The organism is Domibacillus indicus, from assembly GCF_023715895.1.
GTDB lineage: Bacteria > Bacillota > Bacilli > Bacillales > Domibacillaceae > Domibacillus > Domibacillus indicus_A.
Genome location: NZ_JAMBOO010000002.1, coordinates 287,405 through 402,747 on the forward strand (window position 1 = coordinate 287,405; position 115,343 = coordinate 402,747).

Sequence of the window (115,343 nt, forward strand, 5' to 3'; positions counted from 1 at the left end):
AAATTCCTACTAAAAAAAGCACCGTTCCGATATAGTCGATATCCGGCTTTTTCTTTTCTACCTTCTCATGCAGGAAAAGGCCAAGCATGATCATCGAAACAATGCCAAGAGGTATGTTAATCCAAAATACCCAGCGCCACGATACATATTCTACAAGCAGGCCGCCAAGTGCCGGCCCGGAAACGGCCGAAATGCCCCACACACTCGACAGATAGCCTTGAATATGCGCCCGCTCTTCCTTGGAATAAATATCGCCGACAATGGTTGTGGCAATGGGCATTACTGCACCGGCCCCCACTCCTTGAATAAAGCGGAAAAGAATCATCTGCTCCATTGAGCCGGCCAGTCCGCAAAGAATAGAGCCGGCCAAAAAAATCGTCATACCCGCAAATAAAACCGGCCGCCGGCCAAAGATATCCGATAGCTTTCCATAAATTAAAACAGTCGCTGCGTTCATAAGCAAATAAGCAGAGAACACCCAGCTATACAGCGAAAAACCACCAAGCTCCGCTACAATATCCGGCATAGCCGTTGAAACAATTGTTGCTTCGATCGCTCCCATAAACATGGCCAGCATCACAGCCGCCAAGACGAGAGGACGCTTTGTTTGTTTTGGTTTCAACCCTTTCACCCCAAATTCAATAAAAAAAATCCGCCGCCTGGCGGATCTTTAATTTAATCCATCAACATAATAATTGAGCTGCTTTAAAATGACCCGTCTTGTTAATATACCCTCAAAATGGCCTTCTTCATCAGTTACACATAAAAAAGGATGATTAATAAGCTGTCCAAGCGCTTTTCGGAAGTGGTCATGAACCGTTAATCTCGGTTTATCGATGGCCATCACATCCTCCACTTTCAGCTCATCAAGCCGCTCAAACTCAATACGTTCAAGACCGAGAAGCGCTTCCGTAATCATAGGAATGCTAATCAGCCCTTCAAGACGGTATTTGGTATCCAAAACCGGAATAGCCGTGTAACCACTTTTCGTCAGAATCAGCAATGCATGCTCCAGACTGTTTCCCCGCTGGACAAATGCCACTTTCTCTCCCGGAATAATGTAATCCATAATATTTGTCTGCAGAACGTCTTTGTTTCTGAAGGAGATCATTGGTGTTCTTCCTTTCTTTTTTGTAAGCGCTTTACTTACCTTCCATTATAGCAAAATGCCTGTAGCTTCTACCAGAGAAACGAGCCGTTCTTCTTCAAAAAGATCCGGCCCTGGCCGCCTGCTGTTACCCTTGTGCTTCCTGCTTCGCTTCTTGAAGAAGTTCAAAAATTTCGATTGCTGTCATATCAATATCATCAAAAGGATACTTACTTCCTTTTCCGTCCTTATCATATACTTCAAGCTCGAACGTGTCTTTATTTGGGAAATATTTTACCTGGCAGAGTGTTTTGCCGTTTAATTCAAACAAGCGCTGCTGTACTTCTCCCTGCTCTCCGCCTTCCTGCAGTGATTTAAGGCGCTGTACGATTCCAACTAATTGTGACATATATTGTCGACCCCTTTCTTTCGTTAACCATTTAGTAAGCACAAGAAATATACCATACATCCCTGCTTTAATCCAATATTTTTGCCCTCTTTTTTCACAATCTACAAATAAAAAAGACGCCAAAATCAGCGCCCCTGCAGCCATACAATTGCAATAATTCCAAGAAATATGACAAACATCGCGATAAATAGCCAAATGACCGGATTCAATCCATATGGATGCTGGCGAACCGGCTTAGAATTGGCTGTATCCCGAATGCCAAAAGCGCCGGACCGTTTCATCAATCTGGCAGTCCAAAGCAGGCCGCCAAGCAGAACAGCAGCTGTTAATAGAATCCAAGCTTCCATAAGCATCCCCTTTTATGCCAGGATACTTCCATTGTGCCCGGATTCCTCCAGCTTCATACGTTAATAGAGCAATCCATCCTGGTCGTATAAATAAGCATATGGAATATCAAAAAATAAATATTCGTGCTCATTCACCGGGTAGGAAAATGTTCGGATGGTTTCTCCTGTTTCAAGATCATTATACAAATCAGAGATTAAACCGCCGCCATTTTTATTCATCCGGACAATGTTTTCAAGAAAATAAGGGCGCCAGCTCCAATTCTTGTTTAAATATTCCGGCTGAAAAATCCATTGGCCATCCCTTTTAAAGTAGTTTGGTGTTAATTCAAAACCGTTCTCATCACATATATATAACCGGAAACACATTTCATTAAACTCCCTGGCGATATCTTCGAGGAGCTTTTCTTTCGGGGCTGATTTCGATCTGGAAATGATAGCACTCAGTCCGCTTTCCAGCTGGTCCGCCAGCGCATATACGCTGCTGAGCGCCTGTTTTTCATACGTAATAAACCGGCTGCATTTTTCCCTTAGCATTTCTTTTTGCCCGTCAGGCTGGGCAAAATCGGGCATAGGCTCCGATAAGTAAAAGCCTTGATAATAACGCCCGCCATTTTTCCAGGCATACTGAAGCTGATACTCTGCTTCCACGGTTTCAAACAGGAGCGAGGCACCAATTTTACGGGCAAACATTGAAAGGGAATAAACGATATTTTTATAGGTCTGGTCACTGGCGTCTTTTCGAAGGGCCTGCAGGCTTATTTTTAAAATATCAGGTGATGACCCGGCAAAACGGCGAATATCCCCGTCCACGTCCACTTCCCCTATATGATCAACGGCAAGTCGAATCCCGAGTGTTTTATAGTAGCGAAGAACGTTATCAAGCGATTTGCTGTAATCCGCTTCCGAGATCTCCAGCACAATCTGCTCATACCTTAATCCTTTTTCGGTATATTCGTCTAAAATAGCCAGAAAAGATTCACCGTAATCCTCAAGCAGTCCGGCTGCCCGCCGGTTTACAAACAGCATTTCGGTTCTGCCGGCTTTCAAAAAAGCATCGAGTGCTTTTCGTATAATGACATCTTCTACTTCACAACGGTAGTCATCCGGTGTATCTTCATCATGGAAAAAGTGTCCGAGACTATGGACCGTCTCTCCTTCTATGTAACGGCCTAACACTTCATACCCAATAATTTTATGTTCATCAGCGCTGAAGATCGGCTGGTAATATGGTACAACACGATCCAGATGACTCATAATTTCCAATGCATCCATGAAAAACCCCCCATTCCGTCCAATCGTTTATTATTATACATGACTTTTATTTATTATGCTGTTAATTCAAAGAAGCCCGGCACAGAAACGCGCCAGGCTACATCATATGCCGGCGGGCAAAATCGACGAATCGAAATTTATCCGGCCGGTGTCTTGACTCCGTATACTGAAAAAGGCTCGCATTATCTAAATAAACGTAGTTACGCACCACAGCAATATGTGAACAGCCATTCATGTCAAGAAGGGCTGTGTCTTCTTCTGTGCAGGGCTCAACGGTTATTTCCTTTTTAGCAAAACTGATCGTTAAACCAAGTTCTTCTTCAATATAAGCATAAATCGATTGTCCGCATATCTCTTCTGTCAGAGAGGGAACATGCTTTTTCAATAAAAAATCCTTGTCTAAAATAACACGCTCCCCATCGAAAACACGCGTCCGGGTCACTTTCCATATCTCTTCCTTTGGACTACATTGAAGCTGATGCTGCAAATATGGCTCGGGACGAATTAATGCAAGCTCTTCTACATCTGTGTGAATCGCTGCGTTAAGCCCTTCTGCCAGCTCTTTAAAGCTGACAAGCCCCGAAAACGGAAAGCTTGCACGGCTCGTGTCAAGAACGACCGAGCCTTTGCCGCGCAGTTTTTGAATAAAACCATTTTGCGAAAGAAGTGTCAGCGCTTTTCGAATCGTTTCCCTGGATGTTTCATAGCTGGCGGCCAGGTCATGCTCTGACGGAATAAGCTCACCCGGCTGAAAAACACCCGTTTTTATTTTCTCAACCAGCTCTTCGTAAATATACTTGTATTTATTGATTTTCATCTTCGTTCACCTGCATACTGTCATTCCCTCCACTATAACACAAAATGGATTAGTTAAACAGACGGTACACGGTGCTTTCATAAGGCGTTAATGTCCGGCTTGAAAGCTGCACAGGAGCTTCTTTCTCATTTGACAGAACAAGAGATGAACGCTTGCCTTTCAATTCTTCAGGTACAACGAATGACACCGGGCGGCCATAAAAATTATTGATGACGATCCATGCTTCCCCCTCGTATTCTCTCATATATACAAACAGCTCAGGATGATCGCCCATAAGCAGCCGGTAGCTTCCTTCACGCATCACCTTTTCCTTTTTCCGGAGCTCAATCAGTGTTTTGTAATGATAAAAAATAGAGTCTGGATCTTGTTGTGCGGCTTCCACATTAATTTCTTTATAGTTTTCAGCCGTTTCAATCCATGGAGTGCCACTTGTGAAGCCGGCATTTTTTTCGCTGTTCCACTGAACAGGCGTACGGCTGTTATCACGTGATTTTTGCTTTATAATCGTCATGATGTCTTCCTCTGCCATTCCCTGGGCGCGCATTTCATTGTACATATTCAAAGATTCCACATCACGATACTGCTCAATCCGTTCAAAATGAGGATTTGTCATTCCAATTTCTTCACCCTGGTAAATATAAGGGGTTCCTTTCATAAAATGAATGGCGTTTGCCAGCATCTTCGCTGACTTCACCCGGTATTCTCCGTCATTTCCATACCGGCTTACAATACGGGGCTGGTCATGGTTACACCAGAACAAGGCATTCCAGCCTCCGCCTTTATCCATTTCCTGCTGCCAGTCTGACATAATCCCTTTCAGCCACAAAAAATCAAACGGAGCGGCTGTCCATTTTTCTCCTCCAGGATAATCTGCTTTTAAATGATGGAAATTAAAGGTCATCGCCAATTCATGCGAATCCGGATGAGAATAACGAATGCAGTGTTCAATGGTTGTAGAAGACATTTCACCTACCGTTAACAGATCATATTGAGAAAACACGTTATCATTCATTTCACGTAAAAACTCGTGAACCCGCGGGCCATCTGTGTAAAAGCGCCGCCCGTCCCCTTCAAAGTCATCTGGGAAAGATTGATCTTTGGAAATAAGATTAATGACATCCAGACGGAAGCCGTCAATCCCTTTTTGAAGCCAAAAATGCATCATTTCATATAAATCACGGCGAACTTGTTCGTTTTCCCAATTTAAATCGGCCTGCGTACGATCAAATAAATGCAGATAATACTGGCCGCGCTTTTCATCATAAGCCCATGCTGATCCGCCAAATTTTGACTTCCAGTTGTTTGGCGGACCTCCGTTTACTCCGTCTTTCCAAATATAATAGTCCCGGAAGCGGCCGTCAGCTTCTCTCGACTGCTGAAACCAGTTATGCTCGGTAGAAGTGTGGTTAACAACGAGGTCCATGACAATTTTGATCTCCCGATTATGGGCTTGCTCGAGCAGCTCTTCCACGTCAGCCATTGTTCCGTATTCCGGGTTTACCGCATAATAATCGCTAATGTCATAGCCGTTGTCTTTTTGCGGGGACGCATAAATGGGCGTCAGCCACAGCACATCAACCCCGAGGTCTTTTAAATAATCCAGCTTTTCAATAATGCCCCGCAAGTCGCCGACTCCGCTGCCCTTCGTATCATTAAAGCTTTTCGGATAAATTTGATATACAACACTTTGTTTCCACCATTGTTCATTCATATCGTAAGCCTCCTAATAGAAAAAAGGGCAAAAGCGCCCTTTATTTTTGTTTCGCAAATCGTGAAAAAATAAATGTGAGAATGATCGGCAGAACGATTACAATGACCATGCCGATCAAAAAGGATGTCATTCCTTTACTGATAACGAGAAAGCCTGGAATGCCTCCGACGCCAATCGTACTAGCGAGAACACCATTTACCGAGATAAACATACCGGCAATGGCGGAGCTGATCATGGCAGCAATAAAAGCATACCGGAAGCGGAGATTTACCCCGAATATAGCCGGCTCTGTTACACCGAGAAAAGCAGACAGTGCTGATGTGTAGGAAAGACCTTTTAAACGGTCTTCTTTTGCTAAAAGCCCAATTGCTAAAGCAGCTGCGCCCTGTGCGATGTTAGAAAGAGCAAGCATCGGCCATAAAAACGTGCCGCCAAGCTGAGAGCCGACCAGCTGCAAATCAACAGCTAAGAAGGTGTGGTGCATTCCTGTGATAACAAGCACGCTGTACAGGCCGCCGTAAATTAAGCCGCCTAAAAGCGGTACAGTGTCAAAAATATAAATAACCGCATCTGTGATGGCATTTCCAACGATAAACATAACCGGACCGATTAAAATAAAAGCGGCAAACCCGGTAATAAGAAGAGCAACCGGTGCTACAACGAGCAGCTGAATGCCTTCAGGAACTCTTTTTGTTAAGAAAACTTCAATTTTCGCCAATAAATAGGAGGCGAATAAAACAGGCAGGACCTGTCCCTGGTAGCCGATTTTTTCAACCGTCAGCCCCAAAATATTCCAGGTTGGAATTTCTCCTGCTTTTTCTGCTTCACCGTATGCCCAGGCGTTCAATAAATCGGGATGAACGAGAATTAATCCCAGCACAATCCCTAAAAGCGGACTGCCGCCAAACCGCTTCACGGCTGACCATCCGATCAAGGCAGGCAGGAAGGTAAACGCTGTATTCGCAATCAAGTTGATAACGTTTGCAATGTCAGCCCACTGAGGATAACGCTCGATTAACGATTCCTCAAAGAAAATGCCGGGACCGGTTAAAATATTATTCAGTCCAAGCAGCAAGCCGGCTGTTACAATGGCCGGTAAAATGGGTATAAAAATATCAGCCAATGTTTTAATCGCCCGCTGCACCGGATTTAAATTGGATTCTGATGCTTTTTTTACATCATCTTTGGAAGATTCTCCAATACCGGTTTGGTCAACTAAATCCTGATACACTTTGTTGACGGTACCCTGGCCAATAACAACCTGATACTGTCCGTTGGCTGCGAAAGATCCTTTGACTACATCAATTTGTTCGAGTTTTGCTGTATCGACTTTGCTGTCATCTTTTAATGCAAAACGCAGCCGTGTTACACAATGTGTAGCTGCACTAATATTATCACGTCCGCCGACTGCCTCTACAATCTGCTCCGCTTGTTTTGAATATGCACCCATTGTTACTGCCCTCCTAATCTTGTATATACATCTTAATAAGACTTTACCACCTGTATATACATGTTGTCAACAAACAAGGAAGCGATTCCAAAAAAAAAGAGCAGCCCTATCGCTGCTTTTAAAAAGGAAAGCGGTTTAACCACTGTCCGCCATCTATTGTAATACATTCACCATTTATATAAGCAGCGTCTTTCGAACACAAAAAAAGGGCAAGAGAAGCGACTTCCTCGGGCGTCCCAAGCCGGCCCAGCGGTACGCTGTTCAGCGTCCGCCGGGCTGCTTCTGATGACTCCCATAGTTTTTCAGCCCCTCCTGTCCGCTCAATTGGACCGGGAGCGATCGCATTAACACGTATTCCATACTGATAGCCCCATTCAACTGCAAGAGTACGTGTGAGAGACAGTACACCCGCCTTGGCAGCAGCCGAATGCGCAACTTTGGCTCCTGCATTCCATGCATAAGCAGCAGCCATATTAATGATTAAACCGCTGCTTTTTCGTTTAATCCAATAGTTTCCTGCAGCGTGTGAACAATAAAAGGTTCCGTTTAACACAATGTCTATAACAGCCTGCCATCCATCTGGCGTCAGCTTTTCTGTGGGACAAATAAAATTACCGGCAGCATTATTAATGAGCACATGGATCGAGCCAAACGCCTGATCCGCCTTTTCCATCAGCTGCACAGCTTCTTCAGGACAGCGTACATCCATGGCCACTGTTAAAAGCCGGTCGTTTTCGCCGCTTATTTCATTTTTAGCTGCCCTTAATTTTGCTTCGTTTCGTCCGCAAATGACTACATTGGCTCCTTTCTCAAAAAAACGCCGGGCCATATATTTTCCCATACCGCTTGATCCACCCGTTATGACGACCGTCTGGTTTTTCATGTGTTCCCCCCTCATGAATGAATAGTCATTCATAAATATATAATAAAAAGGAAATCCGCAATACAAGTGGATTTCCTTTTTTGTTTTATTCTTCGTCTTCCCTTAGTTGATAAACAGCCTGTAAACATTCAAGCTGACTGTCAACATATATCTCATCTTTGTCACTGGCTACGTAATGGTAGTTTCCTTCATTGTCCTGATAACGTGCTTTTGCTGTATCCGACAGCTGCAAATGCAAAAAGTCCGTCAGCCTGTTTTTTAATGTATGGTCTAAGATCGGGAATAAAATTTCCACCCGCTTAATCATATTGCGTGTCATCATATCTGCTGAAGAAAGGTAAATATTCCGTTCACCGTTATGATGAAAATAGTAAATCCGGCTGTGCTCTAAAAAGCGGCCTACAATGCTGATTACCCGTATGTTTTCACTTACACCGGGAATCCCCGGGCGCATACAGCAAATTCCACGGATGATGCAGTCGATTTGTACCCCTGCATTGGATGCTTCGTACAGCTTCATAATTAACCGTTTATCTGTTAAAGAATTCATCTTGGCAATAATCCGGCCATTCCCATACTTTTTGTGATTGTCAATTTCTTCATCAATGAGTTTTATAAATGCGTCCTGAATATCAAATGGAGCGACCACTAAGTGATTATATTTTGGTTTGTTCATGTACCCGCTTAAATAATTGAAGAAATTCGTCGCATCTACGCCAAACTCTTTTTTAGATGTAATTAAGCCATGGTCCGTGTAAAGCTTTGCTGTTGCATCATTGTAATTGCCTGTGCCGAGATGAACGAACCGTTCAATTTGGCCTGCTCGTTTCCGAACAACAAGTGTAATTTTACTATGTGTTTTCAAATTGTGCATGCCATAGATCACATGACAGCCCGCTTTTTCCAGCTCTTTGGCCCACTGAACATTGTTTTCTTCGTCGAATCGCGCTTTTAGTTCAACGAGAACGGTAACTTGTTTTCCTTTTTCCGCTGCCCGTTTAAGCGATTCAATAATCGGTGAATCGCCGCTGACCCGGTAAAGCGTCATTTTAATCGCTAAAACGGTAGGATCATCTGCCGCCTGCGAGATAAAATCCACTACCGGCTCGAATGATTCGTACGGGTGATAGAAAAGAATATCCTGCTGCAATACTTTTTCAAAAATATTTTCCCGGGAAGACAAATCGATTGGCAGCTGCGGAATAAACGTTTCATACGTCAGCCCTTCACGAAGCGTGCTCAGCTTCTTCGTAAAAGGAAACAAGAAAGTTAAATCAATCGGGCCGTCTATTTCATAAACATCTTTAAAATGAATTTCAAGCTCTTCAAGCAGGTAGTCCAGTACATCCTGATCTAAATCCTGAGATTTAATTTCAAGCCGGACAGCGGCTCCCCATTTTCGCTTTTTTAATTCTTTTTCAATTTCAAGAAGCAAATCGCGGGCGCCTTCTTCGTGAATTTCCATATCCGCATTGCGTGTAATCCGGAAAGTATTCACATTCTTCACAACATACCCTTGAAAGATACGGTCAATAAAATATTCTAATACGTCTTCAAGTAAAACAAATGTGCCGCCTTCCTCCGATGGCACTTCGATTGTACGTTCCAGCACTCCCGGCACCTGCACAATGGCTACGCGGTCCATTTCTGCTTCCGGCTCATCATTTTGCAGCATCACAACTAAATTAAGTGATTTATTTAACAGCATTGGAAACGGGCGGTAAGCGTCAATGGCCATCGGTGTTAAAACAGGAAACACTTCGTTGTCGAAGTAATCAAGCAAAAAACGCTGTTGTTCATCCACCAGCTCAGCCGGCTTTTTCAACAAAAATCCTTCCTCTTTAAGGGCGGGAAGAATTTCCTCTCTTAATATCCTGTTTTGTGTTTCCACGAGCTCATGCGCTTTAATGCTGATCCGGTTGAGCTGCTGCTTGGGTGTCAGGCCCGCTTTGTTCTCAGGCTTATTAAAGCCTGCTTTTACTTGATCTTTTAAGCCGGCTACCCGTACCATAAAAAATTCATCTAAGTTTGAACTGAAGATCGCCAAAAATTTCATGCGTTCCAGCAAAGGATTATTTAAATCCGATGATTCTTCCAACACACGTTTGTTAAAGTTAAGCCAGCTTAATTCTCGATTGTTGTAGTATCTTGGATTCGCTAAATCAATGGCTGTCTGCCTGCTCATCGGACTCCCTCATTTCAGTTTTCTTTAATTTGTTTAAATTCTATCTGAATGTCTGTCTGCAAGGCTTTTTCTAAATGGCGTTTTTGTTTATCGCTTTGGTAGCGTTCAGCGAGCTCGCTTCCTTCGCAATAAACCGTAATAACAATATGATCATGTTTTCTTTTCACACCTAGATCGCTGACAATGCTTCGCTTTGAGCTGTTTAAGCTATAACAAAGCTTAAGCAGGGCACCGTACTCCCGCATTTTTTGGAGGTCCTCTTTGGTGAACCAGCCGTCGAACTGCTCTAAATATTGCTTGAGTGTCGAATTATTTGTAAAGGAAGCGACCAAAGAAATATATGCTTTCTCTCGATGGGTAAAGCCGTCAAACATGGAGTTAAGCAGAAGATAAAAGGTATGCCGGCTTTTTGCATTGGATGATATGTATTCACCGAGATAAAACAAAGCCGCCGCTTGTTCAATCATAAACCGCTCTTTGTTCGTGACCTTTAAAATCTGTTCTTGTTCAAAACCGCGAAGCATATTTTGAGTCAGCTTCATCATTTGGTAATGATGATTTTCATCATGGCCATAAACAGTTAACAGTCTTTTCACGCCGTTTCGTTTTACATCTTCTGCTGTGTCCCAATTGCTGTTTTTTGCCCGCTCCAGCATGATTCCATCTCGAAGCCCCCGGGAGCTGACCAGTATTCTTTTCGCTTTTGTATGTATAGTCAGCTGATAAAAGACTTCAATAGCCGGCAAAATTAAATCAGCGCGCTCATTTGAAAGACCATCCACTTTCTCAAGCTCTGTGTATGAAAGCGGAGAAAGCTCGGTGCGCAGCTGTTCAAGAGCTTCTGCGGACAGCTCATAGCCGTGTACGCCAAGAGGCGGATAATTTTCTTTTAGCTGCTGGACATTCGCCAAGTTGCGCGCGCTGCCGCCCACAGCCGTAATTATGCCGTCCGGTGCTTCACCAAGCCAATCGAATTTTTCAAGCTCTCCTTGAATAAACTCAGCCATTCGTTTCTGCTCTTTCGGCTTCATTCGACCTTCTGGGATAAACTGTTCTTTAAGGGAGACCACGCCAAAAGGAAAGCTGAAAAAATGTTTCAATTTTCTGTTTCTATAAAGTGTGATTTCTGTACTACCTCCGCCGATATCAATCGTCAGTCCATTATCAGCCGGCATTGTTTTCAAAACGGCTGACAGCCCGTAAGAAGCTTCTTCCTCTCCCGACAGCAACCGGATATGAAATCCCGTTTCTTCCTTGACTCTTTCAATAATGGCATCTCGGTTTGATGCCTGTCTTATAGCAGCTGTTGCGGTACATTCTACCTCTGTTACCTCGTAGTAACGGAGAACTTCTTTGAAATTGAGCAGCGCTTCAAGCAGCAGCCGGACACCTTCATCGCTCATTTCACTTTTTTCATTTAAAAAGTGCCGCAGCCTGAGAGGTGCTTTTACATTTCGAAATTCCTCAATCGCTGACCCTTGCTCTTTATATAAAACCAGACGGACTGTATTGGATCCAATATCAATAATGCCTGTTTTGGTTTGCATCACAGTGATTCCCGCTTTCTTTTTTTATTCATTTTCCCCTTTAAATATACCATGCAAACCACCATGAATGCTTCCAAATCACGGTTAAACAGTATATAATGAGAGAAAATGAGGACGAAAGGAGTCACTACATTGAGCAAAAAATCTGAACCCTTCACCGAACCTTCATCCGAAGAGACCCTCGCTAAAGCCATTTTCACGGTTAACCGCCATGCAAAAACGGCTACAAACCCAAAATATCTATATGCGCTGAAAAAATGCGCTCTCCTGAAGATGATCAAGGAAGGCAAAGCAGAAAAAAAAGGCCTTCACTTTTCCCGAAATCCTAAAAACAGCCGGCAGCAGTCGGATGTGCTTGTTTCATGCGGTGAATACACCTTTCATATGCCGCCTTGTAAAGAAGACTTTACTTTATTGCCGCACCTAGGACGGTTAAGCGAACAAATACGCAACCCCCGCTGTTCCATGGGGCTGTCTAAAGCAAAAAGTACTCTTGAGGCGTATACGGGTATGAAAGAAAAAGAAACAAAGCCGAAGCCTCCCGGTCAGAAAAAGTACACGAAGCCGGTGTTTAAACCGCTTGGCCAGTCATATTAAGAACGAAAAGGACGCCGCTGACAAGCAAGCGTCCTTTCTTTTATAGGGCAAGTTCATCAATATACTGAACAAGACGGGCAATTTCCGGCTTGCTCACCTGCGCATCGGCACCTACTCCTGTACCCTTGTGGCGAAGCTCGTCGGTAATCAATGAAGAAAAAATAATGACTGGAAGTTTTTTCAAAACAGGATGATCTTTGATCCGTCTTGTTAGATGGTGTCCGTCCATTTTTGGCATTTCAATATCTGTAACAATCAGCTGCACTTTTTCGAATGTATTTTCCTGTTCAAGTGTCGATTCCAAATAATCGAGGGCAATCTGGCCGTTTTCAAAAAACTCAACCCGGTCATATCCCGCTTCCACCAGCGTATCGTGAAGCAGCTTGCGGAGCAGCGGTGAGTCCTCTGCCACAATAATTTGTTTTTCGGACCGCTCACGCTTGCCCAGACTTCGAATTTGATCCACGTGAATGCCGGAATGCGGATTAATATCTACGACAATTTTTTCAAAGTCGATCAACAAAATCATCGTTTCATTGATTTTGATCACGCCGATAATTTGATTGTTGCCTCCCTGATACATTTCAGACGGCTTTTCAATATCATTCCAGGAAATACGGTGAATGCGCGTCACGTTTTGAACGTGAAAAACCACTTTTTGCTGGTTAAACTCTGTTACAATGTATTTATCCATCTGGCCATTTTGAGATGGCTGCAGGCCCAGCACTTTTGCCATATCAATCACTGGCAGCACCTCACCACGAAGCTGAATAATGCCTTCAATGTGGGAGTGGGCATGCGGGATAAAAGTAATAGGCATAGGCTGAATGATTTCTTTTACTTTCATCACATTAATCCCATATTTATTGCCCTGAACTTCAAATTCCACAATTTCAAGTTCATTTGTTCCAGATTCAAGTAAAATTCCATAATCATTTGTCATAAGTCATAAGTCCCCTTGCTTTTTTATTTTACTATATCACGAACGAAAAGATTGTCGATGCTTGAAAAGTTTATAATTCTTTAATATCTAATTCAAAAATTTACACTATAATAATATTAGATAAGAAAAAGGTGGTTTACAAATGGAACATCGATTGAATACACGTGTGAAAAGCATTGAAATTTCGGGTATCCGCAAGTTTTATAACCTGGTCGGTACTCAGGAAGGAATGATTTCTCTTACGATCGGCCAGCCGGATTTTAACACTCCTGATCATGTAAAAGAAGCCGGTATCCGTGCTATCAAGCAAAACGCGACCGTGTATACGCCAAACAGCGGGCTGCCTGAGCTAAAAGAAGCTGCTGTCCGTTTTTATAAGGAAAAGTATGGAGTCTCTTACAGTGCGGACACTGAAGTGATTGTGACTGTTGGCGCAAGCCAGGCGATCGACATTGCACTGCGGGCTGCTCTGGAGCCGGGTGATGAAGTGATTCTTCCAGGTCCTGTTTACCCCGGTTATGAGCCCATTATTCACTTATGCGGTGCCAAGCCGGTGATGGTAAATGTAACCGATAATGATTTTCGCATGACTGCCGACAAAATCGAGCCATACATATCCAAAAAAACAAAAGTGATCGTTCTTCCTTATCCTTCAAATCCGACTGGCGTCAGCTTAACGGACCAGGAGCTTCAAGACGTTGCGGCGCTGGCAAAAAGATATGAGCTTTTCGTTTTAGCCGACGAAATTTACAGCGAAATTGTGTATGAACGTCCTCACGTTTCCATTGCGTCCTTTTTGCCGGAACAAACGATTGTCGTAAACGGCTTGTCCAAGTCACATGCGATGACCGGCTGGCGGATTGGGCTTTTATTTGCGCCGCAGTCTATTACACAGCACATTTTAAAAGTCCATCAGTACAACGTCTCCTGCGCTTCTTCTGTTTCACAAAAAGCAGCGGTTGCCGCCCTGACCGACGGCATGGATGATGCGCTGCCTATGCGCAGCGAATACCAAAAGCGGCGTGATTTCACCTTCGAGAAATTGCGGGAGCTCGGACTAGAAACGGTCAAACCTGATGGTGCTTTTTACTTTTTTGTAAAAGTACCTACAGCTTATATCGGCTCTTCTTTTGATTTTTGTTTAACTTTAGCTCAAAAATATAAAGTAGCGGTTGTGCCCGGCAGTGCTTTTTCTGATGCGGGGGAAGGCTGGTTCCGTTTGTCTTATGCATGCAGTGTTGAGGAAATTGAAGAAGGGCTGCGGCGGATCGAGCAATTTTTAAGAACACTTTAATGAATAAAGCAGAAGCTGTGATGCAGCTTCTGCTTTTTTTCATAAAAAAAGCCCGGACAGCGATCGCCCGGGCAAAAAGTGAGAGAAATGGAGAATGAAAAACTGGTTACGTTTATATCATTCCCGTTTTTTCTGCTTTTACACCTTTTTTATGAATTTTTTTTGATGGATTGAACAAGTTCTACAACTTCTTCAGCTGTTGACATTTCAATTGCTTTTGCTGCCAGCTCTTCCATGTCTGCTTTTGACAAATGTTTCATTTGCGCACGTGCTTTTAGGATGGATGTGGCACTCATTGAGAATTCATCAAGGCCTAGACCTAAGAGTAATGGAATCGCTGTTTCATCTCCGGCCATTTCACCGCACATGCCAGCCCATTTGCCTTCTTTGTGCGCCGCTTCAATAACCATTTTAACAAGACGCAGGATAGACGGATTGTACGGCTGGTACAAGTAAGATACACGTTCGTTCATACGGTCTGCCGCCATTGTGTATTGAATCAAGTCGTTTGTGCCGATTGAGAAAAAGTCTACTTCTTTTGCAAACAAATCAGCAATAACAGCTGTTGATGGGATTTCCACCATGATGCCAAGCTCTATGTGTTCTGCAACGCTTACGCCTTCTGCTTCAAGTTTTGCACGCTCTTCTAAAAGAACGGCTTTTGCCTGGCGGAATTCGTTTACGGTCGCAATCATCGGGAACATGATTTTCAAGTTTCCGTAAATGCTCGCACGAAGCAGGGCACGAAGCTGCGTACGGAAAATATCCTGCTCTTCTAAGCAAAGACGAATCGCACGGAAACCAAGGAATGGGTTCATTTCATGCGGCAGGTTCAAGTATGGAAGCTCTTTATCACCGCCGATATCCAATGTGCGAACAACGACCGGTTTGCCTTCCATGCCTTCTAAAACAGCTTTGTAAGATTCAAATTGCTCTTCTTCTGTAGGGAGGTTATCGCGGCCCATATATAAAAATTCTGTACGGTACAAGCCAACGCCTTCTCCGCCGTTTGCTTTTACCCCTTCAAGGTCTGCAGGCGTCCCAATGTTAGCCGCAAGCTCAACGTGGCGGCCGTCCGCTGTAACCGTTTGTTCGTTTACAAGCTTCGCCCATTCCGCTTTTTGCTGCGCGTATGCTTCTGCACGTTTTTTATATTCTGCTGCTACTTCTTCTGTCGGGTTGATGTGTACTTCCCCTTGAAGACCGTCAATGATAATCATATCACCGTTTTGAATATCTGTTGTTGCATTTTTCGTTCCAACAACTGCTGGAATTTCCAATGAACGTGCCATGATCGCAGAGTGCGACGTACGGCCGCCGATATCTGTTGTAAATCCTTTAACGAATTCACGGTTCAGCTGAGCGGTCATAGAAGGCGTTAAATCTTCTGCAACGACAACGACTTCCTCTGCAATCAAAGCAGGTGCTGGAAGATCTACACCAAGAAGCGCTGCCAATACACGTTTTGTTACGTCTTTAATATCTGCTGCGCGCTCTTTCATGTATTCATTATCCATCGCTTCAAACATGCCGATAAACATGTTTGCTGTTTCTTGAAGCGCGTATTCTGCATTCACAGACTCTGATTTAATTTTGTCTTCAATCGGTCCAGTAAGTTCTGGATCGTTTAACACAAGCAGGTGAGCTTCGAAAATAGCCGCTTTATCGTCTCCTAAATCCTTGCGTGCTTTTTCTTTGATTACTTCAAGTTCTGCTTCTGATTTTTTCAACGCTGCACGGAAACGCTCAGCTTCAGCTGCAGCATCTGCTACATCCTTTTTCTCAACTGTTAAGTCTGGTTCCATTAAGCGGTAAGCTTTTGCAAATGAAATTCCGTCTGATGCGCCAATTCCTTTTAATATCGCTGCCATTATTAGTTTGCCAGCCCTTCGTTTTGGAGTAGTGTTTCAATCGCTTGGAGTGCAGCTTCTTCATCACTGCCTTCTGCTGAAATCGTAATTTCAGCACCTTTGCCGATTCCAAGTGACATTACACCCATGATGGATTTTAAGTTCACTGTTTTACCGTTAAATTCAAGATTTATATCGCTTGAGTATTTGCTTGCTGTTTGAACAAGCAGCGTTGCAGGACGTGCATGAATGCCTGTGTCTGCTGTTACTGTAAAAGTTTTTTTAGACATGGATCGTCTCTCCTTCATACATTTTTCTTCATAGAGAATAGCATTAAATTTCATTTCTCTCAACGATCGAGTTTTTTCAAGTTGCTGCTTCTCCCTTTATCTTTTAAAATAGACAAATATAGACAAGTGTAAGGAGTTTTTGGCATGTATTATAAAAGACAAGAAGCGTTTCGCTATGCTTTTTCCAAATCAATTCCAGCGGTTTGCGAAGTATTCGAGTCCACCGGTCCAGATGAAAGAAAAAAAGTTCAATCGTTTGATGCTTTTATCCTTGATATCAGCCCCAGTGGATTAAAAGCGGCTTCAAAAGAAGCTCTTGACCCAGCAGCCGATCCGATTCTCGTTTTTACTTTTGAGCTGGCTGGTACGCTTATTTCTTTTCCAGGAAAAATGATTCGGCAGCGACAAGCCGGCAGCGTATATCACTACGCTGTTCAAAGCGACGGAAACGAAGCATTAAAAAACCAGATTATTGACTCACTTAAAAGGTACACGAAAGAGCAATTGAAAAAGTCGAAACGTTAATGAACATAAATCATTTTGCGCGTCATTCCACCGTCAATAACCAAATTTTCTCCGGTTATAAAAGTATTTTCTGGGTCGGTAAGATATAAACAGGCTTTGGCTACATCCTCCGGCCTGCCGACCCGACCTGCTGGATGCTGGGCATGATCTTCCGGCCGCAGCTTCGCGTAGTCACCCGTTTCAATCCAGCCGGGACTGATACTGTTTACCCGTATTCCCTTCTCACCTAATGTCACGGAAAGCGCATGAGTCAACGAATAAATGGCTCCTTTTGACGCTGCATACAATTCTGTATGAGGCTCTGACATACTTTGCCGAGTTGAGCACATATTTACGATGGCGCTGCCGCTTTTCATATAGCGGGCGGCTTCGCGGGAACAAAACAGGACGCTTGCTGCATTAGTGGTCATTATTTTGTCCCAGTCTGTTTTCTTTATGTCCCAGATAGAGCCAAAAGAAGAAACTCCTGCATTGTTAATTAAGATGTCGATGCCGCCGTATTCCTGGTTAATCTGCGCAAACAACTCTGCCATTTTGTCTGTATTTCCTACATCCGCACAACAAAACGCCGCGTTATAACCGGATTGCTTCCATTCCTGAACAACTGTCCGGCCTTCCTCTTTCATATCTACAATAATTGTGTTGGCACCTTTTGCGGCGAAAGCATAGGCTGTTGCTCTGCCAATCCCATTCGCCCCGCCTGTTACGATGACGGTTTTGTTCTTGAACATGCTTCCACTCCTTTAGCTTCGAGGTGCTTCCATATATTCATATTCAGTGTGGCCACCGTGTTTGGCAATGCCTCGGAAATGTTTAAAGTCAGCCTGTTGAATAAGCACCTGCCGAAACGAAAGAAAATCATTTCGTTCAATGTGTACACGTGCAACAGTTCCATTGCGAAGGCTTTCAAGATATCCCGCAGCTTCTTCTGCAGTCACGCTTCTCACCTCCTATTAAAATAGTCAAAAAATTGACACAACACCGTGTAAAATCCTTTACTATTTTCAAAAAATAAGGCAAAATTTATTTTAATACCTTTCGCTAACGTTTTCATTATAAAAGAAAACGAGAGAAAATGGTATCGTCAATTGTCGAAAAGGAGCGAAACAGATGACTAAAGCAGAAGTCGGCAACATTATTGAATTTAAAGACGGCCTACGCGGGATCGTCGAAAAAGTAAATGAAAACTCCGTCATTGTTGATTTGACAATTATGGAAGATTTCGATGAGCGCGAATTAGAAGAAAAAACAGTCGTTAACCATAAAAATTATATCATCGTCCATGCATGAAAAAAAGAGCGGATTCTAGAATCCGCTCTTTTGTTTATTTACACTGATTGAATCGTAATTTGATCGTTTTCAACTACTGCTTTTAAATGCGCAGCATCTGGATGATCGATCATAAAATCAGCGATTGCATCTTCAATATGCTCTTGAATGGCCCGGCGAAGCGGCCGTGCCCCAAATTGAGGGTTAAAGCCAATCTCAGCCAGCTTTTCTTTTACTGCTGCATCCACACCAATTTTCATTTGCTGCTCCGCAAGCATATCATTCAAGTCGCCAAGCATCAAATCAACAATTTGGATAAGCTCTTTTTTGCCAAGCGCTTCAAACTCGATAATCGCGTCGAAACGGTTTAGAAATTCCGGCTTGAAGAAATCAGACAATGAGTCAAGAACAGAATCATCGGATTTTTGAGCCTGCTTGTCAAAGCCGACTGTTATATTTCTTCTGCCGACACCAGCGTTGCTTGTCATAATGATAACGCACTCTTTGAAACTTACCGTCCGCCCCTGGCTGTCTGTTAATCTGCCATCTTCCATTATTTGCAGGAACATATGCTGAACATCAGGGTGTGCTTTTTCAATTTCATCAAGCAAAATAATGCTATATGGATTACGGCGCACTTTTTCTGTTAACTGACCTGCTTCTTCAAATCCCACATATCCCGGAGGAGAACCAATCAGTTTAGACACACTGTGTTTCTCCATGAACTCACTCATGTCCAGGCGAATAAGGGCTTCTTTAGAGCCGAATAACTCTTCTGCCAATGTTTTTGTTAATTCTGTTTTACCAACCCCTGTTGGTCCGACAAACAGGAATGAACCAATTGGGCGATTTTTCGCTTTTAAGCCCGCACGGCTGCGGCGGATCGCTTTCGCCACTTTTTGAACGGCTCTTTTTTGGCCAATTACCTTGCCGGCAAGATTTTCTTCAAGATGTTTAATTTGAAGCTGTTCATCTTGATGAAGCTTTCCAACCGGAATGCCTGTTTTGCTTGCAATTAGTGATTGAATCACTTCTGCTGTAACGGTTGGTGCCTCAGCCGCTGTACCGCCTTGAGCCAGTTTTTGTTCCAGCGCAGCTTCTTCGTCACGCCATTTTGCTGCTTCTTCATATGCTTCCTTTTGCAGCGCTTCTTCTTTACGCTTTGCTGCCTCGGAAAGCTGTTCTTGAATAGAAGCTGTATCAGACGGGTTAATGGTCAAGTTTAACTTAGAACCCGCTTCGTCAAGAAGGTCAATTGCTTTGTCCGGCAGGAACCGGTCCTGAATATAACGATGTGACAGAGCGGCACACGCTTGAATCGCTTCTTCAGTGTAAGTAACCTGGTGGAAGTCTTCATAATGCTTCTGCAGGCCTTTTAAAATATGGATCGTTTCTTCTACGTTTGGCTCCGCGACTTGCACCGGCTGAAAGCGGCGTTCGAGCGCTGCATCTTTTTCGATTTGACGGTATTCTTTTAATGTTGTTGCACCAATCAATTGCATTTCGCCACGGGCAAGGGCCGGTTTTAAAATGTTGCCGGCATCCATAGATCCTTCTGCTGACCCCGCTCCAACCAGCTGATGAATTTCATCAATAAAAAGCAAAATATTTTTCCGCGTTTTTACTTCTTCAATGATTTGTTTCATACGCTCTTCAAATTGCCCGCGCACACCTGTACCGGCAACAAGGGAAGCAACATCCAGCACATATACTTCTTTGCCTGTCAGTTTCGCCGGCACTCGTCCTTCTGCAATGTAAAGAGCAAGTCCTTCTGCAATCGCCGTTTTACCAACACCAGGCTCCCCAATCAGAACAGGGTTGTTTTTATTTCTTCTGTTTAAAATTTCAATCACACGCGCGACTTCTTTGTCGCGGCCGATCACCGGGTCAATTAATCCGGCTTTGGCAAGTGAGGACAGATTGCGTCCGAATTGATCGAGAATCCCGCCGCCTCCGCGTCCCGCTCCAGCTGACGGTACTTGCTGCTTCATTGCCTGCTGCAGATTTTGTGATTGCATTCCTTTCATAAACTCATCAAATGGAAAACCGAATGATCCAAAATTCATGTTCATTCCTCCCATAGTTTGTTTTTCTTTTTGAAAGCATGCATCGCATAAATGATACTGTGCTGATTGACCATTGACACGGACATTCATTTGCACATTCGCACGATGCTGCTGGCATTTTTGACATTTCATCCACGTCATCCCCTTTACTTTGACTTTGACTATATTTGACCATATCTTTATTATAATTTGACCTTTTTTGACTTTCAACTTTTCTGCTCACCATAAATGGCTGCAACAAAAGAAAAGTTCAACTTACATAGAAGAAATGGATTCTTGTTCTGCATTTGCCCTTCATTGCAAGTTCGTTTAAAAAGGTTCGAAAGTTTCGTTGTTCTTAATTTTGACCATCTTTGACTATAACTCTATTATAAACTGATCTTTTTGACCTTCAACTTTTCTGCTCAATATGATGTGCCTAAGGAAAACAACACGAGCGAGCATAAGGAGAACAAAAGCAAGTTCAGCTTCCCCAAGAGAAAACTGCTCCCTCTGGCTTTTGAACTGTCCTGCAAGTTAACCTAAAAGGTTTTGTGAGTATTTATTATGTTTAACTTTGACCATCTCTGACCATATATTTATTATACTTTGACCTTTTTTGACTTTCAAGTACTTTTTTAAAAAAATAAAGTGCCAAAAAGGCACTTTATGCAAGCGGCAAAAAAACAACAAAAAGCAAATCAAAGATTAAGTGAGAAATAATCAGCATTGGTATGCTTTTGCGCCATATATATAAGCTTCCCCAAAACAATCCGCCGCAAAGAGCGGCCATCATCCAAAGCCATTCACCGGAAAAAACAAAAACAGAAGCGTAAAACAGTGCCGCTATCACCATAGCTGCCCACTTGTTCATATAGCGGCCGAGGCGTTTTTGGATAAATCCCCGAAAAAACAATTCTTCTCCAGGAATGATAATCAGCACAAGAACGATATAATGCCAAATAAATACGGGGCTGAATAAAGCATAGATAGAAGAAACATGCTCCTCTGCCGCTACAGGCATCAGCTTCAGCAGTGCATATCCAGCCGCAAAGAGTGCGTATAAAACAACCCCAGACAAAATACCGTATAGCATAAACCGGTTTGTATTCTGCTGATCATCGATCGGCTCGCTTATAATTGAAATACTAATAAAAAACAAAGTAGCTGCTGTGTAAATATACCAAAAAATATCTTTATCCAAGAAAGTTACATATAAAAGAACGTATGCCGCTGCCACTCCAAGAATAAAGCGCCAGTCTTTCCATAGTGCCATTCATAAAGCTCCTTTCCTTAATCCGAGTTATTTTACCATATAAAACTCAGATTCGGCAAAAGCGTTACGATAAGTTTTTAATAGACAGCCCCAGTTTTCTTAAAATAGCCGTTGCCTGTTCGACTTCTTCCTCCGACAGCACACTTACAAGATCATGAATGTTTTGCTCATGCACTGGAAAAATGCGCTCAATCAGTTCTGTTCCTGCTTCCGTGATAGCGGCATGGGTAATGCGCCGGTCGTGTGGGCAGGCTACCCGTTTTAGCAGCTGCTTTTTCTCAAGCTTATCCACAACATATGTAATACTGCCGCTTGCAAGCAGGATTTTCCCGCCAATTTGCTGAAGAGGCTGAGGCCCTTTATGATATAACAGTTCCAGTACAGCAAATTCTGTCGGATTAAGGCCGGACTTTTGAATAAACCCATTGACCTGCTCGTTTACCACTTTATATGCGCGCGATAGCACAATAAATAATTTTAGCGATTTTTCACTTTCTTTCATTATTATTCCCCTGCCTGTCTATTCATTTCTTCATTTATACGTTACACATTTTCGCTTCCTTTTGGAAGCAGAAACCTGCCATTTTCCACAATTTCCACAGCGGTTTTTGTCGATTTCCTTTCTCGGTCGTGTATAATAACGTCATGTGTTTACTCTATTAAACAGGTGATCTTATTGAAAAAACGTGATAATTATTTTGACAACGTTCGGTTTTTTCTTATTTTTTTGGTGGTATTTGGTCATCTTCTTCGTCCATATATTCACACCGGTCCGTTCCTTTATGCTCTTTATATGGTAATCTATTCTTTTCATATGCCAGCTTTTATTTTGATTTCCGGCTTTTTCGCCAAAAGCATAAAACGGCCGGGCTATATTAAAAAAGCGGCCGAAAAGCTGCTGATTCCATTTCTTATTTTTCAATGTGTGTATTCGGTTTTTTATTTTTGGATCGACCATGAAGAAGCCCTTTCTGTAAGATTGCTGATTCCTGAATGGTCGCTTTGGTTTTTAATGAGCTTGTTTCTCTGGCATGTATTGCTTTTAGGCACTGTTAAATGGCTGAAAAACCCGTTCATTGCGCTTATCCTTTCGGTAGCAGCCGGTGTTGGAATCGGCTTGGTCAATGAATCACTGACTGTTTTAAGCATCGGCCGGACATTTGTGTTTTTCCCGTTCTTTTTAGCGGGCTATTATGCAAAAAAAGAATGGTTCCAGCCGTTGTTCCGCATGCGGTCCCGCATTCCGCTGTTTCTTTTTGCCGCCGGGCTGTTTGCATACTGCTATACGCATACAACGATGCAGATTGAGTGGCTGTTTGGCTCCCAATCGTACGCAGCGCTTGGCGCTGACGGAACAGATGGTTTGCTTTTACGATTGTTTGTTTATGCTGTTAATATCGTCATGATTGCTTTTTTTCTTTCCCTTGTGCCGCATAAAGTCTTTTTCTTTACCGCATGGGGACGCAATACTTTATACGTGTACTTGCTGCATGGTTTTTTTGTTCAGTCGTCACGGCGTGTAGAAACACTGGAACTGCCGCCGTCTCTGCTTGTTTTGTTTGGGACGGCTACTGTTTTAACATTTGTCCTGGCGTCTCCATGGACAGCCGCCCTGTTCCGCCCATTTTTGGAGCTGAAACGCCCCAGCTTTTTCATTAAAAAGGAGAATAAATCGTGAATATTACTGTTTGCACATTAAATGCAAAATATATCCATACTAATTTGGCGATCCGTTACTTGAAATCTTACTGTGAGGATGCCTATAATATCCGGCTGGCCGAGTATACGATCAAAGATCCTGCCATGAATATTGTATCCGACTTGTACAGCCACAAACCAGATGTGATCGGCTTCAGCTGCTACATCTGGAATATTGAAGAAACGATCCGCGTAGCCGGCATGATAAAAAAAGTACTGCCTGAGTGTACGATTGTCTTTGGCGGCCCGGAAGTGACTTATGATGTTCCATACTGGCTGGACCGGCTTACGGATGTGGACTTCATTGCGATCGGTGAAGGAGAAAAAACGTTCCGTATGCTGCTCGACCAGTTATCGGGAGAGCGCGACTTTTCCAAAGTGCCCGGCCTTGCCTACAAAGAAAACGGCAAACAGCTCATTCAGCCCCAGACGAATAAAATCGATCTGCGCGAGCTGCCTTCCCCGTTTCGCTTTGAAGAAGACCTGGATTCACTGTCTAAGCGGATCACCTACATTGAAACGAGCCGCGGCTGTCCATTCCGCTGCCAATTCTGTTTATCGTCTATTGAGACTGGAGTGCGCTATTTTGACCGCGAGAAAATAAAAGACGATATTCGTTTTCTGATGAAAAACGGGGCTAAAACCATTAAATTTGTTGATCGGACGTTTAATATCAGCCGCAGCTATGCAATGGAAATGTTTCAGTTTCTCATTGATGAGCATGTGCCCGGCACTGTATTTCAATTCGAGATTACAGGCGATATTATGCGTCCGGAAGTGATTCAATTTTTAAATGAGAGCGCCCCGGCCGGTTTGTTTCGTTTTGAAATCGGGGTACAGTCGACCAATGACGGCGTAAACGAGCTCGTTCAGCGAAAACAAAATTGGGAAAAACTAGTACGTACCGTGACGATGGTAAAGGAAGGCGGTAAAATTGAGCAGCATCTTGATTTGATCGCCGGCCTGCCGGAAGAAAATTACGATTCATTCCGCAATACATTCAATGACGTATTTGCCCTTCGGCCGGAAGAGCTGCAGCTTGGCTTCTTAAAGCTGCTTCGCGGAACAGGTCTGCGTCTAAGCGCTCCTCAGTACGGCTATCAGTACATGGATCAAGCGCCGTATGAAATGCTGTCAAACCGGGTGCTTCCATTTGATGAAGTGATTCGTATTAAACAAACGGAAGACGTGCTTGAAAAGTACTGGAACGATCACCGGACCGATGAGACGATTGATTATATTACACGCCATCTCGCTGAAACACCGTTTGACTTTTTCCAGGATTTTGGCGCATTCTGGGAAGCGAACGGCTGGAGCCGTATCGGCCACCAGCTGGAGGATTTATTTAAGCGGCTGGATTCGTTTGTGCGGACGGCTTATCCGAATGACGCGGCTCATGTAGAGAATATTATGAAGTATGATTATTTAGCCAATCAGCGCTTTAAGCCGCGTAAGCCTTGGTGGAATACAGACGAGTCTGCCCAGCGGAAAGCAATCTATCAGCAGCTTGCCGTCCACCCTCTGCTTGCCGGTGAGTCGTTCGCATCTCTCGGGCTTCGCGAAAAAGAACTGCATAAGCATACGATCCTAGAGCCCGTTACAATGCAAAAACGAAACGGCACCTGGGTACAAGAAGACGGCTGGCTGCTTGTTTACTTCCAGCCAAACGGTGCCGGCTCTTCGTCCTACTTTTTTCCGTCCCGTTTAACGGCAGCTATGTAAACCAAAAGCGTCAGGCCTTCCCGGCCTGCCGCTTTTTACTTTGGTTCATAAACCCGCTCTTTTGAATAAAATGAAAAAGCCGCATCCCTTTTTCCCATTAAAAACCGGGCGATCAGACGGGATAGAAACAAGCTGTACACCACTCCGTTGCCGCCATAGCCAAGCAGGAACAAGCTGTTGGGCACATGGCTGTACTGACCGATGATGGGCTGCCCGTCCTGCGTATGGGCAAACGACCCGCTCCAGCTGTACTCCGCGCGTATTTTTCCTTTTAAAGACGGGAACCATGCCTCAGCTTCTCCAATAAGCTTCTCCGTCTTTGCCGGCATCTTTCGGTCACGCGCACTTCCTTCTGAAGCCGGTTCATCAAGTCCGCCGATTACAATGCGCCGGTCTGCTGTTGTCCGGGCGTAATAGTAAGGGCGGTTGGATTCCCAGATCATGACGCTATCCTTCCAAAACGATAAATCCTCTACTGGGTTCGTTATAATCGCATAGCTGCTTTCGACGACTGCATTTGGGTCCCTTACCGTTTCCTGCGTTTCATACCCCTGGGCAAAAACGGCTTTTTTCGCTTTAAGTAAATGGCCGGTCTCTGTTCGCAGAATGACACCGGCTTCATCCGCTTTTTTTAAACTTACTTCTGTTTGCTCAAATACACGAACCCCTTCTTCAGCAGCCGCCCTTACAAGTCCATGTGTGAGCTTGAACGGATTGACCTCTGCATCGCCTTTTGCGATAATAGCGGCCGGCCGGCTGAAAGGAACCCATTTTTTCATTCCCTCTCTTTCCACGTAGTCAACATCAAACCCTGCTTCTTTTAAAGCAGCGTATTCTGTTTGTATTTTGCCCATATCTTCTTCACAGCTCGCGAAAAACAAACTGCTGCGCATGGTCAGGTCCGGATCAATCGGCAGCGACGGGGCGATATCGTTTTGAAGATAGCGGATCGCATCAAAACAGCGCCAATAATGATCAACTGCTGGCCTTTTGCCAAATAAACGGATCGCTTCATGCAGAAGCTGATCGCTCGCAAACTGCAGTAATCCTGTATTCGCGCTCGAGCTTCCCGCGGCCACTGTCCGTTTTTCAACGAGTACGACGTCAAAGCCTGTGTTTCTTAATTCATAAGCGGTACAGGCGCCAGATACACCTGCACCGATAATCACGACATCACATTCTATATCGGCTTTTACAGGTGGGTAAGCCGGTGCTTCTTTCAATGTCTCCGGCCAGTACATACTTCCTGATTTTAAATCCATAGCTATATCTCCTTTTTCTTATCCGTCTCTATCTATACGCTTAAAACATCGTTTTCAAACCCAAAAAAACACTTCGAACTGTGACATTCGAAGTGTTTTAAAGTTTTTTGATTTAAGCGCTGGCGTTTTCACTGCTTTGTTCAGGCCCTTTCGCGCGGGCAACTAAATACCCGCCTGCAGCAATCGCAAGGAGAACACCCCAGAAAACAAACTTCCACGGTTTTGATTCAGGAAAATGCTCATCCAGCACTGCCAGGGACGGGTGAGACAATGTAAAGACTGCCAGTTTCACGCCGACCCAGCCGACAATTAAAAATGCAGCTGTTTCGAGTGTTGGATATTTTTGCAGAAGACGGACAAACCAGGTAGCCGCAAAGCGCATAATAACAACGCCAATAAAACCGCCAAGGAACATCACCAAAAACTGCCCGGAATCAATGCCGCCAATCTGGCCCCAGCCTGTTTCCGGAAGGGTAACGGCTAATGCTACAGCCGCGAGCATCGAATCAATGGCAAACGCAATATCCGCCACTTCTACTTTCAAGACTGTCATCCAAAAAGAAGAGCCGCGCAAATCCTTTTCGAGTCCATGTCCTTCGATCTTTTTGTCTTCTTTCCACTTTTTGTACAAATGACTGACACAGATAAAGAACAAATAAAGAGCGCCAATTGCCTGTACCTGCCATACTTTGACGAGAAACGAAATAAGGAACAGTGCTGCGATGCGAAAAACAAGAGCTCCCATCAATCCATAAAACAGCGCTTTTTTCTGCTCTTCTTTCGGCAGGTGCTTGACCATGACCGCCATGACGACAGCATTGTCTGCTGCTAAAATCCCTTCCAAAATAATCAGGACTCCGAGCACCCATACGTACTCCAGTAATAAAGCTGTATCCATTTGCCCATCTCCTTCCAATATCTTTTTTGGAAGCGAGCATAAAGAAAACAAAAAAAAGCGAGACCTTTGCCTGTAATAAAAATTACAGACAAAGGTCTCGCTAAGCATGTGTGGTCTTCTTCATGCCAGCAGCGCCGATGGATAAATCCATGAAGTGACGACGCTGCTTTAGGTTTGCACCTAACGCTACTCCCCTTCGACTATTCGTCAAAGAAATTTATTTTTCACAATATTAGTATATTCAATTCTTTTTAGTTTGTAAACTTTTTTCTTTTTTCGTCTCCCGATCAAAAAAACTAAACACAACCGGAATAACAAAAAGCGTTAAAAACGTACTGGAAACCAAACCACCGATTACAACGATCCCCATCGGCTGGTTGATTTCCGTCCCATCACCAATTCCTGATGCAAGTGGAATAAGCCCAAGAATGGTTGTCAGAGCTGTCATTAATATTGGACGGACCCTGTCTTTAACAGACTGGACAATGGCTTCTGTGCCAGAGTATCCTTCTTCTTTTCGCTGTAAAATATAATCAACAATCACAATGGCATTGTTAACGACGATACCGACCAAAATTAAAATACCAATTACAGCAGGGATACTAAGCGGCAAATTTGCCATAATAAGCGACAACGCTACTCCAATAATCATTAATGGTACTGTAAACATGATAACAAACGGATATTTAAATGATTCATACTGGGCAGCCATAACAATGTAAATAAGTACGACGGCCAGCACCATTGCCATAATCATATCATCCTTTGAATTATCCAAAAGCTCTTGGTCTCCGCTGTATGAAACAACGGTTTGATCCGATAAGTGCAAGCCGGCAATTTTCTCATCTACAGCCGAAGAAATGTCTCCCAGATTTTGAGATGCTGCATAAGTAACCGTAAATTGAACGGCATCCTGTCCATCAATATGTCGAATATTAACAGGTCCTTTTGTTACTTCAATATCCGCTAATGCTTCAAGAGCCAAAAAGTTGCCAGCTGGTGTTTTAACAAGCATTTTCTTTAATTTTTCCAAATTTGCTGTTACATCTTTATCGTACCGGACGTAAACCGCTTTTACTTCCGAGGATTCTTCTTGGATAATCTGTGTGGCAAACACGCCGCGTGTTGCGTCATTAACGAGCTGCGCTACTTGAGCAGGCGCAAATCCAGCTGCCTGGGCTTTTTCACGGTTGACTGTTATTTGTATTTCGCGAACCGTTTCATCCAGGTCTGTTCGTACATCTGTTACACCATCAATTGCTTCTACTTCCGACTGAAGCTTTTCAACTACATGATCAAGACGGGTTTTATCACTGTCCCGTACACTAAAAGACAACGTTTGCGGAGTAGTTCCAGATGCAGATTGAAGATTAAACCTTACATCCGCTGTTTTATTTACTTCTTTTGCAGCCTTCTCTGCGGCTGGCTTCACATGATCTACAAAGTCAAAAATAGACCGGTTCCGGTCTTCTTTCATTTTCACATACAGTTCGGCTTCATTTGCACTGTCTCCTCCACGAAATGATCCTTCCTGCGTCGATCCAATTAAACTTACGTATACCTGTGTATCCTGCTCACCGGCCAGCACTTTTTCAACAGCTTTAACCACGCGGTTTGTTTCACCGAGGGAAGTTCCATTTTCCGTCTCTACCCGAACCGTTACAAACCCTTCATCGGTTGGAGGCAAAAACTGAGTTCCCACTTTCGTTAACCCGAACACACCTCCAGCCAGCAATGTCAGTGCTGTACCAAGGACAATCAGCCGATGTGCGAGTGACCATCTCACAGCTCTCTCAAATAACATCAGCCGGCGTGACTGCTGGCGCTTCATTTCCAAATCGGCCGGTACCGTTTTTAAAAAGCGGCTGGCCAGCATCGGTATCACGGTTAAAGCAACGAAAAGTGAAGCCAGCAAGCTGAAGGAAATGGTTAAAGCGAATTCTTTGAAAATCTGACCGAGAATCCCCGAGATAAACACAACAGGCAGAAAAACAGCAACGGTCGTTAAAGTAGAAGCTGTAATCGCCGCACCGACTTCTTTAGCGCCGTCATAAGCAGCTGTTTTTGAATCCTTCCCCATTGACAGGTGCCGGTAAATGTTTTCAATGACCACGATCGCATTATCAACGAGCATTCCGATCCCGAGGGCAAGAGCGCCCAGAGTCATAATATTCAAATTGAACCCAGCCAAAAACATGAGTACAAACGTAATAATAACGGAATAAGGAATGGCTACTCCAATAATAAGCGGGCTTCTGATGTTTCGTAAAAAGAAGAAAAGAACCGCCATGGCCAGCGCCCCGCCAACAACGAGAGAATTGGCGATGTTTCCGATTGCCAGCCGGATATAATCTCCCTGGTCTGTTAAAATATTGGCTTGAACGGATTTGTATTCGTCTTTTTCCAGAAGCTCATCCAGCTTTTCCTGGAATCTCTTTGATACTTCTGCTGTATTTGCATTTGATTCCTGAAGAACACTTAATAAAACAGCCGGCTGCTCGTTCGCTCGTGTAATGGAATTTTCATTCAATGGTTTTTTTTGAACAACTGCCACATCGGCTATGCTTATTTCTTCTCCAGTAAGCGGGTTAACAGAAATGATTAAATTTTCAATGTCTGCCAGGGATGTTAACTGACTGATAACACGCGTAGTCAGCGTTTTCCCTTCTGTTTCCACTGTGCTGCCCGGAAGTGATACGTTATTGGCACCGATTACTTGAACAACGTCAGATTGCCCCAGCCCATATTCCTTTAATTTTTCTTCATCAAGCTCCACAATAACTTCATCGGCTGTTGTTCCTGTAACCGATACATTCGCCACACCCTCTACGGATGACAAATTCGTCTGCAGCGCTTCTGCCAAACGCTCAAGGTCTTCTTCTGCTCCTGCCTGAAGGGACAGCTGAATAATAGGAAACTGTGATGGATCAAACTTTAACAGCTGAGGTTCCCCTGCACCGTCTGGCATAGGTGTCTGCCCAATCCGCTGCAGTATATCGTTCTGGACATCATCTATACTTGTACTCCAAGAAAATTCAAGCAAAATAAAGTTGGATCCTTCCTGGGAGGTCGATGAGATATTTTCTATGCCTGGAAGAGTGGCCAGATTTGTTTCAAGCGGCTTGGTTACTTTTTCCGATACTTCCTTCGGGCCAGCCCCTTCATAATTAGTCACCACCACTGCGATCGGCGGATTTAAATCCGGAATTAATTTTAACGGAATCCGGGTTAAGGAAACGATTCCGAGAATAATAACTAAAAACATAATGACCGTCGTAAACACGGGCCGGTCAATCGAAAATCGGCTTAGCTTCAACCTGCTTCCTCCTTCTTTCTTGACTGATTCTTCTTTAACTATACCGAATGATCGGCCCACTGACCAAATTGAACACTTTTACGGCCAAAAAGAAAGAAGCCTTTTGACAAGGCTTCTTTAAAAAGAAATTATCCAATTAAGTTATACAAACGAATATTTGGATGCTTATCCTGGAACCAGCGGAGCGCAAAGTCATTTTCAAACAAGAAAACAAGCTTGCCATGACGGTCGCGCACAAGCGTGCTGCGCGAAGACGACATGGCATCGGTAATATCCTCTTCGTTTTCAATCCAGCGGGCAATTTTTTGGCCGATTGGCTCCATGCGCACTTCTGAATTGTATTCGCCGACCATCCGGTGCTCAAATACTTCAAATTGGAGCTGCCCGACAGCCCCGAGAATATACTCTTCTGTACGGACCGTTTTATACATTTGAATGGCGCCTTCCTGTACAAGCTGCTCAATTCCTTTGTGAAAGCTTTTTTGCTTCATCACGTTTTTCGCTGCCACTTTTACAAACAGCTCTGGAGTAAACTGAGGCAGCTTTTCAAATTGGAAAATAGGCTTGCCGCCTGTAAGGGTATCGCCAATTTGGTACGTTCCTGTATCGTATAGTCCGATGATGTCCCCACTAACCGCTTCATTAACCGTACTGCGGTCGTCCGCTAAAAATTGTGTAGATTGGGACACCTTTGTTGTTTTTCCTGTCCGGGCGAGTGTAACCGCCATACCGCGCTCAAACTTGCCGGAGCAAATACGCAGAAAAGCAATCCGGTCACGGTGAGCCGGGTTCATATTCGCCTGGATTTTAAAAATAAAGCCGGAAAATTGTTCGTTCAGCGGATCAATTTCACCTGCGTCAGCGTTGCGCGGCTGTGGCGGTGGCGCAAACTGAAGGTACGTTTCTAAAAATGTCTGTACGCCAAAGTTTGTGAGTGCGCTGCCGAAAAAGACGGGTGATAATTCACCTGAATTAATTTTTTCCCGCGAAAATTCATTGCCTGCTTCTTCAAGCAGTAAAATATCATCCATCGCTTCTGTGTAAAGAGAAGATTCTTTAATAGGATGGTCGACCGCAATATGCCCCTCTTCATCAAGCGGCAAAAAGCGATCCGCTTCTTCTGTACGGAATTGCTCAACTCGCTTGTTATAACGGTCATAAATGCCAAAAAACTCTTTCCCCATGCCAATCGGCCAGTTCATCGGATAAGACTGAATGCCGAGCACCTCTTCAAGCTCCTCCAGCAGTTCAAGCGGCATTTTCCCCTGGCGGTCCAATTTATTAATGAACGTAAAAATCGGAATACCGCGCATGCGGCATACTTTAAATAATTTGAGTGTCTGGGCTTCAATCCCTTTTGCCGCATCGACAATCATTACGGCACTGTCAACCGCCATCAGCGTCCGGTACGTGTCTTCCGAGAAATCCTGGTGACCCGGTGTATCCAAAATGTTTACATTGTACCCTTCGTAAGCAAACTGCATAACAGAAGAGGTGACGGAAATTCCCCGCTGCTTCTCGATTTCCATCCAGTCAGATGTAGCAAATTTGCCTGTTTTCTTTCCTTTTACCGTTCCGGCGTCACGGATTGCACCGCCGAATAGGAGCAATTTCTCTGTCATTGTCGTTTTCCCGGCATCCGGGTGAGAGATAATTGCAAACGTTCGTCTTGATAATACGTCTTCTTTAAATGATGCCATTCTGTTCTTCCTTTCTTTCCTTACACATTTATATTCTGTTAAATCAGATAAGCTATATAAGTAAGTATTATTTTAATGTTGCGTCTTTTTCCAAACAGTTGAATCGCCAACGCTGTTAATTATAAACTAGTCAGATGTGGATGTGTAAAGAAAATTAAAGGAGTGTTTAAAATGTCGTTCCTCTGGGGACTATTTGGGATTGTAATCGTATTAGGGATTGGATTTCTTTTCTCGACCAATCGGAAGCGTATCAACTGGCGGACTGTATTAGGGGGACTTGCTTTCCAGCTTGTTTTTGCGTTTGTTGTTTTAAAATGGAGCTTCGGGCAAAAAATGATGCTGAAGCTGACGGAAGTCGTCAATGCGATCACTGGCTATGCAAATGAAGGAATCAACTTTTTATTTGGCGGCTTTTATACAGAACAATCTGGTATTACATATGTATTCGCCTTAAATATTCTTCCGGTCGTTATCTTTTTCTCGGCCTTGATTTCTGTTTTGTACTATTTAAACATTATGCAGTTTTTCATTAAAATCATTGGCGGATTTCTATCATCGCTTCTCGGTACCCGTAAAGCAGAATCCATGTCAGCTGCCGCTAATATCTTTGTCGGACAGACTGAAGCACCGCTTGTAGTAAGACCTTATATTCAAAAAATGACGGAATCAGAATTGTTTGCGGTCATGACAGGCGGTCTTGCATCGGTTTCGGGCTCTGTTTTGATTGGCTACTCCCTTCTTGGCGTACCGCTTGAGTACCTGCTTGCGGCAAGCTTTATGGCTGCACCGGCTGGACTTGTCATGGCAAAACTGTTTCTTCCAGAAACGTCGGATGTGCCTGAACCGAAAGAGTTTAAAATGGAATCAGATGAGGATGCGGTAAATGTGATTGATGCAGCTGCCAAAGGAGCAAGCGTCGGTCTTCAGCTGGCTTTGAACATTGGCGCTATGCTGCTGGCGTTTATCGCAATTATTGCCTTGATCAACGGCCTGCTCGGATGGGTTGGCAGCTGGTTTGGTTTAAACGACCTTTCACTTGAAATGATTCTTGGTTACCTTTTCGCACCAATTGCGTTTGCCATCGGTGTTCCGTGGCAGGAAGCTGTCACGGCCGGCAGCTTTATTGGACAAAAGCTGGTTTTAAATGAATTTGTTGCTTACTCCAACTTTGGCCCGCAAATCGACGACCTGACGCCAAAAACAGTCGCGATTATCAGCTTTGCTCTTTGCGGGTTTGCCAATATTTCTTCATTGGCCATTTTAATAGGGGGCCTCGGCAACTTAGCGCCATCACGCCGCCCTGACATTGCCCGCCTTGGCTTGAGAGCAGTTATAGCGGGGGCTCTTGCTTCCCTGCTTAGTGCTGCGATTGCTGGTATGCTTATTTAGTTGTTTGGTCGCTTCTTTTCGCGGGGAAATGATAGAAGAAACGAAATCTGACCCGAAAAGGAGCGATCTTTAATGGAACCGGTCTATAGGGTGACCGTTAATGCAAAGGGCGGACGGGAAGGAAGCGTCTGGACAGAAGAAGGACCGCTGAACCTTGAGCTGACCACTCCATCCATATTCGGCGGCCAGGGACAGCTGCGAACAAACTATCTTGAGTTATTTGGCGCTTCAATTGCTGCCTGCTATCAAAACGCCGTGCAGCAGGCTGCCGGTATTGATGATCATGCAGATGAAACGTTTGCTGATGTTGCTGCACAAGTTGATGTGTTGAAAGACCCTGAGAGGGGCGGCCACCGTCTCAGCATTATGCTTCATGTGAAATTTTACGGAGGCCGTTTTAATGAACTGCTTGATCAGCGTGTAATTGATGAAGCCAGCGGGTTCTGCCCGCTGATTAAAGCACTCGAAGGTGAATGTGATTTCGCCATTCGGAAATACTAAAGAAAGAGCAATTGCTCTTTCTTTTTCTTTTGTCTTAATTGTGAAAATATTCCCAATTAATTTTTATTCATTTTTTTGGTTTGATCTATTTGATATCGGGAATACATAAACCATCAAAGCATTACAAATAACTTTACCAGGAGGAAAACATCATGGGCTTTATTATCTTCTTAATTGTCGGTGGAATCATCGGCTGGTTGGCAGGACTTATTCTAGGTAAGGATATTCCAGGCGGGATCATCGGCAACATTATTGCAGGTATTATTGGCGCATGGCTTGGCGGCGCAATCTTCGGTGATTGGGGACCAACCATCGGTGGAATGGCTATTATTCCAGCTTTAATCGGCGCTATCATCCTTGTTGCCATTGTAAGCTTTATCCTTAAAAAAATGCGTCACGCTTAATAAAAACGTCATCCTTTTTAAAAGGATGACGTTTTTTTGCATTAATCTTGAAAAGCCTGTTCAAAATCCCGAATTAAATCATCTGGAGATTCGAGCCCAACGGACAATCGCAGCAATCCGTCTCGAATGCCACGCTTGTCCCGTTCCGCATCCGGCATAGCCGCGTGGGACATTTTTGGCGGATATGACAAAATGGATTCAACCGCACCAAGACTGACCGCAAATACTGGAATTTTTGCACGGGCAGTAAAACGGCGTACCGCATCTGCATCTTCTAATTCAAATGACAGCACAGCGCCGCCGCCTGCTGCCTGGCGGAAGTGAACGGAATGGCCTGGGTGCTCAGCAAGACCTGGATAATACACATGCTTTACTTTTGGATGAGAAGCCAGGTAATGAGCAATTTCAGCTGCCCCTTTTTGCGATTGCTCCATCCGGACTGATAATGTTTTTAATCCTCTCAGCACAAGCCAGCAGTCCTGAACACCAAGCACCGCTCCAAACGAGTTTTGCAGCGCATAAAATTGAGCAGCTAATTCTTCATCTTTTGCTACAGCGAGACCGGCCAGCACATCGCTGTGCCCGGATAAAAATTTTGTTGCACTATGAAGAACAAGATCTACACCAAGCTCAATGGGCCGCTGCAAATAAGGAGTCAAAAAAGTGTTATCTAAGAATGTCAGGCATCCGTTCGCTTTAGCGAGTTTCACAACACCCTCAATATCGGTTACTTTGAGCAGCGGATTAGACGGCGTTTCCATGTAAAGCACTTTTGTATTCGGCTGAATAGCTTTAGCGACAGCATCCAGATCTGTCATATCGACAAATGTATGTTCAATGCCAAAGCGTGTGAGCACGGATGTAACCATTCGGAACGTGCCGCCGTATACGTCATCTGTCACCACTACATGATCGCCTTTTGATAAAAGCATAAACGCTGTAGAGATAGCCGCCATACCGGAAGCGAACGCAAAACCACGCACGCCGCCTTCCAATTCAGCAATTGCTGCTTCTAGCGTTTCACGAGTCGGGTTGCCGGACCGGCTGTAATCATACTGGCCGAACGTATCAAAGTCAGACTGATGAAACGTAGATGCATGCTGAATCGGCACACTAACCGCGCCGGTATTTGGATCAAATTTATGATTGTTATGAAGTAATTTGGTTTGAAATGTATAGTCGCTCAACTCGTTGTTCATCCCTTCATTTTTTGAAATGCCTGCTCGAGATCTGCAATTAAATCCTCCGCATGTTCGATCCCGATTGAAAAACGTAAAAGCCGGTTACAGACGCCGTTTGCAACACGGATTTCTTCCGGTATATCCATGTGTGTTTGTGTGGCTGGATACGTCATAAGACTCTCTACGCCGCCCAGGCTTTCCGCAAAGGAAATAATCTGCAAGTTTTGCAGGAATGCATTTACCCACTCTTCTGACTGTAAGCGGAATGACAGCATACCGCCCTGTCCCGGATATAAAACATCTGTAATATCATCATGCTCTTTTAAAAATGACGCAATTTTTCGACCGTTTTCTGTATGCTGTTTCATACGCAGGCTGAGTGTTTTCATGCCGCGGACAAGCAGCCAGGAATCAAATGGCGCGAGCACGGCACCGATTGCATTTTGAAAGTCAAAAACACGAGCCGCCAGTTCCTCACCTTTTACAGCAATTAAGCCGGCCAGCAGGTCATTGTGCCCGCCAAGATATTTCGTGGCGCTGTGAAGAACAATATCGGCACCCTGCTCAATAGGACGCTGCAGCACTGGAGTATAAAATGTATTATCCACAATCAACAGCAGACCGTGTTCTTTTGCAAAATCAGAAACGTCTTTGATGCTGATTTCGTTCATAAGCGGGTTGGTTGGCGTTTCCAAAAAGACCGCTTTTGTTTTCTCGGTTACCAATTTTTTTGTTTCACTCAATGATTCAAAGCTGTCATATGTAAAGTCGAGGCCAAACTTTTTCCAGGCTTTTTCAAATAAGCGGTACGTGCCACCGTACAAGTCAGCTGATACTAAGAAATGATCACCCGGCTCAAACAAAGACATTAAAGTATGGATAGCGGCCATGCCGGATGAAAAAGCAAATCCTGCATCTGCTCCTTCAAGATCAGCGATCGCTTTTTCGACGACCTCGCGGGTTGGGTTTCCTGTCCGCACGTAGTCATAGCCTGTGGACATGCCAATTCCCTCGTGGCGATAAGCTGTTGAAAAATAAACAGGCGGATTAACTGTTCCAGTTGGATTGTTTGTACGGTTGCCGAGTTGGGCAAGCTTTGTTTCAATATTTGTCATTTCTATCGCTCCTTTTAATATAAAAAAAACAAGCCTCCATGGAAGAAGGCTTGTTTTTACACTTCTTCTCATCTCCCGGACGGTGTCAGTCCGCTGGATTTAGCACCTTTGCCGATACGGCCGGTTGCTGAAGCATCGTCGGGCCAGTCCCTCCGCTTCTCTTGATAAGGTTTGTTTAATTGATCTTATTTTCTAAATGTACAGGAAAAAAGAAAAGAACACAACCCTTTTATTTATCGGGACATTTTTTGCCCGATTCTATTTACAACCCTTCTGAAAAGCGATACAATACAAAAATAAATTTTCAGAAAATTTGAATCAGTTTCCGGTTTGCATTGCTATGAAAATTAGAAAACTGAACAGAAAAGGGGAATCACATTGAAAGATTTACGTCAGGATGCACTTGACCTTCATCGTCACTATCAAGGAAAGCTGGAAACAGCAGCGAAAATGGGGGTTACAGACTTAAACGATTTAAGCCTTGTTTATTCGCCAGGCGTGGCTGAACCCTGCCTTGAGATTCACGAAAACCCAGAAAATCTGTATGAGTATACGATGAAAGCCAACACAGTGGCAGTTGTATCAGACGGTTCAGCTGTTCTCGGATTGGGAGATATCGGCGCCCATGCTTCCCTTCCCGTAATGGAGGGGAAAGCTATTTTATTTAAAAATTTTGGCGGTGTGGATGCTTTTCCGCTTTGCATCAATAGCAGCGATCCAGAAGACATTATCCGAACGGTAAAACTTACTGCTTCATCCTTTGGAGGCATTAATTTAGAAGATATCAAAGCGCCCAACTGCTTTTTGATTGAAGAGCGTCTCAGAAAGGAAATGGATATTCCTGTTTTTCATGACGACCAGCACGGTACAGCGATCGTTACAGCTGCCGGTTTAATTAATGCGTTAAAAATTGTGGACAAGTCCTTTTCTGATATCAAAATTGTCATTAATGGTGCTGGTTCGGCTGGTATAGCCATCGCTAAACTGCTTCAGGCATTTAACGTAAAAAATATTATTATGTGTGATACGAAAGGAGCAATTTACGAGGGACGGACCGCTGGGATGAATCCGATTAAAGAAGAAATTGCTTCGTTTACTAACCCGGATAAAGTGAGCGGACCGCTTGAGGAAGCTGTAAAGAATAGCGATGTGTTTATCGGTGTCTCTGCTGCAGGAGCGCTGACACCGGCTATGATCCAGACGATGAAGCCGGATGCGATTGTTTTTGCAATGGCCAACCCGACGCCGGAAATTCTGCCGGCAGATGCCAAAGCAGCCGGTGTACGCGTGATCGGCACAGGCCGCTCCGACTTTCCAAATCAAGTCAACAATGTTTTAGCTTTTCCGGGCATTTTCCGTGGGGCGCTTGATACACGGGCTTCAGATATCAATGAGGAGATGAAAATGGCTGCTGCTTTTGCCATTGCCTCTCTTGTAGGCGATCAAGAACGCTCTGAGGAATATATTATTCCATCTGCATTTGATCCGCGTGTAGCACCGGAAGTGGCTGCTGCTGTTGCGCAGGCAGCGATGGATACCGACGTTGCGCGAAAACATGTTTCCGTTGAAGCAATCCGCCATAAAACGTACCAGCTTTCTTCCCTTCAAGTAAAGCCGGCAGCGATCTCTCTTTCTTAAATCGTTATACAAAAAAACCCCATCTGTTTAGGGGTTTTTTTTCATATAAGGCTGTTTATGGCATATAAATTAAGGTAATGTAAATAAATATCATTTAATTATTAATTTATTGTAAAGTTTATGTTAAGATATAAATAGAAGTATTGACAAATGGAATGGAGGAAGGAGTGGAATGAGCTATGACAGTAGCTGAATTTTACGGAGGAGTTGAGTATTCTGTTACGCAATTTGCGATACAGCTTACAAACGAAATAAAAGAAAAAATCGTTAAGCGCGATTTATTTTATAAAGAGCAAATTACCCACTATATCGAATGCCACGCATTACGCTTTATTCAATCATTAACCCTCTCACCGGCCGTTTCAGCTGTGATGAAAAAGGAAATCATCCATCATGTGCTTTTCAAGCTGAAACCGGTTATGAACCGTCATGTTGTTTTCCAAGTAATCAAATAAAAAAGCACCCGCGACGGGTGCTTTTTTCGTTACCATTGATGTTTACGCCGATTGATTTCACGCCGATTGTAAATTTGTTTTTTTTGTTCTGATTTTCGCAGTCCGTCTTCAATTTTTGCAGAGACGATGCCAAGGAGAATGCCTAGCAGGGCACCTGCCCCTACTTCAACCGGCTGGTGGCCGAGCAATTCCTTTAATTCTTTTTCGCGCTGCACGTATTGAAAACTCGGAAATTCACCGGAAAATTTAGCAAGATTGTCTTCAAGATCATTGACCAGCTGGGCAATTTCTCCCGTATGACGGCGGATGCCTTGAGCATCATACATTACAATGACACCAAAAACAGTTGCTAATGCTGTTTCCGTGTGGCGCCACCCTTTATTTGCAGCCACATAAGAAGCCAGTGCCGACACGCCGGCCGAGTGAGAGCTTGGCATACCGCCTGTTGTAAAGGCTTGTTTTACATCCCAATTGCCACTTACTTTTTTATGAGTAAAGATTTTCAGCCCTTGCGCAATGCCGATCGCTGACAGCGCTGTTAAAATACCACGGTTCATTTTTTCCATTCCTACGCCTCCACTTCGCTTGTGCACATATCTTCTCCTTTTTTCATACCCAAAACCCGGCTCTAATATGCAAACAAGTTTCATTTTGTTACGTAGTGATGATGAGATAAATAGCTTTTTCTTGAATAGAAATGGCAGCAGGCGTCATGCCAATTACTTCACCATCAACCATTACCGGCACCGGCCGGCTCGTTTGAACCATGATACTTTTTCCTTTTTTATAGGCAACTCCTGTACGCAGTACCGGGTCCCCTTTCATAAGAAGCGGAAACAGCCGAAAAAGCAGCCGTCTTCTCGAGACAGTATGCACAAGTGTAATGTCGGCTACTCCATCAATAGGATGGGCATACGGACAAATGACAAGCCCTCCCCCATACAAAGACGTATTGCCGCTTGCGATCATCCAGGTGCGGTCTGATATGTATTGATCCTCATCAATCGTAACAATGCTTTTAAATGGCTTGTAGTGAATAATGGATGAAAGGGCGCTCAGCTTATAAGATAGGCCGCCTGCCCCAAGTTTATGAAGCGTTTTTTTATAAAAAGCCCGGGCTGCCTGTCCGGCAATATGAGCATCCAGGCCAATACCGGAAACCGTCAGCCCAAAGCCGTTGTTGACTTTCAACACATCGATCTGCTGCGGAGTTTTTGACAGCAGGCCTTCTACAAAAGCATGTGGATTTTTCGTCAAGCCAAACATACGGGCGAGGTCATTCCCCGACCCGGCCGGAAGTAAAGCGGCCGCTGTATCCGCGTAAACAAGATCCTGTATAACCGCGTGAAAGGTTCCGTCGCCGCCGATCACTGCCACAGCTTTTATCTTTTTTTCTTTCATCCGCTTCCAAATAAACTCACGGGCTGCTACGCCCGAACCTCCCACAAGCGCTTCATAAGGAATCTGTTTCTTTTTTAAAATACCCTCAACTTTTTTCCACAAAAAAACCGCCTGTCCGTTTCCGGAAGACGGGTTGATAATAAATAGGTACATTGCTTCACCCCAACCTCGTTCCAAATGCCTTTTTCTTATCATAGCACGAAAAAAGGCCTGCTGGTTTGCTTTTTTATAAGAAGTTGTTTTTTAAAAGTGCTGCAGCGGAAGCAGGATTTTCAGCCAGGCTGATGGCCGTAATCACAGATACTCCGTCGGCTCCGGCCCCGATGACCTCTTCCGCGTTTTCAAGCGTAATACCGCCAATACCGACTACCGGAAACTGTGGATAACGCTCTTTCATACGGCGGATTAAACCCGTGCCTGCCACCGGGCGGGTATCCGTTTTCGTTGCGGTGGCATATACTGGACCGGTCCCGACATAATCAGCTCCATCTTTTATCGCTTGTTCAAATTCTTCCATCGTATGAACGGATACTCCGACAATACCGCCTTTTAGCTTCTCACGTACGATGGATGCCGCTTCATCTTCCTGGCCAATATGAACACCGTCTGCACCAATGTCGACGGCAAGCTCAATATCATCATTGACAATAAACGGGATGCCTGCTTCCCGGCAGATCGCCTGAAGGCGCTGCGCGGTTTGTTTTTTGGCAGCTCCTGCGAGCGCATTCTTTCCTTTTTCCCGGAACTGAAACATCGTAATGCCGCCGGCAATGGCTTCCTGCAGGATGGTTTCAATCGGCCGCGGGCAGTTCGGCGTACCGGCGATAAAATACACAGCCAGCTGCTCGTTTCTCATAGCTGTCCTCCCCGCTGGCGATGTGCCCAATGATTAGTCGGTCCATGGCCTTCTCCGATATGAAGACCGTCTTCAATCGCCGCCTGAATAAAAGATTTAGCCGTTTGAGCCGCCGCGCGGACAGATGCACCCTTTGCAATCTCTGCTGTCATAGCTGCTGAAAAAGTACAGCCGGTTCCGTGAGTGTCTTTTGTATCAATCCGCCGGCCGGTAAACGTGTGGAACGCCGCCCCGTCATATAAAAGGTCGGATGTTTGATCTCCTTCCTCATGACCGCCTTTAATCAAGACGTTTTTCACTCCGTAAGAAGCAATCCGCTTTGCCGCTTCTTTTTTATCGGCTTCTGAACGAATGGTCATTCCTGTCAGCACTTCTGCTTCAGGAATATTAGGGGTCACAACAAGCGCAAGCGGAAGCAAAACCTTTTTCAATGCTTCAGATGCTTCCTTCTGCAGCAATGAGGCACCCCCTTTGGCAATCATCACAGGGTCAATGACAAGGTTGTGGCACTCGTATTTCCGGAGTGTCCAGGCAGCGGCTTCAATAATGCCAGCCGAAAACAGCATCCCTGTTTTCACGGCATTTACTCCGATGTCTGACAGTACCGCTTCAATTTGCTTTTCTACGGCTTCAGCTTCGATCGGATACACACCGTGTACCCCGAGTGTGTTTTGTGCTGTAACAGCCGTTAAAGCGGACGTGCCGTACACACCCAATTCTTGAAATGTTTTTAAATCCGCTTGGATGCCAGCGCCGCCTCCGCTGTCAGATCCTGCAATGGTTAATGCTTTGGCTACTGTCATATTAAAGCACCTCTACTTTTCCGTTTTCAATTATGTCCTGGCTGCTTGTTTGATAAAGTTGATTAATAAACCCGGCAGCAAACGTACCCGGTCCGTCTGCACCCGGCGCAGCGGCAGCACGTTCCGCAGCCACACCATAAAAGGACAGCGCTGCTGCAGCTGCTTTTGCGTAGTTTTTTTCAACCGCGCAGAAAGAAGCAATTACAGCCCCAAGAAGACAGCCTGTCCCTGTAACGCGCGTTAAAATAGGATGGCCGTTTTGAATGGCATATGCTTCTTCCCCAAACACACTATCTTCCTTGCCGGTAATCACACAAGTAAGGTTCAGCAATTCGGCTGCTTCCCTTGCCAGTTTGCGCACATCTTCATTTCCGCCGCCGTCTACTCCTTTTACTTCAACGGACCGTCCGCACAGTACGGCAACTTCTCCTGCATTCCCGCGCAGTACATCCACTTTTACCTCTGATAAAATGCGCTTGGCGCTTTCTGTGCGAAATAGAGTGGCTCCTGCCCCGACAGGATCAAACAAAACAGGAATCCCTTTTTCATTCGCTGCTTTCCCTGCTAAAATCATGGCTTCTACCTTAGAAGCTGAAAGTGTACCGATATTGAGGACAACGGCAGACGCAATACGGGCCATATCTGCTGCTTCTTCCACGGCATCAGCCATAACCGGGGAAGCACCCAGTGCAAGCAGGCCGTTTGCCGTAAAGTTTGTCACAACAGTGTTGGTTAAATTGTGAATAAGCGGCTTTTCCGCTCTTACTTTTTGGAGCAGCTGAGCTGCATCGTGATTATTCATTAGAAATGATCCTTTCGTTGAAACATTCTTGTTTTTTTCAAGCGGACGGCCAGAAGAAGACCAAGCACGGCCCCTGTCACGCTGCTGATGAGAAATGCCGGCATAAAGGCAAATGCGGCTGCTTTCATACCGAGAAATAAGTTGGCGATCGGTACAGATACAAGCGAAGCGATCACGCCGGTTCCTGCTATTTCTCCCACTGCGGCAAGAGAAGGCTTCTTCCATTTTTGATAAGCATACCCGGCCAAAAGGGCACCAATCATACTGCCTGGAAAAGCGAGAATCGTTCCAAGCCCTAATAGATTACGAACAGCTGCAATTAAAAAAGCGATGATGACTGCCGGGCCGGGACCGAGCAAAATGGCCGCCAGCACATTGATGGCATGCTGGACAGGAAAGGCTTTCGCCGCCCCTGCCGGAAACCAGATAAAAGTGGCGCCGAGAACGCCAATTGCGGCCAGGAGAGACATTACCGCCATTTTTTTAGGGGTAAACAACTGATTTTTCCTCCTTCATACAAAAAACGGCTCAGCAATACGCTGAACCGTTTTTTCGTCAGTGATTGCTACTTCCCTACGCCGGCATGATCCGGATCAGGTTATTGGGGTTAAGGACATTCCTCTCTCAGCCTGAAGGCACCCCCAGTAGGCTTTTATGTATGATGTGTTTTATTTTTACACAGTTGTATGAACCTCGTCAACTGTGCATCCGAAATACTCATTTTTTCCATGAAAAAAGCCGGCAAAAGCCGGCTTTTGGTGTCATTACGCGTCGAATACTTCTACCTTCTCCATTACATCGCCATTTTTCATAGACTTTACAGCTTCAATGCCTGATGTTACCTGGCCAAAAACAGTATGAACGCCATTCAAATGAGGCTGCGGCTCATGAACGATAAAGAACTGGCTGCCGCCTGTGTCTCTTCCTGCATGTGCCATAGATAGAGACCCTTCCTGATGTGTATGCGGGTTTCCTTCTGTTTCACATTTGATTGTGTAACCCGGACCGCCCATTCCTGTTCCAGTCGGATCGCCGCCCTGGCTTACAAATCCCGGAATAACACGGTGGAATACAACACCGTTGTAAAATCCTTCATTCGCTAGTTTCTCGAAGTTTTCTACTGTACCCGGTGCTGCCTCCGGAAACAAATCGAATTCGATTTTCGCTCCGTCTTTCATTTGAATATAGCCTTTTTTCGCCAAAGTAATCGCTCCTTTAAATTTAATCTTTCTTATCATACCACGCACCATTCGATTTTAAAACAAGAGTGTTTTCGGGCAGAAATGTTTTCCGCTTTCATCAAATCTCGTTTTCTCTTATAATAGAGAAAGACTAAAAAGGGAGTGTGATGTCGATGTTAACACGTCCCGGACTGTGGTGGAAAGCAGCGATTGCTTTTTCGCTGCTCATAGCAGCCGTTGTATTTTTATATGTACGGGATACGAATCAAGCGACTGTCGTTCCGTTTTCATCGGTTGAATCTATTATTCAAAAAGAAAACGGAAAAGTAGTTGAGCTGGAGGAGCACCCTGACGGCAAGCTGCATATTTCCACACAAAACGGCGAGTTTACTTCTTATATTTCTCCGGGAAGCGATGCAGTTGACGAATTGAACAAAACATACAATATTCGCTATGAATATGTAAAAGCCAATCCATATGAAAGCTGGATTATTGTACTTGTTCTGTTAACAGCATCGGCCATTGGGTTTTACATTTACCGAAAAAAAGGCGGCGGCATGGGTGTGGCTCACTCAATGAAAAACAGCCTTTCACAGGCCCGTCCCCTTCCAGATATTACGCTTGATGATGTCGGCGGTCTTGCGGATGAGATGAAGGAAGATATTCTGCAGACGCTGTCGATTTTAAAAGAAAGAGATTTATCTACCCGCCTGGGCCTTGAACCGCCGCGCGGTATTCTTCTATACGGACCGCCGGGCACAGGAAAAACGCTGCTCGCTCAGGCTATTGCCCGTGAAATTGGCGCTTCTTTCTTCTCATCAAGCGGTTCCGCTTTTACAGAGCTGTTTGTCGGTGTTGGTGCATCGCGTGTGCGCAGCTTGTTTACAGAAGCACGCAAACAAAAACCAGCTGTTATTTTTATTGATGAAGTTGATGCATTAGCCGGGCGCCGGAAAACACACGGCGGCGAGGAAGGCGAAAAAACACTGACTGAGCTGCTTGTCCAGCTTGACGGCGGCCTTGACAATGATGGCATTCTGTTTATCGCTGCGACAAACCGGCGCGACATGCTTGATGAAGCCTTTCTCCGCCCCGGCCGTATTGATTTCTCGTTCCATGTGACTTTGCCGGATGCAAAAGGACGGAAAGAAATTATTGATATTCACGCTAAAGGAAGAAAATTAACTGACAACGCCGCCGCCATGCTTCAGGATCTGGCAGAGTCTACCGTCGGCTTTTCCGGAGCTGAATTGTCGGCGCTGTTTGAAACGGCAAGCCGCAATGCCATTCGAAGCGGGCGTGATACGATTGGAAAAGAAGATTTTGACTATGCGCTCGACCGCACCATTTTGGGCACAACAACGCGGCCGCTTGCAGATCCTGCTACAAAGCGGCGTGTGGCGATCCATGAAGCCGGCCATGCTCTTGTAGCTGCTCTTACGAAGCCCGGCTCTGTCCGCAAGGCTACGATCATTCCACGTGGACAAGCGCTTGGTTATGTTGCTCCTGTGCCAAAAGAGCTTCATTTATCAACGGCCAGCGAATTGATTGACCAGGTCGCTATGATTCTTTCAGGCGGGGTAGCAGAGCGCCTTTACCTTGGTGAGCATTCAATTGGCGTAAGCGGTGATGTTCAGCAGGCAAAACAGATCTTAGAACGCATGGTAGATACTGGTATTTTCCAGGATCGTTTTTCCCTGACATTCCGTCAAGCAGACAAGGAAACAAAAATGAATGAGCTGTTTGAAGTCGCACTCGAACGGTCCCAAACATTAATTGAGGAAAACCGAGAGGCGTTCGAACGGCTCGTAGAAGATTTAATGACCAAAGAAACGCTTGAAGGCACAGAAATCGAAATGCTCATTTACCAGCACTAAAAAAAGCCTCCTTTTAAAAGGAGGCTTTTTTGTTATAGTACCTTGCTTAAAAAGGCTTTCGTCCGTTCGTGCTGAGGAGCATCAAACAGCGCTTTCGGTTCGTTTTGTTCCACTACATAGCCATTATCCATAAAAATAACCCGGTCGCCCACCTCGCGGGCAAAGCCCATTTCATGCGTTACGACAATCATGGTCATTCCGTCCTTAGCCAGCTGCTTCATGACTTCCAGCACTTCCCCGACCATTTCAGGGTCAAGAGCCGATGTTGGTTCATCAAACAGCATGACCTTCGGCTCCATGGCAAGTGCACGCGCAATCGCCACACGCTGCTTTTGTCCCCCGGAAAGTGAATCCGGATAAGCAGAGGCTTTTTCGGCAAGACCTACTTTGGCCAGCAGGACCCGCGCTTTTTCTTCTGCTTCTGCTTTTTTTACCCCCCGTACATTGATGGGGGCGAGTGTAACATTTTCAAGAATCGTTTTGTGAGGGAATAAGTTAAAGTGCTGAAATACCATTCCTACGTCTGTTCGAACCTCGTTAATATTTGTTTTCTTATCGGTTAAATCTTTTCCATCAATGATTACGTGCCCGCCATTAATTGTTTCCAGCATGTTTAAGCAGCGGATAAACGTTGATTTTCCTGATCCGGATGGACCAATAACCACTACCACTTCCTGCGGTGATACATCAAGGGAAATGTCTTTCAGCACTTCATTGTCGCCAAAAGATTTTTTTAAGTTTTTAACGCTTATCATCAGTGCTTAATCTCCTTTCAACATAATTCATCAAGTAGGTAAGTGACAGTGTCAGTACAAGATAAATAAGTGCAACGGTCAGGTACGGCTCCCATACACGAATATACTGGCCTGCCGCAGCACGGCCCCAATACATCAGTTCAGGCGCAGCCAGCACCGAACCGAGTGAAGATTCTTTTAGTAACACGATAAATTCATTGCCGAGCGGCGGAATTACACGCTTAAACGCCTGCGGCAAAATAACGAGTTTCATCGCCTGCACGCGCGTCATCCCAAGAGAGCGCGCAGCTTCCATCTGCCCTTTATCAATAGATTGAATACCTGCCCGGAAAATTTCCGCAATATATGCTGCCGCATTCAGAGACAATCCAATCACAAGAGATACAACGGGGTTAGAAGGCGACATAAACAACGGTACTATCCCAAAATGAATAATTAATAGCTGTACAAGGAGCGGTGTTCCCCGGAAAATATTAATATAAATATTAAAGGGAAGACGAATCCATCTATTAGTTGACATTTTTCCGAGCGCGATAAAAAGCCCGAGTACAAGCCCGGCCAGCACACCGGCAAGGGAAACACCGAGCGTGACTTTTAAGCCCTGCAGAAAAAACGGCATATAATCTGTGATAATATCAAAACGAAAATCCATTTTTTTCTCTCCTTTCATAGAAAATGGCTGCCCGTTAAGAAATGGACAGCCGTTTTTTTATTGCGCTGCTTTTTTTAAAGTTTCCATATCTGGCGCTTCATCAAACCATTTTTCGTATATTTCAGCATATTTACCGTTTTCGTAAAGCGTATTTAATGCTTTGTCAAAATCGTCCTTATACTCGCTTCCTTTCGGGAAAGCAATACCGTAGTATTCAGCTGCAAACTGATCATCTGTGACCGTTTTAACACCGGCATTCGGATTTGATTTTTCATATTCAAGTGCTACTGCAATATCTGTTACTACAGCTTCAACATCTCCACTTTGAAGAGCTTGGAACATCAGAGCGGCTGTTTCATATTTTGAAATAGCATTGTTGTTTACACCCACGATGCCTTCAGCTGCAAATTGTCCAGTTGTCCCATTTTGAACGCCAATTTTCTTGCCTTTTAAATCTTCCGCTGCTTTAATGTCTGTTCCTTCTTTGTAGATGATCATCGTTACAGATTCAAAATATGGAACAGAGAAATCATATGTTTCTTTACGTTCATCGGTGATAGTGATGCCTGACATGCCGATATCAAGCTGTCCGCTTTGAAGACCGGCAAGCATGGAATCCCATCCTGTATTTTGAATGTTGACGTCATAGCCAGCTTCTTCTGCTGCGGCATTTAAAAGATCTACGTCAAATCCGGACACTTCACCTTTATCCATAAATTCAAACGGAGCGAATGTAGCTTCCGTTCCAACATTAAGTACCTTTTTCTCTTCAGAAGGACTGCTGCCCTTTTCTTCTTCTTCGCCGCCGCACGCTGCTAACAGCAAAGCAGTGCTGGCCATGATAGCGGCTGCTGCTTTTTTAAATGAATAGGTCATGTAAAAATCCCCTTTGATTTTTTTATATAGTACGATAATACTCTTTCCGCTTTAAAAACTCAATCATTTTTTATGCATTTGTTTATTTTTATACATGAATATTCATCGAAAATGCGCATTTTTTGCATTTTATTACAGAATACTGAATAGATTTTGCATAAAGAACGAATTTTCTGAATAGTATTAAGTAAAGCGGAATGCTCTTTTATTCTGTACAAAAATACGCAGTTCATGCTTCCTTAACTTCTTATTGACAATGATTATCATTCCCTTTAAGATGAAAGAAGAACGACGATGAAAAGAGGGAGACTGCATGAATGGAATGCTTCATGGACTCAAAGACATCCATATGGTTATCGCCAACAGCCGAAAGCTGGGTGGTGCTGCGGAAGCCGAGTCGATTACACTTTCATCCGGTGAAACATATACCAATCCGGTTTTTACAAATGTTGATTTGTCCCAGGGAAAATACATTTCGTTCAGCTTTGTGGCAGATAGCGGCGAAAACGTTACAGCACACGTTGATCAAATCGGCGTCATGCGGGGACTTCGCCATAAATTGATCTGCCAGCTTCAAAATGCAGCCGTTCGAGAAATACTGACAGAAGAAACCCTTCGCTACTTGCGTAAGCTGTGTGAAGTAAATGAAGGATTTGTCACTCACTCCTTTAAAAAAGAAGCATTAAAGCTTGTACGGGACGTCAGTATAGACGAACTGGAAAAGCGGCATGTTCATTTGCCATTTGCGATTGAATCGAATGTAGTTGCCATCAATATGAAAAAATTTGCTTAATATATAACCAGCCTTGTTAAAAGGCTTTTTTTTATGTGAAAAACAGGGTGCCCAATCGGCTTCCCTGTTTTTTTTTTACGCTTCTCTAATGACCGCCTGGCAGGCCAGCCTGCGTAAAGAAGCGCCGAGCTTTTTTTGTTCGGCTTCATTTTTAAGTGAGAGAAAGGTTTCTCCTGAAAGAATATCCACAGCACACCGGCCGCATGTTCCTTTACGGCATTTGTAATCTATGCTGCACCCTTGTTCAAGCGCCGCATCGAGCAGTGTAATACCCGGCTTGACTGATACAGTGCAGGAGGCTTCTTTTTGCTTCCATTGAACAGCTGCTGCCAGCTTATCGAGAAATGGCTGTTTTCCTTCCGCCAGGCGGGCCGGCGGCTCCAGCGGTGCACGCCGTGTTTCCCTGCCTGGAATGAGCGAACCGACCGTCCACTCCCTATTCATCATCTCTTGGGTCGGCGAATGTACAAATTGCAGATGGACGTTTGATCCGGAGCACTGCCGTTTCGTATACACGGAATGGGTGATTCATTCCTTCTTCGCCGAGATAAGCGGTTTCGAAATCTTCCGATACCGCCAAATCAAGATTATTACGTCCTGTATTCACAAGCACACCTGTTTTTCCTTTTAAAACAGGCGATTGAAAAACGCCGCCTGTTACAAGCTCACGCACATGCTCAATTTCGAGCACGTTTGTATCGCGGTGTACCCGGTGCAGCAGTGCATACAGCTCTGGCGACAGAACAAGCGCATACGGACCGTTATGGTTCATCTCCATCAGCTTTCCGCGTGCTTCCACTACGTCCTGGAATGCGGTTCCGGATTCGTACCAATTGCTGATTAAATGTGTCTGGCGTCCTTTGACATTCATTAAACCAGGTATGTCAAACTGGGCCGCGCCATGAAAAATCATTTCGTCTTCGAGCAATGCCACATCACGTGCCGCATTGGCTGCTGCGGAAAAGTCGATCGGAATATCAAGTGCTTTTGCCTGCTCAATGTCACGCCAGTACAAAACAAAATCCTTATATAACATAGGAATGGTATAATTGACACGCTTGGATGATTCCACTTCCGTGTCAAACGATCCCTGCAAATCCATATGAGCTGCGCTTTTTTCAGAAAAAATGTCTGTGTGAATGCTCTGTACGCCGCGTCCAAGCGGGCCGTATAACTCAATGAACCGCCGGCCTGTTAATTGCCCTCTGGCCGCTTCAATCATAATTTGCTCCAACTGATCAAAGTCAGCCTCTGACAGTGGTGCGTCTGGATATAAGTGTAATTTGCTCATCAACTCTTCCTCCTACTTTGAAATAAGGGACCCTACTGTAAATGTCCGCTTTGGTCCTGCCGGTTTTGCCGGAAGCGCCGCCGATGTATGCACATGGGAATGATGATCGCTGTGTGCATGATGGTTTAAATGATCGCCATGCTCGTCATGGTGCGCATGCGGGTCTGTGTACCCTGTGTCAAAGCGTTTGTTAATGCCGGCAAGCTTTTCTTTTACAAACTGATAACTTTTATAATTGGATTCGCGCATTTGGGACAGCTTGGCCTGGCGCTCCGCATCTTTAAATTGAAAAAGAGCAAGATCAAGATGCTCCACAAAGTTATGCAGGCCGAACTTTTCAAGATTCAATTCCTGCAGCAGCCGGTTAAACGTATTGTTGGACGGTGTGAAATCGCCTCCCCACCCGGCCTGAAAGGTTTCAATCAGCGGGATCAACTCGGCAAGCCTGGCAAGCCGCTGTTCCTCTTCTTCAAAAATATGGTGATAATACAGCCGCTCGTGGTCATCTTTTGCATTGTTAATAACCGGATCGAGCATTGCCATAAAACTTTCAATATCTTTTTTAGTGCCGGTAAAGATATCATAAAATTCACTTAATTCTTCCTTCACGAGACGCACCTCCTAGTGTACCTTCTTCCATTATAATCGCTGCTTTTTACAGGGGCAAAGATTACATGAAAAAAAGCGCCGATTTTGGCGCTTTTTCGGACCGTTACAGCTGCTCCTGCGGCTGCGCTTTAACGGCTTCAATATTTTTCATTTTATTATCCCAGCAGGCCTGGCTTAAATCGACCGGATATTCTTCCGGATTAAGCGCCCGCTTGTATTCGCTCCATAATAGCGACAGGTTATCCGCCGTCCGGCTCCGAATCGTGTGGATATCGGGCAGTTCATATACACGCGTGCCGTTGATGAAAATCGGTTCATGCAGTTCGCGCGCTTCAAAATTGGTCACAAATTTGCTGACAAAGGTGTGTACAGGATGAAACATTTTCAGCCGCTCGGCATGCTGTGGATCTTCATGTTCCATCGCAATATAATCCCCTTCCGCTTTGCCATTCAGCTTATTGATAATGCGGTACACGCGTTTTAATCCAGGTGTTGTCACTTTTTCTGGATTGGCTGACAGCTTGATCGTATCCGTCATCCTTCCGTTGTCATCTTCAATCGACACCAATTTATAAACGGCACCAAGAGCAGCTTGGTCATATGCGGTAATCACCTTTGTACCGATACCCCATACATCAATTTTGGCACCTTCTGCTTTTAAGTTCATAATTGTGTATTCATCCAGATCATTGGACGCCACAATATGCGCTTTTGGAAACCCTGCTTCATCAAGCATTTTACGTGCTTCCTTGGAAAGATAAGCCATATCGCCGCTGTCGAGGCGGACACCAACGAAGCGAATCTGGTCTCCCAGCTCTTTTGCGGCCCGGATCGCTGCCGGCATACCAGACTTGAGCGTGTCATAAGTATCTACGAGAAACACACAGTCACGATGCCGCTCTGCATATTTTCGAAAAGCTGTGTATTCATCTTTGTACGTTTGCACAAGTGCATGGGCGTGCGTACCGGAAACAGGAATGCCAAACAGCTTGCCTGCCCGGACATTGCTTGTTGCATCAAAACCGCCGATATAAGCAGCCCGCGTTCCCCATACTGCTGCATCCATCTCGTGCGCCCGGCGCGAGCCAAATTCCATTGCCGTTTCGTCGCCAAGCACCTGTTTAATCCGAGATGCTTTCGTGGCGATCAATGTTTGATAGTTCACAATATTAAGCAGGGCGGTTTCGACAATTTGAGCTTCCGCCAGCGGCGCTTCAATACGCAGAATCGGTTCGTTTGCAAAGACAAGCTCACCTTCCTGCATGCTTTTTAACGTGCCTGTAAACCTCATGTTTTTTAAATAAGCTAAAAAATCTTCCTTGTAGCCGATATCGCGCAAATAGTCGATATCGCTCTCTGAAAAATGAAAATTCTCCAAGTAATCGATAATTTTTTCTAATCCGGCAAAAACACCGTATCCGTTTCCGAATGGAAGCTTGCGAAAATATAATTCAAATACGGCTTTTTTTGTATGGATGCCATCATGCCAGTACGTTTCGGCCATATTAATCTGATAAAGGTCGGTATGCAAGGCAAGGCTGTCGTCTTCATATCGTGACATTATTTTTACTCCCTTTGCTTTTCCATCGTGTTTCATTCCTATTATCCTACACCTTTTTGAGCGTTCCGGCAACTTGTCCCGGACTATTTCTTGTGACAACCACGAAAAAAAGCGCCCGTTATGTGCGCTTTTTCGCTTCAATATATAAAATATGATGATCTTCCATTTCGATAATCGTAAATATCCAGTCCTCTTCTTCGAGCATGTCATGAAGGGATGTATCAATTTTTTCTGTTAAAAACCAGCCGCCGAGCGTATCGACATCTTCATCATTTAACTCGGTGCCAAGCAGGGCATTTACTTCACTTATTAATACTTTCGCGCTGAATAGATAATGGCTATCATTCACTTTTCGTACTTCGGGAATTTCATCTGTATCATATTCGTCACGAATTTCCCCGACAATTTCTTCTAAAATGTCTTCTACCGTTACAAGACCTGATGTACCGCCATATTCATCAATTAAGATTGCCATATGAGTCTGCTCTTTCTGCATTTTCACAAGCAGGTCATGAATCAGCATGTTTTCAAACACGCGAATCACGGGTTTTACAAATTGACGCAGCGGCTGCACTTTAGGAAGCGGCTTGCCTTTTACGGCGACGCTTAAAATTTCTTTGAAGTTCACCATGCCGATTACATTGTCTTTGTCTCCGTCAATAACGGGATACCGCGTATATTTTTCTTCTCTGATAATAGCCAGAACATCATCGAGTGTATCATCAATCGATAAGCTGACCATTTCTGTGCGCGGCACCATAATTTCTTTTGCAAGGCGCTCATCAAATTCAAAAATATTATTTACATATTTCAGTTCAGTTTGATTGATTTCGCCGCTTTTGTAACTTTCAGAAAGCAGCATCCGCCATTCTTCCTCTGTATGAACCTCATCATGTTCAGATGCCATTTTCAGCCCGAACAAGCCGGTCACAAACCGTGCAGAGCCGTTGAGCGTCCATATAAACGGATACATAATACGGTAAAACCATATAAGCGGGACGGCAAGCGCCAGCGTGACTTCCTCCGCTTTTTGGATAGCAACTGTTTTAGGCGCCAGCTCGCCCACAACAACATGAAGAAACGTGACAATGGTAAAAGCAAGGATAAATGACAAAACTGCAGCGAGAGAAGAAGCAAGCTCAAAACGCTCAAACAGCGGATGAAGAAGCTTTTCCACCGTCGGTTCGCCAATCCAGCCAAGCCCGAGTGCCGTAATGGTAATGCCGAGCTGGCAGGCAGATAAATACTCATCTAAACGGGTTGTAACGCGTTTCGCTGCCATAGCACCCGGTTTTCCTTCCGCTACAAGCTGATCGACGCGTGAAGCTCTCATTTTTACAATAGCAAATTCCGCAGCCACGAAAAAAGCAGTGAGGGCGATTAATAAAGCAATGCCCAATAAATTCACAATCTCCAATGACAGGCTCCGATAGCTCGGAGCATCCACCTCCTGTTTTTCAAAAAATAACCGTCTTTTTTCTTATCATATCACGTTCCGCTTTATGAACACAAAATCCGGCTCAGCTTTCGCCGGGCCGGATCTCTTTACAATTCACTGACTGTGACAAGTTCATAGCCTTCCTTTTGCAGAAAAGACACGATTTCATCAAGCGATTGGGCAGTAGTTTGATGAATATCATGCATTAACACGATTGAACCGTCCTTTGTTTCTTTTTCGACAATCCCGCAGATGGCTTTTGGATTGTGCGATTTCCAGTCCATGGTGTCAATGGTCCAAAGCAGCGGTTTTGCTCCAATCACTTCATTTACACTGTCATTTGTCGCTCCATAAGGAGGCCGGACCGTCAATGGCGAAACACCGGCAGCCGCTTCTACTGCTGAAGCTGTCCGCCGAATTTCTTCTTCTATACCCTGCTTATCGAGTGCAGTCAGGTTCCGGTGACTAAAAGAATGATTGCCGATTTCATGGCCTTCTTGCACCACTTGGTCGGCGAGCTCCGGATATTGCTCCACACGACTGCCGAGCATAAAAAAGGTGGCTCTTGCATGATGTTTTTTAAGCGTAGCCAAAATCGCTTTTGTACTCTGCGGATTTGGCCCATCATCAAACGTAAGCGCAATTTTTCTAGATGTTTTTCCGGCTGGCTCCACCTGAGGCTCAGTCTCTGCCGCTAACTGGTCCCTCCATTCCTTTTTTAAAAACGGCACTGCCTTGCGAAGCGGCACACTTCCTTCGTGCTTTTTACGATCACTAAAAAAAACCATTTCGCCATTTTTCACATACAAACCGGCTTGGTTGATCGAAACAGGTGTATGAAGAGCCGTAGAAGCTTTTTGCGGATTGATAAATAAGTCCGGCGCTTTTGCAAGCAGGCCCGCTGCTGTATCCACGATAAACGTTTCATTTAAGATGCGGTTTTTTTCAGCCGTGATATACGTTTTTTCATTGAAAAGAACCGAGTAAATACCGCTGCTGTCTGGAACAAGCTCAAACGTTAACCGCAGGGAAGCAGGCTGTTCGTTTCGCATTTTTCTATCGGTTTTCCCAACTTCTTTTAAAAAACCTGACTCTTTTTGTTTTACATACTGTTCGATTTTTTTATTTAAGGAAGCCTGTTGAAAAACAGGGTACTGTATCGCGATATCGTACCTCTTTTCATGGGCTTCTTTCGTTTTAATGTTAATATTTTCATAAGACGATTTTACTGTGCTTGTTGCCCACACCGTTTTGTTGTGGTGGGTGGCTGTTACAATCAAATTGACCAGTACCATGGCGAGCATCAAAAATAAACTTGACAGCAAAGCAATGATGGTCGTTTTTTTGTTCATACGTATCCCCTAATTAAACATAATATTGGATGCACCTTCCATTTATGATTGTAAACAAAGAGATAGTATAATACAATAGTTTCATAAAAATATGGCTATGTTTTTGTCATAATTTGACGAAAAACGTACAAGTTATTTAGATTGTCACTTTTTTCCGCTGGTAAGTCCGGGCCGCTTTCACGAATGCTTCCGGGATTCCAGTATTTGACGGAAAATAAAGATGGGCATAGCCTGCAATAACATTATGCACTATACAGCCGTCCGGCTTCTGCCCAAATCGGCTGCCGGATTGAAAAGCCGGAGCTGGTTTTTCCTGTCCTTCAAACACAGAATAATGAAACTCATGTCCTCTTAGCTTCTCACCTTCTGGGATCCACGCACCCGGAAAAGCGGTTAATTCCCGGTAGCCTAGGGCTGCTCTGGTTGATTTCATGACCGTTTTCCCCTGAATAATGCCGCACATCGGATAAGAGTGTCCATCAACGGTAATCAGTTCTTCCGTTAAATACATAAACCCGCCGCATTCAGCCAATGTCGGTATACCGGACTCAACAGCCCGCCGGACGGACTTCCGTGCTTCGCACTGGGCAGCGAGAACGGGTGCAAATTCTTCCGGAAATCCGCCGCCAATATAAAGAGCATCTGCTGCTTCGGGTACGGTCTCGCCGGCAAGAGGCGAGAAAAAGTGAAGGTCTGCCCCATGCGTGCGAAGCATCTCCAAATTTTCTTCGTAATAAAAGTGAAAGGCGGCATCCTTTGCAACCGCAATCGTCACATGGCTGTCTTGTTTTCTTCCAAATAAACGGTTTTCAGACTGCGGCAGGTCCGGCACTTCTGCAAGGCGGAGCAGTTCATCAAGGTCAACCGTCTTTCGGGCCGCTTCTGCAAGCGTATGAAAAAAACCGGCCAGATCTCCTCTTTCAACGGCCGGGACAAGGCCCAGATGGCGCTCCGGCACACTGACACCAGGCATTTTCAGCAAATGGCCGATAACCGGGATGCCGCATTCCTGCTTTACTGCCTGTTCAATCAAGCGAAAGTGTCCTTCACTGCCGGTTTTGTTCGCAATAACGGCTTTGATCTGCCCAGGTGCCATCATTTGAAATCCTTTCACAATGGCTGCCGCGCTTCGTGCCGTGCCGGATGCATCAATGACCAGCAGTACGGGCGCGCCTGTAAGACGGCTGATCTCGGCTGTACTGCCGTCATCTTTGAGCGGGTCTTTTCCATCAAACATCCCCATGACACCTTCAATCACTGAAATATCAGCATCCCGTGACGCTTCAGAAAATACCTCACGGATCGTGCCGGCATCTCCCATCCAGCTGTCCAGGTTGCGCGAAAGGCGCCCGCATATAGCCGTATGGTACGTCGGGTCGATATAATCCGGTCCGCATTTAAACGGCTGTACAGAAAGGCCTTGCTGCTTCAGGGCGCCAAGCAGCGCCAGCGTAACCGTTGTTTTGCCGGAGCCGCTGCCCGTTCCGGCAATAACGATTCGTTTTCCCATCTTATTCTTCTCTCCTTTACTTCTTGCCAAATTCGATCAGGGCAGCCGAAATGGTTACGTTGCCGTTTTTTTTCTTTGGCAGAATAACTTCTCCCCCTTTTGACGCTAAATAAGCAGCCGGTTCACTGACCCCATACGCACCGGTATACTTAAACACCGTTTCTGAACGCTCTTTCATCGGCGCTTCGTTTAACTGCTCAGGCGGAAAGGTGAAAAACGGCCAGTCGTTTTTTTCGGCAACTGCCAAAATACCCTCTTCATCTTTTTTCAGGTCAATGGATGCAATGGACTGAACGCTTGTTTTGGAAAGGGCAAGATCGCGAAGGGTCTCATCGATAACCTGCTCAATTTCTTCCGCTTTTGTTCCACGGTTGCAGCCAATGCCAAGGACGATTGATTTTGGGCGGTACACAACAGGATAGTGAAGCCCATCGAGTTCTTCTGCCTCAAGCAGTCTGTGGGTGATGACGAGAGCGGCATTGTGAGGCGTTTCAAGTGCTTCTTTTACCGAAGCCGCCGTCTTGATATGAGCCGGCATCGGCCGGTCATGCTTCCACCAGTTCGGCTCTCCTGATTCCTGCACGACAAGTACCGGCTCTTCGTTCACTACAGCAGCTGCCGCCTGCGTTAAAAAGCGGTCATATTCAAACTTCCAGCCGAATTCACGGCCAAACATATCAACCGGAATCGTTTTTTGGACATCGGATGCAGTTGTAATCACCGGCCGGGCACCTGTCAGCTCGGCCACCCAGTGTGTAAGCTCGTTGGCGCCGCCGATATGGCCCGAAAGAACACTGATTGCATGCTCGGCTCGGTCATCGAGGACGACCACTGCGGGATCGGTTTTTTTATCGCCTAAAATCGGAGCAATCATCCGGACCACAGCACCGAGTGAAATAATCAGCACAATGCCATCGTATTCTTTAAATAATTTCGGCAGTTGAAGGCGGACAGAACCGTCAAACAGCGTAATGCCCCGCTCTTCTTCATCACCGCGGCAAAATTTCCGCATGTAGTACAAATCCGCCTGCATCTCCTCGGCAAGCTTACGTGCTGTTTCGGTTCCGTGTTTTGTAATGGAAGCAATCGCAACCTTCATGACTTGATTCCCTTCCGGAAACCGTGGGTAAAGGTTTTATCATACAGTTTTGAACGATGTCCCGAATTTCCAATGTCCGGATCAAGCGCTTTGCCGGCTAAAATCATCGCCTGCTTGCGAATGCCGTTTTCACGCATCGCCGCATCGAGTCCGGCGATCGTTGAACGGACAATTTTTTCGTCCGGCCACGTGGCACGGTATACAACAGCTACCGGCGTGTCTTCCGGCCAGCCTGCTTCAACCAGCTCACGCGTCACCTTTTTGGTCAGTGTTGCGCTTAAGAAAAAAGCAATTGTACATTCATGCTTGGCTAAATCCTTCAGCTGCTCTTTCTCTGGTACCGGCGTTCTTCCCTCGGCGCGCGTTAAAATAACGGTTTGTGTAACATCCGGAATGGTCAATTCCGCCCCAGCTGCCGCAGCTGCTGCAAAAACAGAGCTGACTCCAGGTACGATTTCTGTTTCAATGCCCGCTTCTTTCAAGAGGGCGATTTGCTCGATGATCGCTCCATAAATAGCCGGGTCGCCTGTGTGAAGGCGGACGACTTTCTTTCCTTCCTTCACGTAATTGACCATGGTCTCTACCATCTCTTCTAAATGCATGCCGGCTGTTTTCAGTACAACAGCACCTTCCTTGCAGCCCGCCATTAATTCCTCGTTAACGAGTGAATCGGCATACAAAATCACGTCTGCTTCCTCTACAAGCTTCATCCCGCGGACCGTAATTAAATCAGGTGCGCCGGGCCCCGCTCCCACAATGAACAGCTTCATTTTTTCTTCACCACCATCAGCGTTAAATAATTCGGTTCTGCCCGCTCAAATTCATCCAGTGTCCAGACAACTTCATCACTGGATGTAACTTTTGTGACCGCATGGGCGTGCTCCTCAAGTCCAAGCTCCCGGATTACACTTGAAATAAGGGCTGCCACCTTCGCGACTTTCAGAAAAATAACGCAGTCATGCGTCTCAATTGCCTGTTTCAGCGCCTCGCGATCATTTGTTGCCGGAATAATCGCGACATGCTCATCTCCGTCGGCAAGCGGAATGTTCAGCCTTGCTGCGGTTCCATTTACTGATGATATGCCGGGCACTACTTCTGTTTTTACGTTCGGCATTCTTTTTTGCAATACATTTTTCATGTGAATAAATGTGCTGTACAGCATCGGATCGCCCTCTGTCACAAACGCGACGTTTTCACCGGATTCCAGTTTTTCCGCTACGGCTTCTGCTGCTTTGTTCCATTCACGCTCTAAAATGACCGGATCCTTCGTCATCGGAAAAACAAGACCAAGCATGTCTTTTTCCTGCGGATCAATATAAGCATCAATAATCTGGCGCGCATAACTTTTTTCACCAGACCGCTTTTTCGGAAACGCAATAACCCGGCTTTCCGACAAAATGCGAAACGCTTTTACCGTTAACAGTTCCGGATCGCCCGGTCCTGCACCAATCCCATATAAAATACCTGTCATCACTGTTCCTCTTTTCTTTTAGCACATATAATGTAAACCGGATTCTGCGCTTCAAAGCGCGTCATATTTAAAATAGGCTTAGACAAGGACACTTGGGCAAGAGCCATATCTACCTCAAAGCCGGCTTCCCGGAATAACTGATGGGCTTTTGACATGTTTTCAATCGTAACGGCATTCAATACGATTGTCCCGCCCGGCTTCAGCCGCTTCGCACACGTGTCAATAAGCTTGTCCATATTACCGGCCGTGCCGCCCATAAACACGCAATCTGGATCAGGGAAAGCCTCTAATCCATCTGGCGCTTTTCCATGAACAAGCGTCACGTCCGTGCGAAATTTTTGAAAATTCGCTTCAGCATTGGCGAGGTCCGCTTCATTTTTCTCGATGGCAAAAACAGCTCCATTTCGGGCTATTTTAGCTGCTTCAATCGCAATGGAACCAGTACACGTTCCGATATCCCAAACGGTACTGTCCGGACGGATGTTCATTCGGCCGATGGTGAGAATGCGGATATCACGCTTTGTAATCAAGCCTTTGTCCGGCTTGCGCTGGCTGAATTCCTCATCCGGAATACCGGTAGTCCATTCTTTCGATGGCCCGTTTTTCTTTAAAATCACCACGTTCAACGGAGCAAATGAAGCTTCACTCATTTCTTCAAGCGTTAAATGACGGCAACGTTCGTCCGCCGCACCCATATTTTCAGCCACGAATGCATCGTACTCGGTCATGTTAAACCGAAGCAGGTAGCGGGCAATCACATCTGGTGAATGCGTTTCATCTGTCAGCAGCGCCACTTTTTCTTCACCGTCAATTTTCTGGGCAAGCCCGGTGATTGGACGGCCGTGCACACTGATCGTTTTTGCATTCTGCCACGATTCATTCATCCGGGCAAATGCAAGCTGTACACTTGACGGCTGCGGCTCAATCACGGCTTCTGTACTCCCTGACAGATACGCTCCGATTCCGTAAAAAAGCGGATCGCCCGAAGCCAGCACCACGACTGGACCTTCTTCGTCCTGAACCCTTGTTTTTACTTCTTTTAAATTCCCGCCAATCACGAGCCTCTCCCCTGTGAAATCAGGAAAAAACGACAGCTGCCGTTCTCCGCCGACAAGCAGCCGGCTCTCTTCAATACGCTTTAGCTGGCGAGGGTGCAGCCCTTCCGCTCCGTCTGCACCGATGCCAATAATATGTACGTTACTCACTGTATTCCGCCTTTCCTAAAAGCTGTCCTTTCATCGCAAACAGCAGCGTTTCAACTTCCATGCCGCCGCGCACTTCCTGAACGGCATTTCTTGAGCAATTGCGGCAGAAAAGCGCAAAAAATGCCGGATAGTCCGCCATTAATTCTGCTGCATGCGTCGCTGTGTTAGCTGCCCTCACTTCTTCAATTTCATTCTCGGAGGCGCCTGCTTCTTCCGCCATCTGTGCCAAAAAATTCATATCGACCGGTGCGCTTTTAGAGTGCACCATCATGACGCCTTGAGCGACCTTTGAAAATTTGCCCGGCATCCCGGCAAGTGTAACTTTTTGAATACCGAGCCGTTTACAATGCTTGAGTGTAAAGCCGACAAAATCGCCCATTTCAATAAATGCTTCTTCCGGCAGGTGCTGTAAATGATTCATGGCATATTTTTCACTGCGTCCGCCTGTCGTAGCGGCCACGTGCTTACAGCCGGCTGCAACGGCCACTTCAATAGCCTTTACAATACTGGCTCGAAAAGCCGCAGTTGAAAACGGGCGGACAATGCCGCTCGTCCCTAGAATAGACAAGCCGCCTAAAATGCCAAGTCTTGCATTTAAGGTTTTTTCAGCCAGCTTCTCGCCGCCTGGAATGGAAATGATCACGCGGACGCCTTTTCCAGCTCCCGCTTCTAAAAGCAACTCTTGAACTGCTTCAGTAATCATACGGCGCGGCACCGGATTAATCGCGGCTTCACCCGGTGCTACGTCGAGTCCCGGCTTTGTCGCCCGGCCGACACCTTCCCCGCCATCAAGCTCAATGCCTGGCTCGCTTGTCCAGCTTACTTCTGCACAAATAACAGCTCCGTGTGTAATATCAGGATCGTCTCCCGCATCTTTTTTGATGCCGGCTTTTACAGAGCCCTCGCCTGCTTCGATAAATTCCGGTGTAAAGTGAGCCCATTGCTTCGCCGGCAGATAAATAGAAACCGATTCGGGCGGCTGGCCTGTAAGAAGCGTCTGCAGCGCAATTTTTGCCGCGGCAGTCGCACAGGAACCCGTTGTGTAGCCTGTGCGAAGCGGCTTATCAGGGACCGGCTTCATTTTACGGCAAGCAGCGACAGCGCATTCAGTGCTGCCACGGTGACCGTACTGCCGCCTTTACGGCCAATATTCGTAATAAACGGAATATCCAGTTTTGCCAGTTCTTCTTTGGATTCTGCTGCCGACACAAAGCCGACCGGCATGCCGATAATTAAATCAGGCTTGGCAAGGCCTTCTTTGGCGAGGCGGATAATTTCTAAAAGAGCTGTCGGGGCATTGCCGATCGCGTAAATACCGCCTTCTCCAATCGCAGCCGCTTTACGCATAGAGATAATCGCCCGTGTCAACCCAAGTTCTTTGGCTTCTTTCATCACATCATCGTCCGAGATATGTACATGCACAGAACCGCCAAACTGCTCAATACGCGGTTTTGATACGCCTGATTGAATCATTTGCACGTCACAAATTACACGCGTACCCTGCCGGATCGCGCGAATGCCGGACTCAATGGCCTTTGGATGAAACAGCACGCTTTTCCCGAGTTCAAAATCGGCAGAAGCATGAATCACCCGCTGTACAACAGCGAACTCTTCCGGTGATAAATCATGGGGGCCAAACTCGTCTTCAATAATCGAGAAACTAAGCGATTCAATTTCCATTGGTTTCACTGTTTCCGGTACAAAAGTTGTTTTAAAGTCCATGTTTCGTTTCCTCCAGGCGATTTAATGTGTGGATCACTTGATCAAATTGCTCGCATTGATTTGGGTATTGTACCGGCGGCCGGGAAATGACAATCGTTTCGATACCAAGCGACACGGCCGCTTCGATCTTTTCCGCCACCGCGCCGATCGCGCCGCTTTCTTTCATGACGGTCGTCGTCACGCCGTAATGGCGGTACAGTGCAAGATCAAACTCTTTCGTAAAAGGACCCTGCATAGCCACAATATTTTTTTGAGGCAGTCCAAGCTCAGCGCATTTTTCCATATTGTCCGTGCGCGGCAGCATCCGTGCAATCAGCCGGATATCCGTGTGGGGCAGCAGCTTTTCAGTGAAAACCTGCAGCGTCTTGCTGCCAGTCGTCAGGAGCACGACACCTCCCCGCTCTAGTGCCGCTTCCGCTGCTTCTTCATACGTATCCACGCGTGTGACAAGCGGATGCTCAATAACCTGCGTGCCGGCCCGCTCAAAGCGGATATAAGGAATTCCGGCACGTTGGGCAGCTTCGATAGCATTTCGGGATGCTTCTTCGGCAAACGGATGGCTGGCGTCGACGACTGCCGTATAACCCTTTCCGAGCACAGATGTCATTTCATCTCCAGCCAGCCGGCCCACACGCGTTGAAATGCCCGCTGCTTCAAGTTCAATTGACGCATTCTGGGTGACTACAGATGCTGTAACCGGGCGCCCCGTTTTTTGCAGTTTCACAGCGAGCTCCCGGGCATCACTCGTCCCCGCTAAAAAGAAAATCATCGAATCGCCTCTTTTTCATGATCATGGTCATGACCGTGATGATGGCGGCCGTGGTCGTGATCATGGTGATGATGATCATGGTCGTGGTCATGATGATGGTGAATACCCGCTTCAAACCGGTACTGGCATGTATCACAATTCATGAGTGATTTACCGCCCAGCGCTTCATCAATCCGGTCTGCCACAATGACTTTAAGCTTCGGATGAAACCCGAAATAATTCGCAAGCGTGAAAGACAATTCTGGATATTGCTCACGAAACAGGGCCAAATCCTGTTCGATCCGTTTGATCAGCACACCCGTAAACAAAAAGTACGGCAGAATAATGATTTTTTTCGCGCCAAGCTTTTTAACTCTTTCTACCGCTTGGGGAAGTGATGGCTTCGTCACACCATAAAACGCCGGTTCAACGGTTTCAAAGGATGTTTTTTCCCATAAAATACGGGCAATTTTGCATAAGTCACTGTTGGCATCTGTATCGCTTCCGCCGCGCCCAAGCAGAATCACCGCATCCTGTTCGTCCGCTTCATCCGGATCAATGCCGGCAGCCTGCAGGCGTTCTTTTAAAATCACAGAAGTTTCATAATGGATGCCAATTGGCTTTCCATAGGTAAATGTCACACCCGGATACTTTTCTTTTGCTGCGTCAATCGCTGCTGGAATATGAATTTTCGAGTGCCCCGCCGGCAGCAGCATAAGTGGTATGAGGGCAACTTCAGTTGCTCCCCGGGCTACACACCGCTCGATGCCTTCCGCGATATCGGGACGCGCAAACTCCAGAAAACATGTTTCATATAAAACGAGCGGATTTAAATCCGGCAGAAATCCTTCCACAAATTGATGAATTTGGTCATTGCCTTCCGGGTCACGGCTTCCGTGCCCAACAAAAAGTACGGCTTTCATTCTTTTTCCTCCTTATTCTCCGCACGGCATCGGTTCAACGTCCGGCACCGGCATATCTCGATGGGCAAATCCTTCTATTTCCCCAACCCGTTTAAAATATTTGAAAAAGCGTTCATTTGGATGGCCGGATTCACGGTATTCTTCTACAATTCCTGTGAGCATCGGAACAACTCGTTCCGGCGGAATGCCTTCTGCCACATACACACCTGGGTGCGCAGTCCGGCTGACCACTTTAGCGCCTAAAAACAGGTCAAACGCTCCTTTACGGTATACAATGCCAATATCCTCGTTCACTGCACCGTAGCACGCCATGCCGCAGCCATTCACGCCAATACGAAGCTCTTTCGGCACGTCGAGGCCGCCAAGCTCCCGTCCAAGCTGCTCGGTATATGGAATCGCGTCGCCTTTATCACCGTTGCAGAAGTCACACGCTTTTATCGTGACAACATCGCCGGTTGGCGCAAGGCTTAGTCCCGCTGCTTTCAACTTTTCAATAATCGGCTGCGGGTTACTCGTTTCGGTTTTTAACAGCACATAATGATGGGGTGTATATTCGATCGTACCCCTTTCGCCCGCCGCTTCAGATATAGCGATCAGCTGCTGCGGTGTAAAATGCTTGTTTACCAGTCCTGGACTGACCGCCGCTTCAAAGATTGTTTTCACAGCTGGCGGCGCCGTCTTCTGCCGCTTCAGTGCGGCGAGCGCCTGCAGGCCAAGCTCTTTAAGCTCGGGCTTTTTTTCACTTTGGCCTCCATGCAATGCCCACGGTTCGTTTTCAGGGCGAAGCCGCTCATGCGGCCGCAGCGGCTGCTTTTCTTCTGTTAATGTATATTTGCGTGTGTATCCACGCGGTGTAATCATCAGTCCATCATAGAAAAAAGTCGTTGAATTGCCGATCACGACTGTTGTCAGCATCCCAATTTCGTGGTCCAGCATTTCCGCAAGTGTCGTCATCACGACTTCTTCCCGGTCACGATATGCGCTTTTTACAAGCCCAACCGGCGTGTCCGGTTTTCGGTAGTTGCGCAAAATCCGCTGTGCCTCTTCAATTTGTTTCGTGCGCCGCCCGCTTTTCGGGTTATACAGCGCAATTACAAAATCAGCAGCGCCGGCAGCATCTATCCGTTTCGCTATAAGCTCCCACGGCGTTAAATGGTCACTTAAGCTGATCGTACAGGCATCATGCATAATAGGGGCGCCGAGCAAAGACGCGCATGAATTGATCGCCGATATTCCCGGAATGATTTCTACACGAATGCCGGTATCCCGCTTCCATCCCTGTTCCGCCAATACTTCATATACAAGACCTGCCATGCCGTATACACCGGCATCACCGCTTGAAATGACAGAAACGGTTTTTCCGCGCTCCGCCTGCTTAACCGCTGCCTGTGCCCGGCTTACTTCCTCGCTCATTCCGGTTGAAATAACGTCTTTTCCTTCAATCAAAGGGGCTACAAGCTCCATGTAGGTTTTGTATCCAATGACGTAATCACTTTCTTTCAGCGCTTGTTTCGCCCGATCGGTAATATGATCTTCATGGCCGGGTCCGAAGCCGACAACATACAATGTGCCCGTCATTTTTTCTCTCCTTTTTCTGTTCCCTTAAAGCGGCCGTTCAGCAGCTGCATGCCTTCTCCTGACCGCTCATAGGCAATCCATTCTTTTATTGGCTGGTTGTTTTCAAGATGCGAGGCGACCATCTCTTTGGCACGGTGCTCGTCCATTTCAAAATACCAGTCTGCTTCCGGGTAAACGACAACCACACACCCGTCTTTGCAGCGTCCATTGCATCTTGTTCTTGTTGTATGTACATATGCATCCAAATCCCGCTCGGTAATTTCATTCCGGATTGCCTGTGTCACTTCTTCGCCGCCTTTTCGCATACAGGTAGACCCGTTGCAAATCAGCACATGCTTGCTCATACTCGTTAAGTTCCACGTTGCCACTTTATCCGCTCCTTTTTTAAAGCATACAAAAAGCCCCCGCTTCTACGGCAGAAGCAGGGGCAGAAAACCGCATAAAAGAAAAGACTTGTCCAAAAAAGCCATGCGTATTCATCCCGTTCTTCCCACCGAAGAATGATGTTTCAGCATTAAAAGCAGGTCTCCTGGCTTGCGGTCACTTTACTTCTGCCTCCCTTCCCGGATAGAATCCAGTGGGTTTCAGACAGGTTCATCACGCATACAGTAGCGGGGGCTGCACCGGACTTTCACCGGTTTCCCTATTATCCCGGACGTAGAAACTCCGGGCACTTTTAATGATTGCTTTATTTAGTTTTGTTGTCTTTAACATTAGCAGGGAAGAGCTTCTTTTAGCAAGGGAAAAATGAAAAAGACCCGGATTAATCATCCAGATCTTCTTCCTCGATTACGACTTCACCTGTTGTTCCATTTACCCATACATCCGTTTCTGTTTTGCCGTCCCTGATCTCTAATTCATAGTGTCCGTCATCCAGCTCTATTTTTTCAATTGTGCCTTTTACTTGTTTTTGGGCGGCGGCTTTCGCTTCTGCTTCTGTTACTGTCACACTTGTATTCTCACGATTATCATAATCATCGCCGCTGTCATCATCCGTATCCCGTTGTTTTTTTAACACCTTGCCGGAGTCTCCATCAATTTTTATATCATACTCCTGCGTATCGATTTCATAAACAGGGCCAGACAAATTTTTCTCCAATTCAATGCTCTCAACTACAGACTGCGTTTCTTTTTCAGCAATTGCTTTTGCTTCTTCCATCGTCAGCTTCGCGTCAAAGCCGGGCACTTCCGCCTGGATTTTGTCATTCTGTACGCCCCAGAGAACCCCTCCGCCTAAAAGACCTAACGTTAAGAAGCTGCCTGCAATGGTTGTTTTCTTCATTTTTATTTCCTCCTCTTTTTTCTTTTCTGCTTTTATCATAGCCATGCAAAATGAGAAAAAAGGGAGGGAAAAATGAGAGTTTGATGAGAACCGTTAGTCATCCCAGGAAATCGACAGCACTTCCCCTGAAATCGCATTGATTCGCACCGTCACTTCTTCGCCATTTTGAGCGTCTATATCAACGAGGTAAGAACCGGCTTCTTCTCCGTCGCCTTGTTCGATATCATCCACTGTTCCCGGTACTTTTTTAAGCGCAATCTCTCCTGCTTCTTCCGTTGTCAGCTGTCGAGCACCTTTTTCAGTTTTTTCTTCTTGGGCAGCCGAATCATTTTCTACTGTTTCCAGGCGTGTCATAGCCACTAATTCGCCCGTCTCACTGTCAACCGTCATGCTGTATTGGCCTTCATCGGGTACTTCTATTGTATAGTGAAATTCTCCATCTGCCTGCTCCGCCTTCTTCACCGTGCCGCCGTACTGCTCAGCCAGCTTTTCTCCTGCTTCGTTCATCGTGACATCCGGCTGCTGCAGGGACTGGTATAAAAAAACCGCGGCAGCGGCGGCTGCGATTGCGATGGCAGCCGTTATGACTTTTTTCATTCCTCTTTCCCCCGTTCGTCTTTTCGTTCAGCAGACGAGCATTCGCTAAAAGTAAGAATCACGATTGTTCCTCTTCCTTCTTCACTTTCAATCCGGAGAATGACCCCAAGGGCATCCGCCAGCTCTTTTGCGAGAGACAAACCGAGGCCAAACCCGCCCGTTTTACGTGCTCTTGCTTTGTCCACCCGGTAAAATCGGTCAAATACTTTTGGCAGGTCCGATGCTGGTATGCCCATTCCCTGATCTATCACACGAATTTCCTGTTTCTCGACTTCTATACAGATTTCCTTCTCAGAATATTTGCGTGCATTATCCAAAAAAATAAATAACAGCTGCCGCAGTTTAGCCCGGTCCGTCTTCACGCTGCATGTTTCCTTTATTCGAACGTCAACACGCCGCTTATATGCCCGCTGAAAGGAGTCGGCTGTTTCCCGTACAAAAACAGCCATATCAGCCGTTTCCATTTTCACATTCCATGTTTCATCGCGCCGTGCGAGCGCAAGCAGCTGCTGGGTCAGTTCTTTCATGCGGAGCGCTTCTTCGTAAATGGCTTCCACCGATTCATCGAACAAATCCGGGTGGTCCTTTCCGCGGCGTTTCAACAAACGGGCGTATGATTCTACAACGGTAAGGGGTGTTTTTAATTCATGTGAAGCGTTTTGTACAAACGCTTCCTGCTTTCGGTAATTTTCTTCAAGCAAATTCATCATATCGTTGAAGGTAAGTGCCATATCCTGCAGTTCATCATGCCGGCTGCCGTTTGTTTCAATCCGTTCATGTGTACCGCTTTTACGGATCCGGCGCATCGTTTCCGTCATCTGTTCAACCGGGTTAGAGATAATAGCGCCCAGTACGCGGGCTGATATCACAGCAGGAATAACCGCTATTAGCAAAGCAGCAAAAAGCACGCCGCGCAAAATCGTTAAAATTCGCTCTGTTGCCTGCAGATCCTCCCATAATTCAAGCGAAGCCACTTCGCCGCCGCGCCAAATAACCGGAAGTGCGACTCGGGCATAGGAAGAACCCTTATCATCCCTTATGATCTCCCGTTTCTCTCCTTTTGTAAAAGCAGCAGCCCGCTCTCTGAGCCCGGAGGCATCTGGCGAAACTGCCACCCCATCAACCGTTCCATCCGGCAATATCACACGAACCATTCCATTCGCCGGCGCATAAGCCCGGAGTAAATCACTGCTCGTTATAGACTCGGCTGGACTCGACACGCCTCCGGCTATTTGTGCTGCATCCGCTGCCGCTCTTTCAACATCTGCTTCCCTCAGCATAAAAGAAGCGGCAAAATAAACGGCCGTATTCATCAAAATGACAATCACAACAAGCAGGACGCTCGTGCCGAGGTGAATTTTATTTTTCAGCTTCATGATTCTTTCAACACGTATCCAACACCGCGTACCGTGTGAATAAGGGACAGGTCAAACGGTTTATCGACTTTGTTTCGCACATAGCGGATATATACATCCACCACGTTTGTGTCACCGTAATAATCATATCCCCAGACGCCATCAAGCAGCTGCTCTCTGGACAATACGTGACGCTTGTTTTTCAACAGGTAAACGAGCAGATCATACTCACGCGGTGTAAGATCGATAGGCTGGCCCGCTCGTGTAACTTCACGAGATTCTTCTTTTACGATTAAATCCGCTGCAGACAGCGAGCTGTTCGAAACCGTTTTACGAAGTGCCGCCCGGATTCTGGCTAAAAGCTCATCCATATCAAACGGCTTTGTGACATAATCACTGGCCCCAAGATCAAGCCCGGTTACTTTGTCGGCCACTTCATCCTTGGCTGTCAGCATAATAACAGGTACATCACTTCCCTGGCGGATTCGCCGCAGAACGCCCATTCCATCCATTCCCGGCAGCATCACATCAAGCAGGACAAGGTCAAATGTCTCTGTTCGAAACAAAGCAAGAGCATCGAGCCCGTCCAGCACTTTTTTCGTTTTATATCCTTCATGCTCAAGCTCCAACTCAAGCACCCGGGCAATCCGCTCTTCGTCTTCTACAATTAAAATACGCTGTTTATCCATCCCTTTCGCTCCTCTCGCTCTCTTTATTATCATAGCCCCGCTGGTCTTTGTCCAAAAAAAGACGGCCCTGTCTGGACCGCCCGGCGCTTATGAAAAAAATTCCTGTATACGCAGTATAAGGGTTTCATTGTTTGGAATAGTGCCGGCCACTGTTTCCATCACAAGACGGCGAGGCGCTTCTTCCCTCATTTCATCCTGTAAAAATACCAGCAGCTCCTCAAAACGTTCATCCGCCTCCCTCTGCATCGCACCGATTTCCTGCAGCACACGGCTTTTTTTCCGCTCCCTTGCCCGTTCTTCTTCGGGCTGCCATTTTTCGAGCACATGCGGATCAAGCAGTGCATCGTTTGTGTGGATAATTTCCTCTATAGCCGCATCTACCCGGCGCATCGCATACCCAATGACTTGATCTACATCAACACCTGCCTCGATTGCCATCACAAAGTGAACCGTATGATGGATCATGCCATGCATCATCACAGCCAGGTCAATTGAATAAGGATAAACCCGCATTCCATACACTTCTATAACCCTTCTTTGCATCCAGCGCAGCTCGCTTATATGGTGCTGCTTAATAAACTTTTTTAATTCTTCATCTTCCGATACAAATACACCTTGAAAGAGAGCAAACAAATTGTTTTCCTTGCTGACTTCCATCTTGACTTTCACTTGCTGGATGAACGCTTCTTTATCGTGAACAGGCCGTCCGGCAATGACATGCGCCCGGCGCTGGTCCGTTTCGAGATTAATTTTTTCAAAGATACTCATCAGCAGCTCGTTTTTAGATGGAAAGTAATTATAAAACGTTCCTTTCGAAATGCCGCTTTGATCGAGAATATCTTGAATCGATGTAGCCGCATACCCTTTTTCTACAAATAAAGCATGCGCTGCTTCCATTACATTTCTTTTTCGTTCGTTCAATGAATGCACTTCCTTTTTTGAACTGTCGGTCTATTCAGAGATTAGCGCAATAACCTTGTTATTTCAAGCTTTCATTTATAAATTTAATTTATTTGTTGATTTTTTTGAACGATCGGTATAAGATAAATACCTGTTAGAACAACAGTATAAAAATTGAACAGTGAGTATGTATAAGGAGGATATAAATTGAATACACACGGAGTACCGGGAAAACCGCCTTACGCGATGATTGCCATTTTGTTTGTCGGCGCTTTTGTTTCCCTTTTAAATGAAACGCTTCTCAACGTAGCGCTTCCGTCTATTATGAAAGAATTTGATGTATCGGCTTCTGCTGTTCAGTGGCTGTCGACTGGATATATGCTGGTAAACGGGGTTTTAATTCCAGCAAGTGCTTTTTTCATTCAGAGGTTTACAAACCGGAGTTTATTTCTTACGGCAATGATATTATTTACGGCGGGATCTGTTCTCGCAACACTTTCGCCATCGTTTAGCGTGCTGCTCGCCGCTCGGATGATCCAGGCATCCGGTTCTGCGATTATGATGCCGCTTTTAATGAATGTTATGCTTGCAAGCTTTCCGGTGGAACGCCGCGGTGCGGCCATGGGGATTTTCGGGCTTGTGATGATTACGGCACCAGCGATCGGACCTACCCTTTCAGGCTGGCTCATTGAGCATTACACATGGCGCACCCTGTTTGACGTCGTCATTCCGATTGCCGCTCTTACGCTTCTTTTTGCCATCTTTAAATTAAAAAATATTACGCCACAGCGCCCCATTTCGCTGGATCTTTTGTCTCTTGCGCTGTCGAGCATCGGCTTCGGCGGCATCTTGTACGGATTCAGCTCTGCCGGTGAAAAAGGCTGGGATTCTATTTACGTTTATGGCCCGATTGCGGCCGGTGTCATCGGCTTAGTTTGGTTTGTTTTACGCCAAATGAAGCTGGATGAACCGCTGCTTGAGTTCCGGATTTATAAGTATCCGATGTTTGCCCTGTCTTCAGCTATTTCGGTTGTGATTGCAATGGCTATGTTTTCTGCTATGCTTCTTATGCCGATTTATGTACAGACAATCCGCGGCATTTCTCCGCTTGATTCCGGACTGTTAATGCTGCCGGGTGCGATCGTTATGGGGATCATGTCTCCGGTTACCGGAATACTGTTTGATAAATTCGGTGCACGGATTTTAGCTGTTATCGGCTTATCTATTACCATTTTAACGACCTTTATGTTCAGTAATTTAACGTTGGATACCTCTTACGGCTATATTATGTTTGTATATACACTTCGCATGTTTGGGATGTCTATGGTTATGATGCCGGTTATGACAAACGGGCTGAACCAGCTTCCGCCGGCTATGAATCCGCACGGAACGGCCATGAACAATACCCTGCAGCAAGTATCCGGTGCTGTCGGGTCTGCCCTGCTCGTTACACTAATGCAAAACCGGACCGAGTCGGAAGCTGAACAGCTTGCCGAGTCCGCTGCCGGCGATCCAGCTGCGATGGCCAATATTGCAAATGAAGCGATGCTGCACGGCATTAATTTCTCTTTTACCGTCTCTGTGTTTATTGCCGCTGTTGCCCTTGTCCTGGCTTTCTTTATGAAACGGGTAACGCCTGCCAGCCAGCTGTCTAAGCAAAAGTCTGCTGGTTAATCTGCTCACAACAAAAACGCCCTTTGCCGCATCCGGCAAGGGCGTTTTTTATAGAATTTTTGTTAAGCTGTTTATAACCCCGGTATGCATGCCTTCATGGAACGTGACAAACTGTAAAAGAGCTTCTACCGTTGTCATTTCAAGCGGGCCGATTGTGACGGGCTTTGCTGCTTTTTCACCGAGCTTGGCAGAAAAATGACGTTCTACACGATTCAATTGTTCCTGCAGGGCGTTCGTAATTTCTTCTGCTGATGGCACCTCTGCCGGCCAGTCAGCCGGACGTGTTCCTGTTGCAAACAGGACATTCCAGTCAGGATGCACAGTCTCATAGGCTTCATCTGCTAAATGAAGCAGCCCCTCTGCCGTTACGAAAATATGTCCGGCATTCCAGCGGATATTATTTGAAAACCCTGCAGGGACTTCATCCCACTTATTTTCCGGTGCTTTGGCAATGGTGCCGAGCGCTGCGTTTCTTGCAAAAATAAATTGCTTAATCGATTCCATACCATTTCCTCCTCTATGTATGACCGCTTCTATTCTATCATAATCCATACTCCCGGCACTTGTCATAAAGCTTTGTTTTTCCGATGCCGAGCAGCCGGGCCGCTTCAGTTTTATTAGCAGACTGGCAAAGGGCATGCTGGATCGCTTCTTTTTCTATTTTTTGAAGAGTATATTTTAGCGGCATAACAGCTACAGACGTTTTTACGGAACGGGTTCCGGCTTCTTGAGAGGGTTCCTCCTGTAAGTAAAGCGGCAAATGATCAAGCCGAATCACAGATCCATCCATCACGTTCACCGCTCTTTCCAGCACATTTTCTAACTCCCGTACATTTCCGGGCCAGGTATGAAGCAAAAGACGGTTTTCCGCTTCTTTGGATAAAGTGATCACAAGCCGGTCAAAGTTCTTCTCAAGCTTTCGAAGCAAGACAGCTGCAACAGCCGGAATATCTTGTTTTCGTTCCATTAAGGAAGGAATATCAATTTTCATTACGTTCAGCCGATAGTATAAATCCTCCCGGAACTTTCCCTGTTTGACCATTTCCTCAAGATTGCGGTGTGTGGCAGCAATCACCCGTACATCAACAGGGGCTGTGCCTTGTCCGCCAACCCGCTCGATTTCTTTTTCCTGAAGAACGCGAAGCAGCTTGCTTTGCATAGCCAATGGCATATCGCCAATTTCATCGAGAAAAATGGTTCCGCGGTGCGCCAGCTCAAACTTCCCTTTTTTCCCGCCTTTTTTCGCCCCGGTAAAAGCCCCTTCCTCATATCCAAACAGTTCCGATTCAAGCAGCTGCTCCGGGATTGAGGCTGAATTGACACGAACAAAAGGAAACACACTTCTTGTGCTTGCCCCGTGGATTGCATGAGCAAAAAGTTCTTTGCCCGTGCCAGATTTCCCAGTTAAAAGCACGACTGACTGGCTTGTGGACGCACGCGCAGCCAGCTGCTTTGCTTCTATAAAAGATTCTGTTGTGCCAATTAAGTCCTCAAAACTGTACTTACTTTTTAATTCGTTCGCAAACCGTTTCTTATAATAGTTAAGCTCTTCCATTAGCGGCTGTACTTTGTTGGAATACGCCATCCACTCTTCTGCGTTGCGAAACATCACAGCCCCGACTGCTCCAACAAGCTCGCCGTTTACATAGAAAGGATACCGGTTTGCAATCATTTCACTGCCTTTAATTGTATGTATCGATGCAATTTCTGCCCGGGCTGTTTGAAGAACAATATGCATGCGCGTGTTTTCAATCACATCTCTTACGTCTTTTCCGAATACTTCCTGCTGAGTCGTTCCAAGATACTCGCAGTAAGCCGTGTTCATAAAAATAACCTTTGCACCCCGGTCAACTGCAACAACCCATTCCGCCGCCAGATTAATAATTTCTTCCAGCCATTCATAAGGGAGCTTCTTCATCGTTATGCCCTCCTTTTTCTTTTATTTTATCAAAAAAAGCCGCCGTAAAGGCAGCTTTCACTTATTGTGCCGTATAACCGCCGTCTAAAACAATCGCCTGGCCAGTCACACCTTTCGCCCGATCACTGCAAAGAAAAACAGCATAATCAGCTATTTCTCGAACCTCCAGCAGCCGCTTTTGCGGCACAAGCGGGTAAATAACTTCCTCAAGCACCCGCTCAAGCGGAACGCTGCGCGTTTTTGCTAAATCTTCAAATTGACCGCGCACAAGCGGAGTATCAACGTATCCAGGACAAAGTGCATTTACTGTAATTCCGTGCGGGGCGGCTTCTAAAGCGGCTACTTTCGTTAACCCAATCACTCCGTGCTTCGCACTGTTGTATCCGGCTTTGCCGGCAAAGCCAACCAGCCCGTTGATAGAAGACATATTAATAATGCGTCCGTTTCCTTGTTTTTTCATAATTGGCAGTGCGTGCTTGATGGCTGTAAAGGGAGCTGTCAGCATAATGCTTAAAAGCTGGTTAAACCGCTCTGTCGAAAAATGTTCAATGGGCGCCACATGCTGCATTCCGGCATTGTTAATTAAAATGTCGAGCGTACCGTACCGATTAGCCGCAAATTCAATGCTGCTTTTAACCTGTTCTTCATTCGTTACATCACATAAAACCGCGGACGCGTGGAATCCCCGCTCTTGAAATGCTTCTGCAGCCTGCACAGCTGCTTCCTCATTGATATCCGCAACAATGACGTTTGCTCCTTCTGCTGCAAAAACACCTGCCAGCTCGAGTCCGATACCGCTTCCAGCGCCTGTAATTAATGCCGTTCTGTTTTTTAACATCTTTTCTTCCCCCTTAAACAAGTCCTGTTGTACTGTAAATGAAAATAATCAAAAAGACAGCGATTGTTTTAATAATGGTGATCGCAAAGATGTCTCTGTACGACTGCCGATGGGTAAGACCCGTTACAGCTAAAAGTGTAATAACTGCTCCGTTGTGCGGCAGTGTATCCATGCCGCCGGAGGCCATTGAGATCACACGGTGCATCACTTCAGGATCAATATGATATTTTGTAATCGCTTCCATATATTTGTCTGACATGGCACTAAGCGCAATTCCCATACCGCCGGAGGCTGATCCTGTAATCCCGGCTAAAGTGGTTGTGGTAACAGCTCCGTTTACAAGCGGATTTGTAAACGTATCTGAAATCCCCTTGCTGACAACCGAAAAGCCCGGCAGCGAAGAAATGATACCGCCGAATCCATATTCAGCCCCTGTGTTCATTGCGGCAAGCAGCGCACCGCCAATAGCCGTGTTTACACCAGCTTGAAAATTGGTCTTAACCTGCTTCCAGTTGTATAAAAGAGCCGCAACAATTCCCGTTAGCAAAGCCATTTCTACAGACCAGATCGCCAGAACAGACGACAGCTCTACTTTCCCAAAAGAATCTAAGCCGATGGCTGCAAAATCAAATCCGTTCGGGTACCATACAGGCAATGTTTCAGTGAAAAATTTATTCATTACGGCTACTAAAATAAGTGGTACAAAAGCGAGTGCTTTGCGAAGGGCTGATGTTTCTTTTTCTACAGCTTTTGTTTCCTCTTCTTCTTCCAAAACGTCATTGTTTAACCCGTAGTAGCCTTCACCGGCTTTGGCGGCTTTCTTCCGGCGCATCTCCAAATACAACAGGCCTGCGCCAAGCACAAATACCGCTCCGATGATTCCTAGAACCGGCGCTGCGTAAATATCTGTTTTAAAAAAGGTTGTCGGGATGACATTTTGAATTTGCGGAGTTCCCGGCAGTGCATCCATCGTAAAGGTAAAAGCGCCAAGTGCAATCGTTCCTGGAATGAGCCGCTTCGGAATGTCAGCCTCCATAAACATTTTTTTTGCGAACGGGTAAACTGCAAAAACAACTACAAATAAGCTGACACCGCTGTACGTTAAAATGGCGCACATTAACACAATGGCTAAAACAGCCTGCCTGGCACCTACGAACTTAACGATTGTTTTGGCAATCGATTCTGCAATACCTGACATTTCCACTACTTTTCCAAAAATAGCACCGAGTAAAAAAACAGGAAAATATAATTTAATAAAACCGACCATTTTCTCCATAAAAATATTTGAGAAAAACGGCAAAACATGGGCTGGTTCTGTTAAAAGAACAGCCAGCAATGCACAAATCGGCGCAAATAAGATAACAGAAAAGCCGCGGTATGCGGTAAACATGAGCAGGCCAAGCGCCAGAAGTATCACAAGTAAATCCATTTTCGCTCCCCCTTTAGTAACCGTTTTCATTTTATTTTTGCAAGAGCTGTGCCAACCATAAAAGAGTCTTTTTTCGCTGTTTTCTTCCCTTGATTCCGTGATTCCGGAAAAAAACCGCGCCGATTTTTCCGGAATTACGGAATTTTCCGTTTCTCCGGAATTCTTCTTATTTTCATTCGCTGCCGAAGCCATAAGCATTCTTTCGAATAACATCTAAAGTTCTCATCGTCCACTATTCAGCATACAATGAACACGCAAAAAAGCGGAAAATGATCCCCATTTTCCGCGCGTTTTTATTTTCCGATAAACATTTGTGTCCAGTGGCCATCTACATAGCCAACACCGATGTGAGTGAATTCAGGGTTTAAAATGTTTTTCCGGTGGCCGTCACTGTTCATCCACGCTTCCATTACTTCTGCTGGCGTTTTTTGGCCTTTGGCAATGTTTTCGCCTGCTGTTTTATACGTAATACCGAATTGTTTCATCATATCAAATGGTGATCCGTATGTTGGTGACTGGTGAGAAAAGTAGCCTTTATCTTTCATATCCTGTGATTTCGCACGAGCGACTTTGCTAAGCTCAGTGTCTAACGTTAAAGCCTTTAATCCCGCTTTAGCGCGCTCCTGGTTTACAAGCTTTGCTACTTCCTGTTCAAAAGCATTTACTGATTGAGAAGCTGCCGGCTGTGCCGCCTGTTCCTGCTTTGGTGCTTCTTGCGAAGGCGCTGTCTGCTGAGGCTTTGCTTCAGCAGCAGGCGCTGTTGGCTGTGTTACTTCTTTAGATGGAGCAGCAGCTGCTGGCTGTGCCTGCCATTTTACTTGATAATATTTTTGGTAGGTTTTCACCTGAACAGTCTTTGTCGTATCACAAGTCAGGGAAGCTGCTTCTACCTGTCCTGCTGTGAAAAGTCCAATTGTCACAAGACCAGCGATTGCGGCAATGCGTACATTTATTTTCAAGGTCAAAATCCTCCTGCGTTTTTTTATGTGTTGCCCGGGCTGCGTGATTACTATAGCCCGAAACACGAAAAAACGGCAATAGATTTTGAGATGGAAAATGATAGCCTCATTTCATAATGATAGTTTCCTGCTTTGCCCACAGTGCTCAGTCCCTATCCAGTCAGCGCTGTGCTGTTTTCACTTGCAGGCAGAAACAGGCAGCGACATATAAGCGTAACTCTTTTACAAACCTGTTACAAAGAGGTATTTTCATCAATATGGAAAAAGTAGTAACGAATGCCGGCCGTGTGTGCCGGTGACGTTGTATAGCTCCAATGGCGGTGATAGCTGTCAGCCGTGTGCGCATTCACAAGCGGTACACCGTTTTGGCGGCTCACAACAAAAGCAGCATGATCCATACGGCCATCACCGTTAAAATCATAAATAATGACGTCTCCAGGAAGCAGGTCTGCTGCCGATGCTTTCCGCACAGCCTTTAATCCCTTCTTCGATCCTTCTAAATACCATCTGAGCGAATGGGTCACACTCCAGCTGAAACTCCACGTACCGCCTCCAACCCACCAGCCATTTTTGCGGTCCGCGTAGCCGCCTCTCATAGGGGCGCCTCCGGCCAGCAGGCATTGTGAAACATAATTGGTACAGTCTACAGCAAACGCCGGAAAAGCCGGATTGCGTTTGTTCCACCACTTTTCCGCATAACGGACTGCGGCTTCACGATCATACATCGCCATCTCCTCCTTTCCTACAGCGTATGCCGGAAGAGAATAGAAAAACCGACCTGAACGGATCAGGCCGGTTTTTTTATATTTATTGGGTAACTCACAACGTTCCGAGGATAAATCCTTTTCTTTATCCTTCGTTAAACCGCCGCGGTATATTAATTCCACATTATCGTTTTTGATGTCCCTAAACGACCTAAGCCCTTCCTGCTCTTAAGTCCTTGCAGCTCCGAAGCTGCTCCAGTGTGAATAAGTAAAGTCAACACTAGCAGAATGCCAGAATTTTATTTGAACGCTCTAAGTTACGATCTCAATTAGATATTAATCATAACACTCATCAAATAAAAAGTCAAGAAATTATTACCTTTTCCATCCAAGGCGCTCCGAAATGTCGCTTCCCGCTTTTATCATGCGCTCTCTTAATGCTTTTAAGCGCTCATCCGTCATGCGAAGAGTGGGGCCGGAAATCGATACAGCCGCTGCGATTGCTCCATGATGATCAAATACCGGCGCTGCAATACAGCGGATGCCCGGCTCGTTTTCTTCAAGATCGAGCGCATATCCTGCTTCTCTTACACGCGCGAGCTCCGCCAGATACGCTTCTTTCGTCGTAATGGTCTGGTCTGTATGGACCGGCAGCCCTCTTCGTTCCAATATGTCGTGTACTTCTGACTCAGGCAGATGGGCTAAAATCGCTTTTCCGACGGATGTGCAGTGAACCGGCGCACGCCTGCCGACTTTTGAATGCATGCGCAGTGCTTCGTGCCCGTCCAGCTTTTCAATATACACCACTTCTCCACGGTCATACACGACAAGGTGAACCACTTCATTTGTTTCCGCCTCCAACTGGCGTAAAACAGCCTGTGCTTCTGATCTGACATCGAGCGATTCAAGCAGCCTTGAGCTTACCTCTAGAAAAGCGTAGCCGATTCGATAGCGGCCTGTTTCCTTATGCTGCTCAATATAGCCGTATTGCTCAAGCGTCGCTAGTGTCCGAAATACCGAGCTTTTATTAATATCCATTTCATTCGCAATTTCTGTTACGCCAAGTCCTCTTGAGGAGGCGCTGACAAGCGCAATAATATCAAGCGCACGCGCGACTGATTTAACGACGTTTTCTCTTTCCAACCGAATCCCTTCCTTACTAACCAGGAAAAGCCGGCCGGGGCCCGCTTTCCTTTATGATGTAATACGATATTTTTCTTTTGCCTGGAGCCGTTTTTCGTGCAGGATCGGTTCTGTGTAGCCATTCGGCTGCTCATACCCTTTAAAGATCAAATCACAAGCAGCCGCAAAGGCGACCGATTCATAATAATTCGGCCCCATTGGCCGGTAGCCTGGATCCCCCGCATTTTGCTCATCAACCACTTTCGCCATCCGCTCCAGCGTGTCCATAACCTGCTTCTTTGTGCAAATTCCATGACGCAGCCAGTTGGCCATGTGCTGACTTGAAATCCGGAGAGTCGCCCGGTCTTCCATCAAGCCGGTATTATGAATATCCGGCACTTTGGAACAGCCAATCCCCTGTTCAACCCACCGGACAACATATCCTAAAATTCCCTGGGCATTGTTATCGAGCTCCTGCTGAATATCTTCTGCACGCCAATCCGCATTAAGCGCGATTGGAATTTGCAGCATCGCATCCTGAAAAGCGGAAGCTTGATCGGCGATTTTCTTCTGGCGGTCAAATACGTTCACTTCATGGTAATGAATGGCGTGCAAAACAGCTGCTGTCGGAGACGGGACCCAGGCTGTATTGGCGCCAGCCTGCACATGGCTGATTTTCTGCTCCATCATATCAGCCATCAAGTCCGGCATCGCCCACATTCCTTTACCGATTTGCGCCCGGTGTCCGAAGCCCGCTGCCAACCCGCTCGCTACGTTCGATTTTTCATAGCCCTCCAGCCAGGCTGTTTTTTTCATTTCGCTTTTTTGGATCATCGGACCCACTTCCATTGAAGTGTGCATCTCATCGCCAGTCCGGTCTAAAAAGCCCGTGTTAATAAAGACAATCCGATTTCGAACAGCTGCGATACAATTTTTTAAATTAAGAGACGTTCGGCGCTCTTCATCCATCACTCCGATTTTAAGTGTGTATCGCGGCATATTTAATAAATCCTCAATCCGGTTAAATAAATCGTCTGCAAAAGCCACTTCCTCGGATCCATGCATTTTCGGCTTCACAATATAAATGGAGCGCTTGCGTGAATTTATCCGTTTCGGCTGTCCGAGTGCTGACGGCTTGGCAATGGCGCTTGTGATCACACCATCCAAAATACCTTCAAAAATTTCATCACCATGCTCGTCCAATATGGCAATGTTGGTCATTAAATGGCCAACATTTCGAACAAACATAAGAGAGCGGCCGGGAAGTTCAAACGGCGCACCATCTGGCGATATATAAGACCGGTCTGCATTCAGTGTACGGTGGATTTGCCTGCCGTTTTTTGTAAAAGAAGCGGATAAGTCTCCCCGCATCAAGCCCAGCCAGTTTTCGTACACAAGGAGCTTGTCTTCGGCATCGACGGCCGCTACAGAGTCTTCACAGTCCATAATCGTCGTTATGGCTGCTTCCAGCAAAATATCTTTGACCCCCGCTGGATCCTTTGAGCCAATTGGGTGCTCCGGATCCACTTGTATTTCAATATGCAAGCCATGATGCACAAGCAAAATCCCTTCTTCACTCGTTCCTTTCAATTGCTCTGGGTTCTTCAGTGATGTCTCGCCATTTTGTAAAGAAACGATCAGACGGCCATTTTCTATACGATAGCCGGTTGATTCTGTATGTGAACCTGCTGCAAGCGGTGCTGCTGTATCTAAGAACCGGCGTGCAAAAGCAACGACTCTCTTGCCGCGGATCGGATTAAAGCCGGCTGACTTTTCCGCACCGTCCGTTTCCGGAATCGCATCTGTACCATATAACGCATCATACAGGCTCCCCCATCTTGCATTAGCTGCGTTAACGGCATATCGCGCATTATTTACCGGTACAACAAGCTGCGGACCGGCTTGAAGCGCAATTTCATCATCTATGTTTTCCGTTTGGATCGTGAAGTCTTCCCCTTCAGGCTCAAGATAACCGATTTCCTCCAAAAAGGTTTTATACGCTGCCGGCTCAAAAGAATGCTTTTGATGCCAATCGTTGATTTGAGCCTGCAAGTCATTTCTTCGCTCCAAAAGCTTCTTGTTTTTCGGTGTAACATCCGCCACAAGCCGGCTGAAACCCGTCCAGAATGCTTCCTGATCCACCCCTGCCCGAGGAAGCACACGGCTGTTTACAAATTCATAAAACCGATCATCTACTTGCAGCGACCCTGCTTTCACATAATTCCCCATGTACAACATCCCCTTTGTTTCTTATTACGCAACAGCGTTTCAAAAAAACCTTAAAAAAAGAGTAACATGGCTTCCAGAAAATTTCAACTTCTTTCTGAAAGCCTTTTCTCATTTTTTCCATAATTTTTGTAAAATCGGATAAAGCTTTACCATGGCCAAAATGACTACTGCCCAGACTATAATTTGTAAAATAAGATCATTCATCGCTATCTTCTCCTTTACATCCCAGTATATCAAAAATTAAGGGATATTTAACGGATCATCGCCGCCCGGTTCGAGATAAGGCCTGCTTAAAAACAAAAATAAACAGCAAAATGTATCAGAACGAGGCAAAGTGTGAGATAATAGACAGGATTGACCAATAATCCCGGGGGTGACGTTTAAAATGTCTTATTACAGCAAAAATCGTACGGAACCATTGCCAAACGTTGATATCGAGACATGGGAATGCCCGTCGGAGGGCTGCAAAGGCTGGATGAGAAAGAACTTTTCAGATGATGATTCACCAACGTGCCCATTTTGCGGGAGCGAGATGGAAAACGGAACCCGGCACACGAATTCGCTGCAAAACAATACGTTTCGTAAACCGGCAGAGGCCGAACAAAAAAAAGCGTGATCCCTCTTGGGAATCCGCTTTTTTCTTTTGCCTGCTTTTATTGATTTCCGGGTTTGTCAAAAGCATTTGTTTTTTTCGATGCTTTAATCCGATACCGTTTATCACTTTCTGTTTTTGGAAAAAATTCAATTTCTTCCTCTGTTACAGAGGGTTGCTCTTCCTTTTCTTCCATCATTCCCTCAAGAAGATGGCCTTCCGCCTCTACCATACGGGCATCATACTTATCCATCAATTGCTGCAGATCTTCCAGTGTTTCCGCCCGTCCATCACGCTGCATTTCTTTTAACAAGCGATTTGATTCTTCTTCTGTTAATTCCATATATCCAACTCGTATCCGTTCAGCTGCCATTGCTCAAGCCTCCTGTATGCTTCTTCATGGTATGCTCTATACCCTTACAGAGGAAGCACCCAAACATGGGACGGCTACAGGATTGCTTCTGCCAAAAACCAGCCGATCATAATAAGCTGGATCACCACTTTGGCCAGCGTTCCGCTTAAGAAAGCAATAAGCGTGGCGTACGCAACAAAAAAAGCCTGTTTTATATTTTTTAAAACAATGAGTTCAACCGCAAAAACCGCCACAAACGGCACAATCAAAATCCCAAAGGGCGGGATGATAAACGAACCCGCAATAAGAGCAATCACCGCTGTCCACTCGCCCCATTTGGAACCGCCGTATTTTTTTACAAAGTAGCTGTTTGCCAGAAAATCAGCTAAAAACATAAGCGCTGTTAAAACAAGCATGCCAATCCAAAAAAGAATGGATAATTCCTCGCGGCTAATGCCAACATAATAAAGACCAAATCCTACCCACAAAACGAGAACCGATGGAACAATTGGAAAAATGAAGCCGGCAAAGCTTGCGATAAACAGTAAAATAATAACTGCCCAAACAAAAATAGACACACATATCCCTCTCTTCTCTGTTATGATAGCATTGTACCATTATGCAAAGGAATAGGAAGTGATTCACATTGATTAACATTGAACTGCCTCAGGCTGACTACATTTTAACAAGAAAACGGAATCCGGAGGACACAAGTGAAGCGGCGATCGCACGCGAGTACGGATTTACCGATTATCATAAAATTCCGCGTGATAAACCAGGCGTTTTTCTTTTTTATGATGCACAGGACCGTCTTCTGTTCGTGGGTAAAGCCCGTAAACTCCGCATGCGTATCCGCAAACATTTTGAAGATAATGTATCCGACATTAAAAACCACCGTGATGACGTTCACAAAATTGTTGTTCTTGTGGTGGATAACCCGATGGAACGGGATATTTATGAAACCTATATTATTAATACGTTCGAAGCGAAATACAATACGGATAAAGCATTTTTCCGTTCTTAATCCTGCAGCCGGTTTTTTTTGAAGCCGGCTTTTCTTCTCTTTCTATGCTGCTCCTTTTTCGGAAATTTCCCCTTTCTGTCAAACAACCCGCTCCATCTGTAACGTTTTGATACGTTTTGTCGAATCTGTTTTAAATAATACGATCTTTTCGTATACTAGATGCTGTTCTCTTATAAAAAAAGTATGGAAAGTACTCACGGAGGTTTCAAAATGAATACGTTGGTAAATCGTGATGAGTTAATGAAAAAAATTAAAAAAGTCCGCCGGGACATGATTACATCCGGCACAACAAAAGGATTAAGCCATGCAGAGACTGTTCAGTACAGCCAAGAACTGGACGAGCTGATGAATCAATTTCAGCCCTATAGAAAGTTTTAAATATTTTTTCTCCTTATTGTTTTTCAGGCACAAAAAAACCAGCTCCCAAACGGGGCTGGTTTTTTTGTGCCGCTTTTGCCGTATTATCAAAAATAAGAAAGTTTTAAACCACCACTCCTCAAAGTGGGTGTTTGCAAAAACGTTCATGTCTGTCCTCCCTGCCGAACCGGCAGAGGCTTGTCAATCCCGCTTTAATGTTAAACTCCCTATTACAGCTTAAAGGTTAAAACTTAATTAAAAAAACACGTACAATGCAGCTGTATTCGTATCTTACTTCTTTTTCGCCTGAAATGCAAGCCGTTTTATTTTGCCACACGAAATATTCCTGCTACACTAAACAGACGAGAAATGAGTACCTTTACTTACCTTATATGAAAGAAGTGTTTATAGATGTCTATCTCTTATTCTGCTCTTGACCTTGCTCCTATTACAGCGGGAAGCACCGCTTCAGAATCTTTTCAGCGTTCTGCTGACCTCGCCCGTCATGCAGAAAAATGGGGTTATAACCGGTACTGGCTTGCTGAGCATCATAATATGCCCGGCATTGCAAGCTCTGCCACATCCGTGGTGATCGGCCATATTGCCGCCGCTACAAAAACAATCCGGGTTGGCTCCGGAGGCATTATGCTGCCTAATCATGCGCCGCTTGTCATCGCAGAACAATTTGGCACCCTTGAGTCCCTGTTTCCTGGACGCATCGACCTGGGGCTTGGCCGCGCTCCTGGAACGGACCAGGTGACGATGCGGGCACTGCGCCGCCAAAATATAAGCGACGGGCACGACTTTCCAGAGCAGCTGGCTGAGCTGCGCGGATACTTTAACGGTACAAATCACGTTCATGCCGTTCCGGGTGAAGGCTTGTCCATTCCGATCTGGCTGCTTGGCTCAAGCGGGTTCAGCGCTCGCCTCGCTGGTGATTTAGGCCTGCCATTTTCTTTTGCAAGCCACTTTTCTCCAGATAATACGCTGCCGGCGCTTGCCCTTTATCGGCGTCATTTTATTCCATCGGACGTTCTCGAAAAGCCGCATGCTATGCTTGGCGTAAACGTTATTGCCGCTGATACGGACCAAGAAGCAGAGCGGCTTGCTACATCCATGCAGCAGCAATTTTTAAACCTGATCCGCAACAAAGCGGTGCCTCTTCAGCCGCCAGTGGACAGCATGGACGGCATATGGACTGAATTTGAAAAAGCAGCACTGCAGCAGCAGCTCGGTTCCTCCATCATCGGCGGTCCGGAAACCATTAAGAAAAAATTAGCCGCGTTCATCGAAGAAACCGGCGCGGACGAACTAATGATTAACGCGCAAATTTACGACCATAAAGCAAGGCTGCGTTCCTTTGAACTCGCAGCAGACGTTTTGCGTTCGCTCGAATAAAAATCAAAAATCCCCCTTCACTATGGTGAAGGGGGTTGTTTTAGTATGGATCCGCCTCGTGGCCTTCTTGTTTTGCAGTATCCGCTGCTTTTTTCGCTGCCGCTGAACCGGTATCCCCAGCTGTTTGATCCATCTTCTGTTTTGCTTTTTCAAGCCCTTCCGCTACACGGCGGCCATACCCCTCGTCCGCTTTTGTAAAGTGGCCGATCATGGCTTTTTGAATATCCGGGTGCGATATGCTGAGCGCATCAACCAAATTGCTGATCAGCTCATCGCGTTCCCAGTCTTCAAAACTCCGGTATGTATCACCGGCCTGCCCGTAATCGTTTTTGCGGTCAATCGGCTGCTTTGTTAATTTTGCGTTGTAGGCAGGCTGATGGTCTGCACCGGCTCTTTCTGCTTCTTTTAAACCATCCAGCATAGACGGCTCGTAATTCACATGCGGATTCCGCCCATCGTCTACATAGTGGGCATGCTGGCCATCGCGCTGATTGGTCGCAACCCGCTTTTTCGGTTTATTGATCGGAATTTGCAGGTAGTTTGCTCCAACACGGTAGCGCTGGGTATCTGAGTAAGAGAACGTGCGTCCCTGGAGCATTTTATCATCAGAAAAATCCAGGCCGTCCACAAGCACTCCTGTCCCAAAAGCCGCCTGCTCAACTTCCGCAAAATAATTTTCCGGATTTTTATCCAGCACCATTTTCCCAACCGGGAGGAACGGGAATTGATCCTGAGGCCATAGCTTTGTATCATCAAGCGGATCAAAATCAAGCTCTGGGTGCTCATCATCACTCATGATTTGTACGCAAAGCTCCCATTCCGGGTAATCACCTTTTTCAATCGCTTCATAAAGATCCTGTGTGGCATGGCTCGTGTTCATTCCTTGAATTTCATTGGCTTCTTTTTGCGTTAAGTTCCGAATGCCCTGCTTTAACGGCTCCCAATGATATTTCACCAGCACCGCTTCACCCGCTTCGTTTACCCACTTATACGTGTTAACACCCGAGCCCTGCATTTGGCGATAGTTTGCCGGAATGCCCCATGGTGAAAACAAGAAGGTAATCATATGAGTCGCTTCCGGTGTCTTGGAAACAAAATCAAACATACGCTCCGGATTTTGAATGTTTGTCACCGGGTCTGGCTTAAACGCATGAATCATATCTGGGAATTTCAGTGGATCACGAATAAAGAAAATTTTCAGGTTGTTGCCGACAAGATCCCAGTTGCCATCTTCCGTATAAAATTTAACCGCAAATCCACGCGGGTCGCGGGCTGTTTCTGGAGATTCCTTCGCTCCGGCAACCGTTGAAAACCGAACAAATACCGGTGTCCGCTTGCCCGCTCCTTTAAATACCTTTGCCCGTGTATATTTAGCAACATCTTCGTCGCCGACTTTCCCATACGTTTCAAAATAGCCATGTGCACCGGCACCACGCGCATGCACAACCCGTTCCGGAATACGTTCACGGTCAAAGTGGGAAATTTTTTCGATAAAATGATAGTTTTCGAGCGTTGCCGGACCACGGTTTCCAACAGTTCGAATGTTTTGATTGTCTACAACTGGATGTCCCTGACGGTCTGTTAACGTTTCTTCCGTTTCACCTGTCCCCGTTTTTTTCTTGTCTTCGTGTTCCACATTTATTCCTCCCTGCCAAATTGAATCCACATTTCCATTATTTATATCCTTTTTCCCAAAAATTTAAACAAAAAAAAGCGCTCGAAAGGGAGCGCCAAAAACGAAAAAAACAACTTTATTACTCAGACAGATAAGAGCAGCAATAATCCACAATTGTATGTACTTTTAATTCAAATGTTTCATTGGCCGGCACGAAGAAAACACCCGCTCCGTCAATCGTTTCCCAGTCACCGCCTTGAAGCTTGTATTCGAGCTTCCCAGCTGAAATATCCATTTCTTCTTTTAACTCCGTTGAAAATGTATATTCCCCGGGCATCATAATACCGAGCGTTTTTTTGGCTCCATCCTGCAGGAAAATGGTTCTGCTCGTTACCTTCCCGTCGAAATAAATGTTTGCTTCCTTTGTAATATCTACGTTTTTTAGTTGAGTCATATTCTCCATCCTTTCACTTTCTCCCAATAATTTATCATAAAAGTCCGGCTCATTAAACAGAATTTTTCCACTACTTTTCACTTTTTCTTCTACATGTTAAAAATTCTATCTTTCCTTTCAAATCTTTTATTTGTATCTATTATTTTTTTGTGCTTTCTTCGTTTGTTAAAAAATCTTACATGTAAATGTTAGATTTGCCGACAAAAATAAAGGAATTTGCCATCATTTGTTGTATTCTTACATTAAATACTTTTAAGGAGAGTTCTGACAATGTTTAAACTATACAATAGTGATCCTTATTTCGACGAAATGATTGACCAAAACGGAAATCCGAGGGAACATTACCAGCGTTTTTATAACTCTCTTCTACAATTGAATCCTGAAGATTTAAAAGAAAAACAGGATACAGCGAATTTAAATTTTTTACGTCAGGGTATCACGTTTACCGTCTACGGAAACGAAGGCGGGACCGAGCGGACGCTGCCTTTCGATTTTATTCCTATTATTATCCCAGCTGACAAGTGGAAGCAAATCGAAAAAGGAATGGTGCAGCGTGTCAAAGCATTAAATTTGTTTTTAGATGACATTTACCATAATCAAAATATTTTGAATGATGGGATTATTCCGCGTGGCCTCATTGAACAAAACCCTTACTTTTACTACCGGCAGGCAGGCGGATTAGACATCCCGCTTCGAAACCATATTTTTTTGGCAGGCATTGATTTAATCAAAGATGAAAAGGGTGTTTACAGAGTACTCGAAGACAACTTGCGAAACCCTTCCGGCATGTCATATGTATATCAAAACCGGTATGTGATGCGCCAGGTTTGCCCGGAATTCTTTTCAAAGCATTCCCTTAACATGCTGGAAGAACAAATCGGCCACCTGCATGCTGCTTTAATGTCCCATCTTCCTAAAAATGCAAGAACAACCGCCGATCCACGAGCTGTTTTGTTAACACCGGGCATGTATAATTCCGCTTACTATGATCACGTTTTTTTAGCACAGCGGATGAATATTTCTCTTGTTGAAGGGCGGGATTTGATTGTTAAGGACAAAATCGTCTACATGAAAACAATCAGGGGACTAAAACGGGTTGATATTATTTACCGCCGTATTGATGATGATTTTCTTGATCCACAGGCATTTCGAAAAGATTCCCGTTTAGGCGTTCCCGGCCTGCTCGATGCGTACCGGGCAGGAAATGTTTCAATCGTAAACGGAATCGGCAACGGGGCTGCAGATGATAAAGCAATCTATGCGTATGTACCTGATATGATCAAATACTATTTAAACGAAGAACCGATTATCCCAAATGTGGAAACCTATATGCTGCGAAATCCTGAACAGCGCGAATGGGTGCTTAAGCATATTGACCAGCTTGTTGTTAAAAACGTAGGAGCTTCTGGAGGCTACGATATGTTGATTGGCCCGCACGCGTCTGAAGAAGAAATCGCTATTTTCAAAGAGAAAATTTTGGAAAACCCAAATCAATATATTGCGCAGCCGACCATCAAGCTGTCACGAGCACCGGTTTATCAGGATGGCCGCTTTTATCCTTGCCATGTAGACCTTCGCGTATTTGTGATGAAAGGGGAAAACATTAATGTTTTTCCAGGCGGTCTGTCACGTGTTGCATTAAAAGAAGGCTCACTCGTTGTGAACTCTTCACAAGGCGGAGGAGCAAAAGATACTTGGGTATTAAAGGAGGAACCACAGCATGTTAAGCAGAGTCGCTGATTCATTATATTGGATGTCTAGAAATGGTGAAAGAACAGAGCAAAATGCGCATATCCTCAGTATGCAGCTGATCAAAATGCTCGAATCATCCGAGCAGGAAACGACTGCACAAGATGACTGGGAAACTGTTCTTGATATTTGCTCGTCAAAAGAGGAATTTTCTTTTTTGTATAACAGTATACAATTAGACAACGTGGTAGATTATTTAACATTTTCAAAAGAAAATGTAAATTCGACTGTAAATACCGTGTCAATCGTGCGCGAAAATGCCCGCATTACCCGCAATCATATCCCGAATGAGCTGTGGGAGGTCTGGAATGAATTTTATTTGTCTCTTCCAAAGATACCACAGACAGTAAACTGCTCTCTTCCGGATATCCATTTCTTTTTAAATCAAATTAAAAAAACATCGTTTACTGCAACAGGTGTGATAGACGCTTCTATGGCACGTGATCTTCCTTATCATTTTATAAAGATCGGCAGATGGCTTGAACGGGCAGAGAAAACAGCGCGTATTTTGCACGTTTTTTACCAAAAATCAAAGCAGGCTGGCGAAACCACGACCGATGATGTTGCCTGGCGTTCTGCGTTGCAGTTTGTAAACGGGGCTGACACATACTTTAACCGTTTTTCTCCTATTATTAATCCGGATTGTGTGATTAGGTTTCTCATGACAGACGTCTCTTTCCCACGCTCGATCCGTTACTGCATAGACCATATTTGGGAAGCCATCAAAAAATTAGAAAATGAAAAAGTGTCTCATTATTCTTGGCGGATGTATGCGCTGCTTGATACGATGATGACAGAATTTCATGAAGATTACCTGAACAGCCTGGCAGAAGAAGAAATGGAATATTTTCTGCTTCAATCGTTAAACCGCTGCATAGAATTTGGCAAAACATTCTCTGAGACGTATTATTTAATGGAGCGTGAATCTATTATGTGAACGAATAAACCAAAGCACTTGGAGAGTGAAGGCTTTATGAAATATGAAATTACTCATACCAATATTTTCCAATACGAAAATGATGTGGACCAAAGCATGAACCATATTCGTTTAAAACCAAGTACGGACGAATGCCAGCACCTGCTTTCTTATCAGATTGATATTACTCCTCCTTCTATGACAAAAGAAAGTATAGATTTGTGGGGAAATACCGTGGAGAGCTTTCTTATCCCACAAAAACACCGCTCATTAGAAGTAAAAACGACTTCTGTTGTCAGCATTCAGCGGGCGCCGTTTATTGAACGAATTGAATACTCTTCTGAAATGAAGTCCATTTTTCATTCAAAACGGTTCAAGGAGCACTATCTTCCTTTTTTAAAGGGAAATACATATACCTTTCTTAGTCCGGAACAAGTAGAAGAAATGATGCAGTCTGTCGGTAATATCGAAAATCCTGTTCAATTTTCACTAGAATTAATGCGGTATTTGCATAAGACATTTACGTATGATACTGAAGCCACGAATGTTCAGACAACGGCCCAGGAAGCTTTCGCTTTGAAAAAAGGCGTCTGTCAGGATTATACGCATGTTATGCTCGGCATTCTTAGAAAAAAAGGGATCCCAGCCAGATATGTCAGCGGCTATTTATACACAGGAGACAATGCGGAGTTTATTGGCGACTCAGCTTCCCATGCCTGGGTAGAAGTGATGGTGCCTGGAATTGGCTGGATTGGGCTTGATCCAACCAATAATGTAGAAGCACTAGAAAACCATATTCGAATCGGCATTGGCCGGGACTATACAGATGTCAGCCCTCTTCAAGGGATTTACAGAGGCGGCAGCCAGACACTTGAGGTGAAAGTAAGTGTGAAAAAACTGGAGTCTCTTTAACACATAAAAAGGGGTTATTCCAAAAGTCCACTCCCTCGACTTTGGAATAACCCCTTTTTTATGATAAAAACATGTAAAGCCAGTTTATTCGCTGTGAATATCAAATGTAATATCCTGATTGCGATGGTCTATATAAGCAACACTGAAAAAGCGGTCTCCTGCTTTGTAGCCATCGGGTGTTTCAAATTTATAAAATGTTTTTTGACGGTCTTTTCGATCCGTTATATAACGGTCTGAAACCATTTCGTAAAACTTTGATGTTTCGCCGCACTTGATATGAAAGTGAGTGCCTTCGCCGAGCTTGAGTTCTTCTTCAAACAACTCGCCTTGTTTCCACTCACCTTGCCCGTTTCTATATACACATGTCATTTTATTTGTTTTCATTTTCAGCACTCCTTTCGTATTTGATTACTATATTCCCCGATTTCCTGCTCAAAAACATCTTATTTGTCATAAAACCTAACAGAATATTCCTCAAACCATTCGTGCATTTGAATAAAATAAGCAACAAGCTGCGGTCCAGTCATCAACTGGCCAAACCACGGATATTGAAAAGACGCCCCGCCGGTCTGTGCGAGTTTCTCAAGTCCTTCTTTTGAGAAAAAGTGCAAGAGCGGTGTATCCTTCTTTAAAATATCCTGCAGCATGCTTGACACGGTTGCTGTATACGCTGGATGATGCGTCTTTGGATACGGGCTTTTCTTTCGATACAGCACATCTCCCGGCAGAACACCATCCAGTGCTCTTCGAAGAATGCCTTTTTCACGCCCGTCTGCCATTTTCATCTCCCACGGTATGTTCCAGACGTATTCAACAAGCCGGTGATCCGCAAACGGTACACGCACTTCCAGTCCTGCCCCCATACTCATCCGGTCTTTTCGTTCCAGAAGTGCGGTCATAAATGATACCATATTCAAATAAAACAGCTCTCTGCGCCGGCGCTCCACATCTGATTCCCCATCAAGCTTCGGTGTCTCGTCCCGCAGTTTGCCGCTTTGCTCCCGTCCGTATTCTTTTAATGGAAGAACCTGCCGCCATTTATCGTTTAACAGCTGGGATTTCTCCTGCATGGAGGTAATCCACGGAAACCCTTCTTCCGATCCGTTCCGGTGAAACCACGGATACCCGCCGAACACTTCATCCGCACACTCTCCTGACAAGCCGACAGTAAAGTCCTGCTTGATTTCATGGCAGAACCAAAGCAGGGACGAATCCACATCGGCCATGCCCGGGAGGTCACGCGCACACATGGCTTCTTTTAATGCATGAGCCAATGTTTCCTGATCAATCACTTTTGTGTGATGAACGGAGCCAATGTGCTGCTGCATTTTTTCGATCCATGGCCGGTCTTCCCCCGGCTGAAAAACGTTTTGCTTGAAAAAGCGGCTGTTGTCTTCGTACTCAATCGAATACGTATGAAGCGGTGTGTCGAAAAACTGAGCTGCAAATGCACTGATTGCACTGGAATCTACCCCTCCAGACAGAAAGGTACACACCGGTACATCTGCCGTCAGCTGACGCATTACGGCATCCTGCAGCAGCTCCCGGACACGCAGGGCTGTCTCAGGAAGGGAATCAGCATGCGGGGCGCTCTGTACATTCCAGTATCTCCATACTTTCACCCCGGTCTTTTTTACAGTTAGCGCGTGCGCCGGCCGAAGCTCTTTTATCCCTTTAAACACTCCCTGCCCCGGTGTACGGCCCGGTCCGATCGCGATCAGTTCCATAAAGCCTAATCGGTCAAGTTCCGGTTTCACATCTGGATGGGCAAGCAGCGCCTTGATTTCTGAGCCGAAAATAAACGCGCCATTTTTTTCTGTATAAAATAACGGCTTCACACCGAGCCGGTCACGTGCCATAAATAACTCCCCACGTGTTTGGTCCCACACACCAAACGCAAAAATGCCATTTAGCCGCTCCAGGCACTTTTCACGCCACTCGATAAATGAATAAAGCAGCACTTCCGTGTCCGAATGTCCTTGAAATGAGTGGCCGCACTTTTTGAGCTCAGCCCGGATTTCTTCCGTATTGTACAGCTCACCATTGTATACAATGGTGTACGTTCCGCGCGTCATCGGCTGGATCCCGCCTGTCGGATCTACGACGACAAGCCGCGTATGACCGAATGCTACATGTTCCGCTGTCCAAATGTTAAAATCGTCCGGTCCCCGTTTTTCAAGTGTCTGCGCCATCTGGCGGACTGTTTCTTTTTTACTGGCAAGCTCTTGATTAAAATGTACAAAGCCTGTTATGCCACACATGCGCATCACCCTTTCCCGTAATACGATATGCGCGACCTGTCCGAAACATGACAACAAAAAAAACTCCGCCGATGCACTACGCATCAGCGGAATTTGTTCTTTTTTTGAGTTTTTGATGCAGATCATTAAGCCTGGTCATCAATTCTTTGTATTCGTCCACGTTAATTTGACAAAGTTCGATTTCCTCTGCCACACGCTTCGTAATAGCCCTCTGCTGCTGGTGCGCTTTTTCCTCTAAATAGATAAATACTTTTCGTTCATCTTCTTTGGAGCGCTCTTTACGCACCCATCCATTTTCCTGCATACGTGAAATCATCGGTGTCAGTGTTCCAGTACCAAGGTCGAGCTTTGCACCAAGCTCTTTCATCGTTACTTCATCTTTTTCCCATAAAGCCAAAAGCACCAAATACTGCGGATACGTAAGTCCAAACGGCTGCAATACGCTTGTATACAGCTTGTTAAACTCGCCAGCTGTTTCATAAACAGCAAAACAAAGCTGGCTGTTCAGTGAGCGGAAATCATTCATGATAGGATTTTTTTTACATCCTCTTCTATTTTTTCAGGGCTTGTCTGTGGTGCATACCGCTCGACAACCTGCCCGTTTCGGTCGACGAGAAATTTTGTAAAATTCCATTTGATTTTTTTGGACAGCATCCCTTTTTTCTCGGTTGTTAAGTGAACAAACAGCGGGTGTGCACCCTCACCATTTACATCAACCTTGGCAAAGATGGGAAACGTAACACCATAGTTTACCCGGCAAAACTCGGTCGTTTGATTGATATCGCCATATTCCTGGTTGTTAAACTGATCACATGGAAACCCGAGAACAACAAAACCTTCGTCTTTGTACTTTTCATATAAAGACTGCAGGCCGCCAAACTGCGGCGTAAATCCGCATTTGCTTGCTGTATTGACAATCAACAGCGGTTTGCCCTCGTACTCTTTTAGCGGCATTTCATTGCCGTTCGGTTTTTTAACGCTAAAATCGTAAACAGTTGTCACAGAACTCCCTCCTCCTTATTGCTTTACAGACAATTCAACATCAACGTTACCGCTGATCGCTTTTGAATATGGGCAGAAGTGGTGCGCTTTGTTCACATATTCCTCTGCTGTTGCTTGGTCTACTCCTTCAATGGACACTTCAAGCTTAACACCAAGCTTAACACCTTTATCGGCTTTGTCCGGGTAAAGAGCAACGGTTGCTATAACCTGGCTGCTTTGGAATTCAACGCCTCCCTGTTCAAGCATCAATTCAAGTGCACTGTTAAAGCATGCACTGTAGCCCGCTGCAAATAACTGCTCTGGATTTGTGGCTGTTGTCGCATTGCCGCCAAGTGCCTGTGGTTTTTCAACGTCTAAATTAAAAATGTTGTCCGGTGAATGAACTTCTCCGTCGCGTCCGCCTGTGTTAATAATTGTTGTTTCAAAAATAGGTTTCATTCGAAAAACTCCTTTAACCGTTTTTAAATCTTCTACGATTAAATCGTACACGATTTAAATAAAAAACACAACTAAAAAAGCTGTTTTATTTAAAACAGCTTCTCAATATGCAGCGGGGAGATTTTATTCATTCCTTTTTTCTTATTGAAAAACCCTTCCGGCAAGGATGTGAGGCCGTACGCACGACAAATAGACCGAAAATCGCCGGATACACCACTTCCGGTCAAAACGATTCTCCAGCCTTTTTCTGCCCGTCGAACATCACCAATCACGACGCCGGCTGCGTCCGAAAAGTCTTCTCCTAATTCATACCGGACAATTTCTTCTTTTATTTCATCATTGATCATCCGGACAAATGCAGCGTTCACATCGCGGAATGTCCGCCCGCCCGATTCGTGAAGGGCAATGGCAAGAACAATTTTATCCACTGTATCAGGAAGCATCGACAGCTGTACGTAAAGCTCTTCATCATCACCGCTGCCTGCTCCTGTTTGATTATCGCTCGATAAAAGAAGCGCTCCGTCGAAAGCAGTGAGCTGATTGTAAAAAACAATATGTTCACTTGAGCGCACACGGTTCTCCCTATCTACAAGCAGCGCCATCATATCCAGGTCAAAAAGCGAAGCGCTTCCATCCCATCCTAACGCAATTTTCATAGATCCTTTCAGCCGGTTCGGTTTCATGCAAATCCCCCTTTTGTTTCATCCTAACAGGTGCGGGCTTTCTTTCCAAGCAAAAGCCCGCTCGTTTTTACCGTACTTCCTGCTGAAGCTGAAACAGCATTTGATCCGCAATAGCATGGTAGCCAAACTCGTTCGGATGAATCCCATCATCTGACACATTCTGTGGTGTTTCACTGTTGATCACTTCGGTGGTATCGACGACAACCGCATAATCGTGCTTGGCTGCCAGCTCGTAAAATTGAAGGTTCCATCTTGGCAGGAGCCGGTCTGCCATTGAATACAATTCAAATTCTTTATCAAGCGGATTGTACAATTCTAACAGCAAAACCGTGGCTTCCGGATTTAACGTATGCACCCGCTCCATGATGTCGGTTAGATTGGTATTAAATGTTTTTTGAAGCGAATCCACGGATTGAACAGCCTCATAAAACCCTTTTTGGAAGCCAAGCTGCAAAATATCATTGCCGCCGATATTAATCGTCACAATATCCGCTTTCTTGATCTGGTCATCAAACTCTCCGCCCTGCACGAGACGGTTTAATTCAGTGCTTGTAATTTCATTAATGCCTTCGTTTTGGAATTCAACCTCTTTTTGGATGGATGACTCAAGGCTCTCCGAAAAAGACTTCACGAGATTTTCTTTCGGCGGTGCACCAAAACCGGTAATAATAGAATCTCCAATTGCCAGGTGGCGAAGTACCTGCTTGTCACTTTCGCGGAAATAATCGATATATGTCTCTTTCTGCTCACTTGCAAGCGTCTGCGGTCCTTCTTTTAATTGTTTTATCTGATATTGCGGGTAATACATCCAAATCGCGAAACCTGCCACACACACTGCTACAACACTTAAAATGGTGGCGATGACTTTCATGCCTCTTTCCTTGTTCCTCCTTTTATTCGGAAATACTGTTCATTGTTGCCGTATTAATTGTTCATTATACGTACGATTTCGCTGTTTTCACAACTAATCTGTTTGGGGAAAAAGGGCTCTAAAACACCGTCCCCAAAAGCCGTTTTCTCCCATCTTCTTTTATCCATACCCACTTTTTTTAGAAACAAGACTCTGTCCAAAAGAAAAAGAAACTCTGCCCCGAGGACAGAGTTCCAGTGTGTAGATAAAGTCTTTCGCTTTAAAAAAAGAGCCGATAAGTGAAGCCTGCCCGACTTCACTGAGTGGCATTAAAGATTAATAAGCAAGGACCAAATAGAGATTTTCTCTTTTTTTAACAGAAAACTATGACCTTGTTAGCCCCATACAATCTTATCACAAGTCACTTGGCGGCGGGAGGGCAGCGCAGACTCCTATGGGACTAGCGGGCAGCTGAGACCAGTGGAGCCGCTAGGCGAAATCGGGCTCAGCGCCTGCCCCATGGAAAGCGGAGCTGCCTGGACGCCGTCGGTCCATCCCATTCATATGCACGATCATCCATATAATTTGTCGACAGTCTAAAACTCTGCCCTGAGGACAGAGTTCTTTCTTTTATTCAAATGAATTGTAAATATCATAGTCTTCCTTTTTTTCTTCCAGCCAGGTTGTATATTCACTCGACATTTTTTCCTGCTTGAGCGTTTCTTTAATTTCCTCTTTGCTGTCTTCCAAGTTAGCAGCTTTCGCTTCTTTCTTTCCTGTTACTTTAATAATATGATAGCCGTAATCGGTTTTAACCGGTTCGCTGATTTCACCAATCTCCATCGCAAAAGCTGCTTTCTCGAATTCCCCGGTCATTTCCCCTGTACCGAAGTAGCCCAGCTCACCGCCATTTTCCGCACTTGTTGTATCGGTAGAATATTCTTTTGCCAGCGCTGCAAAGTCTTCTCCGTCTGCAAGCTTCGCTGCAACTTCTTTTGCTGTCGCTTCGTCATCTACTAAAATGTGGCTGGCTTCTACCTGTTCAGATGTGGCAAACGTATCTTTGTTTTCATTAAAATAAGTCTCGATTTCTTCATCTGTGATTTCGATGCGCGGCTCAAGCAATTTCACCGTCTCAAGATATACTTTAATTTCTTCTTTCATATCTGCTTCGGTCATACCGCTTGATTCAAGCGCTGACTTGTACGCTTCTTCTCCTCCGTACGACTCAATGGTTGCGTCCAGTTCTTCTTGAATCTCCTTATCCGTCACCTGCACCTTTTCCTTAGCGGCTTCTTTTTCCACAATCTTGTCCGCAATTAACGATTCCGCTGCGTCTGCTCCGTACATTTTTACGAGTGAATCATACAAATCATCTTTCGTAATTTTGGTTCCGCCTACCTCCGCAATCGTTTCTGCACTGCTGCCGGCTGTGGCAAAAAAGAATCCAGCCGCCGCTATTGCTGCGATAATCGCAGCCCATACATACGTTTTTCCTTTTTTTAAAGCGTTCATTTTTTCTCTCCCTGCTATTTATTTTCCGAGTTCAGTATAAAAAACAAAAGTGAAAAAACGGTGAAAGTCAAATGAATGTTCCGCCGTTTTTAACAAAATCCATTTCCTGTTTGATCACTTCCATTTTTTGATCGAGCTCGGTCATCGTGTCCGCTGCACTTTTCAGTTCTCTTTGCAGGCGGGGCGGAATGACACCGTCAAATTTATAAAACAGCTTATGCTCCAGTCCTGCCCAGAAATCCATCGCAGCCGTACGGATTTGCACTTCAACCATCGTTTTTTCGGTTGAAGCCGCCATAAAAACAGGAATTTCAATGATCGCATGCAAACTTTGATAGCCGTTTGGTTTCGGCTGTTTGATGTAATCTTTTACATGTGCAAGTTGAATATCCCGCTGTTGCTTGAGCATTTGCAGCACTTGGTAGATGTCGGCTGCAAACGAACATGTAATGCGAATGCCGGCAATATCGTGCACATGGCGCCGTGCATTTTCCGGGGTTAACGCGTAACCTTTTCGGTTTAACTTTTGAATAATGCCATGCTGATTTTTCAATCGCGATTTAATATGTTCAATCGGATTGTATTGGTGGATATGCTGAAACTCTTCATTTAAAATATTCAGCTTCGTATTTACTTTATCCAGCGCAAATTTGTGAATCAGCATCAGTTTTTTCCATTCATCCATTTCCTGCTCCATCTACCGCACTTCCTTTGTAACATGATCTGCCTTTTATCGTAGCGGAAGAAAGTGAAAATAAAATGAAAAAAGCACCCATAAAGGATGCTTACTTTTCTTCATGCCCGCCTATTAACATAAAATCTCCAAATTGGTTTACATCAACATTGATCCTGTCACATGCATTCAAGTATCTTAAAATGATAATAAACCGGTCTTGAGAAATCCCCTTTTTCTCCATCTGTGCCCGCATTTCTTCAATGGGGGGAAGCTCGTCTGTTTCCGTCTTTGCCTCCATAAAAGGAGAAAAATATCGGTATACCGTCTCCACTTCTTCTTTCCGGACAACGGAGAGCTCCCCGAATTCTTTCGCCAGCGCTTCTTCAAATCCATTTTTAAGTCCGTAAATATGGCCTTTATCGGCTTTGTCAATGCCCTGCCGGCTTTGAAGATCGTATAGTTCTCCCATTATTTTTCCGAGGATCAATGTCAGGTTTGTATCCACTTTATCCCTCCTTTTTTCTTTAGTCTTAGGCAGATGAACGCTATTTATACAGCTTGAGCCTGTTAATCGGAACGAATCTTACGTGCTGCCAGCCACTGGCGGAGAGAAGTTCTTGAAAAATACGTTTTTCCATTTACATCAATAGATGGAATATCCCGATATTTTTGAAGCAGTTCTTTCGTATCCTGCTTCGGTGCGCCCAAAAAACGATGCAAAGTATCCTCCTGAATAAGCTCAGACTGACCTCTTCGCTTGAAATGATCGATAAACGTTTTTTCAGATGGATTTTTCCAATTTTTAAGACCGTCTCCGATAAAATAGCCGGCCAGTGCAATCCCAGCGCCTAAAAATAAACTCACAGCTTGTCCTCCTTTTTCTTCTGTGCTTTTTTATCTTATGAGCGAATGGCCTCCGTCATCTCTTTTTCTTCCATAAAAAAAAGCGTGCTTCTGCACGCTCTCCTTTATTTAAACCAGCCTTTTTCTTTAGATTGAGAAATGGCTTCTATTCGATTTTTCACTTCCAGCTTATCGAAAATCGTAGAGATGTAATTGCGGACGGTCCCGTTTTTTAAATTCAGCTGCTTTGCAATCTCTCCTGTGCTTTTTCCTTCTGAAACAAGAGCCAGCACATCTTTTTCACGTTCCGTCAGCGGATTTTCTTCACTGTATAAGTCATCCATCAATTCCGGCGCATATACTTTTCGGCCATTCATAATATTTCGGATAGAGCTCGCCAGTTCATCGCTTGGACTGTCCTTTAGTAAATACCCGCTCACTTTTGCTTTTAATGCCCGCTGGAAATAGCCTGTGCGGGCAAATGTCGTTAAAATAATCACCTTACATGCATCATTTTTTAATTCTTCGGCCGCTTCAAGCCCTGTTTTCAGCGGCATTTCAATATCCATTATACAAATGTCCGGCTGCAGCTCCCGCACAAGTGTAACAGCTTCTTCTCCATTTGCAGCTTGTCCAACCACTTCCATATCATCTTCCAAGCTGAGCAGCGACCCAAGTGCTCCAAGAAGCATGCGCTGGTCCTCTGCAATGACAATGCGGATCATTTCATTCCCTCCCTGTCATGCTGTGTGACATTGTTCGGTACCGTCATAACTAAAACTGTGCCATTTTCACTTCGGATCTCTAAACTTCCATTTACGAACTCAAGCCGCTCCCGCATACCAGGCAGTCCGCTTCCTTTTCCAATATCCTGGCGGCTGAGCCCTACACCATCGTCTTTTACGGTCATTCGAACGGAATCTTCAAGCTGCTCAATCGATATATGGCAGGAAAAGGCCTGGCTGTGTTTTACGATATTCGTTACCGCTTCTTTCATGCACATACTGAGCACATTTTCCACAAACAGCGATACATTTACAAGCTGAAAAGAATCAGCGCCTGTATACTCAATTTGTGCAGCCCGCAGCATTTGCTGAACAAGGACAATTTCATCATTCACCCGGATGCCCCGCATAGACGAAACAAGGTTTCTCACTTCATTCAGTGCAGTTCGTGCCGTTTGCTGCACATCCAGCAGCTCTCCTCTTGCCCGCTCCGGGTCTTTTTCGATCAGCTTGCGCGCCAAATCGCTTTTTAATCCAATGAGGGAAAGCTTCTGGCCAAGCGTATCATGCAGATCACGAGCGATCCGCTGGCGTTCCTCCTGTTTCACAAGATCAGCAATCCGGTTGTTGGCAAGCTGCAGCTCAGCTTCAAGCTTATCCTGTTTTTTTCGGTTGTACAATGAAAAGGGCAACAGCACAATGCCAATAAATACGATGACAATAATGGGAATCTGCTGAATAAACAGTGGGTCCTGAACCACAAGGTTATAGTTAATAGAACCAATGGTGCTGACCAGGTGGATCACGTAAGCTGTTATAAAAGCCGCACGCTTACGGATATTTCCATTGTAATAAGCAATGTAGAATGAAAAGTAAATAAACTGATACATAACCGTCATGGCTACAGAAATGCCGACAAGAAGGCAGACCCAGAAGTAAACCGGCCACCTGGATGATAAAAAAGCAAACCTGAAGCTGATAAAAAACAAAATCGTCAATGTAATGCCGATGACAATTTCATTCGTGGACGACGACTGAAAAATAAAATAAAACGGCAGCAGACTTAAAATAATCCATATATAAGGAGACAAGCCGGAGCTTTTCCCAAACGATGCGAATCTTTTTTTCATACGACACCTTTTTTATTTTTATTTTACCACAAAAAAACTGCCCTCACTTGAGTGGGGGCAGCTTTTCAAACTACTGAATGGCACTTCGTTTACCAAGTGAGCCATATGTTTTTTTAGCTTGTTTAAATGTAACGAATTTATCCTGTTCCTCATCCCAAAGGCGAAACTTTACAGACTGGATACTGGTCCAGAGTGTGATAGTCGGAACACTTTGAAGCGGTTCGGAATTTGAGTGCGCTGCTTCAAGCTGATAATTTGGCACGCGCGGGCTTAAATGATGCACATGGTGAAAGCCAATATTACCGGTAATCCATTGAAGCGGCTTTGGCAGTTTGTAAAACGAGCTTCCTTCTACTGCTGCTTTTACATAACTCCAATGTTCATCTTCTTCAAAATACGAATCCTCAAAGGTATGCTGCACATAAAACAACCACACACCCATCGCACCGGCGATCCAGAACATCGGGCCATGTACAAGGAGAAACGCCTGCCAGCCGACGAGCCAGCACATAAGGGCGACGCCAAGAAGAAGAAGCACATTCGTTAAGTATGTGTTCATGCGTTCTTTTTTGCGGGCGCCTTTCACGTTAAAACGGTTGGTGATCAAGAACACCCATATTGGACCAATAACGAACATGATAAACGGATTGCGATATAAACGGTATGCAATACGTGTTTTCAATGGCGCTTCATAATATTCATTAACCGTCAGCATCCACATGTCTCCTGTACCGCGCTTGTCAAGATTTGAGCTTGTTGCGTGGTGGACATTATGGCTGTGCTGCCACTGGTCATACGGGAAAAACGTTAAAACACCTGTGATCGTGCCTACTACCCGGTTCAGCTTGCGGTTCTTAAAAAAGGAGTGGTGGCAGCAATCGTGAAAAATAATAAAGATGCGTGTAATAAACCCGGCACCGATTACCGATAACCCGAGTGTCAGCCAGTAGGAAATTTGCAGGCTTTGGTATGCAAGAAACCAGACCAGCAAAAACGGGCCAATTGTATTGATTAATTGAAAGATGCTTTTATGCGTATCAGATTTTTCATAGGGGGCTACTTGTTTTCGTAAAATTTTTGTATGTTCTTTGCTCATGTTTACGTTCCCTCCGCTCAGTAATAACTTTACTATAGCGGAAGGAAAGCGTGTTGTGCAGTAGCACCCGTCATACAATCAATATGACAAGTGTCATATTGATTTTTGCCCGAGCAAATAAAGCACTTTTGCCGCCTCGGCCCGTGTCGCCGTGTCGCCCGGCTTAAATGTTTTGCCTGTTCCCTCCATCAAGCCGAGCTGATACGCTTTCTGAATGGATTGTTGAATAGATGTGCGGTATTGGCCCACATCGTTAAACGGCATAGAGCCCGTTAATTTAACTGCTCCGTGTTCTTTTTCATAAGCGCGCACGAGCATGGCTGCCATCTCGGCACGGCTGATCGATTTAGCCGGTTCAAACGTTTTAGCTGTTGTGCCCTTTACAACGCCTGCTTCGAATGCAGCCGTAATATCCTGCTTCAGCCGGCCCTTTACATCGACAAATGGTGTTTCTTTTTGGGCCGTCCATTTCATGGTACGGACGAGCATGCTCGCAAACTGGCCGCGTGTCACATCGCCTTCAGGATCGAATGTTGCATCTGTTTTGCCTTTAATAATGCCTGCTTCAGCGAGTGCCGCGATATACTCAGCTGCCCAGTGATCCGCTGGCACGTCTGCAAAGGACGGCGCACCTGCTGTGCCTTTGTTTAAGTCAAGCTCAAAAATGCCAAATCCTTTTTCATCGGTTTTGCCCGTATACGTAATGTTATCCGTTTCTTTGGCAAGCGCTTCTGCTTTTGGATTAGAGGTAAACGTTGCTTTCGCTTTTGTTTTGGCAAATGTCCAGTTGTTATCTACTGCTGCGTCAATTTCTTTGAATTCCTTTACATAATTCATTACCGCCTGGCGGTTGGAATCCGGTGCTTTTAATACCGTGTTTACGCCGCCTGGATTCATCAGCTTGCTGCCTGCTGCCCGATAATCATTGGTGGCTACGATAAACTCCATCTCATCTGTTACCGGTTTGCCATTAAATTTTAAATTTTTAATCCGGTTTGCCGATGCGTTGATCACATTTTGTCCTTTGTCGTATTTCGGCAGGGATGTCACATTGATCTCATAGGTAACGCCGTCGATCACGTCAAAGTTGTAGGTCGGGAAATCCGGGTTAATCAGTGCTTGTCCATCTCCTTTTGCCGGATCGATCGTGTTAAACTGTCCTGCTGACCATTCAAGCCACTCTTTCAAAGTGGCACCGTTTACTTTAATGGCATTGACGACGTTGTTGTCGTATAGGTACAGATCCGCAATGTTTTTCAGCACGAGCGTGCCTGCTTGAACATCCGTATAATCTTCTACGCCACCGCGTCCTGCTTTAAATGGTGCCGCTGCTGAAAGGACAGGAAGGTTCTCATACTGCGTACCTTTCAGTGCATCTTCTACATACCAGGTTTGTGCCCGGTTTAAAATTTCCATTGCCGCATTATCCCGCACAAGACCAAAATACGTATTTAAATCTCCTTTGAGCTCTCCTACTGGTGTTTCCATATACTTAATCGTCGCTTCGTGTTCGGTTTGAACAGATGCTGCAACAGCGGCATCCGCTTCTACAGTCACATTACCGGATGTAATCGGCTTAAGAGAACCAGTTCCGCTTGTTACATCCCATTTTCCATTCACTTTTTGAATCTGGAGATCAATCAGCCCAATGTTATTGCCCCATGATCCAGGCATAACTGTCGGAACACCATTAATAGTCCCATTTGTGTTATCGATACCGCTTCCATCCGGAAAAGACGGCTTGGCCGCATTCGGAAAGCTCAAATGCTGGTGGCCTGTTAAAACAGCATCTACACCTGGAATTTTCGTTAAATAATAAGAAGCGTTTTCAATGCCTTCTGTATACTCTTTCATGGCGCCGTTCTGGTCATACTCGGCAATGCCAGAATGGGAAAGAATCACAATCACATCCGCTCCCGCTTCCTTCATTTGCGGCACCACCTTTTGAGCGGACTTTACAATGTCCCCCACCACCAGTTTTCCTTCTAGGTGCTTGGCATCCCATTTCATAATGTCCTGTGGTACAAAACCGGTCACGCCGACTTTAATTGTATGTACTTCTCCGTCTGTATCTTTTACTTCTTTCTCAATGATTTTAAACGGCGTAAAATAAGGATTTCCTTCCGTGTCATAAACGTTCGCATTTACGTATGGGAACGCTGCCCCGCTAAGCGCTGTATCCATATACTCAAGCCCATAGTTGAATTCATGGTTGCCGATTGTTGCTGCATCATAGCCAAGTTGATTCATCGCTTTGTATACCGGGTGAATATAGCCTTCCTTCATTAATCCGTTGTTATATACGTAATCACCAAGCGGGCTTCCTTGAATTAAATCGCCATTGTCAAAAAGCATGCTGTTGTCTGCTTCCCCGCGCACCTGTTTGATTAAGGTAGCCGCTTTAGCAAGCCCGTAGGCGTTCGTCGCCGAATCCTTATAGTAATCATAGTTCATTACATTAGAATGAAGATCGGATGTTTCTACAATACGCAGCTTTACAGTATCTTCGGCTGCCTCTGCCATCTGCGGCACAAATAACCCTGCTGCAATAACGGTTCCTACTGTCCAAGCTTTTTTCATTCAACTGCCCCCTAAACTATTTTTTCAATATAGGAATTATAGCATGATCGGCGAAAAGAAATGAGAATATTTACAATTTTCTCAATAAAACTTTACATTATGTCAAATAAAAAAAGACATTTCAACTGAAATGTCTCAGTGCGTAGACAAAGTCTTTCGCTTTTAAAAAAGAGCCGATAAGTGAAGCCTGATATATTTGAAGGGAAGGGCCTTCTTATGAACAGGAGAGAATGCGTCTGGAAAAAGTACTTTTTCTTGCAATGCAGCGGTCTTGAATAACAAAACCGGCTTTCTCAACCATTTCTTCAATCGGATCAATCGATACGACAACGAGCCTGTCGGCAATGCGCCGTGCGTGCGTTAAAATGGACTGCAGCTCATCAGGCGTTGCATGTGTATACAGATTATATGGCATATCAATAATCGCTACATCATAATGCTCTTCTACTTCTTCAATCGGTCCGAGCGTGACACGGCCTTCGAGACCAAAGTAATCCAGGTTTTCACGCGAGCCTCCGACAACAAGCGGATTGATATCGCGCCCCTCAATGTCCATCCCCATTGATAAAGCTTCCACTAAAACAGTCCCGATCCCGCAGCATGGATCGACAGCCCGAATGCCTTCCGGCTCTGGTACAGCAATATTCGCCATGACCCGGGCATCCCGGGCACTAAGCGCTGTTGAATATTCACGCGGCTTTTGAATATGTTTCATCCATACACGCTTGTTTTTCTCATAACGCCCCAGATACCAGCGTCCGCCGCAAGCCACAAGGCCAAAGAGGTGATCCGGATTTTTCAAGTCCGCTTCCCCAATAATTTCCCAGCCAATAGCCCGTTCAATTTCCAGCCGTTCCTGATATTCCACCTTTTTTTCAGGCGGAAGGTCGTTCGTTTTTACAAAAATCGCTTTAAATGTTTCACTTCCTATATCGATGCTGCCGGCTTTTTGAACGATGTCAGCCACCGAATCCGCCTCAAGAAGCACTTCTACTTTTTCCCGTATAAACGGGCTTCGATTCACGTCCAGATCGACGCTGCTTTTCACTACCGGCCCGGAGGCAGACGAACCGAAAAAAGCGCGCAGCTCCATTTCAGCCAGTTCTTCGTCTTCCTCACTATAATTCACTGTATAAATAAATTCGTTCACATTGATCCTTCTTTCTATTATCCTCTGCTTCATTTATTTTGACATACTTTTCTCCATTGGGCTCCTTTTTTTCATGGAAAATAAAAAACCCTGACGATTATTCGAAATCGTCAGGGTTTTTATCTTCAGGGCGCTTTTCCTTTTTATCCTGTGCGCGCTGCGGTTCGATATCTTCACCGCGCTCTTTCTTTCGTTGCTGCTCTATTGAGTCATTGGACTGTTTGTTTTCTTCTGTCATGTGAATGTGCCTCCTTTGATCTGTCTCTTTTACGTTATTTCCACATTTTCTTGAAAATAAACAAAGATTATAATCTGGCACCATGTAAAAACAAAAGGGCTACTTCTTTTTTAAGATGCCCACTGTCCGCACCATTGATCCAATAAACATGACGAGTGCGCCTGCAACGAGCAGGATGAGAAACGTATTTTTTGGAATGACGCCCATCGGATAAAGAAGCCCGCTCAAAATAGCGATTAGTCCAAGAACTGTTAATGCCCAACCGAATTTAATCATCATCTTACCTGCCTTACCTGCTTTTTCTGCTAGTGTACCACACGCCCGATTGTATTTCATGCCTAAAACCAGTACACTTATTCTACTATAACTATGATTAACGTAAAGGATGATCCAGACGTGAAAAATTTCACTGCACTTGATTTCGAGACGGCGAACGCCAGCCGAAGCAGTGTTTGTTCGATTGGACTGGCAAAAGTAGTCGATGGAGAAATCAAAAAAACGTACTATTCGCTTGTTAATCCGAAAGAGCGGTTTGACAGCCGGAATATCGCCGTGCACGGCATCCGGCCGGAAAATGTAGCGGACGCGCCCTCGTTCAGCGATATTTTCGATGAAGTAATGGCTTTTATCGGAGAGGATCCAATTGTGGCTCACTTTGCCCAATTCGACATCAGCGTCCTGCGCAGCACAGCTCAAAAACATAGGCTGTCCCTGCCGAATAATCCATATTTCTGTTCCTGTATGCTGGCAAAATCTATGTTGAATCTGCCTTCTAACAAATTGAATGTAGTAGCCGGCCACTTTAACTTTACATTCAATCATCATAATGCGCTGGAAGATGCCGTTGCCTGTGCAGTCGTGGTAAACGGTATGATGGAACGCCACGCTTCGCTTGCTGCCTTTCTCCAGGAAGCGCAGTATGGCTTCGGCTATATTCACGGCGAGTCTTTTCGCAAAAAGAAGCCGGACAAGCGGGCTCCACTTCAAAAGCCAAAAGCAGATGCGGGCGTACATCCTTTTGCGCAAAAAGCCATTTCATTTACCGGCACGCTTACATCTATGAAACGGCAGGAAGCCATCCATATTGTCCAAAGCCTTGGTGCCAGCATTCATCCTACCGTTAAAAAGAACACTGATTATTTAATCGTCGGTGAATCTGATGCGAAAAAATACCGAGACGGACAGCTTTCCGCCCAAATTCAACGGGCAAAAAACTGGCAGTCAAAAGGCGGAGCCATCAAGCTCGTTTCTGAGCAAAAATTTTTCAAAGCAATCCGTTTATAAAAAGAACGCACTTCTTATCTGAGTGCGTTCTTTCAGTGTGTAGACAAAATCTTTCGCTTTTAAAAAAGAGCCGATAAGTGAAGCCTGCCGGACTTTGCACACCTTAGGGCAGTGCGGGAGCCTCCTCGGCTGCGCCTGCGGGGTCTCCCGACTCACTGTACTTCCCGCAGGAGTCTTCGCCCGGCAGGCTTCACTAAGTAGTATGGAAGGTCCATAAGCAAGGACTGTATAAAACCTTTCTCCTTTTTAAACAGAAAGATATGACCTTATCAGCTCTATACAACCTTGTCGCAAGCCACTTGGCGGCGGGAGGGCGGCGCAGACTCCTATGGGACTAAGCGGGCAGCTGAGACCGGTGAAGCCGCCAGGGGAAGTCGGGCTCAGCGCCTGCCCCATGGAAAGCGGAGCTGCCCGGACGCCGCCAATCTATCCCATTTATGTGCACGGTCATCCATATCATTTGTCTACAGTCTGAAAGAACGCACTTTTTATTTAAGTGCGTTCTTTTTGCTCTGTTTTGGCCGAATGAAATAGCTGGCTGTTATTAGAAGATCAATCCCTAATACAAGCGTCCAAATGCGCAAAATCTGCCAGAGTGCTTCTGTTCGTTCTCCCCCGGCAACCAGCAGGATGATGCCATACAGCAGTCCGGCTCCAATTCCGTAAGCGAAAACATGGCGTATAGTGTTTTTTAAATCCTGCTTAGCAAAAGCAAAGCCTGTTTTCGACACCGGCTTGCTGCCCTCTTTCAGCACATAGTGGCGGAATGTCTCATCGGCCCATCTGATCATGCTTTTCCCATAAGCAACGGAAACACCGATATAAACGGCCGCAATGCCATGAGCCATGCTGGCCGATGCTCCTCTTTGAAGATCTGTTACTGTAAATATCAGCAGCAGCAAATCTATTATGGGGGTAAGCGCTAAAAAAAGCAGACCCGCTTTTTCCTTTTGGAATACATATCTTATCGTTAAACCCACTCCGATAACCACCCAAAACGCTGCTTCACACGCAATAATAAGCCAGGCAATGGTATCCATCTTTTCCTCCCCTTTTAAATAATACAGTTGTATTATTTAAAAGATAACACATTTTCTTATTAAATACAATCGTATTAAAAAAATGGTTTCTTGCCCTCTTTTTTGTTACAATCGGTATATGCCAAAAATCGTCGATCACGAAAAGCGAAAAAAACAAATTGCCGAAGCAACCTGGACTATTATTGTAAAAAAGGGAATAGAAGGGGCGACCGTTCGTGCCATTGCTGCTGAAGCCGGCGTTTCTCTCGGCTCGCTCCGTCATTATTTTTCCTCCCAGGAGGAACTGCTCCTATACGCGATGGATCTCGTTAAAGAGCGGGTATCTATCCGGATTAACCGCCTTTTACAATCAGAGGATTCTCCAGAACAAATTAGTATTCGCATCTTGCTTGAGCTTATTCCATACGATGCTGAAAGCCAGACAGAGATGTCTGTCTGGTTTCACTTTGTCATGAACAGCCTGCCGCATGCCCAGGAAGAGGAGGATGGTATACGTGAAGGGATCGAGCGGATTATGACAGGACTGTTCGAGGGCAGATTGCTGAAAAAAGAAGTGGATGTAAACCTGGAAATCGAACGGCTTTATGCTTTAGTGGACGGTCTTGCTCTTCATGCGATGCTTCACCCTAAGCGGCTGTCAAAGGAGAAAATAAAAAAGGTGATTGTTCATCATATGAACACATTATTTCACCAGCCCGTCGAAGAAGCAAACATATAAAAAGGGGCAGGGTTCCAAACGGTTGATTGTCACCCTGCTCCTTTTTCTTTATGAAACCGGCAGAGTCATACAAAATGTCGTGCCGGTTTTTGAGGTGGACATTAATTCGATGGTTCCGCCGTGGCTTTCCACCATTCGCTGGACGAGCGGCAGTCCAAGCCCTGTCCCGTCTTCTTTAGAGGTTGAAAAAGGATCAAAAAGCGTTTTTCGCATCCCATCGTCTATTCCTGTACCCGTATCCTGCAAGTAAATGCGGTACCAGCCTTTTTCAATCGTTGATTGAATGAAAATATGGCCTTTTTCCTCTATCGCTTCTATACTATTGCGGATCAAATTATGAAAAATCTGCTTCATTTGATTAGGATCCACCTGCAGAAGATGTGGATCCAGTGAAAAAGTAAACTCAATATCTTTTTGCAGTGACTGTGTGATAAGCGGGAGGATATCCTGGATTAAATCTTCTATTTTGACTTCTTTTAATCTCGGGGCCTCCGGCTTCGACATCAGCAGCATATCTTCAATAATCGTATTAATCCGGTCCAGCTCTTTTAAAAGAAGAGGCAGATAATACTGCTCTTTTTCTTCTCTGGAGAAAGAGTGATCCATTAAAGAAAGAAAGCCTTGAATAACAGCGAGTGGATTTCGTATTTCATGGGCAGCACCAGCTGCCATTTCACCTACCACTGCCAGTTTTTCCGACTGCTGCATCCGCCGTTCAAGCTCGCTCATTTTTGTAAAATCGATAAAATAAAAAATGCGGCCAATTCTCTCTTCCCGTTTATTTACTAATTCGGTTTGAGACACAAGCAGCTGATAAGATTGTTTACCAGTTATAAAAGGAATTTTTTCATTTTGGCAAATGCGCTTATCTTTTAATATTCCCCAGAACTTCTTGTTTTTGTGATCTGTTTGGGCTAAATGCTGTACGGTGTCTTCTCCTGCCTCTAATAAGTGCTTGGCAAACGTATTTAAAGAAAAGGCGTCCGTTTTATCGTCACTCGTTATAATTCCAACAGGCAATGAATTTAAAATTTGTTCCTGGTAAATTTTGCCCTCTGTAATGGTATAAAACGATTCTTTTAAACTGGCAGACATTTTATTAATAGAGTCCGCAATCAGTTTCAGCTCTTCCTGCTCCACCTCTATCACTGTCAAGCCGTAACGGCCGCCTGCAATTTGATCTACACTTTCAACCATTTTTTCGATTGGTTTTGTCAGCCCCTTGCTGATCCGGTGTGACCCATAAATTGACATGATCAATGCCGCCGTTGTCAGAAATAATAAAATCACGAGAGCCGCTTCAATAATTCCTGAAAACCGGTCTGCCTGCCCGCTTAACGAAGAAAGTGTCTCCGTTTCTTTTTCTCTAAGGCTCAATTTTAAACGATCCAGCTCCGGCAGGTATTGCTCCGTTATATATGCTGCTGCTTCATCTGTATTACCATTAAGTAAAAGCCCCTGGACATTATTTCCGATTAAAAAGTCTAAACGGTCGATATCCCGGCTAAACGTCTCAAGTGCCGGCGGAATCACGACCTTCTCGTTCCCGGGAAACTGGGCAGCTTTTTTGTCCTGCTCCTTGTATACTTCTACAAGCGTATCATTGAGACCGCCGGATAGATAACTTTCGACGATATACTTTTTAACATTAAGATCTTCCTGCCAGTAAGAAATCCAAACCATTTCAGGGATATCGTTTTTATTAATCTGCTGACCAACGCTTTGAACGTCTTCAATAGATCGTACAAAAACAAGTGAAAACCCGCTTAATAAGAGGGTATTGACTAACAGTACGGTTAAGATTTTGTGACGGAAAGACATATGAAGAAATTGTTTTTTCATAACCTGCTTCCTTTTGCATCAGTTCAACTTGTCCGTTTCCTCTTGAATCCGCTGCTTTTCTTTTTCTGTATACATGGGGCCAAGCGGCGCAAGGGAATACACGCCGTCCTCATTGGTTAACATGGCAATCCCGCCGGGCATCCCTTCCCGGCTGAAATAATCATCCATGATGGCCTTGTAAACTTGTGGTATATCGTTCACTACACTGGTTAGGACAACCTCTTTTCCCATGTAAGACTGATCATCCATATAGCCGATTACGTAAACTCCCCGCTTCAATGCATAATCAATGACCGCCCGGTTAAACTCATTCCCTCTAGAGTAAAGAACGTCCACTCCATCGTTAATCATTTCTTTGGCTATTTGAACGGCTATTGTCCCATCTTCCCAATCACCCACGACCTTATAGTAAAACTCCGCCTGTGGAGCCGCTTTTTTAAGCCCTTTTTCAAATCCAGGATGAAACAGCCGGTCTTCTATCGGATCGATAAGGCCTATTTTATTCGTTTTTGTTTTCATAGCAGCAGCCAAAGCGGCGATTCGCTCAATATCAACCGAATTCTGCTTGTACATATAAGCAGTATGGTTCTTTTCTTTTGACTCACCATTTAAATTTGCAAACTGCACGTCCGGATAATCGGCGGCAGCTTTATCAAAAGGCAGGCTGTACTCGCGTCCGTGGCCAATAATGACTTTTGCCCCACTTTGAACGGCCTGGTCAATGATTTTCCTCATTTGTGCCTCGGACCGTATCTCACTCACTAGCTTCGCCTCAACTGGAAACTCATCTTCTATTTGAAGCATTCCTTTATAGGCAAGACTGCTCCAGCTTTGGTCTTCTATGGCATCAGCTGTTAAAATATAAACTTTCACCTTTTTTTCTGTTTGAACAGCTGTTTCCTTCTGTACAATCTCTTCTGCTTTTAAACTGACCGTAACCAGGATCGCGACAGCTGCAGTCAAAGCTGCCGCTAAAATGATCCTTCCACGTTTGACCATAAGTACTAAACACCTTCTAACCGGTTTATTTATCGAAAAGTATTATTTCTACTTTGATAGTAAATCATGAACCTGTAAAAATCGACATTTTTTCTTTGTACAATCGCTTTATCGATTATTTTTTTAAAGTTTTATCATGATTAATTTTCAATGAAAGGATAGAACGAGCCCGACAAAATAAAAAAACGCCGTAATGGCGCTTTCAGGCTGTTGACAAACGCCTGCTTTCTTACGTTGTCTACACTCTCAAACGCCATGCGGCGCCCTTTTGTTAGTGGTGATGATGCCCGCCTTTTGATGAGTTCGTTACAACAAACCCTTCCTGCGGCACATAGAAGTACTGAACGAAAATTCCATCAAGAAACTCTTCACGGCTGTCGAGGATAATATCAATATCTTTATCAGTGTGAACGACTACATCATGCTCTTTTGGCGTATCGAGCGTAATCGCATAATGCGCATGATTGCCATGATGTTCCGTGACTGCAACACGAATCATTTTTCCTTCCGCTTCAGGTGTATCAAGCATTTTTTTCAGTGCTTTTGCGGCTTTTTGGTTGACCTTGCATCTCATTTTCTTTTTCTCCTTCCACTGTAAGAACTTCTTCCAGTGTAACGCTTCACAGCCGAGAATGCTAAAGTTCTGCTTTCTTCTTATTTCCTTTATTTTGCCAACCAGCTTCTCTGCCGCTCACAAGGAAACCGGGTGCTGAATAAACTAAATCAACAACTCTTTGCACCCTCTTGCAAAAAATAAGCATACACTTTTCGCAATGCGGCAGCTTTCATGAAAACACCCCAGCTAAATGGCCAAAGGAGGATTCACGTGAAGAAAGCGCCTATTATCGGCATCACCAGTTCATATGTCCGCCAAACGTTAAATTCAGAAGGAGTTTACGTTCATCACGATTACCATCGTGCTGTACTGAAAGCCGGAGGCATCCCCGTTATTCTGCCGTCTGTCCCCCCAAACACTATTCCTTACTATCTTGACCTGTGTGATGGTTTTATTTTAAGCGGCGGGGAAGATGTGGACCCGATGTACTACGGCCAGGCTCCTCATGCAAAAATGGGTTCAGTGTTTGCAGAGCGCGATGAGTTTGAGCTCGAGCTGACAGCTTTGCTTTTAAAGAAAAAAAAGCCGATTTTGGCCATTTGCCGCGGTCTGCAGGTATTGAATGTCGCACTCGGCGGCACACTCTGGCAGGATGTTCCAAGCCAGGTGAGCAGCCACATTCAACATGCACAAACGTATCACCGCTCTCTTTCCATTCACGAGGTTACTCTCGTTCCCCATTCACAACTAGCCAAAATGATGGAAGCAGATAAAGTAAACGTTAATAGTCTTCATCATCAGGCTATCGACGCTTTAGGAAAAGGACTCTCAGTTGTCGGCCACAGTCCGGATCACTTAATTGAAGCGGTGGAGATGGACGGAGATGTTTTTGTGATCGGGGTACAGTGGCACCCTGAATCGATGGTGCCAGGGAGCACGGAGATGAACCGTCTTTTTTCTTCTTTTATTTGTGCTGCCGCCCATGGCAATAAAGATAATGAACGAGGTGCATAATAGCCTTTTAAACGCTTTGTGTCCTGCAGCAAGCACTACAGTTCCTCTATTATGCTTGATTTAAAAAACGCCCGGATTTTTTCATCCGGGCGTTTTTCTTATTTTAACTGTATCCTTTATCTGATCCTTGAAATTTTTTTGATTAAAGCCGGTTTGTTCTTTCACCGGCCATCTCTCAAACGGCTGCCTTCACCCTATTTCCCTTTTTTCACTTCGTGAAGTAAACCTGGAAAATTAGTGAAGATTCCAGTTACACCCCAGTCAATCAATGTTTTCATTGTTTCTTTATCATTTACTGTATACGGGTGAATTTCGAGTCCGCTCGCCGTTACCTTTTGCACATATTCTTTGTCAATAAATGAATAGTTCGGACCAACGCCGATGGCATAGTCTTTGATCTCTTCAATTTCTTCATCCGTAATCACAGCGTCGGCTGTATACCAGAGCAATTGAACAAGCTTAACGGAATCGTCAAGCCCATGCATTTTCTCAAGGCTTTCCGCGCTAAAGGATTGAACAAGAAGCTTATCTTTGTCAATTCCGTATTTTTCTACAAGGCGAAGCAGTTCTTCTTCCATGCCCGGGTACACTTCCGGAGATTTCGTTTCAATATAATAAAATTCATTTTTCCCAAACTTTTGAAAAACCTCTTCAAGCGTTGGCACTGTTAATCCTTCATACGATGCTTTTGCATACTGCGGGTAGGTTTCATTAAACCAGCTGCCTGCATCGAGTTCTTTAATTTGGTCTAGTGTAAAGTCTTTTACAAGCCCTGTTCCATTTGTCGTACGGTCGAGCGTTTCATCATGCATCGCAATGAGCTGGCCGTCTTTTGTCATCTGCAAGTCAATTTCAATATAATCGCCTTTTAATTTTTCTCCCATTTCATAGGATACAAGAGTGTGTTCAGGTGCGTACCCTGAAGCACCTCGGTGCGCTACGTTGACAATGTCTTTTTGTTTTTCTTTTGCCATAGCCCCGCCCGTGCCTGAAACAATGCTTGCTCCTACCAGAAGTGTCAAAGCTGCAGCCATCCATTTTTTCTTCATTTCTTCATCTCCTATCTGCTTTTCTATCCCTTTAACACTCTATCAGCATATTGTTAATTTTCTTTTAATTTAAAATGAAGTTTATTAGGAGATAAGATTAATTTTTAATAATGGAAACACACTTACTCGAAAGAGGAAAAATAATACAGTTTTTGGACTAAAGAAACAGAAGTAAAAAACATCCTTTTGCGGATCAAGAGTTCTCCTACGCGCTGGAATCACTTTATAAACAAATCGAATATTAAGCGATTTCAAACATAAAATGCGCATGCCGTGATTAAGATTGACTCTAACGGGCAAGCTAAACTGTTCTTTCATATCCAATCATTTGTTTTCGCCGTGCCTGCTTCTCTGTATATGGCGTAAACGTTTTACTTACAGTATTTCCTCAATTGCCTGACTCATACGAGCCATCATTTTCATTCAAAACGGCCTGATAATTTTCCTCCAACTCCCCATACTATATCAGCGGACACGCAAAGTTCATTCACTTGGGAGGGATGGAAATGAGAAATAAAGCAAAGGATTTTCCAATAACAACCATGAAAGGTGAAGCCGGAAAAGCACGGGCTAAAGCGGCTTACGCCTCTAAACGGGCTGACGGCTCCATTAATACCCATCCACAGGAAAGAATGAATGCTTCCTCGCATCGATCAGAATAGCGGAAGGAGGTTATACCAATGGGAAGAGACGAGCATAAAACAGGCAGCCACGGTGACCGGGGTCTTTCACAAACACCAAAAAATTTAAAAATACCGGCTGACAGTGTGAATGAGGAATATGCCCGCGAGCTGGCGGAAATCACCCGCTTACGAAACAAACGGCTCGGCAAAGCCGGCCATTCTGAAAAATCATAAAACGGGAGGTGGCAGCATGGAACTGCAGCGCGCTAAACAAATCGTTTCCAATTCATCCGTTGATATTGATGTTGAATTTAACGGTGTATCTGTTTGGATTGACGAAGTACACGAAGACACAAACACAGCGACCGTTCACCTGCGTGGTCCTGG

Annotated in this window: 120 protein-coding genes, 1 other RNA gene and 4 riboswitches (2 of these 125 running past the window's edge); of the genes, 28 read left to right on the forward strand and 93 right to left on the reverse strand. The window is 45.1% G+C overall.

What is annotated here, in order from left to right; genetic code table 11:
* The 11 genes from M3221_RS04705 to M3221_RS04755 all read right to left on the reverse strand — a co-directional run.
* Window positions 1-577 carry the beginning of an MDR family MFS transporter gene (locus tag M3221_RS04705; RefSeq protein WP_396120253.1) on the reverse strand. It extends 827 nt beyond the left edge of the window, so only the first 577 of its 1,404 coding nucleotides appear in the window; it begins with the start codon at window positions 575-577; its stop codon lies off the left edge, out of view.
* A gap of 93 nt (window positions 578-670) precedes the next feature.
* On the reverse strand, window positions 671-1,111 hold the full coding sequence (gene cbpB / locus M3221_RS04710; RefSeq protein WP_242232184.1) for a cyclic-di-AMP-binding protein CbpB: 441 nt from the start codon (window positions 1,109-1,111) through the stop codon (window positions 671-673).
* A 124-nt stretch (window positions 1,112-1,235) separates the two neighbouring features.
* The gene (locus M3221_RS04715; protein ID WP_046179710.1) at window positions 1,236-1,496 is read right to left on the reverse strand and encodes a YkuJ family protein; all 261 of its coding nucleotides are present in this window, start codon (window positions 1,494-1,496) and stop codon (window positions 1,236-1,238) included.
* Window positions 1,497-1,621: 125 nt separating this feature from the next.
* Window positions 1,622-1,843, reverse strand: coding sequence for a hypothetical protein (locus tag M3221_RS04720; protein ID WP_251270376.1), 222 nt, complete (start codon window positions 1,841-1,843; stop codon window positions 1,622-1,624).
* Between the two features lie 60 nt (window positions 1,844-1,903).
* Entirely contained in the window at window positions 1,904-3,115 is a 1,212-nt protein-coding gene (locus M3221_RS04725; protein WP_251270377.1) for an EAL domain-containing protein, read from the reverse strand.
* A gap of 97 nt (window positions 3,116-3,212) precedes the next feature.
* The gene (gene treR / locus M3221_RS04730; RefSeq protein ID WP_251270378.1) at window positions 3,213-3,932 is read right to left on the reverse strand and encodes a trehalose operon repressor; all 720 of its coding nucleotides are present in this window, start codon (window positions 3,930-3,932) and stop codon (window positions 3,213-3,215) included.
* Window positions 3,933-3,981: 49 nt separating this feature from the next.
* Window positions 3,982-5,643: an alpha,alpha-phosphotrehalase gene (gene treC / locus M3221_RS04735; RefSeq protein ID WP_251270379.1), complete on the reverse strand. Its 1,662-nt coding sequence runs from the start codon at window positions 5,641-5,643 to the stop codon at window positions 3,982-3,984.
* Between the two features lie 40 nt (window positions 5,644-5,683).
* Window positions 5,684-7,093, reverse strand: a complete 1,410-nt coding sequence (gene treP / locus M3221_RS04740) for a PTS system trehalose-specific EIIBC component (protein WP_251270380.1) — start codon at window positions 7,091-7,093, stop codon at window positions 5,684-5,686.
* Window positions 7,094-7,211: 118 nt separating this feature from the next.
* Complete coding sequence (fadH, locus tag M3221_RS04745) at window positions 7,212-7,976, reverse strand: 2,4-dienoyl-CoA reductase (protein WP_251270381.1); 765 nt, start codon at window positions 7,974-7,976, stop codon at window positions 7,212-7,214.
* Window positions 7,977-8,061: 85 nt separating this feature from the next.
* Window positions 8,062-10,161, reverse strand: coding sequence for an RNA degradosome polyphosphate kinase (locus tag M3221_RS04750; protein WP_251270382.1), 2,100 nt, complete (start codon window positions 10,159-10,161; stop codon window positions 8,062-8,064).
* A gap of 14 nt (window positions 10,162-10,175) precedes the next feature.
* A complete protein-coding gene (locus M3221_RS04755) occupies window positions 10,176-11,708 on the reverse strand; it encodes a Ppx/GppA family phosphatase (RefSeq protein ID WP_251270623.1) in 1,533 nt (510 codons plus the stop codon).
* Window positions 11,709-11,840: 132 nt separating this feature from the next.
* Between M3221_RS04755 and M3221_RS04760 the strand changes: the two genes are divergently transcribed.
* Entirely contained in the window at window positions 11,841-12,305 is a 465-nt protein-coding gene (locus tag M3221_RS04760; protein WP_396120243.1) for a YkyB family protein, read from the forward strand.
* Window positions 12,306-12,345: 40 nt separating this feature from the next.
* On the opposite strand, the gene M3221_RS04765 is transcribed toward M3221_RS04760, so the two are convergent.
* Window positions 12,346-13,248, reverse strand: coding sequence for a chemotaxis protein (locus M3221_RS04765; RefSeq protein WP_251270384.1), 903 nt, complete (start codon window positions 13,246-13,248; stop codon window positions 12,346-12,348).
* A gap of 142 nt (window positions 13,249-13,390) precedes the next feature.
* Here M3221_RS04765 and M3221_RS04770 point away from each other — a divergent pair, with 142 nt between their 5' ends.
* Entirely contained in the window at window positions 13,391-14,542 is a 1,152-nt protein-coding gene (locus M3221_RS04770; RefSeq protein WP_251270385.1) for an aminotransferase A, read from the forward strand.
* Between the two features lie 149 nt (window positions 14,543-14,691).
* Here M3221_RS04770 and ptsP read toward each other — a convergent pair whose 3' ends face one another.
* Together ptsP and M3221_RS04780 are read right to left on the reverse strand one after the other, a co-directional pair.
* Window positions 14,692-16,413, reverse strand: a complete 1,722-nt coding sequence (ptsP, locus tag M3221_RS04775; RefSeq protein WP_242232195.1) for a phosphoenolpyruvate--protein phosphotransferase — start codon at window positions 16,411-16,413, stop codon at window positions 14,692-14,694.
* Window positions 16,414-16,415: 2 nt separating this feature from the next.
* Window positions 16,416-16,682 carry a phosphocarrier protein HPr gene (locus M3221_RS04780; RefSeq protein ID WP_242232196.1) on the reverse strand — a complete coding sequence of 89 codons (267 nt, stop codon included), beginning with the start codon at window positions 16,680-16,682 and terminating at the stop codon, window positions 16,416-16,418.
* 144 nt (window positions 16,683-16,826) lie between these two features.
* On the opposite strand from M3221_RS04780, the gene M3221_RS04785 reads away from it, so the two are divergent.
* Window positions 16,827-17,207, forward strand: a complete 381-nt coding sequence (locus M3221_RS04785; RefSeq protein ID WP_251270386.1) for a PilZ domain-containing protein — start codon at window positions 16,827-16,829, stop codon at window positions 17,205-17,207.
* Here M3221_RS04785 and M3221_RS04790 read toward each other — a convergent pair.
* Both M3221_RS04790 and M3221_RS04795 read right to left on the reverse strand, forming a co-directional pair.
* Window positions 17,204-17,938, reverse strand: coding sequence for an SDR family NAD(P)-dependent oxidoreductase (locus M3221_RS04790; protein WP_251270387.1), 735 nt, complete (start codon window positions 17,936-17,938; stop codon window positions 17,204-17,206). The genes M3221_RS04785 and M3221_RS04790 overlap by 4 nt on opposite strands.
* Before the next feature lie 12 nt (window positions 17,939-17,950).
* Window positions 17,951-18,145: a hypothetical protein gene (locus M3221_RS04795; protein WP_251270388.1), complete on the reverse strand. Its 195-nt coding sequence runs from the start codon at window positions 18,143-18,145 to the stop codon at window positions 17,951-17,953.
* A gap of 172 nt (window positions 18,146-18,317) precedes the next feature.
* On the opposite strand from M3221_RS04795, the gene M3221_RS04800 reads away from it, so the two are divergent.
* Complete coding sequence (locus tag M3221_RS04800; RefSeq protein ID WP_069939554.1) at window positions 18,318-18,497, forward strand: YkvS family protein; 180 nt, start codon at window positions 18,318-18,320, stop codon at window positions 18,495-18,497.
* A 38-nt stretch (window positions 18,498-18,535) separates the two neighbouring features.
* Here the strand turns inward: M3221_RS04800 and M3221_RS04805 are convergent, their stop codons facing one another.
* The 3 genes from M3221_RS04805 to M3221_RS04815 all read right to left on the reverse strand — a co-directional run bounded on the left by M3221_RS04805 (window position 18,536) and on the right by M3221_RS04815 (window position 22,299).
* Window positions 18,536-20,674, reverse strand: a complete 2,139-nt coding sequence (locus tag M3221_RS04805; RefSeq protein ID WP_251270389.1) for an ATP-dependent Clp protease ATP-binding subunit — start codon at window positions 20,672-20,674, stop codon at window positions 18,536-18,538.
* A 514-nt stretch (window positions 20,675-21,188) separates the two neighbouring features.
* Entirely contained in the window at window positions 21,189-21,797 is a 609-nt protein-coding gene (locus M3221_RS04810; protein WP_251270390.1) for a CPBP family intramembrane glutamic endopeptidase, read from the reverse strand.
* Between the two features lie 64 nt (window positions 21,798-21,861).
* Window positions 21,862-22,299, reverse strand: coding sequence for a MarR family winged helix-turn-helix transcriptional regulator (locus M3221_RS04815; protein ID WP_251270391.1), 438 nt, complete (start codon window positions 22,297-22,299; stop codon window positions 21,862-21,864).
* A 174-nt stretch (window positions 22,300-22,473) separates the two neighbouring features.
* Here M3221_RS04815 and M3221_RS04820 point away from each other — a divergent pair, with 174 nt between their 5' ends.
* A complete protein-coding gene (locus M3221_RS04820; protein ID WP_251270392.1) occupies window positions 22,474-23,475 on the forward strand; it encodes an acyltransferase family protein in 1,002 nt (333 codons plus the stop codon).
* On the forward strand, window positions 23,472-25,217 hold the full coding sequence (locus M3221_RS04825; protein ID WP_251270393.1) for a B12-binding domain-containing radical SAM protein: 1,746 nt from the start codon (window positions 23,472-23,474) through the stop codon (window positions 25,215-25,217). Before M3221_RS04820 ends, M3221_RS04825 begins: the two co-directional genes overlap by 4 nt.
* 35 nt (window positions 25,218-25,252) lie before the next feature.
* Here M3221_RS04825 and M3221_RS04830 read toward each other — a convergent pair whose 3' ends face one another.
* From M3221_RS04830 to M3221_RS04845, 4 genes are all read right to left on the reverse strand, one after another.
* Window positions 25,253-26,479 (reverse strand): NAD(P)/FAD-dependent oxidoreductase, encoded by a 1,227-nt coding sequence (locus M3221_RS04830; RefSeq protein ID WP_251270394.1) that lies wholly within the window; start codon window positions 26,477-26,479, stop codon window positions 25,253-25,255.
* Between the two features lie 112 nt (window positions 26,480-26,591).
* Window positions 26,592-27,377 (reverse strand): TerC family protein, encoded by a 786-nt coding sequence (locus tag M3221_RS04835; RefSeq protein WP_251270395.1) that lies wholly within the window; start codon window positions 27,375-27,377, stop codon window positions 26,592-26,594.
* A 34-nt stretch (window positions 27,378-27,411) separates the two neighbouring features.
* Window positions 27,412-27,584, reverse strand: a riboswitch (yybP-ykoY riboswitch).
* 34 nt (window positions 27,585-27,618) lie between these two features.
* Window positions 27,619-30,693: an efflux RND transporter permease subunit gene (locus M3221_RS04840; RefSeq protein ID WP_251270396.1), complete on the reverse strand. Its 3,075-nt coding sequence runs from the start codon at window positions 30,691-30,693 to the stop codon at window positions 27,619-27,621.
* A gap of 128 nt (window positions 30,694-30,821) precedes the next feature.
* Window positions 30,822-32,393, reverse strand: coding sequence for a peptide chain release factor 3 (locus M3221_RS04845; RefSeq protein ID WP_251270397.1), 1,572 nt, complete (start codon window positions 32,391-32,393; stop codon window positions 30,822-30,824).
* Window positions 32,394-32,564: 171 nt separating this feature from the next.
* Between M3221_RS04845 and M3221_RS04850 the strand changes: the two genes are divergently transcribed.
* The 3 genes from M3221_RS04850 to M3221_RS04860 all read left to right on the forward strand — a co-directional run bounded on the left by M3221_RS04850 (window position 32,565) and on the right by M3221_RS04860 (window position 34,687).
* Window positions 32,565-33,782 carry a NupC/NupG family nucleoside CNT transporter gene (locus M3221_RS04850; protein ID WP_251270398.1) on the forward strand — a complete coding sequence of 406 codons (1,218 nt, stop codon included), beginning with the start codon at window positions 32,565-32,567 and terminating at the stop codon, window positions 33,780-33,782.
* A 72-nt stretch (window positions 33,783-33,854) separates the two neighbouring features.
* Window positions 33,855-34,283 (forward strand): OsmC family protein, encoded by a 429-nt coding sequence (locus tag M3221_RS04855; RefSeq protein ID WP_251270399.1) that lies wholly within the window; start codon window positions 33,855-33,857, stop codon window positions 34,281-34,283.
* A gap of 152 nt (window positions 34,284-34,435) precedes the next feature.
* The gene (locus M3221_RS04860; protein ID WP_251270400.1) at window positions 34,436-34,687 is read left to right on the forward strand and encodes a GlsB/YeaQ/YmgE family stress response membrane protein; all 252 of its coding nucleotides are present in this window, start codon (window positions 34,436-34,438) and stop codon (window positions 34,685-34,687) included.
* 41 nt (window positions 34,688-34,728) lie between these two features.
* Here the strand turns inward: M3221_RS04860 and metC are convergent, their stop codons facing one another.
* The gene (gene metC, locus M3221_RS04865; RefSeq protein ID WP_251270401.1) at window positions 34,729-35,874 is read right to left on the reverse strand and encodes a cystathionine beta-lyase; all 1,146 of its coding nucleotides are present in this window, start codon (window positions 35,872-35,874) and stop codon (window positions 34,729-34,731) included.
* A gap of 8 nt (window positions 35,875-35,882) precedes the next feature.
* Entirely contained in the window at window positions 35,883-36,983 is a 1,101-nt protein-coding gene (locus M3221_RS04870) for a methionine biosynthesis PLP-dependent protein (RefSeq protein ID WP_251270402.1), read from the reverse strand.
* Between the two features lie 65 nt (window positions 36,984-37,048).
* Window positions 37,049-37,154, reverse strand: a riboswitch (SAM riboswitch).
* A gap of 207 nt (window positions 37,155-37,361) precedes the next feature.
* Here M3221_RS04870 and M3221_RS04875 point away from each other — a divergent pair.
* Both M3221_RS04875 and M3221_RS04880 read left to right on the forward strand, forming a co-directional pair.
* Window positions 37,362-38,621 carry an NAD(P)-dependent malic enzyme gene (locus tag M3221_RS04875; protein WP_251270403.1) on the forward strand — a complete coding sequence of 420 codons (1,260 nt, stop codon included), beginning with the start codon at window positions 37,362-37,364 and terminating at the stop codon, window positions 38,619-38,621.
* Between the two features lie 179 nt (window positions 38,622-38,800).
* On the forward strand, window positions 38,801-39,076 hold the full coding sequence (locus M3221_RS04880) for a hypothetical protein (RefSeq protein WP_242232215.1): 276 nt from the start codon (window positions 38,801-38,803) through the stop codon (window positions 39,074-39,076).
* Between the two features lie 29 nt (window positions 39,077-39,105).
* Here the strand turns inward: M3221_RS04880 and M3221_RS04885 are convergent, their stop codons facing one another.
* The 7 genes from M3221_RS04885 to M3221_RS04915 form a co-directional block, all read right to left on the reverse strand.
* Window positions 39,106-39,642, reverse strand: a complete 537-nt coding sequence (locus M3221_RS04885; protein WP_251270404.1) for a divergent PAP2 family protein — start codon at window positions 39,640-39,642, stop codon at window positions 39,106-39,108.
* A gap of 88 nt (window positions 39,643-39,730) precedes the next feature.
* The gene (locus tag M3221_RS04890; RefSeq protein ID WP_251270405.1) at window positions 39,731-40,630 is read right to left on the reverse strand and encodes a diacylglycerol/lipid kinase family protein; all 900 of its coding nucleotides are present in this window, start codon (window positions 40,628-40,630) and stop codon (window positions 39,731-39,733) included.
* Window positions 40,631-40,703: 73 nt separating this feature from the next.
* Window positions 40,704-41,333, reverse strand: a complete 630-nt coding sequence (thiE, locus tag M3221_RS04895; protein ID WP_251270406.1) for a thiamine phosphate synthase — start codon at window positions 41,331-41,333, stop codon at window positions 40,704-40,706.
* Window positions 41,330-42,136 carry a bifunctional hydroxymethylpyrimidine kinase/phosphomethylpyrimidine kinase gene (gene thiD, locus M3221_RS04900; RefSeq protein WP_251270407.1) on the reverse strand — a complete coding sequence of 269 codons (807 nt, stop codon included), beginning with the start codon at window positions 42,134-42,136 and terminating at the stop codon, window positions 41,330-41,332. Before thiD ends, thiE begins: the two co-directional genes overlap by 4 nt.
* Before the next feature lies 1 nt (window position 42,137).
* The gene (gene thiM, locus M3221_RS04905; RefSeq protein WP_251270408.1) at window positions 42,138-42,938 is read right to left on the reverse strand and encodes a hydroxyethylthiazole kinase; all 801 of its coding nucleotides are present in this window, start codon (window positions 42,936-42,938) and stop codon (window positions 42,138-42,140) included.
* Window positions 42,938-43,435 (reverse strand): energy coupling factor transporter S component ThiW, encoded by a 498-nt coding sequence (thiW, locus tag M3221_RS04910; RefSeq protein ID WP_251270409.1) that lies wholly within the window; start codon window positions 43,433-43,435, stop codon window positions 42,938-42,940. Before thiW ends, thiM begins: the two co-directional genes overlap by 1 nt.
* 56 nt (window positions 43,436-43,491) lie before the next feature.
* A riboswitch (TPP riboswitch) is annotated at window positions 43,492-43,591 on the reverse strand.
* A gap of 111 nt (window positions 43,592-43,702) precedes the next feature.
* Window positions 43,703-44,140 (reverse strand): peptidylprolyl isomerase, encoded by a 438-nt coding sequence (locus M3221_RS04915; RefSeq protein ID WP_242232222.1) that lies wholly within the window; start codon window positions 44,138-44,140, stop codon window positions 43,703-43,705.
* A 152-nt stretch (window positions 44,141-44,292) separates the two neighbouring features.
* Between M3221_RS04915 and M3221_RS04920 the strand changes: the two genes are divergently transcribed.
* Window positions 44,293-45,996 (forward strand): AAA family ATPase, encoded by a 1,704-nt coding sequence (locus M3221_RS04920; RefSeq protein ID WP_251270624.1) that lies wholly within the window; start codon window positions 44,293-44,295, stop codon window positions 45,994-45,996.
* A gap of 32 nt (window positions 45,997-46,028) precedes the next feature.
* Here M3221_RS04920 and M3221_RS04925 read toward each other — a convergent pair whose 3' ends face one another.
* Genes M3221_RS04925 through M3221_RS04935 form a run of 3 tightly spaced genes read right to left on the reverse strand, consistent with a single transcriptional unit; the run spans window position 46,029 to window position 48,279 of the window.
* Complete coding sequence (locus M3221_RS04925; RefSeq protein WP_251270410.1) at window positions 46,029-46,751, reverse strand: amino acid ABC transporter ATP-binding protein; 723 nt, start codon at window positions 46,749-46,751, stop codon at window positions 46,029-46,031.
* Window positions 46,738-47,403: an amino acid ABC transporter permease gene (locus M3221_RS04930; protein WP_251270411.1), complete on the reverse strand. Its 666-nt coding sequence runs from the start codon at window positions 47,401-47,403 to the stop codon at window positions 46,738-46,740. The genes M3221_RS04925 and M3221_RS04930 overlap by 14 nt, the downstream gene beginning before the upstream one ends.
* 57 nt (window positions 47,404-47,460) lie before the next feature.
* Entirely contained in the window at window positions 47,461-48,279 is an 819-nt protein-coding gene (locus M3221_RS04935) for a basic amino acid ABC transporter substrate-binding protein (RefSeq protein ID WP_251270412.1), read from the reverse strand.
* Between the two features lie 313 nt (window positions 48,280-48,592).
* Here M3221_RS04935 and M3221_RS04940 point away from each other — a divergent pair, with 313 nt between their 5' ends.
* Complete coding sequence (locus tag M3221_RS04940) at window positions 48,593-49,072, forward strand: hypothetical protein (RefSeq protein ID WP_251270413.1); 480 nt, start codon at window positions 48,593-48,595, stop codon at window positions 49,070-49,072.
* A 75-nt stretch (window positions 49,073-49,147) separates the two neighbouring features.
* Here M3221_RS04940 and M3221_RS04945 read toward each other — a convergent pair whose 3' ends face one another.
* The 22 genes from M3221_RS04945 to M3221_RS05050 form a co-directional block, all read right to left on the reverse strand.
* On the reverse strand, window positions 49,148-49,516 hold the full coding sequence (locus M3221_RS04945) for a 2Fe-2S iron-sulfur cluster-binding protein (protein ID WP_251270414.1): 369 nt from the start codon (window positions 49,514-49,516) through the stop codon (window positions 49,148-49,150).
* Window positions 49,509-50,363, reverse strand: a complete 855-nt coding sequence (locus M3221_RS04950) for a family 1 encapsulin nanocompartment shell protein (RefSeq protein WP_251270415.1) — start codon at window positions 50,361-50,363, stop codon at window positions 49,509-49,511. Before M3221_RS04950 ends, M3221_RS04945 begins: the two co-directional genes overlap by 8 nt.
* A gap of 12 nt (window positions 50,364-50,375) precedes the next feature.
* The gene (locus M3221_RS04955; RefSeq protein ID WP_251270416.1) at window positions 50,376-50,972 is read right to left on the reverse strand and encodes an IMEF encapsulin system ferritin-like cargo protein; all 597 of its coding nucleotides are present in this window, start codon (window positions 50,970-50,972) and stop codon (window positions 50,376-50,378) included.
* Between the two features lie 103 nt (window positions 50,973-51,075).
* Window positions 51,076-52,533 (reverse strand): nicotinate phosphoribosyltransferase, encoded by a 1,458-nt coding sequence (locus tag M3221_RS04960; protein WP_285879132.1) that lies wholly within the window; start codon window positions 52,531-52,533, stop codon window positions 51,076-51,078.
* A gap of 118 nt (window positions 52,534-52,651) precedes the next feature.
* Window positions 52,652-53,950, reverse strand: coding sequence for a hemolysin family protein (locus M3221_RS04965; RefSeq protein WP_251270417.1), 1,299 nt, complete (start codon window positions 53,948-53,950; stop codon window positions 52,652-52,654).
* Window positions 53,951-54,078: 128 nt separating this feature from the next.
* Window positions 54,079-55,323: a polysaccharide deacetylase family protein gene (locus tag M3221_RS04970; protein WP_251270418.1), complete on the reverse strand. Its 1,245-nt coding sequence runs from the start codon at window positions 55,321-55,323 to the stop codon at window positions 54,079-54,081.
* 136 nt (window positions 55,324-55,459) lie between these two features.
* Window positions 55,460-56,833, reverse strand: coding sequence for a cobyrinate a,c-diamide synthase (locus tag M3221_RS04975; protein ID WP_251270419.1), 1,374 nt, complete (start codon window positions 56,831-56,833; stop codon window positions 55,460-55,462).
* Window positions 56,834-56,849: 16 nt separating this feature from the next.
* Complete coding sequence (locus M3221_RS04980) at window positions 56,850-57,932, reverse strand: cobalt-precorrin 5A hydrolase (protein WP_251270420.1); 1,083 nt, start codon at window positions 57,930-57,932, stop codon at window positions 56,850-56,852.
* Window positions 57,929-58,702, reverse strand: coding sequence for a precorrin-4 C(11)-methyltransferase (cobM, locus tag M3221_RS04985; protein ID WP_251270421.1), 774 nt, complete (start codon window positions 58,700-58,702; stop codon window positions 57,929-57,931). Before cobM ends, M3221_RS04980 begins: the two co-directional genes overlap by 4 nt.
* On the reverse strand, window positions 58,699-59,403 hold the full coding sequence (gene cobI / locus M3221_RS04990) for a precorrin-2 C(20)-methyltransferase (RefSeq protein WP_251270422.1): 705 nt from the start codon (window positions 59,401-59,403) through the stop codon (window positions 58,699-58,701). The genes cobM and cobI overlap by 4 nt, the downstream gene beginning before the upstream one ends.
* Window positions 59,403-60,608: a precorrin-6y C5,15-methyltransferase (decarboxylating) subunit CbiE gene (gene cbiE, locus M3221_RS04995; RefSeq protein WP_251270423.1), complete on the reverse strand. Its 1,206-nt coding sequence runs from the start codon at window positions 60,606-60,608 to the stop codon at window positions 59,403-59,405. The genes cobI and cbiE overlap by 1 nt, the downstream gene beginning before the upstream one ends.
* On the reverse strand, window positions 60,601-61,689 hold the full coding sequence (locus tag M3221_RS05000; RefSeq protein ID WP_251270424.1) for a cobalt-precorrin-5B (C(1))-methyltransferase: 1,089 nt from the start codon (window positions 61,687-61,689) through the stop codon (window positions 60,601-60,603). Before M3221_RS05000 ends, cbiE begins: the two co-directional genes overlap by 8 nt.
* Complete coding sequence (locus tag M3221_RS05005) at window positions 61,686-62,330, reverse strand: precorrin-8X methylmutase (RefSeq protein WP_251270425.1); 645 nt, start codon at window positions 62,328-62,330, stop codon at window positions 61,686-61,688. Before M3221_RS05005 ends, M3221_RS05000 begins: the two co-directional genes overlap by 4 nt.
* Entirely contained in the window at window positions 62,320-63,099 is a 780-nt protein-coding gene (gene cobK, locus M3221_RS05010; RefSeq protein WP_251270426.1) for a precorrin-6A reductase, read from the reverse strand. The genes M3221_RS05005 and cobK overlap by 11 nt, the downstream gene beginning before the upstream one ends.
* Window positions 63,096-64,001, reverse strand: coding sequence for a sirohydrochlorin chelatase (locus M3221_RS05015; RefSeq protein ID WP_251270427.1), 906 nt, complete (start codon window positions 63,999-64,001; stop codon window positions 63,096-63,098). The genes cobK and M3221_RS05015 overlap by 4 nt, the downstream gene beginning before the upstream one ends.
* 12 nt (window positions 64,002-64,013) lie before the next feature.
* A complete protein-coding gene (gene cobJ, locus M3221_RS05020; protein ID WP_251270428.1) occupies window positions 64,014-65,579 on the reverse strand; it encodes a precorrin-3B C(17)-methyltransferase in 1,566 nt (521 codons plus the stop codon).
* Window positions 65,576-65,947, reverse strand: coding sequence for a (2Fe-2S) ferredoxin domain-containing protein (locus tag M3221_RS05025; RefSeq protein WP_242232244.1), 372 nt, complete (start codon window positions 65,945-65,947; stop codon window positions 65,576-65,578). Before M3221_RS05025 ends, cobJ begins: the two co-directional genes overlap by 4 nt.
* 134 nt (window positions 65,948-66,081) lie before the next feature.
* Window positions 66,082-66,272, reverse strand: a riboswitch (cobalamin riboswitch).
* Between the two features lie 70 nt (window positions 66,273-66,342).
* Window positions 66,343-66,861 (reverse strand): PepSY domain-containing protein, encoded by a 519-nt coding sequence (locus tag M3221_RS05030; protein ID WP_251270429.1) that lies wholly within the window; start codon window positions 66,859-66,861, stop codon window positions 66,343-66,345.
* Window positions 66,862-66,954: 93 nt separating this feature from the next.
* Entirely contained in the window at window positions 66,955-67,458 is a 504-nt protein-coding gene (locus tag M3221_RS05035; RefSeq protein ID WP_251270430.1) for a PepSY domain-containing protein, read from the reverse strand.
* Window positions 67,455-68,834: a sensor histidine kinase gene (locus tag M3221_RS05040; protein WP_251270431.1), complete on the reverse strand. Its 1,380-nt coding sequence runs from the start codon at window positions 68,832-68,834 to the stop codon at window positions 67,455-67,457. Before M3221_RS05040 ends, M3221_RS05035 begins: the two co-directional genes overlap by 4 nt.
* Window positions 68,831-69,502 carry a response regulator transcription factor gene (locus M3221_RS05045; protein WP_251270432.1) on the reverse strand — a complete coding sequence of 224 codons (672 nt, stop codon included), beginning with the start codon at window positions 69,500-69,502 and terminating at the stop codon, window positions 68,831-68,833. Before M3221_RS05045 ends, M3221_RS05040 begins: the two co-directional genes overlap by 4 nt.
* 87 nt (window positions 69,503-69,589) lie before the next feature.
* On the reverse strand, window positions 69,590-70,423 hold the full coding sequence (locus M3221_RS05050) for a TetR/AcrR family transcriptional regulator (RefSeq protein ID WP_251270433.1): 834 nt from the start codon (window positions 70,421-70,423) through the stop codon (window positions 69,590-69,592).
* A 225-nt stretch (window positions 70,424-70,648) separates the two neighbouring features.
* Between M3221_RS05050 and M3221_RS05055 the strand changes: the two genes are divergently transcribed.
* Complete coding sequence (locus M3221_RS05055; protein WP_251270626.1) at window positions 70,649-72,076, forward strand: DHA2 family efflux MFS transporter permease subunit; 1,428 nt, start codon at window positions 70,649-70,651, stop codon at window positions 72,074-72,076.
* A gap of 48 nt (window positions 72,077-72,124) precedes the next feature.
* Here M3221_RS05055 and M3221_RS05060 read toward each other — a convergent pair whose 3' ends face one another.
* The 8 genes from M3221_RS05060 to M3221_RS05095 form a co-directional block, all read right to left on the reverse strand.
* On the reverse strand, window positions 72,125-72,580 hold the full coding sequence (locus tag M3221_RS05060) for a DinB family protein (protein ID WP_251270434.1): 456 nt from the start codon (window positions 72,578-72,580) through the stop codon (window positions 72,125-72,127).
* Between the two features lie 37 nt (window positions 72,581-72,617).
* A complete protein-coding gene (locus tag M3221_RS05065) occupies window positions 72,618-73,994 on the reverse strand; it encodes a sigma-54 interaction domain-containing protein (protein WP_251270435.1) in 1,377 nt (458 codons plus the stop codon).
* Between the two features lie 61 nt (window positions 73,995-74,055).
* Window positions 74,056-74,832: a 3-hydroxybutyrate dehydrogenase gene (locus tag M3221_RS05070; RefSeq protein WP_251270436.1), complete on the reverse strand. Its 777-nt coding sequence runs from the start codon at window positions 74,830-74,832 to the stop codon at window positions 74,056-74,058.
* Window positions 74,833-74,845: 13 nt separating this feature from the next.
* A complete protein-coding gene (locus M3221_RS05075; protein WP_251270437.1) occupies window positions 74,846-76,261 on the reverse strand; it encodes a GntP family permease in 1,416 nt (471 codons plus the stop codon).
* A gap of 293 nt (window positions 76,262-76,554) precedes the next feature.
* On the reverse strand, window positions 76,555-77,220 hold the full coding sequence (locus tag M3221_RS05080; RefSeq protein WP_251270438.1) for a CAP domain-containing protein: 666 nt from the start codon (window positions 77,218-77,220) through the stop codon (window positions 76,555-76,557).
* A gap of 233 nt (window positions 77,221-77,453) precedes the next feature.
* Window positions 77,454-77,945, reverse strand: coding sequence for an amidase domain-containing protein (locus M3221_RS05085; protein ID WP_251270439.1), 492 nt, complete (start codon window positions 77,943-77,945; stop codon window positions 77,454-77,456).
* Between the two features lie 354 nt (window positions 77,946-78,299).
* Entirely contained in the window at window positions 78,300-79,067 is a 768-nt protein-coding gene (locus M3221_RS05090) for an IclR family transcriptional regulator (protein WP_251270440.1), read from the reverse strand.
* Between the two features lie 51 nt (window positions 79,068-79,118).
* A complete protein-coding gene (locus M3221_RS05095; RefSeq protein ID WP_251270441.1) occupies window positions 79,119-81,275 on the reverse strand; it encodes a malate synthase G in 2,157 nt (718 codons plus the stop codon).
* 385 nt (window positions 81,276-81,660) lie between these two features.
* On the opposite strand from M3221_RS05095, the gene M3221_RS05100 reads away from it, so the two are divergent.
* Window positions 81,661-81,891 carry a cold-shock protein gene (locus tag M3221_RS05100; protein WP_242232256.1) on the forward strand — a complete coding sequence of 77 codons (231 nt, stop codon included), beginning with the start codon at window positions 81,661-81,663 and terminating at the stop codon, window positions 81,889-81,891.
* Window positions 81,892-81,928: 37 nt separating this feature from the next.
* Here M3221_RS05100 and M3221_RS05105 read toward each other — a convergent pair whose 3' ends face one another.
* A complete protein-coding gene (locus tag M3221_RS05105) occupies window positions 81,929-82,240 on the reverse strand; it encodes a hypothetical protein (protein WP_251270442.1) in 312 nt (103 codons plus the stop codon).
* A gap of 74 nt (window positions 82,241-82,314) precedes the next feature.
* Entirely contained in the window at window positions 82,315-82,797 is a 483-nt protein-coding gene (locus M3221_RS05110) for a DUF456 domain-containing protein (RefSeq protein WP_251270443.1), read from the reverse strand.
* 68 nt (window positions 82,798-82,865) lie between these two features.
* Here M3221_RS05110 and M3221_RS05115 point away from each other — a divergent pair, with 68 nt between their 5' ends.
* Window positions 82,866-83,243 (forward strand): nucleotide excision repair endonuclease, encoded by a 378-nt coding sequence (locus tag M3221_RS05115; RefSeq protein WP_251270444.1) that lies wholly within the window; start codon window positions 82,866-82,868, stop codon window positions 83,241-83,243.
* A gap of 210 nt (window positions 83,244-83,453) precedes the next feature.
* Window positions 83,454-83,621: an aspartyl-phosphate phosphatase Spo0E family protein gene (locus tag M3221_RS05120; protein WP_251270445.1), complete on the forward strand. Its 168-nt coding sequence runs from the start codon at window positions 83,454-83,456 to the stop codon at window positions 83,619-83,621.
* Between the two features lie 62 nt (window positions 83,622-83,683).
* On the opposite strand, the gene ssrS is transcribed toward M3221_RS05120, so the two are convergent.
* Window positions 83,684-83,884: non-coding RNA, 6S RNA (gene ssrS / locus M3221_RS05125), on the reverse strand.
* Window positions 83,885-84,011: 127 nt separating this feature from the next.
* On the opposite strand from ssrS, the gene M3221_RS05130 reads away from it, so the two are divergent.
* Window positions 84,012-84,998, forward strand: a complete 987-nt coding sequence (locus M3221_RS05130) for an LLM class flavin-dependent oxidoreductase (protein ID WP_251270446.1) — start codon at window positions 84,012-84,014, stop codon at window positions 84,996-84,998.
* Window positions 84,999-85,038: 40 nt separating this feature from the next.
* Here M3221_RS05130 and M3221_RS05135 read toward each other — a convergent pair whose 3' ends face one another.
* Window positions 85,039-86,634, reverse strand: a complete 1,596-nt coding sequence (locus M3221_RS05135) for a catalase (RefSeq protein WP_396120244.1) — start codon at window positions 86,632-86,634, stop codon at window positions 85,039-85,041.
* Between the two features lie 118 nt (window positions 86,635-86,752).
* Entirely contained in the window at window positions 86,753-87,067 is a 315-nt protein-coding gene (ppnP, locus tag M3221_RS05140; RefSeq protein WP_251270447.1) for a pyrimidine/purine nucleoside phosphorylase, read from the reverse strand.
* Window positions 87,068-87,337: 270 nt separating this feature from the next.
* Here ppnP and M3221_RS05145 point away from each other — a divergent pair, with 270 nt between their 5' ends.
* Genes M3221_RS05145 through M3221_RS05155 form a run of 3 tightly spaced genes read left to right on the forward strand, consistent with a single transcriptional unit; the run spans window position 87,338 to window position 90,644 of the window.
* Window positions 87,338-88,807, forward strand: coding sequence for a circularly permuted type 2 ATP-grasp protein (locus M3221_RS05145; RefSeq protein ID WP_251270448.1), 1,470 nt, complete (start codon window positions 87,338-87,340; stop codon window positions 88,805-88,807).
* Entirely contained in the window at window positions 88,788-89,753 is a 966-nt protein-coding gene (locus tag M3221_RS05150; RefSeq protein ID WP_251270449.1) for an alpha-E domain-containing protein, read from the forward strand. Before M3221_RS05145 ends, M3221_RS05150 begins: the two co-directional genes overlap by 20 nt.
* A gap of 36 nt (window positions 89,754-89,789) precedes the next feature.
* Window positions 89,790-90,644 carry a transglutaminase family protein gene (locus M3221_RS05155; RefSeq protein ID WP_251270450.1) on the forward strand — a complete coding sequence of 285 codons (855 nt, stop codon included), beginning with the start codon at window positions 89,790-89,792 and terminating at the stop codon, window positions 90,642-90,644.
* A gap of 84 nt (window positions 90,645-90,728) precedes the next feature.
* Here M3221_RS05155 and M3221_RS05160 read toward each other — a convergent pair whose 3' ends face one another.
* The 18 genes from M3221_RS05160 to M3221_RS05245 all read right to left on the reverse strand — a co-directional run bounded on the left by M3221_RS05160 (window position 90,729) and on the right by M3221_RS05245 (window position 106,107).
* Complete coding sequence (locus tag M3221_RS05160) at window positions 90,729-91,028, reverse strand: hypothetical protein (RefSeq protein ID WP_251270451.1); 300 nt, start codon at window positions 91,026-91,028, stop codon at window positions 90,729-90,731.
* Window positions 91,029-91,087: 59 nt separating this feature from the next.
* Window positions 91,088-92,905 carry an asparagine synthase (glutamine-hydrolyzing) gene (asnB, locus tag M3221_RS05165; protein WP_251270452.1) on the reverse strand — a complete coding sequence of 606 codons (1,818 nt, stop codon included), beginning with the start codon at window positions 92,903-92,905 and terminating at the stop codon, window positions 91,088-91,090.
* Between the two features lie 76 nt (window positions 92,906-92,981).
* On the reverse strand, window positions 92,982-93,431 hold the full coding sequence (locus tag M3221_RS05170; RefSeq protein WP_251270453.1) for a MarR family winged helix-turn-helix transcriptional regulator: 450 nt from the start codon (window positions 93,429-93,431) through the stop codon (window positions 92,982-92,984).
* Window positions 93,428-93,907, reverse strand: coding sequence for a glutathione peroxidase (locus tag M3221_RS05175; protein WP_311316123.1), 480 nt, complete (start codon window positions 93,905-93,907; stop codon window positions 93,428-93,430). Before M3221_RS05175 ends, M3221_RS05170 begins: the two co-directional genes overlap by 4 nt.
* Window positions 93,908-93,922: 15 nt before the next feature.
* The gene (locus M3221_RS05180; protein WP_251270454.1) at window positions 93,923-94,345 is read right to left on the reverse strand and encodes an organic hydroperoxide resistance protein; all 423 of its coding nucleotides are present in this window, start codon (window positions 94,343-94,345) and stop codon (window positions 93,923-93,925) included.
* An 89-nt stretch (window positions 94,346-94,434) separates the two neighbouring features.
* Window positions 94,435-95,028, reverse strand: a complete 594-nt coding sequence (locus M3221_RS05185; protein WP_251270455.1) for a TerD family protein — start codon at window positions 95,026-95,028, stop codon at window positions 94,435-94,437.
* Window positions 95,029-95,095: 67 nt separating this feature from the next.
* On the reverse strand, window positions 95,096-95,899 hold the full coding sequence (locus tag M3221_RS05190) for a GDSL-type esterase/lipase family protein (RefSeq protein WP_251270456.1): 804 nt from the start codon (window positions 95,897-95,899) through the stop codon (window positions 95,096-95,098).
* Between the two features lie 609 nt (window positions 95,900-96,508).
* A complete protein-coding gene (locus M3221_RS05195) occupies window positions 96,509-97,393 on the reverse strand; it encodes a foldase protein PrsA (RefSeq protein ID WP_251270457.1) in 885 nt (294 codons plus the stop codon).
* A gap of 67 nt (window positions 97,394-97,460) precedes the next feature.
* A complete protein-coding gene (locus M3221_RS05200) occupies window positions 97,461-98,090 on the reverse strand; it encodes a GTP pyrophosphokinase (RefSeq protein WP_251270458.1) in 630 nt (209 codons plus the stop codon).
* Window positions 98,091-98,178: 88 nt separating this feature from the next.
* Window positions 98,179-98,574, reverse strand: a complete 396-nt coding sequence (locus M3221_RS05205; RefSeq protein ID WP_251270459.1) for a hypothetical protein — start codon at window positions 98,572-98,574, stop codon at window positions 98,179-98,181.
* A gap of 62 nt (window positions 98,575-98,636) precedes the next feature.
* Window positions 98,637-98,933 (reverse strand): DNA-binding protein, encoded by a 297-nt coding sequence (locus M3221_RS05210; protein WP_251270460.1) that lies wholly within the window; start codon window positions 98,931-98,933, stop codon window positions 98,637-98,639.
* A gap of 104 nt (window positions 98,934-99,037) precedes the next feature.
* Entirely contained in the window at window positions 99,038-99,637 is a 600-nt protein-coding gene (locus M3221_RS05215) for a response regulator transcription factor (protein WP_251270461.1), read from the reverse strand.
* Window positions 99,634-100,767: a sensor histidine kinase gene (locus M3221_RS05220; protein WP_251270462.1), complete on the reverse strand. Its 1,134-nt coding sequence runs from the start codon at window positions 100,765-100,767 to the stop codon at window positions 99,634-99,636. Before M3221_RS05220 ends, M3221_RS05215 begins: the two co-directional genes overlap by 4 nt.
* A 70-nt stretch (window positions 100,768-100,837) precedes the next feature.
* Window positions 100,838-101,863, reverse strand: a complete 1,026-nt coding sequence (desA, locus tag M3221_RS05225; protein ID WP_251270463.1) for a Delta(5) desaturase DesA — start codon at window positions 101,861-101,863, stop codon at window positions 100,838-100,840.
* 93 nt (window positions 101,864-101,956) lie between these two features.
* Complete coding sequence (locus M3221_RS05230; protein ID WP_251270464.1) at window positions 101,957-104,443, reverse strand: bifunctional 2',3'-cyclic-nucleotide 2'-phosphodiesterase/3'-nucleotidase; 2,487 nt, start codon at window positions 104,441-104,443, stop codon at window positions 101,957-101,959.
* A 214-nt stretch (window positions 104,444-104,657) separates the two neighbouring features.
* Window positions 104,658-105,611 (reverse strand): TRM11 family SAM-dependent methyltransferase, encoded by a 954-nt coding sequence (locus M3221_RS05235; RefSeq protein ID WP_396120254.1) that lies wholly within the window; start codon window positions 105,609-105,611, stop codon window positions 104,658-104,660.
* 79 nt (window positions 105,612-105,690) lie between these two features.
* Window positions 105,691-105,831, reverse strand: a complete 141-nt coding sequence (locus tag M3221_RS05240; protein WP_242232282.1) for a 3-methyladenine DNA glycosylase — start codon at window positions 105,829-105,831, stop codon at window positions 105,691-105,693.
* A 99-nt stretch (window positions 105,832-105,930) separates the two neighbouring features.
* Window positions 105,931-106,107 (reverse strand): hypothetical protein, encoded by a 177-nt coding sequence (locus M3221_RS05245; RefSeq protein WP_251270466.1) that lies wholly within the window; start codon window positions 106,105-106,107, stop codon window positions 105,931-105,933.
* Window positions 106,108-106,227: 120 nt separating this feature from the next.
* On the opposite strand from M3221_RS05245, the gene M3221_RS05250 reads away from it, so the two are divergent.
* Both M3221_RS05250 and M3221_RS05255 read left to right on the forward strand, forming a co-directional pair.
* Window positions 106,228-107,115, forward strand: a complete 888-nt coding sequence (locus M3221_RS05250; protein ID WP_251270467.1) for an exonuclease domain-containing protein — start codon at window positions 106,228-106,230, stop codon at window positions 107,113-107,115.
* A 328-nt stretch (window positions 107,116-107,443) separates the two neighbouring features.
* Complete coding sequence (locus tag M3221_RS05255) at window positions 107,444-107,590, forward strand: hypothetical protein (RefSeq protein WP_251270468.1); 147 nt, start codon at window positions 107,444-107,446, stop codon at window positions 107,588-107,590.
* Window positions 107,591-107,603: 13 nt separating this feature from the next.
* Here the strand turns inward: M3221_RS05255 and M3221_RS05260 are convergent, their stop codons facing one another.
* Window positions 107,604-108,155: a hypothetical protein gene (locus tag M3221_RS05260; protein WP_251270469.1), complete on the reverse strand. Its 552-nt coding sequence runs from the start codon at window positions 108,153-108,155 to the stop codon at window positions 107,604-107,606.
* Window positions 108,156-108,273: 118 nt separating this feature from the next.
* On the opposite strand from M3221_RS05260, the gene M3221_RS05265 reads away from it, so the two are divergent.
* On the forward strand, window positions 108,274-108,873 hold the full coding sequence (locus M3221_RS05265; protein WP_251270470.1) for a TetR/AcrR family transcriptional regulator: 600 nt from the start codon (window positions 108,274-108,276) through the stop codon (window positions 108,871-108,873).
* A 48-nt stretch (window positions 108,874-108,921) separates the two neighbouring features.
* Here M3221_RS05265 and M3221_RS05270 read toward each other — a convergent pair whose 3' ends face one another.
* The 3 genes from M3221_RS05270 to M3221_RS05280 all read right to left on the reverse strand — a co-directional run bounded on the left by M3221_RS05270 (window position 108,922) and on the right by M3221_RS05280 (window position 112,288).
* Window positions 108,922-110,715 (reverse strand): sensor histidine kinase, encoded by a 1,794-nt coding sequence (locus tag M3221_RS05270; protein WP_251270471.1) that lies wholly within the window; start codon window positions 110,713-110,715, stop codon window positions 108,922-108,924.
* A gap of 18 nt (window positions 110,716-110,733) precedes the next feature.
* Complete coding sequence (locus tag M3221_RS05275; RefSeq protein ID WP_251270472.1) at window positions 110,734-111,714, reverse strand: BMP family ABC transporter substrate-binding protein; 981 nt, start codon at window positions 111,712-111,714, stop codon at window positions 110,734-110,736.
* Between the two features lie 271 nt (window positions 111,715-111,985).
* Window positions 111,986-112,288, reverse strand: a complete 303-nt coding sequence (locus M3221_RS05280; RefSeq protein WP_251270473.1) for an iron-sulfur cluster assembly accessory protein — start codon at window positions 112,286-112,288, stop codon at window positions 111,986-111,988.
* A gap of 252 nt (window positions 112,289-112,540) precedes the next feature.
* Between M3221_RS05280 and M3221_RS05285 the strand changes: the two genes are divergently transcribed.
* On the forward strand, window positions 112,541-113,284 hold the full coding sequence (locus M3221_RS05285) for a gamma-glutamyl-gamma-aminobutyrate hydrolase family protein (RefSeq protein WP_242232290.1): 744 nt from the start codon (window positions 112,541-112,543) through the stop codon (window positions 113,282-113,284).
* A 194-nt stretch (window positions 113,285-113,478) separates the two neighbouring features.
* Here the strand turns inward: M3221_RS05285 and M3221_RS05290 are convergent, their stop codons facing one another.
* The gene (locus M3221_RS05290) at window positions 113,479-114,333 is read right to left on the reverse strand and encodes a glycerophosphodiester phosphodiesterase (RefSeq protein WP_251270474.1); all 855 of its coding nucleotides are present in this window, start codon (window positions 114,331-114,333) and stop codon (window positions 113,479-113,481) included.
* A gap of 506 nt (window positions 114,334-114,839) precedes the next feature.
* Between M3221_RS05290 and sspK the strand changes: the two genes are divergently transcribed.
* The 3 genes in view from sspK to M3221_RS05305 are tightly spaced (at most 18 nt apart) and all read left to right on the forward strand, a layout consistent with a single transcriptional unit that may run on beyond the window.
* Complete coding sequence (gene sspK / locus M3221_RS05295; RefSeq protein ID WP_251270475.1) at window positions 114,840-114,995, forward strand: small, acid-soluble spore protein K; 156 nt, start codon at window positions 114,840-114,842, stop codon at window positions 114,993-114,995.
* 18 nt (window positions 114,996-115,013) lie between these two features.
* Window positions 115,014-115,190: a YfhD family protein gene (locus M3221_RS05300; RefSeq protein WP_242232293.1), complete on the forward strand. Its 177-nt coding sequence runs from the start codon at window positions 115,014-115,016 to the stop codon at window positions 115,188-115,190.
* Between the two features lie 16 nt (window positions 115,191-115,206).
* Window positions 115,207-115,343, forward strand: partial view of an H-type small acid-soluble spore protein gene (locus M3221_RS05305; RefSeq protein ID WP_242232294.1) — the 5' portion only. Its footprint extends 52 nt past the window's final position; only the first 137 of its 189 coding nucleotides appear in the window; its start codon is at window positions 115,207-115,209; its stop codon lies beyond the right edge, outside the window.

Coding starts and splice junctions, on each gene's coding strand:
- cbpB (WP_242232184.1), bottom strand. CDS start 1,111: ATGATCTCCTTCAGAAACAAAGACGTTCTGCAGACAAATATTATGGAT.
- M3221_RS04715 (WP_046179710.1), bottom strand. CDS start 1,496: ATGTCACAATTAGTTGGAATCGTACAGCGCCTTAAATCACTGCAGGAA.
- M3221_RS04720 (WP_251270376.1), bottom strand. CDS start 1,843: ATGGAAGCTTGGATTCTATTAACAGCTGCTGTTCTGCTTGGCGGCCTG.
- M3221_RS04725 (WP_251270377.1), bottom strand. CDS start 3,115: ATGGATGCATTGGAAATTATGAGTCATCTGGATCGTGTTGTACCATAT.
- treR (WP_251270378.1), bottom strand. CDS start 3,932: ATGAAAATCAATAAATACAAGTATATTTACGAAGAGCTGGTTGAGAAA.
- treC (WP_251270379.1), bottom strand. CDS start 5,643: ATGAATGAACAATGGTGGAAACAAAGTGTTGTATATCAAATTTATCCG.
- treP (WP_251270380.1), bottom strand. CDS start 7,093: ATGGGTGCATATTCAAAACAAGCGGAGCAGATTGTAGAGGCAGTCGGC.
- fadH (WP_251270381.1), bottom strand. CDS start 7,976: ATGAAAAACCAGACGGTCGTCATAACGGGTGGATCAAGCGGTATGGGA.
- M3221_RS04750 (WP_251270382.1), bottom strand. CDS start 10,161: ATGAGCAGGCAGACAGCCATTGATTTAGCGAATCCAAGATACTACAAC.
- M3221_RS04755 (WP_251270623.1), bottom strand. CDS start 11,708: ATGCAAACCAAAACAGGCATTATTGATATTGGATCCAATACAGTCCGT.
- M3221_RS04765 (WP_251270384.1), bottom strand. CDS start 13,248: ATGACAAATGATTATGGAATTTTACTTGAATCTGGAACAAATGAACTT.
- M3221_RS04770 (WP_251270385.1), top strand. CDS start 13,391: ATGGAACATCGATTGAATACACGTGTGAAAAGCATTGAAATTTCGGGT.
- ptsP (WP_242232195.1), bottom strand. CDS start 16,413: ATGGCAGCGATATTAAAAGGAATTGGCGCATCAGACGGAATTTCATTT.
- M3221_RS04780 (WP_242232196.1), bottom strand. CDS start 16,682: ATGTCTAAAAAAACTTTTACAGTAACAGCAGACACAGGCATTCATGCA.
- M3221_RS04785 (WP_251270386.1), top strand. CDS start 16,827: ATGTATTATAAAAGACAAGAAGCGTTTCGCTATGCTTTTTCCAAATCA.
- M3221_RS04790 (WP_251270387.1), bottom strand. CDS start 17,938: ATGTTCAAGAACAAAACCGTCATCGTAACAGGCGGGGCGAATGGGATT.
- M3221_RS04800 (WP_069939554.1), top strand. CDS start 18,318: ATGACTAAAGCAGAAGTCGGCAACATTATTGAATTTAAAGACGGCCTA.
- M3221_RS04805 (WP_251270389.1), bottom strand. CDS start 20,674: ATGAAATGTCAAAAATGCCAGCAGCATCGTGCGAATGTGCAAATGAAT.
- M3221_RS04810 (WP_251270390.1), bottom strand. CDS start 21,797: ATGGCACTATGGAAAGACTGGCGCTTTATTCTTGGAGTGGCAGCGGCA.
- M3221_RS04815 (WP_251270391.1), bottom strand. CDS start 22,299: ATGAAAGAAAGTGAAAAATCGCTAAAATTATTTATTGTGCTATCGCGC.
- M3221_RS04830 (WP_251270394.1), bottom strand. CDS start 26,479: ATGGATTTAAAATCAGGAAGTATGTACTGGCCGGAGACATTGAAAGAA.
- M3221_RS04835 (WP_251270395.1), bottom strand. CDS start 27,377: ATGGATACAGCTTTATTACTGGAGTACGTATGGGTGCTCGGAGTCCTG.
- M3221_RS04845 (WP_251270397.1), bottom strand. CDS start 32,393: ATGGCATCATTTAAAGAAGACGTATTATCAAGACGAACGTTTGCAATT.
- M3221_RS04850 (WP_251270398.1), top strand. CDS start 32,565: ATGTCGTTCCTCTGGGGACTATTTGGGATTGTAATCGTATTAGGGATT.
- M3221_RS04855 (WP_251270399.1), top strand. CDS start 33,855: ATGGAACCGGTCTATAGGGTGACCGTTAATGCAAAGGGCGGACGGGAA.
- M3221_RS04860 (WP_251270400.1), top strand. CDS start 34,436: ATGGGCTTTATTATCTTCTTAATTGTCGGTGGAATCATCGGCTGGTTG.
- M3221_RS04870 (WP_251270402.1), bottom strand. CDS start 36,983: ATGACAAATATTGAAACAAAGCTTGCCCAACTCGGCAACCGTACAAAC.
- M3221_RS04880 (WP_242232215.1), top strand. CDS start 38,801: ATGACAGTAGCTGAATTTTACGGAGGAGTTGAGTATTCTGTTACGCAA.
- M3221_RS04885 (WP_251270404.1), bottom strand. CDS start 39,642: ATGGAAAAAATGAACCGTGGTATTTTAACAGCGCTGTCAGCGATCGGC.
- M3221_RS04890 (WP_251270405.1), bottom strand. CDS start 40,630: ATGTACCTATTTATTATCAACCCGTCTTCCGGAAACGGACAGGCGGTT.
- thiE (WP_251270406.1), bottom strand. CDS start 41,333: ATGAGAAACGAGCAGCTGGCTGTGTATTTTATCGCCGGTACGCCGAAC.
- thiD (WP_251270407.1), bottom strand. CDS start 42,136: ATGACAGTAGCCAAAGCATTAACCATTGCAGGATCTGACAGCGGAGGC.
- thiM (WP_251270408.1), bottom strand. CDS start 42,938: ATGAATAATCACGATGCAGCTCAGCTGCTCCAAAAAGTAAGAGCGGAA.
- M3221_RS04920 (WP_251270624.1), top strand. CDS start 44,293: ATGTTAACACGTCCCGGACTGTGGTGGAAAGCAGCGATTGCTTTTTCG.
- M3221_RS04925 (WP_251270410.1), bottom strand. CDS start 46,751: ATGATAAGCGTTAAAAACTTAAAAAAATCTTTTGGCGACAATGAAGTG.
- M3221_RS04930 (WP_251270411.1), bottom strand. CDS start 47,403: ATGGATTTTCGTTTTGATATTATCACAGATTATATGCCGTTTTTTCTG.
- M3221_RS04935 (WP_251270412.1), bottom strand. CDS start 48,279: ATGACCTATTCATTTAAAAAAGCAGCAGCCGCTATCATGGCCAGCACT.
- M3221_RS04940 (WP_251270413.1), top strand. CDS start 48,593: ATGAATGGAATGCTTCATGGACTCAAAGACATCCATATGGTTATCGCC.
- M3221_RS04945 (WP_251270414.1), bottom strand. CDS start 49,516: ATGAATAGGGAGTGGACGGTCGGTTCGCTCATTCCAGGCAGGGAAACA.
- M3221_RS04950 (WP_251270415.1), bottom strand. CDS start 50,363: ATGAGCAAATTACACTTATATCCAGACGCACCACTGTCAGAGGCTGAC.
- M3221_RS04960 (WP_285879132.1), bottom strand. CDS start 52,533: ATGTCACGATATGAAGACGACAGCCTTGCCTTGCATACCGACCTTTAT.
- M3221_RS04970 (WP_251270418.1), bottom strand. CDS start 55,323: ATGAACAAAAAAACGACCATCATTGCTTTGCTGTCAAGTTTATTTTTG.
- M3221_RS04975 (WP_251270419.1), bottom strand. CDS start 56,833: ATGGGAAAACGAATCGTTATTGCCGGAACGGGCAGCGGCTCCGGCAAA.
- M3221_RS04980 (WP_251270420.1), bottom strand. CDS start 57,932: ATGAAGGTTGCGATTGCTTCCATTACAAAACACGGAACCGAAACAGCA.
- cobM (WP_251270421.1), bottom strand. CDS start 58,702: ATGAAGCTGTTCATTGTGGGAGCGGGGCCCGGCGCACCTGATTTAATT.
- cobI (WP_251270422.1), bottom strand. CDS start 59,403: ATGACAGGTATTTTATATGGGATTGGTGCAGGACCGGGCGATCCGGAA.
- M3221_RS05000 (WP_251270424.1), bottom strand. CDS start 61,689: ATGAAGCCGGTCCCTGATAAGCCGCTTCGCACAGGCTACACAACGGGT.
- M3221_RS05005 (WP_251270425.1), bottom strand. CDS start 62,330: ATGGACTTTAAAACAACTTTTGTACCGGAAACAGTGAAACCAATGGAA.
- cobK (WP_251270426.1), bottom strand. CDS start 63,099: ATGATTTTCTTTTTAGCGGGGACGAGTGATGCCCGGGAGCTCGCTGTG.
- M3221_RS05015 (WP_251270427.1), bottom strand. CDS start 64,001: ATGAAAGCCGTACTTTTTGTTGGGCACGGAAGCCGTGACCCGGAAGGC.
- cobJ (WP_251270428.1), bottom strand. CDS start 65,579: ATGACGGGCACATTGTATGTTGTCGGCTTCGGACCCGGCCATGAAGAT.
- M3221_RS05030 (WP_251270429.1), bottom strand. CDS start 66,861: ATGAAGAAAACAACCATTGCAGGCAGCTTCTTAACGTTAGGTCTTTTA.
- M3221_RS05035 (WP_251270430.1), bottom strand. CDS start 67,458: ATGAAAAAAGTCATAACGGCTGCCATCGCAATCGCAGCCGCCGCTGCC.
- M3221_RS05040 (WP_251270431.1), bottom strand. CDS start 68,834: ATGAAGCTGAAAAATAAAATTCACCTCGGCACGAGCGTCCTGCTTGTT.
- M3221_RS05045 (WP_251270432.1), bottom strand. CDS start 69,502: ATGGATAAACAGCGTATTTTAATTGTAGAAGACGAAGAGCGGATTGCC.
- M3221_RS05055 (WP_251270626.1), top strand. CDS start 70,649: ATGATTGCCATTTTGTTTGTCGGCGCTTTTGTTTCCCTTTTAAATGAA.
- M3221_RS05060 (WP_251270434.1), bottom strand. CDS start 72,580: ATGGAATCGATTAAGCAATTTATTTTTGCAAGAAACGCAGCGCTCGGC.
- M3221_RS05065 (WP_251270435.1), bottom strand. CDS start 73,994: ATGAAGAAGCTCCCTTATGAATGGCTGGAAGAAATTATTAATCTGGCG.
- M3221_RS05070 (WP_251270436.1), bottom strand. CDS start 74,832: ATGTTAAAAAACAGAACGGCATTAATTACAGGCGCTGGAAGCGGTATC.
- M3221_RS05075 (WP_251270437.1), bottom strand. CDS start 76,261: ATGGATTTACTTGTGATACTTCTGGCGCTTGGCCTGCTCATGTTTACC.
- M3221_RS05085 (WP_251270439.1), bottom strand. CDS start 77,945: ATGTATGATCGTGAAGCCGCAGTCCGTTATGCGGAAAAGTGGTGGAAC.
- M3221_RS05095 (WP_251270441.1), bottom strand. CDS start 81,275: ATGGGGAATTATGTGAAAGCAGGGTCGCTGCAAGTAGATGATCGGTTT.
- M3221_RS05100 (WP_242232256.1), top strand. CDS start 81,661: ATGTCTTATTACAGCAAAAATCGTACGGAACCATTGCCAAACGTTGAT.
- M3221_RS05105 (WP_251270442.1), bottom strand. CDS start 82,240: ATGGCAGCTGAACGGATACGAGTTGGATATATGGAATTAACAGAAGAA.
- M3221_RS05120 (WP_251270445.1), top strand. CDS start 83,454: ATGAATACGTTGGTAAATCGTGATGAGTTAATGAAAAAAATTAAAAAA.
- M3221_RS05130 (WP_251270446.1), top strand. CDS start 84,012: ATGTCTATCTCTTATTCTGCTCTTGACCTTGCTCCTATTACAGCGGGA.
- ppnP (WP_251270447.1), bottom strand. CDS start 87,067: ATGACTCAACTAAAAAACGTAGATATTACAAAGGAAGCAAACATTTAT.
- M3221_RS05145 (WP_251270448.1), top strand. CDS start 87,338: ATGTTTAAACTATACAATAGTGATCCTTATTTCGACGAAATGATTGAC.
- M3221_RS05150 (WP_251270449.1), top strand. CDS start 88,788: ATGTTAAGCAGAGTCGCTGATTCATTATATTGGATGTCTAGAAATGGT.
- M3221_RS05155 (WP_251270450.1), top strand. CDS start 89,790: ATGAAATATGAAATTACTCATACCAATATTTTCCAATACGAAAATGAT.
- M3221_RS05160 (WP_251270451.1), bottom strand. CDS start 91,028: ATGAAAACAAATAAAATGACATGTGTATATAGAAACGGGCAAGGTGAG.
- asnB (WP_251270452.1), bottom strand. CDS start 92,905: ATGTGTGGCATAACAGGCTTTGTACATTTTAATCAAGAGCTTGCCAGT.
- M3221_RS05170 (WP_251270453.1), bottom strand. CDS start 93,431: ATGAATGATTTCCGCTCACTGAACAGCCAGCTTTGTTTTGCTGTTTAT.
- M3221_RS05180 (WP_251270454.1), bottom strand. CDS start 94,345: ATGAAACCTATTTTTGAAACAACAATTATTAACACAGGCGGACGCGAC.
- M3221_RS05185 (WP_251270455.1), bottom strand. CDS start 95,028: ATGAAACCGAACCGGCTGAAAGGATCTATGAAAATTGCGTTAGGATGG.
- M3221_RS05190 (WP_251270456.1), bottom strand. CDS start 95,899: ATGAAAGTCATCGCCACCATTTTAAGTGTTGTAGCAGTGTGTGTGGCA.
- M3221_RS05195 (WP_251270457.1), bottom strand. CDS start 97,393: ATGAACGCTTTAAAAAAAGGAAAAACGTATGTATGGGCTGCGATTATC.
- M3221_RS05200 (WP_251270458.1), bottom strand. CDS start 98,090: ATGGAGCAGGAAATGGATGAATGGAAAAAACTGATGCTGATTCACAAA.
- M3221_RS05215 (WP_251270461.1), bottom strand. CDS start 99,637: ATGATCCGCATTGTCATTGCAGAGGACCAGCGCATGCTTCTTGGAGCA.
- M3221_RS05220 (WP_251270462.1), bottom strand. CDS start 100,767: ATGAAAAAAAGATTCGCATCGTTTGGGAAAAGCTCCGGCTTGTCTCCT.
- desA (WP_251270463.1), bottom strand. CDS start 101,863: ATGAGCAAAGAACATACAAAAATTTTACGAAAACAAGTAGCCCCCTAT.
- M3221_RS05230 (WP_251270464.1), bottom strand. CDS start 104,443: ATGAAAAAAGCTTGGACAGTAGGAACCGTTATTGCAGCAGGGTTATTT.
- M3221_RS05240 (WP_242232282.1), bottom strand. CDS start 105,831: ATGACAGAAGAAAACAAACAGTCCAATGACTCAATAGAGCAGCAACGA.
- M3221_RS05245 (WP_251270466.1), bottom strand. CDS start 106,107: ATGATTAAATTCGGTTGGGCATTAACAGTTCTTGGACTAATCGCTATT.
- M3221_RS05255 (WP_251270468.1), top strand. CDS start 107,444: ATGGGACTAAGCGGGCAGCTGAGACCGGTGAAGCCGCCAGGGGAAGTC.
- M3221_RS05260 (WP_251270469.1), bottom strand. CDS start 108,155: ATGGATACCATTGCCTGGCTTATTATTGCGTGTGAAGCAGCGTTTTGG.
- M3221_RS05265 (WP_251270470.1), top strand. CDS start 108,274: ATGCCAAAAATCGTCGATCACGAAAAGCGAAAAAAACAAATTGCCGAA.
- M3221_RS05270 (WP_251270471.1), bottom strand. CDS start 110,715: ATGAAAAAACAATTTCTTCATATGTCTTTCCGTCACAAAATCTTAACC.
- M3221_RS05275 (WP_251270472.1), bottom strand. CDS start 111,714: ATGGTCAAACGTGGAAGGATCATTTTAGCGGCAGCTTTGACTGCAGCT.
- M3221_RS05280 (WP_251270473.1), bottom strand. CDS start 112,288: ATGAGATGCAAGGTCAACCAAAAAGCCGCAAAAGCACTGAAAAAAATG.
- M3221_RS05290 (WP_251270474.1), bottom strand. CDS start 114,333: ATGAAGAAAAAATGGATGGCTGCAGCTTTGACACTTCTGGTAGGAGCA.
- sspK (WP_251270475.1), top strand. CDS start 114,840: ATGAGAAATAAAGCAAAGGATTTTCCAATAACAACCATGAAAGGTGAA.
- M3221_RS05300 (WP_242232293.1), top strand. CDS start 115,014: ATGGGAAGAGACGAGCATAAAACAGGCAGCCACGGTGACCGGGGTCTT.